The following is a 114354-nucleotide window of genomic DNA, read 5'->3' as shown; positions in this document are numbered from 1 at the left end:
GCAGGACGGGGAACCCGATGCCGCCGACGATGATCGCCGCGCACAGCGGCAGAAGGATCCAGCCGTCCGACGCGAAGCCCATCATGCTGTCGGAGTACAGCGCGAAGCCCGCGTTGTTGAACGCCGACACTGCGTGGAACACGGCGGACCACGCGGCGCGCCCTGGCCCGTAGTCGTACGCCACGAGGAAGCGCACGAACAGGATGGCGGCGCAGGCGGCCTCGATCGCGACGGAGGTGAGGAAAATGCCGCCCGCGATCCGCTTGATACTCGGCTGCCCGACCGCCCGGGTCTCGGCGACCGCGTTCATGCGGGCGCGCACCGACACCTTTCGCGCGAGAACGATGCCCACGAGCGCGGCGAAGACCATGATGCCGAGGCCGCCGAGCTGAATGAGCGCGAGGATCACGGCGAGGCCGAATCCGCTCCAGTGCGTGGCGGTGTCGAGCGTCACGAGCCCCGTCACGCACAGGGCCGATGTCGCCGTGAACAGCGCGTCGACGATGCTCGTGCGGTTGCCGGGAGCGGCGGAGATCGGGAGCCAGAGGAGGAGGGTGCCGACGGCGAGGGCGGAGCCGAATCCGAGGACGATGGCCTGCGCGGGGGCGAGGCCGCGCCACGAGGGCGCGAAGCGATTCACGAGGGACGACAGTACGCCGAATTGCCCGGCGCGCAAGTCCCTCCCGCGCGGCGGGTCGCGGGGCGGCCTCAGCCCTCCGCGCTGAGCTCCTTGGCGCGCGCGTAGGCGGCGTCGGTGGCGTCGCGGAAGACCGCGTCGAGGCCCGAGCCCTGGAACACGCCGACGGCACGCTCCGTCGTGCCCTTCGGGCTCGTCACGCGGCGCCGGAGCTCCTCGGCCGGCAGCTCCTCGGCCGCGAGCAGCTCGGTCGCGCCGCGGAACGTGCGCTCCGCCAGCAGGCGGGCTGTGGCATCGTCGAAGCCCTGGTGGCGCGCGGCGCCGGCGAGCATCTCGATGAACAGGAACACGTAGGCGGGGCCGGATCCGGAGATCGTCGAGATCGCGTCGATCCCGTCGTCGCCGTCGACCTCGACGGTCACCCCGACCGTCTCGAACAGGCGCCGGACGAGGGCGAGGTCGTCGGCGTCCGCGTGCTCGCCGGCCGCGAGGCCCGTCACGCCCCGGCCCACCGTGGAGGGGGTGTTGGGCATCGAGCGGATCACGCGCGCGCCCGGAAGCTTCTCCTCGAACTGGGCGAGCGTGATGCCCGCCGCGAGGCTCACGATGATCGCGTCGTCGGCGAGGTGCGGGCCGATCTCGTCCAGCAGGTCGGCGACCATGTAGGGCTTGACGCCGACAAGCACGATGCGCGCGGCCGCGGCGGCGCGCTGGTTGCCGTCGGGGGTCTCCTCGAGCGCGATGCTCGACACGCCGTCGAGCCCCGCGAGGTCCCGCGCCTTGGCGGCGGTGCGGTTCGTGACGTGGATCCCGCCGTCGACGGGGATCCCGCTGGCGACGAGGCCGCGCAGGATGGCGCCTCCCATCGAACCGGCACCGATGAACGCGACAGAGGGAAGTGACGTGGCCATGCGTGCCACGCTACCGGCCGCAATAGACTTCGTCACATGAGTGCACACGGGGGCGGCAAGGCGATACTCGCCGCGTTCATCGCAAACATGGGGATCGCCGCCGCAAAGTTCGTCGGCTGGCTGCTGTCCGGATCCGCGTCGATGCTCGCGGAGGCCGTTCACTCGGTCGCCGACTCGAGCAACCAGATCCTGCTGTTCCTCGGCGGCCGGCGCGCGAAGCGCGAGGCCGACACGGAGCACCCCTTCGGGTACGGCCGCGAGCGCTATGTGTACGCGTTCGTCGTGGGCATCATCCTCTTCTCGGTCGGCGGCCTGTTCTCCGTCTACGAGGGCGTCGAGAAGCTCACCCACCCGCACGCGCTCAGCGAGACCTGGTGGTGGCTGCCGATCGTCATCCTCGTGTTCGCGATCGGGCTCGAGTCGTACTCGCTGCGCACCGCGGTGAAGGAGGCCAACGCCGTGCGCGACCACGGACAGTCGTGGTGGTCGTTCATCCGGCGCTCGCGCTCCCCCGAGCTGCCCGTTCTGCTCCTCGAGGACTCGGGCGCGCTCCTGGGACTCGTCTTCGCGCTCGCGGGCGTCTCGCTCACGGTGATCACGGGCGACCCGCTCTACGACGCGCTCGGCACGCTCGCGATCGGCGTCCTCCTCATCGTCATCGCGATCGTCGTCGGCGTGGAGATGAAGAGCCTCCTCGTCGGCGAGGGCGCGACGCGGGCGCAGCTCGACGCCGTGATGCGGGCCATCGCGGACGGCCCCGAGGTCGAGCGCCTCATCCACATCAAGACGCTCTACATCGGCCCCGAGGAGATGCTCGTCGCGGCGAAGGTCGCGCTCCCGCTCGACAAGCCGCTCGGATCGGTCGCGCGCGATATCGACGAGGTGGAGAAGCGGATCCGCGACGCCGTCCCGCAGGCGCGCGTCGTCTACCTGGAGCCGGACGTGTACCGCGCGCCGACCGCGGAGCAGCCGACGACCGAGGCCTTCGTCTTCCCCTCGAGCGACTGACACCGCCCGAGCGGTGCCAGGATGGATCCATGCCCGGCACCGAGTTCTGCGTCTTCACCGAGCCCCAGCAGGGGGCGACCTACGACACGCAGCTGGCGTTCGCGCGCGCGGCGGAGGCGGCGGGCTTCGACGGCTTCTTCCGCTCCGACCACTTCCTCCACATGGGCGGCTTCTTCTCGGGCGATCCCGGGCCGACCGACGCGTGGACGACGCTCGCGGGCCTGGCGCGCGAGACGGAGCGGATCCGCCTCGGCACCCTCGTCTCGTCGGTGACCTACCGCGTGCCGGGGATCCTCGCGATCCAGGTCGCGCAGGTCGACCAGATGTCGGGCGGCCGGGTCGAGCTCGGACTCGGCACGGGGTGGTACGCGGACGAGCACGAGGCCTACGGCATCCCGTTCCCGCGGCGCCGGTTCGATCTCCTCGAGGAGCAGCTCGCGATCGTCACGGGGCTCTGGAAAACGCCCGCCGGCGACACCTTCTCGTTCGACGGTTCCCACTATCAGCTCCGCGACTCCCCCGCGCTCCCGAAGCCCGTGCAGGACCCGCCGCCCGTCATCGTCGGGGGCGCGGGCCTCGAGCGCACGCCGCGCCTCGCGGCCCGGTACGCCTCGGAGTTCAACATCGTCTTCCAGCCGGAGGACGTCGTCGTCGACCGATGGGCGCGCGCCCGCGCCGCGTGCGAGGAGATCGGGCGCGACCCCGACACCCTGAAGACGACGGTCGGGCTCACGACCCTCGCCGGGCCGACCGAGCGGGACGTCGCCCGCCGCGCCGCCGCCACCGGCGTCGACCTCGCGGGCTTCCGCGCCGATCACACCTTCTGCGGATCCGCCGCCGAGATCGCCGATCGCGCCGGGCGGCTGATCGAGTCAGGCGCCCGCCGGGTCTACTTCCAGCTGCTCGACATGACCGACCTCGATCAGGTCGCCTACCTCGGAGACGAGGTCCTCCCGCAGCTGCGCTGATGGCCCGTCAGCGGCGCCGCTCGAAGAACGCGGCGAGCGGCGCGCGGGCCTCGCGCTCGAGCACCCCACCGACGACCTCCGCGCGGTACGGGAGACGCCGGTCGCGCAGCACGTCGTAGACGGATCCGGCCGCGCCCGCCTTGTCGTCCCAGGCGCCGAAGACCACCCGCGAGAGCCGCGCCTGCAGAATCGCGCCCGCGCACATGAGGCACGGCTCGAGGGTCACGGCGAGCGTGAGGCCCTCGAGGTTCCAGCCGCCGATGGCGCGCGCGGCGGCCCGGATCGCGACGACCTCGGCGTGCGCGGTCGGATCGCCGGTCTCCTCGCGCAGGTTGCGCCCCTCCCCCAGGAGGCGCCCGTCCGGACCCGCGACGACCGCTCCGACGGGAACGTCCCCCGCCGCACCGGCCTCGTCGGCGAGCGCGAGGGCTCGGCGGACGAGGGCGGTGTCGACGGGGGACGGCTGCACGCGCTCCAGGTTACGGCGTGACGACGGCGCGGCCGCGGAGCGACCCCTCGTGGAGGCGGCGGTACGCCTCGGGCGCGTCGTCGAGCGAGAAGGTCTCGGTCTCGACGCCGACGAGCCCGGTGCGCGCGAGGTTCAGGACCTCCATGAGCTCGGGCCGCGAGCCCCAGTACGGCGAGCGGATCGTCGCGTCGTACGGGCGGGCCATCATGCCGACCTGGGCCGTGTTGCCGCCGACGCCGACGAGCACGAGGTCGGTCTCGACGCCGCTGAGCGCGGATCCGAGGTCGACGGTCGGCTGGATGTTGACGAAGTCGAAGACGGCCGTGACGGTCGCGGATCCGGTCGCCTCGCGGATCCGGTCCGCCGCCTCGGGGTTCGACGCGAAGGCGTGGTGCGCGCCCACGTCCTTCGCGAGCTGCAGCTTCGCGTCGCTCACGTCGAGCGCGATCACCGTGGCCGGCGTGAGCGCGCGCGGGATCTGGATCGCGACGTGGCCGAGGCCGCCCGTGCCGATGACGACGGCCGTGGAGCCGGCGACGAGCTTGTCGAGGGAGCCCTTGATCGCGTGGTACGGGGTCAGGCCGGCGTCCGTGAGCGCGACGTTCTTCACGGCGTCGAGGTCGCCGAGCGGCACGAGGAAGCGCGGGTTGTCCACGATCATGTACTCGGCCATCGACCCGTCGTGCCCGAGGCCGGGAGGGGTGATGCCGAGCTCGGCGGCGCGCTCGCAGTAGTTCTCCTTGCCCTGCGAGCAGGGATAGCAGCGGCCGCAGCCCCACGGTCCGTACACCGCGACGGCGTCGCCGACCGCGACCTCGGTGACGCCCTCGCCGACCTTGTCGACGATGCCCGCGCCCTCGTGGCCGAGGGTCATCGGCAGCGGGTACGCGGCCGTGTAGACCTCTTCGGGCAGGCTCATGAGGAACTCGTCGGAGTGGCACGCGCCCGCGGCGGTGACCTTCAGGCGCACCTGGCCGGGGCCGGGCTCGGGGGTGGGAACCTCGCGGACCTCGGGGGGCTGACCGACGGTCACGTACTGCAACGCCTTCATTGGTGTCTCCTTCGTGGACGAAGCGGATATGCGCCGAAGGGGCGGCGCGCCTTCATTATCCTCCCGAGATCGACACCTGTCGCGGGGTCCGGCCGGGCGCGGAAAACCGATCGAGCGCTCTCGCGGGTGGGCACCGTACCCTGGTCGCATGCGCGTGCACATTGCCGATCACCCCCTCGTCACCCACAAGCTGAGCGTCCTCCGCGACAAGGCGACGCCCTCCCCCGTCTTCCGCCAGCTGACGGAAGAGCTGATGACCCTCCTCGCCTATGAGGCGACCCGCGGCGTGCGGGTGGCGGACTGCGAGGTCGAGACGCCCGTGACGACCACCCGCGGCGTGAAGATCGCGGATCCGAAGCCGCTCGTCGTCCCGATCCTCCGCGCGGGGCTCGGCATGCTGGAGGGCATGACGAAGCTCGTCCCGACCGCCGAGGTCGGGTTCGTCGGCATCGTGCGCAACGAGGAGACGCTCAAGCCGACGACGTACGCCGAGCGCCTCCCCGACAACCTCGCGGGTCGCCAGTGCTTCGTCCTCGACCCTATGCTCGCGACCGGCGGTTCCCTCGCCGCCGCCATCAAGTTCCTCTTCGACCGGGGCGCCGACGACGTGACGGCCGTGTGCCTGCTCGGCACGCCCGAGGGCGTGCAGGCGATCGACGCGCTCGTCGGCGACCGCGACGTGAGCCTGGTCCTCGGCGCGATGGACGAGCGCCTCAACGAGAAGGGCTACATCGTGCCCGGTCTCGGCGACGCGGGCGACCGCCTCTACGGCACCGCCGGCTGACCCGCGGGCGCGGCCGCGCCCGTCAGCCGCGCGAAGCCGCTCAGCGCGGCGACCTGCTCGGACGCGAACGGCAGGTCGTCGAGCAGCGCCGGGCTATGCACGAGGAAGGCCGCGACCTTCGCGCGGCTGATGCCCACGTTGAGCCGGTTGGGCAGGAGCAGGAACTCGAGCCCGCGCGGCGCGTCGCGCCCCGAGGAGGCCGCGAGCGTGAGGATCGCGATCGCGGCCTCCTGACCCTGGAAGCGGTCCACGGTCCCCACGCGCACGGCGGAGAGACCGGCCGCGGCGAGCGCCCGCTCCACGGCCTGCTGGTGGGCGTTGTACGGGGCGACCACGATGACGTCGCTCTCCTCGAGAGGCCGCTCGGCCCGCGGCGCGGCGTTCTGGTCGTCGTCGATGTCGATGTCGACGAAGCCGCGCCCCAGGACGTCGCGCACGATGGCGACGACCTCGGCCGCCTCCTCCGCCGACTCCGTGGCGTTCCCGCGGTGGACGACGGGGCGCGGGTGCAGGCCCGGATCCACACCCGCGACCGTGCGGAGCTCGGCGCCGTCGCGCGCGCGAAGCCGCCCGCCGTACGACAGCTCGGAGACGGGGCGCGCGAGCTCCGGGTGCATCCGCCAGGTGCGCTCGAGGAAGTACCCGTGCCCGTCGGGGAGGACGGAGGCGCCGCGCATGAGCCAGCCGAGCGCGGAAGTGTCGATCGGCGCGGGGTGGGTGCCCTGGCTCACCTGGGGCAGCTGCTGCGGATCCCCCAGGAGCAGGAGCCGCCGGGCCGCCATCGACACGGCGATCGTCGAGGCGAGCGAGAACTGCCCCGCCTCGTCGATGACGAGGAGGTCGAGCGAGCGCCGCTCGACGCGCGTGACGTTCGCGAGGTCCCACGCCGTACCGCCGATGACGACGCCGCCGCGCGCCCGGCGCTGGAACTCCGCGAGCCCCTGATACGGCAGCGCCTGGAACGCGTGGGCGCCTGTATCCGCTCCCCGCTTGGGCACCTTCCCCACCCGCTCGCGGGCCACGCCCGCGCCGACCACGCGGTCGAGCATGTTCTCGACGACCGCGTGGGACTGCGCGACGACGCCGACCCGCCAGCCGTGGTCGTTCACGAGCCGTGCGATGACGTGGGACCCGACGTAGGTCTTGCCGGTTCCGGGCGGGCCCTGCACCGCGAGATAGGTGGGCACGCTGAGGAGGGAGAGCACGATCGCGTCGATGTCGCTGCCGATCGCCTGGCTCACGACGCGGCCGGCGTGGTGGTCGGCGCGGAGGCCGCGGAGGATGTCGGTGGCGGGATCGATGGGGAACGCGCCGTCGGCCGCGCCCACGTTGCGCTCGCCGCGGAGGAGCGAATCGGCCCACTCGTCGATCGCCCCCTGCTGGGCGCCGGCTCGGGGCGGCGCCGCGGGCGTGAGCGCGAGCGGGAGCTCGCCCCACGTGCGGCCGTCGGCGGCGTACTCGTCGACGACGATGCCGTCGTCGGCGTGCTCGACAACGGTCACCTGGCGCGCAACGTGGAGCCAGCGCGCCGAGGCGTCGGACGGGAACGGCGCCGGCGCCGCGTACAGGGCGTACGGCGTGCTCCCCGGCGCCAGGCGGCTTCCCGGGGCGAGGTCGCCGCGCAGGAGCAGGCGGCGCCGCTCGGAACGGGCCCCCTCCGGCGTGTGCCAGCCGGACACGAGCGCCGTCTCCGCCGCGTCGACCACGAGCACGTCGCGGGTCTCGCCCCAGAGCGCGACGGGCTGGTGCAGCCGCTCGAAGTGCGCCTGCCAGAACGATCGCGCCTCGCGCGGGTAGTAGTCGATCGCCGCGGACGCGAGGCGTAGCGCGCGCTCGTCGTGGGTCGGCTCGGCGCGCGGATCCGCCGCTTCCCGCGCCTCGCGCAGCTCCTCGGCCCGCGCGGAAAGGGCGAGCGCGCGGGGCGAGGGCTCGTCGGCGCCGCGCGGGCGGTCCTCCGGCGGCGCAGGGAGCACCCGCGCCTCGCGCGCCCGCTCGACGAGCCAGTCGCGCAGGCGCCGCGTCGAGACGCAGTCGTAGCGGTTGTAGTCGGCCAGGTCGTCGTCTATCCGGCGCGCGGCGTCCTCCTCGCCCGTCGCCGCGAGGCGCCGCGCTTCGACATAGCGCCCGATGGACTGATCGCCCTTCGTCACGTCCTGCATGCGCACCTCGGACCCCATGTACAGCGGCTCGAGCTTCTTGATCGAGTACGACCGGGACCCCACGCGAATCGCGCGCTTGACGATCGGATACAGGTCGACGAAGAGCTCGTCGCGGAGCATGCGGTCCACGTCGGCCTCGCGCACGCCGTGCCGGGCGGCCATCGCCGTGAGGTGCGAGGTCTCGTACGGCGCGTAGTGGTAGATGTGCATGTCCGGGTGCGCCCGCCGCCGGGCGGCGACGAAGTCGCAGAACCGCTCGAGCGCCCGCTTCTCGGCGGCGAGGTCGTGCGCCCATATCGCGGTGTAGTTCTCGGCCATGTCGACCCAGCCGAACAGGTAGTCGATGCCCCAGGCGACGCGCCCGTCCCCGGCGCGCTCGCTGAAGAGCGGGTCGCCCTCGAAGTCGAAGAAGATGTCGCCGCGGTCGGGGCGCGGCATCGTCCCGAGCGCCTCCGGCCCCGCGACCTCGTACCGCGGCGCGGCGTCGCCCGACCGCTCGGTCTCGACCTGCAGGCGCGCCTGCGCGACGAGCGCCTCGAACGCATCCTCGCTCATCCGCTCTGGCCGGGCGGTCGCCGCGGCGAGCGCGTCGATCGTCTCGATCCCCGCGCGCCGGAGCCGCTCGCGCGATGCGGGCCGCATGCCCGCGACGAGCAACACGTCGCGGTGCGCGAGCACCTCGACCTCGCACGTCGCGCACCGGCCGCAGGCGCGCACGTCGAGCGCGCCCCGCGTCTCGCCCCACGCGATCGGCTCGGCGCCCGAGCCTGCCGCGAGGTCGCGGTCGGCGACGAGCGCGCGCAGCCGGGCGCGGCGCACCTCGAAGAGCGGCAGGAGGTCGGCCACCTCGTGCGTGGACACCGACCCGTCGCCGAGGAGCAGGTCGACCTGGTCGGACGTGTCGACGCCCGCGGCGCGCAGGCGATCGACGTATGCCGCGAGCTGCATAAGCGCGGATACCCGAGCCGTGCGCGCGAGCTTCGTGTCCTGCACGCGCCAGCGCCCCGCCTCGTCGCGGACGAGGAAGTCGGCGAACCCCACGAAGTCGTCGGCCGAGAACGCCGCCTGGAACACGACGCGGACCGCCGGATCCGCGAGGGCGTCGGCCGTCTGCTGCACGGCCGCCGCCAGCGCGTCGGGGTCGGCCGACGACGCGCGCTCGATCTCGACGACCGCGCCGGGATGCGCCGCACGGTAGGCCTCCAGGGTGCGCGCCTCGTGCGCGTCGCCGAGGCTCGCGGCGCGCTCGAGCATCTCGTCGGCCGGATCCTCCACGAGCGGGCAGCGGCCGAGCTTCGCGTCGACCTGGCGCATCCACGCGAACTCGCAGTCGGCGGAGGCTTTCAGGTCGCTCGCGCTCCACACCAGGCGGCCGGCGTCTCGGATGATCCTCATGCCTCCACGGTAATTCCTACCCCCGACATCGGCCCGCGCGGGGCAGGCCGCGATGGTGGGAGACTGAGGCGGTGACCGCTTTCGACTTCCGCAGCGCCTACCGCCACGGCTTCGCGCGCGTCGCGGCCTGCCACGTCCCCGTCGCCGTCGCCGACCCCGCGACAAACGCCGCGGCCGTCATCGAGGCGGCGCGCGGGCTCGACGCGGACGCGGTCGCCGTCGCCGTCTTCCCCGAGCTGTGCCTGACGGGATACGCCATCGACGACCTCGTCCTGCAGGACGTGATCCTCGACGCCGCGCGCGACGCGATCGAGCGGATCCGCGCAGCCTCCGCCGGCCTCCTGCCCCTCCTCGTCGTGGGCGCGCCGCTCGCGCGCGGCGGCCGCGTCTACAACACGGCCGTGGCGATCCACCGCGGGCGCGTCCTCGGGGTCGTCCCGAAGTCGCACCTGCCCACCTATCGCGAGTTTTACGAGCGGCGCTGGTACGCCCCCGGCGACGACCAGCGGGGCACGATCGCCCTCGGCGGCGCGGACGTGCCGTTCGGCCCCGACCTGCTGTTCTCCGCCGCCGATGTCCCCGGCCTCGTCGTGCACGCCGAGGTGTGCGAGGACATGTGGGTCCCCGTGCCGCCGTCGGCTCTCGCCGCCCTCGCGGGCGCGAGCGTCCTGCTGAACCTCTCGGGCAGTCCCATCACGGTCGCGCGCGCGGAGGACCGGAGGGCGCTCGCCCAGTCTGCCTCGGCGCGCTGCCTCGCCGCCTACGCCTACGCCGCGGCGGGCCTCGGCGAATCGACCAACGACGTCTCGTGGGACGGCCAGACGATGATCTTCGAGGCGGGCCGCCTGCTCGCCGAGACCGAGCGATTCCCGGACGGGCCCACCGCGTCGATCGCCGACGTGGACCTGGACGCGATCCGCCAGGACCGGATCCGCCAGGGCACCTTCGACGACAACCGGCGCGCGAACGACGAGCGCGCCCGCTTCCGCACCGTGGAGTTCACGCTCGCGCCCCCGACGGGCGACGTGGGCCTGCGGCGCGAGGTGGAGCGCTTCCCCTTCGTGCCGAACGACGCCGCCCGGCTCGCGCAGGACTGCTTCGAGGCGTTCCACATCCAGGTCTCGGGGCTCGTGCAGCGCATGAGCGCGATCGGCGGTCCGAAGGCCGTCATCGGCGTCAGCGGCGGGCTCGACTCGACGCACGCGCTGCTCGTGGCGGCGCGCGCAATGGACAGGATGGAGCGGCCGCGCAGCGACATCCTCGCCTACACGATGCCCGGCTTCGCGACGAGCGACCACACGAAGCGCAACGCGATCGCGCTCGCCGAGTCGGTCGGCGCGCGGATCGAGACGATCGACATCCGGCCCGCGGCGACCGCCATGCTCACCGAGATGGGCCACCCCGCCGGATCCGGCGAGCCGGTCTACGACGTCACCTTCGAAAACGTCCAGGCGGGCCTGCGCACCGACTACCTCTTCCGCCTCGCGAACCATCACGGCGGCATCGTCATCGGCACGGGCGACCTGTCGGAGTTCGCGCTCGGCTGGGCGACGTACGGCGTGGGCGACCAGATGAGCCATTACGCGGTCAACAGCGGCGTGCCCAAAACCCTCATCCAGCACCTCATCCGCTGGGTGGCGTCCGAGGGCGAGCGCCAGGGCGTGACGGACGAGGAGGCGCGGATCCTCCGCTCCGTCCTCGACACGGAGATCTCCCCGGAGCTCGTGCCCGTGGGCGCGGACGGGAAGGCGCAGTCGACCGAGGACACGATCGGGCCCTACGCGCTGCACGACTTCGCGCTCGCGCACGTGCTGCGCCGCGGCGCGCGCCCGTCGAAGATCGCCTTCCTCGCCGAGCACGCGTTCGCCGACGCGGGCCGCGGATCCTGGCCCCCCGGGTTCCCCGAGGACGAGCGGCCCGAGTACGACCTCGAGACGGTCGTCCGGTGGCTGCGCGTGTTCGTGGCCCGGTTCTTCGGGTTCGCCCAGTTCAAGCGCTCGGCGGTGCCGAACGGCCCGAAGGTCTCGGCGATCGGATCCCTCTCGCCGCGCGGCGACTGGCGGGCGCCGAGCGACGGGAATGCGCGCGCGTGGCGCGCGGAGCTCGACGGCGCGGTCGCGCCGCTCGGCCTCTAGCGCGACTCAGTCGTCGTCCCCGTCGTCGTCTTCGTCGTCGTCTTCGTCGTCGTCTTCGTCATCGTCCCAGTCGTCGTCATCATCGTCGTCGTCATCGTCGTCCACGGGCGCCGGGGCGGGTGCGGGCTCGGGTAGCGGCGCGGGTTCCGGCGCCGTGGCGCTCTGGCCGCCGCCCGTGGGTGCGTCGTCCTCGGCGGGGCGCGCGGCTTCGCGGGGCTTCTCCGTCGGCTTCGGCGTGGCGGTCGCCGACGGCTCGGGCGTGGGCGTCGCGGACGGATCCGCGGGATCCCCGACCGCCTTCACCGCGCCCGCCGGCTCGCCCGTGAGCGCGCCGTCCTCAACGACCCGTCCGGCGTCCGTGCGCACCTCCATCGCGTGCGCGGCTGCCGTCGCGCCCACTGCCGCGACGCCGAGACCCGCCGCCGCGACGAGCGCGTATCCGATCCATGCCCTGCGTGCCACGATTCCTTCTCCCCTGTCGGTGTCACCCCAGCACACCGCGCGCGGATGAAGCGGGCCACAGCGGACGATGAGACCGTTCTTATCCTGCCCGCTCCCGCGCCGCGCTGCCGGGATACTTGAGGCGTGACCGACCACCCCACCGCCACCCGGCGCCCCGTGATCTCGGTGCGGGTGCGCCTGGTGGTCGCGATCGTCATCTCGGTCGCGGTCGGGCTCCTGGCCGTGGGGGCGACCGTGTACCTCGTGGAGCGGGCGGGCACGATCGACCAGATCGATCAGCGGCTGGAAGACAACCTCGCCTCGGCCCGGTACCTCGTCTCGGAGGGTCTCGACGGGCGCTCGTGGACGTCGAGCGAGGACGCGCTCGACGCGGTCGTCCAGCGCATGAGCCCCGACGACAACACGGGCGTCGTCGGCGTGTGGGGCGGCGAGGCGCAGCGCGTGCCCGGCGTGCCGCTCGATCTCGACCTCGTGCGCGACGCCCCCGGGTTCATCGACCACGTCGTCGCGCTCACGGACGACGCGGGCGCGGTCATCGGCGCGACCTATGCCGAGGAGGGCGTGCGGTGGCGCTATCTCGCGGTGCCGATCGAGATCCCGGACTCGCCCGCCCCCGCGAGCGCGCTGTTCGTGATGGCGTTCGACATCGACGCCGAGCTGGCCGAGATCAACGACGCGCGCGACGCGTACCTCGCGGTGTCCGCAATCGTCATCGTCGCCGTCGGCGTCATCGCGGGCATCGTCGCCGGCCGCCTCCTGCGCCCGCTACGCCTCATGCGCACCACCGCGGAGCGCGTGTCCGCGCAGTCCCTCGGCGAACGCCTCCCCGTCGAGGGGCGCGACGACGTCTCGCAACTCGCCGGCACCATGAACGACATGCTCGACCGGCTCGACACCGCGCTCGAGTCGCAGAAGCAGCTCCTGAGCGACGTGCGCCACGAGCTGCGCACCCCGCTCACGATCGTCCGCGGTCACCTCGAGCTGATGGATCCGACGGATCCGCGGGACGTCCGCGAGACGCAGGCTCTCGCGCTCGACGAGCTCGACCGCATGAGCGAGCTCGTGAAGGGGCTGTCGGAGGCGGCCGCCCTGCACGGTCCCTCCCCCGTGCACCCGGTCGCCGTCGACGTCGCCGACCTCACGGCGCAGATCGTGCGCAAAGCCGGCGCCATCGTGGGGTCGGAGGTGACGGCGGGCCCCGCCGCGGAGACGGTCGCCGTGCTCGACCCGGCCCGCGTCACGCAGGCAATGCTGCAGCTCGCGCAGAACGGCGTCACGCACGGCGGCGGGCGCCTCGTGATCGGGAGCACGCTCGCCGAGGACCGACTCGAGATGTGGGTGCGCGACGCGGGCCCCGGCGTGCCCGCCGACGCGCGGTCGACGATCTTCGAGCGCTTCACGCGCGGGCCGGGCGCCGAGGCCCCGGGAAGCGGCCTGGGCCTGAACATCGTGCAGATGATCGCGCAGGCCCACGGCGGCGAGGCGCTGGTGCGCGACGCCCGGCCGGGCCCCGGATCCGTTTTCGTCCTGTCCCTGCCCACCCCCGGCGCGCGTCCCCCGGCGTCGCCCCCGACGGGCCACGGCGGCGTGCCGCCACGCCCGCCGCTCCCGGGCGCGGGCGGCGGGGTCCCGACCGCACCGACCGCGACGGCGACGCCGTCGACCCGCCCCTCAGGAGAGCGCCCATGGCATCCATCCTCATAGCCGACGACGAGGCCCGCATCGCGGGGTTCATCGAGAAGGGCCTGCGCGCGGCGGGGTTCGCCACGCGCATCGCCTCGGACGGCGCCGAGGCCCTCGACCTGGCCCTCACGGGCGAGTTCGACCTGCTCGTGCTCGACGTGAACATGCCGAAGCTCACGGGCTTCGAGGTCCTCGAGCAGCTCCGGGGTCAGGGGGCGACGCTGCCGATCATCATGCTCACCGCGCGCACCGACCTCGGCGACACGGTCACGGGCCTGGAGGGCGGCGCGGACGACTACCTCGGCAAGCCCTTCCGGTTCGACGAGCTGCTCGCGCGGATCCGGATCCGGATGCGCCGCTCGCCGGAGAGCACGTCGCCCGCCGAGCTCCGCCACCGGGATCTCCTGCTCGACGTGCGCACGCGGCGCGCGCACGTCGGCGGGGACGCGGGGGTGGAGCTCTCCGCGCGCGAGTTCGCGCTCGCGGAGGAGCTCATCCGGCATGCCGGACAGGTGCTCAGCCGCGAGCAGCTCCTCAGCCGCGTGTGGGGGTACGACTTCGACCCGGGCTCGAACGTCGCGGACGTCTACATCGGCTACCTCCGCCAGAAGCTGGGGCAGGCACGCATCGAGACGGTGCGCGGGGCGGGCTACCGGCTCGTGTGAGCTACTCGGCGGCGCGCGCGTTGTAGACCGTGACCGCGCCGGAGTCGACCGAGGCGCGGTACGCCTCGAACACGGCGATCGCCTCGGCCTTGGCGACGTTGCGGGTCACCGAGATGCCGCGCTCCTCGAACGCCTCGGTCCACGTTTCGATCATGGGGCCCTCGTCGAAGGTCGTGATCTCCTCGCACTCGGGGCCGTGGCCCGCGAGGACGAGGGAGGTGATGCCCGACCACATGGCGGCGCCGTAGCACTGCACGCAGGGGCGCCAGTTCACGACGAGCTCGTGCGCCGGGAGCCCGTCGCCGCCCAGGTCCCACGCGCCGAGGCGCGCCTGGGCGAGGCCGAGGGCCGTGACCTCCGCGTGCCCCGAGGAGATGCCGGTGGAGAGCACGACGTTGACGCCGACGGAGACGATGCGCCCCGTGTCGCGCTCGGCGACGAGGGCGGCGAACGGTCCGCCGTTGCCCTCGCGCCAGTTGCGGTCCGCGAGCCGGTTGACGAGCGCCACGCGCTCCTCGACGGTCGGGAGCGCGTCGGGAACATCGGCAATCTCGTCGGCGACCCAGGCGGGGAGCTCGAGGGTGAACGAGGTGGCGAGCGGCGGGAAGTTCATGCCGCGAGCCTAGGCGGCGCGTGTTACGCGAAATCGCACGCCGCGCGGCGCGGCGGTCAGCCGCGCTCGCGCGAGCGGAAGAGGTACTTCAGGACGCCGAAGACGATGAGCGCCACGACTGCCACGACGACGAGCTTGAAGAGCCAGAACAGCACGCTAAAGAGCACGTTGACGAGCCACCAGGCGATGACGATCGCCGCGATCACGCCGAGAACGGTCCAGAGCGTGCCCTTGTTCATGCGTCCCAGCCTACTGGTCAATCTCGCTCCACCCGCCCGGGGTCTGCCGCACGCGCAGCTGCGCGGGGATCTGCTCCTTCATCGCCTCGACGTGGCTGATGACGCCGACGGTCCGGCCGCCCTGCCGCAGCTCGTCGAGCGTGCGCATGGCCGTCTCGAGGGTCTCTGCGTCGAGGGATCCGAAGCCCTCGTCGATGAAGAGCGTGTCGAGCCGGATCCCGCCCGCGCGCCGCGTGACGACCTCGGCGAGGCCGAGGGCCAGCGACAGCGAGGCGAGGAAGGTCTCGCCGCCGGACAGCGAGTGGGGCGGCCGGGCCTGCCCCGTGAAGCGGTCCATGATCTCGAGGCCGAGGCCGGACGCGGCGCCGCGTCGGGCGAGCGCGTCGGTGTGCTGGAGGCTATAGCGCTCGTCGCTCATGTCGGAGAGCCGGAGGTTGGCCGCCTCGACGATCTCCTCGAGCTCGGCCGCGAGGACGAACGTCTCGAGGTTCATGCGCTTGGAATTGGGCGCGCGCCCCGCGACGGTGTCGGCGAGGCGGGTCATGGCGTCGGCATCGTCGGCGCCGCCCGCGATGTCGTCGCGGAGGGCACGGGCGCGATCTTGCGCCGTCGCGAGCCGCTCCGCGCGCGCCCCGAGGTCGGCGCGCGCGGCCACCTCGGCGTCGAGGCGAGCGCGCGCCTCGCTCAGCGCGGCCTCGAGGGGGGCGAGGTCGATGGGGGTGTCGGGGAGATCGGCGGGGGTGTCGGCGATCGCGGCGGTGGCGGCCGCGCGTTCTTCGCCGGCTTGCCGGATGAGCGCGTCGAGCTCGGCGCGGCGGGCGGCATCGCGCAACGCGGCGCGGGCGGCGTCCTCGGTGTCGAAGCCGGCGTCCTGGACGCCCTGGGCGAGCTCGGCGGTGACGGCGCGTTGGACGCCCGCCGCGCGGTCGCGTTCGCGCCGGGCCTCGGCGGTGGCGGCGGCGCGGGAGGCGAGGCGGCGCGCCCAGCCGATGCGTTCGGCGACCGAGTCGAACGCTCCGCGCGCGGCGGCGACGGCCTTCTTCTCGGCGGCGAGGTCGGCCGCGGTCCGCGCGACGCGCGTGGCGAGGTCGGCCTCGTCGGCGATCGCCTGCCGCTCGTCGTCCTCGAGGCGGCGTTGGGCGCCCTCGAGCTCGTCGCGCTGGCGCTCGAGCGCGATCTTCTCGCGGGCGGCCTCCGCGGCGTCGTCGCGCGCGCCGCGGGCGGCGAGCAGGTCGCCGTTCACCTCGGTTTCGCTGCGCCCGCCGGCGCGCTGCTCGGCGGAGCGCAGCGCGATCTCGGCCTCGCCGCGGCGGGCGACGCTCTCGTCGTGCGCGGCGACGGCCGCGTCGCGGGCGGCGGAGGCCTCGTCGATGGCCTCGGCCGTGGCGTGGCCGTCGGGGACGGCGGCGGGCGCGGGGTGGCTCGTCGCACCGCAGACGGGGCAGGGCTCGTCTGCGGCGAGGGTCTGGGCGAGCTCGCCGGCGAAGCCGGACAGCCGCAGGCTGTGGAGCCGGTCGAGGGTGCGCTCGGCGGCGTGGCGCTGGTCGCCTCGCGCGGCGGCGTCGGCCGCGGCGGCCTCGTAGGCGCGGGCGAGCGTGCCGCGTTCGACGACCGCGGCGATCTGCTGCTCCAGCTCGCGGATGTGTGCCTCGGCGGTCTCGCGGCGCGCGGCGCGCTCGGCGGCCTCCTCGAGCGCGGCGCGGGTGGTGCGGATCCGCTCCGGGAGCGCCTCGCGCTGGGCGCGCAGGGCGGCGGTGCGGGCGCGGGCGGCATCGAGGCGTTCGCGCTCGGCGCGGGCGTCGTCGGTGCGGGTGGCGAGGCCGGTCTCGCGCTCGCGGATCGGCTCCCACGCGCCGATGATCCCGTGCATGTCCGTGCCGAACTTTTCGAGAGCGCCGGGGTCGGCATCGCGGCCGGGCACGCTCGCGACGGCGTCGTCGGCGGGCGCGTCGTCGCGCGCGGCGCCCCACGCCGCGACGGCGTCGTCGGCGGCGGCCGATGCCTCGGCGAGCGCGGTGTCCGCGGCGGCGGTGGCGCGGATCCGCTCGCGGACGCCGTCGGCGCGGGCCGCGGCGTCCCGCTCGCGCTCGGCGGCCGCAACGTCGTCGGCCGCGGCGTCGAGGGCCGCGAGCCGCGCGCGGGCGTCGTCGCGGCGGCGCTGCGCGTCGGCGGCGGCGCGCTGCGCGGCGACGACCGCCTCCTGCCGGTCGCGCTCGGCCCGCGCCCCATCCTCGCGTGTGCGCGCCGCGGCGGCGGCGGCCCGCGCGACGCGCGCGGCGCGGGTAAGGTCGAGGGCCGCCGGCTCGGGCTCCGCCCCGTCGCCCGCGGTCGCCTCGGCCTCAAGCGCGCGGACGATGTCGGGCTCGGCCTGCGCGAGGAGCGCGTCGAGGGCGCGCGTGCGGTCGGCGACGGCCTCTTGGGCGGTGCGGCGACGCTCCTCGAGGGCCTGTTCGTAGTCCTCGAATCGCCGCGTCCCGAAGAGGGTGCGCAGAAGCTTCTGGCGGTCGTCGTTCCCGGCGAGGAGGAACTGCGCGAAGCGCCCCTGGGCCAGGAGGATCACCTGCAGGAATTGCTGGTGGCTGAGGCCGATGATCTCGGCGACGAGGTGGCCGACGTCGACGGCGCGGGCGGCCCGGCCTTCCCACGCGTCTCCGACGCGTTCGAACATCTCGGCGGTGGCCGCCGCCTTCGTGGTGCCGGTGCCGCGGCGCTTCGGGCGCTCGTACTCCGGCGTGCGCACGATGCGCCAGCGCGCGTCGTCGACGGAGAACTCGACGGCGATGCGCGTGGGGTCCTCGAGCCCGGCGTGGTCGCTGCGGAGGCGCTTCTCGCTGGAGTCGTACCGGGGCGTGGTGCCGTACAGGGCGAAGCAGACGGCGTCGAGAATGCTGGATTTGCCGGCGCCGGTGCGGCCGGAGATGAGGAAGAGCCCGTCGGCGGCGTACGCGTCGAGGTCGATGTCCTGCCGCGCGCGGAAGGGGCCGAAGCCCTCGATCTCGATCCGATGGATCCTCATGCCTGCTCCTTCGCGGCGTGCGCGGAGACGATCTCGGCGATCACGACGCGCTCGGCGTCGGATGCGCCCTCTCCCGCGCGGACGAAGCCGAGGAAGTCGTCGACGATCTCGGCGTCGGGGGTGCCGCGGCCGACGCGGTCGCGGTACGTGCGGGCGGGGCCGTCGGGCCCGCGCTCGGGCGCGGGCTGGATCGTGGCGCAGAACGGGAACCGGGCGCGCAGGCGCCGCATGGGGTCGGGCTGCGGCGTGGGGTCGGTGAGGACGGCGCAGACCCAGTCGTCCTCGTGCGGGGCGAGGCCCGGATCCTCGAGGAGGGTGGCGAGGTCGCCGCGCAGGACGGCGAGCCGGCGCGGCACGGGCAGGTCGAGCCAGGTGACGCTCGGGGCGCCGCCCGGGCCGAGGTCGACGAGCCAGGACCCGCGGGGCTTGGCGGCCTCGCCGAAGCTGTAGTGCAGGGGCGCGCCGGAGTAGCGCACGCCCGGGGCGAGCTCGGCGCGGCCGTGGATGTGGCCGAGCGCGACGTAGTCGGGGCCGGCGAGGTCGGCGAGCGGGACGACGTCGAGCGACCCCTGGCGGAGGTCTTGCCGCACCTCGCGTTCGAGCTGCGGCGTCGGCTCGACGCCCGCGGCGAAGCAGTGCGCGATGGCGACATGGCGCCCGCCCCGCTCGGCGTGGTCGGCCGCGACGAGGCCCATGGCGTGCCGCACGGCGTGTTCCTGGGTGCGCAGCTCGGCGTCGGGCCAGAGGTGGCGGACGAGCGCCGGCTCAAGGTAGGGAATGCCGTAGAAGTGCACGGGCCCGTGCGTGTCCTCGAGCGTGACGGGCTCGCCGACCGACAGCGGATCCGTCACGACGTGCACGCCGGAGGCGCCGAGGAAGCGCGACTGGAACCCGAGGCGGGCGGCGGAGTCGTGGTTGCCGCTCGTGACGATGACGCGCGCGCCCGCCTCGCGGATCGCCGCCAGCGTGTCGCTGAGGAGGGTGTAGGCGGCCGCGGCGGGCGTCGCGGAGTCGAAGACGTCGCCCGCGACAATCACGACGTCGACGTCGTGCTCCGCGACCTGACCCGCGAGGGTGTCGAGCACCCCGCGCAGGGCCTCGAGCGTCGAGTGCCCGTGAAACGACCGGCCGATGTGCCAGTCGGAGGTGTGCAGGATCCGCATGCCCTCACGCTAGAGCGGACCCCCGACATTCCACGAAACCCGGGAGCGGGGGCGGCCCCCGTTCGCGTCCCGCACCGGCGCCGCGTAGCGTGGCGGGCATGACGGATGCCGAGCAGCCGAAGAACATCGTCCACAACGCCCGCGTGCAGGAGGCGCTCGGGGTGTGGGCCGAGACGAAGGACCCGCAGACACACAGCGAGGTGCTCCGCCGCGCGGCCGCCGGGCAGCTGCTGCTTGACATCAGCCCGTCAGAGTTCGCGGATCCGGAGAACCCGATGCAGGAGGGCGACAAGCTGATCGTCACCTCCGTCCGGGACGAGGACGGCAAGGACCTGTTGCTCGCGTTCACCGACAACCCGCGCCTCGAGGCCTTCGCGCCGACCGAGAAGGCCACCTCGCTCGCGCAGCCGGCCGCCGCCGCGCTCAAGCAGGCGATGGACCACCACGACGGCATCGCGATCGACGCCGGAACGCCCGGCGCCTTCATCGCCTACCGCGACGAGCTGCAGCGCGCGTTCGGCGACAGCCCCGCCGACGCCGCCTCCCTCGCCGGCGCGCTCGTCGACGGCGGCGTGCAGCTCGACGAGTTCGTGCGGATGCTCTCGGGCGCCGTCGTCTACGTCGGCGGGATCCCCGTCACGGACGATGCGGGCGAGACCACCGGCTATCACGTCGCGAGCGCCACCCGCGCCGACGGCGAGACCCTGCACGCGGTCTTCACGAGCCCCGCGGAGCTGTGGGCGTGGGAGCCGAGCGCCATCGCCCAGCCCACCTCGCTCGACAAGATCGTCGCCTCCGCCCGCGAGGACGGCATGGTGGGGCTCGTCGTCAACCCCGTGGGCCCCGCCGCCGAGCTCAAGCTTGAGTGGTTCGAGGCCGCCGAGTAGACCCTCAGCGCGCGGCGACCAGGCCCGCCCGCTCCGGGTGGGCCTGGAACCAGTCCGCGACGTACCAGCACACGGGCAGGACCTTCTGCCCGCCGCGCGCGGCGATCGCGTCGACCGCGCGCTCGGTCACGATCGCGGCGAGCCCCTCGCCGCGGTGGGCGGGGTTCGTGAACGCGCGCGTCAGCGCGATCGTGTCCCCGTTCACGCGGTAGTCGAGCACGCTCACGAGCGCGCCGTCGCGGCGCAGCTCGAACCGCGACGCGGCGGGCGCGTCCTGGAAGCTGAATCGATCGTCCACGCTCCTATTCAACACGCGGATCCGCTCCCGGATTCCCCCGCGGATCCCACCCGGTCGTCGCGGGGCGCCGGCGCGCGCGTCGTCACATTCCGACATGCGGGGCGGCGCACGGCGAAATTGTTTGACTTCCCGCGAGACGCGGGGCAACAATTTCCCCATGACCACTTTTACGCGCCTTTCGTCCGCCCTGGAGGCGAACGGAGTTACCGGGACGATGATGCCCGGGCGCCAGGTCATGTGCTGTCGAATGTGTCGCTGAGCACCACGCCCCGACGCCCCTCCCGATCCGTCGCGCACCCGCGCGCGATCGTCCGCTGAGCGCATCGCTCGCGGCCCGGCGCATCGCGCCCCCTCACAGCACCCCGGATCCTCTGGATCCCTCCCCGCAAGGACCCTCCTTCTCATGACCTCCCTCGCCACGCGCCCCCAGATCGCCCGCGCTCCCCGCCCCGCGCACCTGCGCCCGGTACCCTCGCTTCAGGAGCAGCGCGAAGCGCGCGCTGCGCACCCCTCAGGTCGACGCCCCGTGAACATCGCTCAGCCCTCCGATCGCGCTGCCGGACTGCCCGCAGGCACCGAGCCGCGCGGCTTCGCGCTGTACGTCGGGCTCGACGAGGCCGCGGCCGCCGCCGACGGCGTCAGCCTCAACGTCCTCGTCGACGCCCTGCGCCGGACAATCTCCGAGCTCTCGCCGCACGCCGAGACCTACGCGACCGTCGCCCTCGCGCCCCAGCAGGCCGGCGGGCGCGACATCGACGTTGTCCGCCTCGCGCTGAAGGAGCCGGGCGCCGTGCAGCGCGCCCAGTCGAGCACCCCGCAGGCGGATCGCGGCGCGGGCGTGGTCGTGGACATCTCGCGCAAGCGCGTCGCGATCGACGGCGACTCGGCCCAGCTCACCTACAAGGAGTTCGAGCTGCTCCAGTATCTCGTCCTGCGCGAGGGCCGCACGATCGAGCGCGGCGAGCTCGTCGACTCGCTGTGGCAGGCCGGGGACGACCAGGCGCCCGGCGAGCGCACGATCGACGTCCACGTCAGGCGCCTGCGCTCCAAGCTCGGCCGGTACGAGGACATCGTGCGCACCGTGCGCGGCGTGGGCTACCGCTTCGACCGCCACGCAGACGTGACCATCCGCTACGGCGCGGGCGCCCCCTCCCCCGACCGCTTCTGACGCCGCGCTCATGCGGTGTCGGTGGCCCCGCGTACCGTGAGGGGGATGACCGCCGTCGCCCCACTCCGCCCCGCCGAGGAGCCCGTGCGCTCCGCGTGGGCGCCGGCCGCGCCGGTCGACCTCGCCCGCACCCTCGGCGTCATCGGGCGCGGCCCCGGCGACCCGACGTTCGCGCGGTCCGGCGGGGTCTTCTGGCGCGCGAGCCGCACGCCGGTCGGGCCCGCGACGCTCGCGCTGCGCCAGGCGCCCGACGGGCGCGTGCTCGCCGCCGCGTGGGGCCCCGGCCGCGACCTCGCGCTCGCGCACGCGCCCGACCTGTGCGGAAGGCGCGACGACCCGCGGGGGTTCGACGCCAGCCGCCACCCGCTCGTGCGCGAGGCGCACCGACGCCTGCCGGGCCTGCGCCTCGCGCGCACCGACGAGGTCCCGGCCGCCTTCGCGCAGGCGGTCATGGAGCAAAAGGTCACCGTCGCGCAGGCGTTCGGCGCGTGGCGCCGGATCGTCACGCGGCACGGCGAGCGCGCGCCCGGCCCCACGCCGCGCCCCCTCTACGCGCCGCCCTCCGACGACGCCTGGCGCGCGATCCCGTCGTGGTCCTGGCACCGCGCGGGCCTCGAGCCGCCGCAGGCCCGCACCCTCGTTCGGGCGGCGGCCCGGTGGGAGGCCGTGCGCCGCGCGGTGGCGGCGCAGGCGGCCCCCGATCCGCTCGTGTCGCTGCCGGGCGTCGGTTTGTGGACGGCGGCGGAGACGCGGATCCGCGCCCTCGGCGATCCCGACGCCGTCAGCGTCGGCGACTACCACCTCGCCCACCACGTCGGGTACGCGCTGACCGGTTCGCGCACCGACGACGACGGGATGCTCGCGCTGCTCGAGCCGTGGCGGGGGCAGCGCCAGCGGGTGATTCGCCTGCTCGGCGCCGCGGGGCCGCGCGAGCCGCGGCGCGGGCCGAAGCTCGCCCCGGAGGATCACCGCGACAGGTGACGGGCCGAGCGGATCCGCGACACAATGGCCGCATGTCCCCGCGCGCTCGCCACACCCTCATCGCCGTCGGCCTGTTCGCCCTCGCCCTGCTCGTCGGGGCCATCCTCGGCAGCGTGTGGCTGGGGGCCGCGCTCGGCGTGCTCGTGGGGATCGGGGCGCTCATCGCGTTCGAATCGCGGCGCGGCGGCCAGCAGGGCCTCACCGACCGGGACGACAACGGGGCCGAGCTGTAGCCGGCCATTTTCGCCGTTCCCACCGGTCTCGCAGGAGACTCTGAGGTCACCCCCGTTACCGGTTCGTTACCAAAGGTTCGACGTGGCCCGCGATCCGCACCAGGGCGCGGATCCGGGCGCCCGACGCGCCACTCTCAGGTTCGCACGCCCCCGCCCGCCACAAAACGCGCTTTTGGGGTCGCACCGGGCACTTCCTGACGCGACGCCCAGACTGGCGAACCATCCTCGTCGTCGGCGCTCGCGCTGACTCCCCCGAACCGTCAGCCACCCGAGTGCGCCTCGGCGCGTGAGACGACCGCGCCTCTCCCGAGCGAACTGGATCTCCCTGGCTATGACGATGAACGACGCCCCCCTGCCCGAGCCCTTCCCCCGCGCGAACCACGTGGCCCTGCTCCGCCAGGCGACCGAGCGCCGCCGCAAGCGCATCGCGCTCGGCGCCGCCACCCTCGTCGCCGCGATCGCCGTCGGCGGCGGCACGGCCGCCTACGCGTCGATCCCGCAGCCCGAGCGCGAGACGGCCAACGCGGTCGCGCTCGCGACGGGCGACACGGCGAGCGACGCGAAGAAGACGCTCGGGCAGGCCGAGAGCCTGCTCGATCGCGCAGAGGGCAAGGTCGACACGGAGGCCCTCGAGGGGTTCGTCGCGTCCCTCGCCTCCTACGAGGAGCTGCCGGAGCCGATCGTCCTCGAGCGCACGGCGGACGCCGGCGCCGAGATCGACGCCGTCACGGTGGCGATCACGGACTACGAAGAGGAGCAGGACCGGATCGCGGCGAAGAAGAGGGCCGAGGCCGCAGCCGCCGCCGAGGCGGAGGCCGAGGCGCTCGCCGCCGCCAACACGGTCGAGGGCGCGAAGGCGACCGCCGCGTCCCTCGCCGCCGACACCTACGGCTGGGGATCCGACCAGTTCAGCTGCCTGGACTCGCTGTGGACCAAGGAGTCGGGCTGGAACTACCAGGCCTCCAACGCCTCGAGCGGCGCCTACGGGATCCCGCAGTCCCTCCCGGGCAGCAAGATGTCCACGGTCGCCGCCGACTGGCAGACCAACGCCACGACGCAGATCACGTGGGGACTCGACTACATCGCGCGCGCCTACGGGACGCCGTGCTCCGCGTGGGCCCACTCGCAGGCCGTGAACTGGTACTGAGCCCGCACGACTCGCCCCGCGCCCGGCCCGCCCACGGGCGCGCCGGGCGCGTTCGCGCGTCAGGCGTAGTAAAGCGCGACGGGGCGACCGTCGATCTCGCGCACGTCCACCTCGGTGTCGTACACCTCGCGAAGCACGTCCGGCTGCATGATGGCGTCGCGGCCCGCGTCGGCGACGATCCGTCCGTCTCGCATCGCGATGATGCGGTCGCTGTAGGTCGCCGCGAAGTTGATGTCGTGGAGGACGACGACGACGCGCTTGCCGAGCTCGTCGGCCATGCGCCGGATGAGCTTCATGATCTCGGTCATGTGCCGCAGGTCGAGGTTGTTGAGCGGCTCGTCGAGGAGCACGTACTTCGTGTCCTGCGCGAGCACCATCGCGATGAACGCCCGCTGGCGCTGGCCGCCCGAGAGCTCGTCGAGGAAGCGGCCGCGCAGCGCGTCGAGGTCGAGGTAGCCGATCGCCTCGTCGATCTTCGCGCGATCGACGGCGGTCAGCCGCCCCTGCGAGTGCGGGAAGCGCCCGAACTCGACGAGGTCCTGGACCGTCAGCCGTGAGGCGACGACGTTGTCCTGGCGCAGCACGGCCAGCGCCCGCGCGATGTCGCGCGCCGGCGCGCGGGCGACGTCCAGGCCGTCGACGTGCACGGATCCGGCGTCCGGCGCGATGAGCCGCCCCACGAGCCCGAATAGGGTCGACTTGCCGGCGCCGTTCGGCCCGATGAGCGCCGTGACGCCCTCGCCGCCGAGCTCGATCGTGACGTCGTCGAGCACGGTCTGCCCGTCGTAGCGCTTGGTCGCTCCGGTCAGCGCGATCATCGCGCCCCCTTTCGAAGGACGAGGAAGAGGAAGAAGAGTCCGCCGGCGAACTCGATAACGGTCGAGAGCGTGCCCTGGAACCCGAGGACCTGCTCCACCACAAGCTGGCCGCCCAGGAGGCACACCATCCCGATAAGGACCGCCGTCGGCAGCGTCCAGACGTGCCGGAAGCTCCCGGCGTACGAGTAGGCGAGGTTCGCGACGATCAGCCCGAAGAAGAGGATCGGGCCGACGAGCGCGGTCGACGCGGCGACCATCACCGACACGACGAGGAACAGCGCCATGACGACGCGGCGGTGCGCGACGCCGAGCCCGACCGCGACGGGCTCGCCGAGCGTCAGCACGTCGAGGGCCCGCACGAGCGGCACGAGCGCGGCGCACCCCGCGGCCACGAGGGCCGCCGTGAACGCCAGCAGCACGGGGTCGGGCCGGGTGAGCGAGGCAAACATCGCGTCGGTCACGACCTGGAAATCGAGCGGATCCAGCATGCGCTGCATCCACTCCGTGAAGCTGCGAAAGAACGTCCCGAGCACGATGCCGACGAGCAGCATGAGGTGGATCGAGCGGCGCTTGCCGCCGAACATCCACGTGAACAGAAGCACGCTGAAGCCGACCATGACCGCGACCTGCAGCGCCCACAGCACGAGGCTGTCGGCGGAGAGGAAGCCCGCGGCGCCGAACGCGAACACCATCACGGTCGTGATGAGGCCATAGAAGGCGTCGAATCCCATGATCGATGGGGTGAGGATCCGGTTCTGCGTGATCGTGTGGAACACGACGGTGGAGACGCCGACGGCCGTCGCCACGACCGCCATGGCCGCAATTGTCAGGCCGCGGATCCGCGCGGCGAACAGGAAGGATCCGGGAACGTCGTAGACGAGATAGGCCGCCGCCAGGAGCGCGACGACCGCGCCGAGGGCGCCGAGACGCACGCCCGGACGCGCCCACGCGGCCGCGACGCCGCGCGGGCGGGCGGGGGCGGCGGCGACGGGCGCCGCGCGAAGTTCAGTGGACACGCGACCTCCGTCGCAACAGGAGCCAGAGGAACAGGCCCGCGCCCACGACGCCCACGACGACTGAGAGCGGGATCTCGTAGGGGAAGCGCACGAGCCTGGCGATGAGGTCGCAGGCGACGACGAAGACCGCGCCGAGGCCCGCCACCCACGGAATCGACCGGCGCACGTTGTCGCCGATGATGAGGCTCACGATGTTCGGCACGACGAGGCCGAGGAACGGCAGGACCCCCGCCGTCACGAGCACGCACGCCGTGATGACCGAGACGATCACCATGCCGATCGCGACGACGCGGCGATAGTTCAGGCCGAGGTTGGTGGAGAACTCCTCGCCGAGCCCGATGACGCTGAAGCGGTCCGCGGTCACCCAAGCGACGATCACCATCGCCGCCGCGATGAAGAGGAACTCGTAGCGCCCGCGCATGACGCTCGCGAAGGATCCCTGCGACCACTGGCCGAGCGACTGGAGCAGGTCGAGGCGGTAGGCGAAGAACGTCGTGACGGCCCCGACGACGCCGCCGAGCATGATGCCGACGAGCGGAACGAGCACGAGGGACCGCACGGGGACGTGTCGGACGATGCGCAGGAAGACCCACGTGCCGCAGAGCGCGAACGCGGACACGAGCGCCATGCGCACGGGGATGGCCATCCCCGGCCAGAACACCATCGCGACCAGCATGCCGAGCGTCGCGAACTCGGTCACGCCCGTCGTGGAGGGCTCCACGAAGCGGTTGCGCACGAGCATCTGCATGATGAGCCCGGCGATGCCGAGCGAGGCGCCGACGAGGACGAGCGCGAGCGTGCGCGGGATCCGGCTGGCCGCGAGGAGGAAAGCCGCGTCGGCGGATCCCTCCCGCAGCGCCGAGACGGACACCTCGCTCGAGGCGCCGACGAACAGGCTGACGGCGGCGAGCAGCACGAGGAGCACGCCGATGAGCACCCCCACCCAGGCGCGACGGGGACGCGTGGGGGCGGGGGTGCTCGCGGTGGCTGCGGCGGTCGTCACAGCCACGTTCTGGGGGCCTTCACGACGGGGTGTGTGGCTTAGGCGCCGATCGACAGGATGTCGTCGATCATGATCTGCGTCGTGTCGATGCCGCCGAACACGATGTACCACGCCATCGGGTCGAGGTACACGATCTGGTCGTTCTGCCAGGCCGTCGTCTCGTGGACGATCTCGTTGTCGAGCACGACCTCGGCCGCCTCGGCGCCCTCCTCGCCCGTGGCCGCGTTGCGGTCCGTGACGAACAGGTAGTCCGGGTCGGTCTCGAGCAGGAACTCGAACGAGACGGGCTCGCCGTGCGTCGCCTCCTCGATGTCGCTGATGACGGGCTCGACGCCGAAGACGTCGTAGACGATGCCGCCGCGGAGGTTGCGGCCCGAGTAGTCGCCCTCCGAGGGCTTGAGCGCGCTCACGCTGTCGCCCGAGACCATGACGCTGAGGCCCGTGCCGATGCCGGCGGTGACCTCCCGCGCCTCGGCGATGCCGGCCTCGAGTGTCTCGAGCGCGGTCGCGGCCTCGTCCTCGGCCCCGAGCACCTCGCCGAGGAAGGTGACGTTGCGCTCGAGGGTGTCCTCGAAGGATCCGCTCGAGCTGAGGTCGACCGTCGGGGCGATCTCGCTGAGATCCTCGTAGAGCGCTGCGGAGCGGCCGCCCACGATGATGAGGTCGGGCTGGGCCGCCTCGACCTCGAGCAGGTCTGCCTCGAACAGCGACCCGGCGTTGATGGCGTCGTCCGCGAGGTAGCCCTGCAGGTAGTCCGGCACCGAGTCCAGCGGCGCGCCCTGGACCTCGCCGCCGAGGGCACCCCACGTGTCAAGGGAGGCCATGTCGAAGATGACGACGTTCTCGGGGGCGAGCGGCACGTCGACCGTGACCTCCTCGTAGGCCGGTTCCTCGTCCTCGCCCGCCGTGTTGTACTCGAACGTGAACGGCGTCGTCTCGGCATCGCCGTCGGCGTTCGCCTCGGCGCCCGACGTGGAGGAGCAGCCGGCGAGGACGAGAGCGGACGCCGCGACGAGCGACAGCGCGGCGAGCGGGCGAGTAAGCGTCATGAAAACTCCTGCGTGTGGAACGGGCGCGACGGAAGACGGACCCTCCGCGCGGTGAGGCCGGGTGCGTCGCACCGTTGGACGAGGCGCTGCGTGTGAGGCATGCCTTACCCGGCTCGAGGTAGGTTAGCCTAACTTTCATGAGTTCGTCCAACACCGACACCGCGACCTACCGGCTCGAGCGCGAATCGCTCGACCTGCGCTTCCGCTCCGCGACGCTGACGGGGCGCGAGTGGCTCTCGGAGCACTACGTGCGCGTCCGCGTGGAGGGCGAGGAGCTCGCGGGGTTCGGATCCACGGGGCACGACGACCACATCCGGATCTTCCTGCCGGACGAGCGCCCGGACACGGTCGATGAGCTGCGCCAGGCTCCGAGCCGCGAGTTCACGCCGCTCGCGTGGGGCACGACGGCCGCGGGATCGCCCTACCTCGACCTCGAGTTCGCCCTGCACGGCGACGAGGGCGTCGCGAGCGTCTGGGCGCAGCGCGCGCCCCTCGGCGCGTTCTGCGGCGTCGGGGGCCCGCGCGGCGCCCTGCGCGTCGAGGGCGAGCCGGATGGGTGGCTCCTCGCGGGCGACGAGACGGCCATCCCGCAGATCCGGCGCTACGCCCAACTCATCCCGGAGGACGCCCCGGCCCTCATCCTCGTCGAGGTGCGGGGCGCCGCGCACCAGCTGAAGATCGACGCGCCCGTGCCGGTCGAGTTCGTGAACCGCGGCGGGGCGTTCCCGGGCACGGCGCTCGCCGATGCGCTCGGGCAGATGGACGAGGACGACCGGCCGGGCGAGGATCCGTTCGTGTTCGTCGCGGCGGAGCAGGCGATCGTGAAGCCCGCCCGGGCGCTCGTAGTGGACCGCTGGGGGCTCGACCTCGACCGCCGTGTCATCAAGGGGTACTGGAAGTCGGGCGACACCGAGTACCACGCCGCCCACTGACGCGTGCGGGGCGGGGCCGCCCGGCCCCGCCCCGCACGCGCGGCGTCACTGGTTGCTAAACGCCGCGTCGAACGCCGTCGCGGGCAGGGGCCAGAGCATGTCGCGGATCCGGCCCACGGCCTCGGCGGCGCCGTGCTCGCGATCCATGCCGGCGTCCTCCCACTCGATCGAGATGGGGCCGGCGTAGCCGATCGACGACAGCGCCCGGAACGCGTCCTCCCACGGGATGTCCCCGTGGCCCGTCGAGACGAAGTCCCACCCGCGGCGCGGGTCTCCCCACGGCAGGTGCGATCCGAGGATCCCCTGGCGCCCGCTGGCCGGGCGGATCCGCGTGTCCTTGCAGTCCACGTGGTAGATCCGGTCCGCGAAGTCCGAGATGAAGCCGACCGTGTCGATGCCCTGCCACGCCATGTGCGACGGATCCCAGTTCAGGCCGAACGCCGCGCGGTGATCGATCGCCTCGAGCGCGCGCACCGTCGTCCAGTGGTCATACGCGATCTCGGACGGGTGCACCTCGTGCGCGAAGCGCACGCCCTCGGCGTCGAACACGTCGAGGATGGGATTCCAGCGCGCCGCGAAGTCCTCGTAGCCCGCGTCGATGACGTCCTGCCCCACGGGCGGGAACATCGCCACGTACTTCCAGATGCTCGAGCCCGTGAAGCCGACGACCGTGTCGACGCCGAGCTTGCGGGCCACGCGCGCCGCCCGCTGCATGTCCTCGGCGGCGCGGCGGCGCACGCCCTCCTCGTCGCCGTCGCCCCACACGTAGTCGCGCAGGATCGCGCGGTGCCGGAAGTCGATCGGGTCGTCGCAGACCGCCTGCCCGCCGAGGTGATGCGAGATCGCCCACACGCCGAGTCCGTGCCGCTTCAGGATCTCGAGGCGCTCCTGCACGTACGCGTCGTCCTCGTCGGCCCGCCGCAGGTCGAGGTGGTCGCCGCTCGCGGCGATCTCGAGCCCGTCGTATCCCCAGGCCGCGGCCTTCGCGCAGAGCTCCTCGAAGGGCATGTCCGCCCACTGTCCCGTGAAGAGGGTGACCGGTAGCCGTCCCTGATCCACCATCGTCGTCTCCTTTGATCGTCGGTGAGAGTCTTACGCGCGGCCCGCGGGGGTGTCGACCCACCGGCCCGAGGCGGCCGACGCGAGCACGGCCTCCGTGAGCTGGGCCGCGCGCGCGCCGTCCTCGAACGTCGGCAGCCCCTCGGGCGCGCCGCCGCGGATGGCGTCGTACGCATCGCGCACGAACGCCGTGAACGCCTCCTGGTACCCCATCGGGTGCCCGGACGGCACGAGCGAGAGCCGCGCCGCGTCCGGCGAGAGCACCGCCGGGTCGCGCTCGAGGAGCACGGAGCCCTCGCGGCGGCCCAGCCACAGGCGCCCAGGGTCCTCCTGCTCGAACCGGTACGCCTCCTCGCGCGCGTGCACCTCGACGACGAGCCCGTTCTTCCGGCCCGCCGCGACCTGCGACACGAGCGCCGTTCCCGGGGCGCCGCCGTCGAGCTGGAAGAGCACCGCGGCGATGTCCTCGTTCGCGACGGGGCGCCCTCCGCGCTCGTCGTACACGCGCGACGTGAGCGCCTGGATCCGCGCTACGCGCTGGCCCGTCATGAATTCGATCGCGTCGAACAGGTGCGAGCCGATGTCCGCGAACGCACGGGAGGCGCCGCCCGCCTCGCTCGACGCGCGCCAGTTGTCGTCGTCGGGCGAGAGCAGCCAGTCCTGCAGGTAGTGCGCGTCGACGGAGACCACGGCGGATCCGCCGGCGGCGATCCGCGCCCGCGCCTCCCGCATCATCGGGTGATAGCGATACACGAACGGCACGGCGCCGACGACGCCCGCCGCGCGCGCGGCGTCGGCGAGGGCCCGCGCCTCGCCCGCCGTCGTCGCGAGCGGCTTCTCGCAGATCACGTGGCGCCCGGCGGCGATGACCTCGCTCGCCTGGGCGCCGTGGAGCGCGTTGGGGCTCAGCACGTGCACGACGTCGACGTCGTGCCGGCCCAGCACGTCGTCGAGCGACGCGGCGCCCTCGCGGACGCCAAGGTCGCGCGCGGCGCGGGCCGAGCTCTCGGGCGTCGAGGCGACCACGGCGACGAGGTCGGCGCCGATCTGGCGAGCGGCGGATGTGTGCGCGCGCCCCATCATCCCCGCGCCGATGAACGCCGCGCCCAGCTCCGGCGCGCTCACGAGCGCGCCGTTCGAGCGGTCGTGGCCCGCATGATGTGCGCATTCATGGGGTACATCCCTTCACCTGCGTGCGCCGGCGGTCGCGCCCTTTCGGCGCGACCCACTTTTGCACAACGATAAACAAAAGTTTATTAATTGCCAGCATAAGGGGTCCGCCGCTCGGGCGGGACCGGCCTACGCGGCGCCCGTCGGGTCCCACCCGACGGGCACGGTCGCGGGCCGCGCCACGCGGGAGGCGACGCGCTCGATCGCGCCGGACCGCGTCGACTCCTCGATCGCGAGCAGCGTCTCGAGCACGTGCAGTCCCATCTCGCCCGACGCGCGGTGGGGGCGGTCCTCGCGGATCGCCTCGGCCATGTCGGCGATGCCGAGCCCGCGGCCGCCCTGAACGCCCTCCACCGGGAGGTCCCGCCACGGGGTGCCCTCGCGCGCGGTCTCGGCCGTGGTCTGAGCGAGCCGCACCGCCCCCGTGAAGAAGTTCGGATCCGGGATCCGGAGCGCCCCCTCGGTCCCGACGAGCTCCACGAAGCCCATGCGCCGGATCGGCGAGTCCCAGCTGTAGAGCTGCTGGGCGGATCCGCCCGCCTCGAAGGTGAGGGTCGCCTGGACGGTCGTCGGCACGAGCACGGGGAACTCCTCCCCCGCGCGATCGCCGACCTTCTTCGTGCGGTTCGCCTGGCCCGTCTGCGCGGTCGCGTACGCCGAGGCAACGGATCCGAAGGCGCTCGCGAGGGTCGTGACGTAGTACGGCCCCATGTCGAGCACGGGTCCCGCGCCGGGCGCGAACAGGAACTCGGGACCGGGGTGGAACCAGTCCGGCCCCGCCCACTGCATGGCCGTCGTGGCGAACAGCGGATCCCCGATGTCGCCGCGCTCGATTGCCCGCAGCGCGGTCTGCACGCCGTTGCCGAGCACCGTGTCCGGCGCGATGCCAACGCGGAGCCCCTTGCGGTCGGCGGCCTCGAGCACGGCCCGCGCCGAGGCGAGGTCGGTCGCGATCGGCTTCTCGCTCCACACGTGCTTGCCGGCCTCGATCGCGGCGAGCGAGACGTCGGCGTGCACGGCGGGAATCGTGAGGTTCACGACGAGGTCCACGCCGGGGTGGGCAAGCACGTCATCGGGCGATCCGTGCGCCGCGATCCCGTGCTTGGCGGCCTGCGACCGCGCCCGCTCGGTGTCGAGATCGCCGAGGATGACGACGCGCACGCCCGGGAACGTCGCGAGGTGCTCGAGATAGGTGTCGCTGATCATGCCGACGCCAATGAATCCGACGCCGAGGGGGTTCTGGTGTGCCACGAGAGCTCCTGGGGTTATTTGACGGCGCCGGCGGAGAGGCCGGCGACGAGGTATCGCTGGACGAACATGAAGGCCAACACGACCGGGAGGGAGACGGTCACGGACGCGGCCATGAGCTCGTTCCAGAGCACGTCGGCCTCGCTTGAGTACGCCTGCAGGCCGATCGCGAGGGTGCGCGTCTCGTTGCTCGTGAGCACCGAGGCGAACAGGACCTCACTCCACGCCGTGATGAAGGAATACACCGCGACCGCGATGATGCCGGGACGGGCGACGGGGATGACGACGCGGAAGAGCGCGCCCATGCGCCCCGTGCCGTCGATCATCGCCGCCTCCTCGAGCGCCCCCGGGATCGCCTGGAAATAGCCCGTGAGCATCCAGATCGAGAACGGCAGCGTGAAGGTCATGTAGGTGATGATGAGGCCGAGATAGCTGCCGTTGAGCTGCAGCCCGATCGTCCGCTGGATCTGCGTGAAGATGAGGAACAGCGGCAGGAGGAACAGGATCCCGGGGAACATCTGCGTCGACAGGATCACGAGGCTGAACTGCCGCTTCCCGCGGAAGGTGAACCGCGCAAGGGCGTACGAGGCGAACAGCGACACCGTGACCGAGAAGACGGTCGCCGTGGTCGTGACGATGATCGAGTTCACGAAGTAGTCCGCGAGCGGGACCGTCGACCACATGTCGATGTACGGCTGGATCGTGAGCGAGCTCGGCCAGAGCGTGCGCACGTCCTCCAGGGGCTTCAGCGACGTCGACACCATGACCCACAGGGGCACGAGGACGAACAGGGACAGGAACGTCAGGACGACGACCCGGGTGATCTGAAAACCGCGTGTCTCACGCATCGTTCGAGTCCGTTCCCTTCGGGAAGACGAGTCGGATGTAGAAGATCGACACCACGAGCAGCGCCAGGAGCAGCAGGGCGCTCATGGCGGCGCCGGCGCCGAAGTCCCAGTTCTGGAAGGAGTTCTGGTAGATCAGCGGCGACACGAGCAGGGCCGGATCCGGCGACGACGGGCCGAACAGGACGTAGGGGATGTTGAACTGGTTGAACATCCACAGGCCGAGCATGAGCAGGAGCGCCGCGTTCGCCGGGCGGATCATCGGCAGCGTGATGCTGACGAACTGCTTCCACGGACCCGCGCCGTCGATCGACGCCGCCTCGTACACCTCGTCGGGCACGTTCTGGAGCGCGGCCATGAGCATAAGGAAGGCGAACGGCCAATAGGACCACACGCTCACGATGACGAGCACGAAGAACGCGTTGTCGCCGATGAGCCAGAAGGTCCGGTCCCCGCTCGCCCCGAAGACGTCGAAGATCAGCTGATTGACGACCCCGTCGCGCTGGTTGAACATGAACGCCCACGCGATGCAGCCCACGTAGAGCGGGACCGCGTACGGTACGAGGAAGAGGGTGCGCAGCAGCCCCTGGCCGCGGAACTTCTTCTGCAGGAAGACGGCACCCGCCATCGCGAGGGCCCACGAGAACGCGAGCACGAGCACGACGTACAGCGCCGTGCGCCCGAGGGTGTCGAAGAACTGGGATCCGAGGGCCGACGTCGGCTCAAGCGACCGGGCGAAGTTGTCGAACCAGATGAACGGCGCACTCAGCCAGTTGCGGAGCGTCCGCTGGTCGAGCTCGATGAACGCGATGTAGAGGCCCAACACCATCGGGATGATGTGGATGAGTAGCTCGAGGAGAGCGGCCGGGACGATGAGGGCGTAGGCGAGGCGCCTGTCCTTGCGTCCCTGCACGCCGCGGTACTTGCGCCCCGCGGTGTGAACGGTGGTCGTGGTGGCATCGGTCATGCGGATCCTCCGATCCCGCCGACCGGGCCGCCCGCCCGGCGGGCGGCCCGGATCAGGCGGTTCAGCGCAGCTGCGCCGCCGCTTCCTGGAGGCGTCCGGCGACGTCCGGATCCTCGCCGAGCGCCGCGGCCTGGAACATCTCGCGCACGGCATTGCCGATGCCCGCCTCGATCTCGCCGATGTTCGGCACCATCGGGAACGGCTCCGAGTGGTTCTCCTGGATGTTGCGGCGCACCTCCAGCAGCTCGGGGTCGACCTCCTGGTAGACCGCCTCCTCGTAGCCGTCGGTCACGACGGGCAGCTTCGAGAAGCCCGCGCTCGTGGTCGCGTTCCACTCGGGGCTCGTGAGGAACTCGATGAAGTCGAACGCCTGCTCCTTGTTCGGGGAGTCCTCGAGCACGGTGATGTCGGTCCCGGCGACCATCGACATGACGGGCTCGCCGCCCTCCATGACGGGCATGTCGGCGATGCCCCAGTCGGTGAAGCCGCGGTTGTCGAACTGCTCGATGGGGTTCTGCTGGAACGCCATCGCGGCGCGGCCGTTGATGAGCTGGTCGACGCTGTCGGCGTTCTGGTCGAACTCGGCGTCGTTCGGCGGCATCACCTCCTGGTCGCTCATGAGCCCGACGACGGCCTCGACGGCCTCGGTCATCTCGGGGCTGTCGATCGTGACCTCGCCCGCGTCGTCGACGAAGGATCCGCCGTTCTGCGCGCCGAAGATAAACGAGAGATGGGCGTTGCCGGTGGCCGCGCCCGTCGGGAAGGTGAAGCCGTACTGGTCGGTCGAGCCGTCGCCGTCTGTGTCGACGGTGAGCTCCTCGGCGAGCGAGACGAACTCGTCCCACGTCGCGGGCGGCGTCGCGCCGGCCTCCTCGAAGATCGGGACGTTGTAGTAGAGCGAGTACAGGGTCGAGTGCAGCGGCACCGCCGTGTGCGTCTCGCCGGGCACCTGCGCCGCGTCCCAGACCGCGGGCACGAAGCGGTCGCTGCCGCCCATCCACTCGAGGTTCTCGCCGTCGACCTCGGCGAGCGCGCCGGTGTCGTGCAGCGACGCGACCCAGGTCGTGCCGATGCTCAGGACGTCGGGGCCGGTGCCCGAGCTGACCGCGGTGAGGATCTTGTTGTAGAGGTCCGTCCACGGGACGACCTCCATCTCGACGGAGATCCCCGTCTCCTCCTCGAAGGCGTCGATCGCCGGCTGGTAGACGTCCTCCGTCGCCGAGATCGACGACGCCTCCTGCGTCGCCCACCACGTGATCGAGTCGCCGCCGCCGTCTGCCTGCCCGCTGCAGCCGGACAGCACGAGGGCGGTCGCGCCGATGGCGGCCGTCGTGCCTGCGAACCTCATTGTGCGCTTCATGCTGTGTTCTCCTTGTGTCATTCGCGTCATTGCGGATGGTCGGGGGGGGGCGGGCCGCGACGGGCGGCCCGCGGGGACGGCGTCAGCCCGCGAGCGGGCGCGCGCCGGCCAGGCCGCGCGTGATGCCGTCGAAGATGTCGCCGCGGAACTCGTCGAACTCGACGACGAGGAGCTCGGCGGCGGGTGCCGCGTCGATCACGCCGCCCCACTCGATGGATCCCTCGCCCACGGGAAGCTGGTCCTCGCGATCCGTGCTGAGGGATCCGTTCACCTCCGGCGCGTCCTTCACGTGCAGGAACCGCACGCGGTCGCCGAGGCGGCGCAGCAGGCCCGCGGCGTCGGTCTCGCCGCCGACGATGGCCCAGTAGACGTCGACCTCGAGGAGGACCTCCTCGGGGAGGCGGTCGGCGAGCGCCTCGAGGGCCGTCGCGCCGTCGATGTGCGACTCGGTCTCCCACCAGTGGTTGTGGTAGCCGATGCGCATCCCGCGCTCGCGCGCGATGTCGCTGAGGTCGGCGAGCCGGTCCGCCGTGCGGGCGATGTCGGAGGCGGTCGCCCAGCGCTCCGCCGGAACCATGGGGTCGATGAGGGTCCGGACGCCGAGCTCGGCGGCGAGATCGATGAGCTCCTCGGCGTTGTCGCCCTCGACGAGCCGCGCGTGCGCGGTGGGCGACGCGAGGCCGTGGGCGGCGAGGCCCGCCCGGAGCGGAGCGTGCCATTCGGCGAAGTTGTAGAGCTCGACGAAGCGGAAGCCGATCTCGGCGACGCGCTCGAGCGTGCGATCGATGTCCTGGGACATCGCGTTGCGAACGGAATACAGCTGGAGCGCCACGTCGCGCGTCATAAGGTCCTCGTTCCTGGTCCCCTGCCGGCGCCCTCGTTGATGCCGACAGAGGGACGCTAACAGCGGTTCTGTCGACACACAAGCAAAAGTTTTATTTGTTGACGCTCAAGTGTGCTGCCCGCCGCGAGAACATAGGATGCAGGCGGAGGACCGCATGACCGACGCCGACGACGACGCCCCGACGGGCCCGCTCCCCGTGACACCGGGGGAGCTCTTTCAGCGCTTCCGCGACGCCGCGCCGCGCACGCGCGCGGAGGTCGCGCGGTCGACCGGCCTGGGGCGCGCCGCGGCCTCGGCGCGGATCGACGCGCTCGTCGCCGACGGGCTCCTCGCCCCCGGCGCTGCCGCGACCTCGACGGGAGGCCGGCCGCCGCGCACCCTGCGCTTTCGCCGCGAGGCGGGCGCGGTCCTCGCGATCGACCTCGGCGCGCGCCACGCGTCGGTCGCCGTGTGCGACCTCGCGGGCGAGCCGCTCGCGACCCGCGCGCTCGACATCGACATCGCGGCCGGCCCCGCCGCCTGCCTCGGGCGCGCGCTCGACGCGGCGCGCGGGCTCCTCGCGGAGACTCCGTACGGCGTGGGCGACGTGTGGGGGGCGGGCATCGGGATCCCCGGCCCGGTCGCGCACTCCACGGGGCGCCCCGTCAATCCGCCCATCATGCCCGGCTGGGACCAGCACGACATTCCCGGCGACGTCGCCCAGCGGTGGAGCGAGGACGCGCTCACAGCCGACATGGTGCTCGTCGACAACGACGTGAACCTCCTCGCCCTCGGCGAGCAGGTGGCGCGGGCGAGCGACACGGCGGATCTCGTGTACGTCAAGGTCGCCACGGGCATCGGCGCGGGCATCATCGCGGGCGGCGCGCTCCAGCGCGGGGCGCTCGGATCCGCCGGGGACCTCGGGCACATCCACGTTCAGCTCCCCGACACGGCCCTGACGCGCGCCGGCGAGGACCGCGAGCTCGAAGACGTCGCCAGCGGCGCCGCCCTCGCCCGGGCGCTCCGCGAGCGGGGCGTGAAGGCCGAGACGAGCGCCGACGCCATCCGGCTCGTCGCGGCGGGCGACCGCACCGCGGTCGAGCTCGCGCGCGACGCGGGCCGCATCGTCGGCGAGGCCGTCGCGATCGTCGTCAACCTCCTCGGGCCGTCCCTCGTGGTCGTGGGCGGCAGCCTGGGTCGCGCGTCGGACCACCTCATCGCCGGGATCCGTGAGGTCGTCTACCGCCGATCCATCCCGCTCGCGACGCAGCACCTCGCGATCGAGCCGTCCGTCGCGGGCGCCGCCGGCGGCGTGCGCGGGGCGGCCGTGATGATCCTGGACCACGTGCTCGCGGCCGAGCGGATCGACCGCCGGCTCGCGCGCTGACGCGCGGGCGTCAGGAAAAGTCGGCCGCGCGCAGCCACGCGGCCCAGTGCGCCTTCCAGGGCTCGACCCCCTCGGCCAGCAGCTTTTCGTGGGTCACGGTCAGGCGGGTCCGCTCCCCGGCCCGGTCCGCCGCGAAGGCGACGACGCCGAGGTCCTCGCCGGCGCGGACGGCCGCGAACCGCAGGCTCTTCGCGGTCGGGCGCGATCGCAGGGTCGTCTCGACCTCGCCGAGGAGGGCACTCCGCCGCGCATCGTCGAGGAGCGCCGCGCGGATCCGCTCCGGATCCACGTCGAGCGTCCGCGACCGCGACACCGTGAACGTGCCGTCGGGCATCTGCCCGGGGAGCCGCAGCCCGCGGATCCGCTCGTAACCGACCGTCACGGCCTGTGCCCACCACGCGTCGACGCCCTCACCGACGAGCCAGGCCGCGATCGCGGTGTGCCCGGCGCCGGGGCCCGGCCCCGCGTCGATGACCTCGGCCCACGCGTCCCACCCGCGCCCCGTCGCCGCGCGCAGGCGCGCCTCGTCCTGACCCGGATCCGCCGCCCACTCGCCCATGCGGCCACGGTATCGCGCGGGGTGCGGGGTGCATATGGGCGATGCGAACGCGGCCCGGCGCGGCCGGATCGCGCATACGCACCCTCCGGGTGCCCAGGAACGTGCATACGCGCGATCCGAACCCGGCTGGCTCCGCCCAGGTCGCACAAACGCACCCTCCCGGCGCCCCGGAACGTGCAGATGGACGATCCGGGTGTGGGCCGGCGCGGCCGGATCGCCCATATACACCCTCCCGGCCGGACCGACGTGCAAACGCGCGATCTGAGCGCGGCCGGATCCGCCCAGGTCGCTCAAACGCACCTTCCGGTCGCCCCGGAACGTGCAAATGGGCAATCCAAGCGTGGGCCGAGGTGGCCGGATCGCTCATATGCACGGTCCGGCACCTCACGAACATGCGTACGCGCGATCAGAACGCAGGCCGGCGCACCCAGGTCGCGCAAACGCACCCTCCAGTCGCCCCGGAACGTGCATATGCGCGATCCGAACGCGGGCCGGCGCGGCCAGGTCGCGCAAACGCACCGTCCGGGAGCCCACGAACGTGCATACGCGCGACACGAACGCGGGCGGATCCCTCCGGATCGCGCAATCGCACACGCCCCCACGGCGAGGGGCCGGGGGGATCCGCGGATCCCTCCGGCCCCTCGGCCGAGCGACGCTCAGCCGGCCAGCGCCCCGTAGAGCTCCGGCGACGTGCGCGCGCCGGTCGCCTGCTCGAACGCGTAGGTGAGCCCGAGCAGCGTGCCCTCGTCGAAGTCGCGCCCGAGCCACTCGAGGTTCACGCCGGCGTTCGCCGTCGTACCGTCCTCGGGGATCGAAACCCCCATCGGCACCGTCACGGCCGGGAGGCCCGTATTCGGGCTGAGGCGCAGGTTGCGCCCGATAGTGCCATACGTGGATCCGCTGGGGTACACGAGCGCGTCGACGTCGTATTCGTCGAGCAGCGCCTGCACGTCGACCTTGCCCTGGGCGAGCACGGCGGTGTGGCTGTCCATCCATGCCTCGTACTGCTCCTCGGTCACGGCGGCGCGCGTCTCGTACGTGCCCTGGCGGCTCACGACGAAGTGCCCCGTGTCGATGATGGCGTCGAGCGAGCGCGCCGCCACGTCCTCGGACAGGTGGTTCTCGATGTAGATGTCGAGGTCGTGGCGGAACTCGTTGGTGGAGCCGCTGCCCTCGGCGAGGAGGCCGGCGAACCACTCGGGCTCGTCGATCGGCACGACCTCGCCGCCGAGGCCCTCGATCGTGGCCTGCGCGTCGGTCCAGACGCGCTCGACGGTCGCGTTCGGCGTCGGGCTCCATTGGCTCGTCGTGTCGAACATCGAGCCGATGTAGCCGATGCGCGCGCCGGCGAGCGCGTCCTCGTCGAGAAACTCCGTGTAGGACTCCGGGACGAGGCCCTCCTGCGCCGCGGTCGCGGGGTCCGCCTCGTCGATGCCGACCACCGCGTCGAGCGCGACGGCCGCGTCGAGGACGCTGCGGGCCATGGGCCCGCCCGTGTCCTGCGAGAGCGCCAGCGGGACGATCCCGTCGCGACTCGCGAGGCCGACGGTCGGGCGGATCCCGACGAGCTGGTTGTAGGACGACGGCACACGGATGGATCCACCCGTGTCGGTGCCGAACCCGATGCCGGCGAGGTTCGCGGCGATCGCCGCGCCCGTGCCGCCCGAGGATCCGCCCGCGGTCTGGTTCGTGTTGTAGGGGCTCGCCACGAGAACGGAGTCGCCGACCTCCTGGAAGGCGGAGAACTCCGACGCGAAGCCGTACGCGAACTCGTCGAGGCTCGCCTTGGCGACGATCACGGCGCCGTCCGCGCGCAGCCCCGAGACCATGAACGCGTCGGTCGCCGTCTGGTTATCGTTCCAGCAGCCGCACCCGGCGGTCGTCGGCATGTCGGCGGTGTCGTAGTTGTCCTTCATGGCGACGGGAACGCCGAGCAGCATGCTCGTCATGCCCTGATCCGCGCGGACCGCGTCGGCATCGGCCGCGGCGGCCAGCGCCGCGTCGTTGACCGAGATGATCGAGTGCAGCGGCCGGCCGCCCTCCTCGATGAGCGCCGTGTCGTAGGCCTCGATGCGGTCGAGGTACTGCGTCGTGATGTCGACCGAGGTGGTCGCGCCGGCGTTCATCGCGGCCTGCATGTCAACGACCGACGCCTCGAGCAGCTCGAAGGGACCATCGTCGTAGATCATGCGCTGCGACACCGCGGCGACGTCCGTGATCGTGAGGACCTCGTCGCCGTCCACGTCCGCCGTGGGAATCCAGCCAGCATCGCCCGGCTCCTGGCCGAGGGACTCCGCGACCAGGCGCACGTCGTCCGCGGTGACCTGACGATCGCCGGTCACGTCGAGCTCCGTGTAGTACGGCGCGAGGATGGCAGCCTCGGCGGCGGGCTCGGCCGCCGCGGCGGCGGGGAAGGCTCCCAGCGTGGCGACCGTGGTCAGGCCGGCGGCGGCAATCGCCGTGGCGCGTCGGGTACGGGATCCCATGTGGAGGCTCCTGGGGGTCGAAGAACGCATCGTGCGGCGGTCGGCGGTCATCGCTGCACCGCCCGTCGGCGAACGAGCAGCGTGGCGCCGAGCGCGAGGATGGCGACGCCGAGGCCGGCGGCGAGGATCCACGCGCCGCTGTCGCCGCCCGTCGCGAGAAGGTCGTCGGACGCGGCGGCCTCGTCGCCGGCGCTCGCGGCGCCGTCGTCGTCGGACCCCGACCCTGCGGGGGCCGCGGTCGGCGTCGGGGACGCCACGACGTCGTCCTCAGGATCCGGCTCCACGGTCGGCGGGACCTCGGCCGCGATCGCGATGCGGGCGCTCGCGCCTGCGTCGAGCGCGACAGTCTCGGTCGTCGAGCTCACGGCCGTGGCACCGGAGACGGTCACGGCGGCGTCACCGGCGGCCAGGGTCTCGAACTGCAGGCTCGCGAGCGTCAGCCCCTCCCCCTCGAGCCCGGGCGAGGTGCCCAGGCGGGTGTAGCTGACGGTCACCTCGCCGGCCGCCTCATCGACGACCCCGACGCCGCCGTCGGGCCAGGCCGCGCCGACGTAGTCGAGCAGCGCGGGATCGAAATCGACCGTGATCTCATAGGCGAACAGGTCGGTGGCGTCGCCGGTCACGTCGACGGCGATCTCCTCGCCGATCTCGGCGGAGGACACGGCCGCGACGGCGAGGCCGGTGACCTCAGGGGCGGCCGCGTACGCGGCGGGCGCCACCGCGACGGATCCGGCGACGAGCGCGCCGATGGCCAGAGCGGGCGCGAGGCGGCCACGGGGCACGAGCAGGGGTATGGACACGCGAGGAGGGTTCCCTTCGAGCAGGCGAGATCCGCGGGCGCGGGCATGCCGCGCGCGGATCGGGATGCTCGCACTCTGTCAGCGACAGGTTTCCTCGCCGGTCCTGTCAGTTTTCCAATGTGTTTCCTGTGCGCGGGAGCCACGAGCCTATGCACGCCCTGGCCTCGTCAACGCGCACATGGGCGACGCGCACGCCGACGGATCCGCCCAGGTCGCGCAATCCCACCCTCCTGGGGCCCGCCAAGGTGCATACGCGCGATCCGAGGGTGGCACGGGGCGGCCGGATCGCTCATATGCGCCCTCCGAGAGCTCACGAACGTGCATACGCGCGATCCGAACCCGGGCGAATCCCTCCAGGTCGCGCGAACGCACCCTCCCGGCGCCACGAACGTGCATATGCGCGACCCGAGCGCGGCCGGATCCGCCCAGGTCGCGCAAACGCACCCTCCCGGCGCGCCTCAGCCCGCGCGGTGCGCGAGGATCGCCGCGACGAGGGCGTCGGCGGTCTCGCGCTTGGTCCCGTCCACGTCGGCGACGACGGTGGCGCCCGCGCCGACGACGAGAAGGTGGTTGTCGTCCCGCTCGAAGCCGCGCGTCCAGCCGACCTCGTTCGCCGCGAGCAAATCGGCGCCCTTGCGGTCGAGCTTCGCGGCGGCGCGGTCGAGAAGGCTCTCCCCCGCCCGCGGGGTCTCGGCCGCGAAGCCCACGATCGTCTGGCCCGGCCGGCGGTCCGCCGCAAGGCCCGCGAGGATGTCGGGCGTCTCGACGAGCTCGAGGCGGAGGATGCCGTCGGCCGTCTCCTTCGTGAGCTTCGCGTCCGCGACCTCGACGGGCCGGTAATCGGCGACGGCGGCGGCCATCACGACGACGTCCGCGCGCGGCGCGTGCTCGTCGGCGGCGCGCTGCAGCTCGTCGGTCGTCGATACCTGGACGACGCGGATCCGCGCCTCTCCGGTCACGCGCGCGAGCACCTCGGCCCCGACGTTCGCGGCCACGAGCGTGACCGATGCGCCCCGCCGCGCGGCGGCGCGGGCCACCTCGATGCCCTGGCGCCCGCTCGAGCGGTTGCCGAGGAAGCGCACGGGGTCGAGCGGCTCGCGCGTGCCGCCCGCGGCGACGAACCACTCCTGCCCGCCGGCGCCGGCGGATCCGCCGGATAGCTCCCGGACCGCGACCGCGTGGATGTCCTCCGGCTCGGCCATGCGCCCCGGCCCGCTGTCACCGCCCGTCAGCTCACCCGACACGGGCCCCACCATGTGGATCCCGCGCGAGGTCAGGGTGTCGACGTTCGCCTGCGTCGCGGGGTGCTGCCACATCTCGGTGTGCATGGCCGGCGCGATCACGACGGGGGCGCTCGTCGCGAGCAGCGTCGTGCCGAGGAGATCGTCCGCGAGGCCGGCGGCCATGCGCGCGATCGTGTGCGCCGTGGCGGGAGCCACGACGACCAGATCGGCCCGCTGGCCGAGCGCGACGTGGCGCACCTGGGCGACGTCCTCGTGCACGCTCGTCGTCACGGGGTGGCGGCTGATGGCCTCCCACGTCGGCGCGCCCACGAAGCGCAGCGCGGCCTCGGTCGGCACGACGTGCACCTCGTGCCCGTCCTTCACGAGCAGCCGCACCAGCTGCACCGACTTGTACGCGGCGATCCCGCCCGTGACCCCGACGACGACGAACATGCCCCCATCCTCTCAGCACACTCCCGCGCGCGGGCGGCGAGAATCGCAACGTCCCCTCGTCGCCCCACCCAGGAGCCGATCCCATGTGCACCGTCGTCTTCCGCGTCTCCGCCGATCCGGGCGCCCCCATCGACCTGCTCGCAGTGCGGGACGAGGATCCGGCCCGCCCCTGGGACCGGCTCGGCGCGTCGTGGCCCGAGCTGCCCGCGGTCGTGGGTGTGAAGGACCGCAGGGCGGGAGGCGCGTGGCTCGCCGCGCGGCCGGACGCCGGCCGCGTCGCGGTCCTGCTGAACCGCGCGGGCGACCCGCCCGTCTCCCCCGAGCACATCGCGTCGCGCGGATCCGTGGCCCTCGACGCCGTGGCGGGTCACCCCCTGCGCGACCGCTCCCGGATGCGCGGCTTCAACCTCGTGACGGTGGCTGACGGATCCGCGAGCGTGCGCTCCTGGGACGGCGTGCGCGCGCGGGAGGCGGTCGCCGCGCCCGGAACGCACATGGTCGCGCACGACGACCTCGACGACCCGCGCAGCGCGCGCATCGCGGCGTGGCTGGGGGCGTTCGCCGACGCCGACACCGCGGACGGCGACGCCTGGTACGCCCCGTGGCTGGACGTGCTCGCGGAGACCGCCCTGCTCGACCCCGGCGACGACCGCGCGATCGTCCGGGACAACCGCCCGCACGGCGTCCCCACGCTGTCGACCCTCGCGTGCGTCGCCCGCGTGTGGCCTGATCGCGCCGACTTCCGCTACGCCGAGTTCCCCACGCCCGGCCGGTTCTCCCCGGTGCAGTTCGCGTGATGGGCTACGGCCACGCGATCTCGGGCGCGGCCGCCTGGATCGCCGTGACGACGACCGCGCCCGGCCTCGGCTGGGCGCCGCTCGATCCCGTGGGCGTGCTCGCGGGCGCGGCCGTGTGCGCGGGCGCCGCCCTGCTGCCGGACATCGACCACCCGTCGTCGACGATCGCGGCCGGCCTCCCCGGGGGCCGCGTCCTCGCGGGCACGGTCGGCACCGCCACGGGCGGCCACCGCGCGGGCATGCACTCGCTCGTCGCGCTCCTGGCCGCGACCTGCGCCGCGATCGCCCTGTCCTTGCTCACGTGGACCCCGGCGGCGCTCGGCGTCGAGCTCGCGGTCGGCCCGGCGATCGGGGCCGCGGCGTCGATCGCGATCGGAACGAAGTGCCTCCGCCTCGCTCGGGTCTGGTTCGCGGCCTGGCTCGTGGGCATCGCCGCCGCCGGCGGGCTGATGTGGTTCTTCCCGGACGAGTTCGGCTGGTTCGCGGCGTGCGTCGGCGTCGGGTACCTCGCGCACCTCGTCGGCGACACGCTGACGACGGGCGGGGTGCCGTGGCTGTGGCCGCTCATGCTGCGCCGGCCCGTCGCGTTCCGCCGCACGCTCCTGATCTCGCGGCTGTGGCCGCGCCGCGGATCCTTCGCCCTCCCCCTCCTCGGGAACGCCGGCTCCTGGCGCGAGTGGCTGCTCACCACGGGCCTCGCGGCCTACGCCCTGTGGGGAGCCGGCGCGCAGGTGGTCGAGCTCGCGGCGCCCGCGTTCGCCTGAGGGGCTACGGGGTGCGCGCGAGCCGCGACGCGACGAGCGGGAACACGAGCACCGTGACGGCGCCGCCCGTGACCATGACGGCGGCGGCCGTGTCCGAGATCAGCCCCTCCTGCGCGGCGATCTGGGTCACGGCGACGATGATCGGCAGGCCCGTCGACGCGTAGAGCCCGAGCGCGGCGCGCTGCCGCCACCCGGTGATGCCGGACCCCGTGTCTGACCAGGTCTCGCGGAGGAAAACGGGCAGCCCGCGCACGAGCGCGATGATCGCGACGAAGGCGAGGAGCATCGGCCAGGCGGCGAGCACCGCGCCGAGGTCGATCCCCATGCCGCTCGTGACGAAGAACACGGGGATGAGCACGCTGAAGCCCACGATCTCGACCTTGCGCGCAATGTCGTGCGCGTGGTCGGGGCCGACCGCCGACAGCGCCTGGTTCGCCAGCAGCCCCGCCGAGAAGGCGCCGAGCGCGACGTCGAGGTCGAGGACGGCGGTAAGGAGCATGAGGGACAGCAGGATCCACACCGTCAGGCGCAGGGTCGTCTGCATTGTCGAGTCGGCAGCCGCCCCGAACGCCCGGGCGAGGAGGGGGATCCGCCGAAACAGCCGACGCGGGATCGCGACGGTCACCACCGCGGCGAGCGCGAACCCGACGAGCACCGCGGCGGCCTGCCAGGTGCCGCGCGTCGAGAGCAGGAGCGACATCGCGACGATCGGCAGGAGCTCGCCGAAGGCGCCGTGCACCATCGTCGCGCGACCGAGCGGCGAGCCCATCGCGCCCGCGTCCTTGAGGATGGGCAGCAGCGTCCCGAGCGCGGTCGAGGTCGAGGCGATGCCGAGGACAATTGCCACCTCGACGTCGCCGGAGACGAGCACGAGGCCCGCGGCGGTTCCGAGGATCGCGCACACGATCCACGTGACGGCGGCGCGCCGCCCCTGCCTGCCGCGCATCTCCGACGTGTCCACCTCGAAGCCGGCCAAAAGGAACAGGAAGCCCATGCCGAGCTCCCGCAGGAACTCGACCGACTCGGTCTCCACGGCGAGCCCCAGCGCGTGGGGGCCGATGAGGACGCCGAAGGCGAGGAGCCAGACGACGTCCGGGATCACGCGCCGCGTCGCGATCGCCAGGACGGGACCGAGGAAGGCCGCGAGACCGATCCACCACATGGACAGAAGGTTCTCGACCAGGAGGGAGGTCTCGTGCATGAGCTGACGTTATCGTGCCCCGGGCGCCGGTGCCCGACAGGGGGGTGCCGCGGAACCCCCTGTCGCGAGCCCCGCGTGCGCGTCGCCGTGGCACGCTATGTGCGGGCGGGAATCCCCGCCCTTTATCGCGACGACCGGAGAGACCCCATGCTCACTGTCACTGCATACGGCGCGAACAGCGCCACCTCCCCCCTCGAGCCCCTCACGATCGAGCGCCGCGACGTCGGCCCGCGCGACGTGCTCATCGCGATCCGCTACGCCGGCATCTGCCACAGCGACATTCACACGATCCGCGAGGAGTGGGGCCCGATCTCCTTCCCGCAGGTCGTCGGCCACGAGATCGTCGGCGAGGTCGTCGAGGTCGGTTCCGAGGTCACCGCGCACGCCGTGGGCGACCGCGTCGGCGTCGGCTGCATGGTGAACTCGTGCGGCGAGTGCGCCCAGTGCCTCGCGGGCGACGAGCACAACTGCGAGAAGGGCAACACGCAGACCTACGGATCCGTCGACCGCGACGGCACGATCACGCAGGGCGGCTACTCGACGCACGTCGTCGTCGACGAGCACTTCGTCCTGAAGGTCCCCGAGTCGATCCCCTACGAGGCCGCGGCTCCCCTCCTCTGCGCCGGCATCACGACCTACTCGCCGCTCGCCCGCTGGGGCGCCGGCCCGGAGAAGAAGGTCGCCGTCGTCGGCATGGGCGGACTCGGCCACATGGCCGTGAAGATCGCCGTCGCGATGGGCGCCGACGTCACGGTGCTCTCGCGCACCGACGCGAAGCGCGAGGACGCCCTCGCCTTCGGGGCGTCGCAGCACGTCGCGACGGGCGAGGAGGGCGCGCTCGCCGGGCTGGCCGGCACGTTCGACCTCATCATCAACACCGTGAGCGCGGCGCTCGACATGAACGCCTACCTCGCGACGCTGCGCCCGAAGGGCACGCTCGTCAACGTCGGCGCCCCGCCCGAGGCCCTGCCGATCCAGGTGTTCTCGCTCATCATGGGCGGGCGCTCCTTCGCCGGATCCAACATCGGATCCATCCGCGAGACGCAGGACATGCTCGACTTCTGCGCGGAGCAGGGCATCGCCCCCGAGGTCGAGGTCATCAGCGCGGACGCGATCAACGACGCGTACGAGCGGGTCATCGCGGGCGACGTCCGCTACCGCTTCGTGATCGACACGGCCACGCTGTAACCCACCCGGGCCGCTCCTCCCGCTACGCCGCGTCCGCGTAGCGGGAGGCGGCCGCGGCGACGCGCTGCTGGTAGTCCAGCGTGTCGTTGTACGAGCGCACGGCGCGGATCCACGCCTCCTCCGTGTCGAGGGTCCCGTCGAGGCGGCAGAGATAGCGCGCGGCGGTTCGTGCCGCGTCGTCGATGTTGTGCGGATCCGCCCCCGCCGACGCCCAGATGCGCCAGGTCTCAGGGATGAACTGCAGCGGCCCCACCGCGCGGTCCCACTCGGTGTCCCCGTCGAGCGCCCCGCCGTCGGTGTCCGGAATCGCCAGGGTCTCGTTCGTCCCGTCGAGCGGGATGCCGCGGATGTGCGGGCGGGCGACGCCGTCCGCGTCGATCGCGCCGCCCTGCAGCGTGCCGTGATGGCTCTCGACCCACCCGATCCCCGCCAGCGTGTTCCACCCGACCGCGCAGCCGAGCTCGCGGCGGGCCCACCTGTCGGCGTCGGCGTAGGCGGCGAGCGCGCGTTCCGGCATCCCCGTGGCACGCGCGGCCTCCGCCACCCACGCCTCGTCCCCCGCCTCGGCGGGGCGTGCGAAGGCGGGCCGCTCCGCTCCCGTGCCGCCCGCGGGGCGCACCTCGACCGGGCCCGGCGCGACGAGCGCGACGAGCCCCCACACCGCCAGCGCGCCGAGCGCGCCCACGCCGCCGAGGAGCGCGACCGCCCCGGCCGCGAGAACGAGTCCGCGCCGTTTCGCCATGGAACGATTCTCCCGGCGGCATCGGCGCCGGGCGCCGCGAGCGGGTCCGCGGGCCGCCTTTCGCGGGCTGTTCCCAGGCGGAGCGCACACGCCGGGCATAGCCGCGCGCGCCTATCCTGGGCTCCACCGACCGCCCGACGAACGGATCCGCCGATGCGCACGACCCCCGGCACGCGCCACGACCCGATAGCCCCCGGCGCGCGCCTCGTGCACATCGGGATGCCGAAGACCGGCACGACCGCGCTGCAGACGACGGCGGCCCGGCGCCGCGCCGCGCTCCGGGCCGAGGGCGTGCTCTACCCGGGCGACGACATCAACCACCGCGCCGGGCTTCTCGCAAAGCTCGGCGTCGTGTGGGGCTGGGGGGAGGGATCCGCCGTGCCGGACCGCCGGCACTGGGACGCGCTCGCGCGGGAGATCCGGGGCGCCAGCGGGGACCGCGTGTGGCTCGACCACGAGTTCTGCGCGACGGCGAACGCGAGCCGGATATCCGAGCTCGTCGAGGACCTCGGCGGGCCCGTCCACGTGGTCGTCACCCTGCGCGGCACGGCCTCCCTGCTGGCGTCCTCCTGGCAGCAGTACCTGAAGTCGGGCCTCGCGATGCCGTTCGACGCGTGGCTCCGGGCCGTCCTCGACGGGCCGACGGGGGTCGAGGGCGTCACGCCGAGCTTCCGGCGCCGCACGAACGTCGCCGGCGTCATCGACCGCTGGGCCGCGGTCGTCGGGGCGGATCGCGTGACGGCGATCGTGCTCGACGGCGACGATCGCGCGCGCGTTCCCGAGACCTTCGAGGACATGCTCGGCTTGTCCCGCGGCGCCCTCGACGCCGAGCCGGACGACTTCGCCCAGAACCGCAGCTTCTCGTGGGAGGAGGCCGACCTCGTGCTGCGCGTCAACGCCGCGATCGAGGCCGGGGGTGGCCTCCCCTGGCGCGACTACGCGCGCGCACTGCGGCACGGATCCGTCGCCCGCCTCCTCCACGCCCACTCCCCCGGGCCGAGCGAAACGCGGATCCTGCCGCCCGCCTGGGCGGTCGAGCGCTCCCAGCAGATCGCGTGGGATCAGGCCGAGCGCATCCGCGCCGCGGGCGTCCGCGTCGTCGGCGACGTCGACCAGCTCGCGGCACCCGTCCCCTCGGCCGAGCTGCTCCGGCCGGAGTCGATCCCCGCCGCCGTCGCCGAGGCGGTGGCGGCGGGGGCCGTTTCGTCGACCGCGGGCCGGGGGTGGGATTTCCGCGCGCCCGAGGCCGGCGCGACGGGCGAGGGATCCGTGCGCGCCGCGACGGCGCAGATCCGCACGCGCGAGCTCGCGGAAGAGCTCGCGCGCCGGATCCGCGTCGCGGTGCGGGCGCGGCTGCGCCGGTAGCGGTCAGCGCGCGGAGACGAGGATCTTCGCGCCGCTGCCGCCGCGCAGCGAGGCGATCGCGCCCACGACGTCGTCGAGCCCGACCTTCTCGACCCACCCGGTCGTGTCGTACTTCCCGGCCGCCATCGCGTCGATGACCGCCGCGAAGTCGTCCTGCGTGTAGCCGAGGACGCCCTTCACCTCGGTCTCGCGCATGACGAGGGCGGTCGGGAGGAAGTCGACGGGGCGCTCGTGCAGCGCGACCACCACAAGGCGGCCGCCCTGCACGAGGCTCGCCACGCCCGCGGAGATCGCCGCGCCGACGCCGGCCGCGTCGAAGGCGGCGTCCACGCCCTCGCCGTTCGTCAGCTCGGCCACCGCGGCCGCGAGGTCGCCGGAGACCGGATCGACCGTCGTCGCCCCGAGGCGCTCGATGATCGCGCGCCGCTCAGCGCTCGGCTCCGAGACGAGGACGCGGTCAACGCCCTGGGCGCGCAGGGCGAACCATACGCCGATGCCGATGGGGCCCGCGCCCTGGACGAGCGCGGATCCGCCCGGCTCCACGCCGCTGTGCGTGACCGCGTGCCAGGCGACCGACATGGGCTCCACGAGCGCGCCCATCGTGAGGTCGACGCCCTCGGGCAGGCGGTGCACCTTCGCGGCATCGACCGTCGTGAACTCCGCCATCCCGCCGCCGTGGGACTGGATGCCGTGGAACGTGATCGTCGAGCACGCGTTGGGCATGCCGCGCCGGCACGCCGCGCACGTCCCGCAGTAATACACGGGCCACACCGCGACGTCGTCGCCGATCTCGAGGCCCTCGACGCCCTCGCCGAGCTCCACGACCGTGCCGGAGAACTCGTGGCCGAGGATCTGCGGCGGCATCGCGCCCGTGAGCGGGTGCGGCTGCGTCAGGTCGACGCCGGAGGCTTCGGGCGCGTAATAGATGTGCAGGTCGGATCCGCATATGCCCGCGAAGGCGTTGCGGAGCTTCACCTGGCCCGGGCCCGGCGACGGCTCCGGGACGTCCTCGATCCGGAGGTCTTCCTTCGCGTGGAACAGCGCAGCGCGCATCGGATGTCCTTTCGACGTGGTGACGGGCGATGGGGCCGCCCGCCTGATCCGATTCTGCCGATGACCGACGCGTGTCGAAAGGCCGTGGCGCGTTAGCTCATGCGGCAGGATCGAACGGTGGACCACGATCCCTCCCGCCGCGCCAACGGGCCCGGCCTCGCCTCGCTCGCGCTCGGATTCGTCGCGGTGCTCTTCGCCGTCGTGCCGGTCATCGGCGAGCTCGTCGCGCTCGCCCCCGCGGTCGCGGCCGTCGTGCTGGGCATCGCGGGCGTGCGCCGGCACGAGCAGGGCCGGGCCTCGGGGGCGTGGTCCGCCGTCGGCGGCGCGATCCTCGGCGCGGGCGCCCTCGCGATCATCGGGCTCATGGCGGTCGCGCTGCACGGCGGCTGATTCCGCCGCGCCGTTACATCTCCTCGTGCGTGTCCGGGTCGCCGTCCCACAGCCGCCCGCGCTCGAGCGAGTCGATGCGGTGCATCTCCGCGTCGCTGAGTTCAAAACCGAACACGTCGGCGTTCTCGACCTGGCGCGCGGGGTTCTGCGACTTGGGGATCGGGGTGGATCCCGACTGCACGTGCCAGCGGATCACGGCCTGCGTGGGCGTCACACCGTGGGTGTCCGCGATCTCCGCGATCGTGGGCTCCGCGAGCAGCTCGCTGCGCCGGGCGAGCGGGCTCCAGCTCTCGGTGCGGATCCCGCGCGAGGTATGGAACGCGCGCAGGTCGGCCTGCGGGAAGTAGGGGTGGAGCTCCACCTGGTTCACGGCGGGCGTGACGCCCGTCTCTTCGATCAGGCGCTCGAGCATGGGCTCCGTGAAGTTCGACACGCCCACCGACCGCACGACGCCCTCCTCCTGGAGCGCGATCATGCCGCGGAAAGTCTCGACGTACTTGTCGACGCTCGGGTTCGGCCAGTGGATGAGGAGCAGGTCGATGCGCCCGAGCCCGAGCGTCTCGTTCGACTCCCGGCCCGACGCGATCGCCTCGTCGAAGCCGTGGTGACGCCCGGGGATCTTCGTCGTGACGACGATCTCGTCGCGGTCGGCGCCGCTGCGGCGCACGCCCTCGCCGACCTCGCGCTCGTTGCCGTAGTTGACGGCCGTGTCGAGCACGCGGTAGCCGGCCTCGATGCCCGCGGCGACCGCGGCGATCCCCTCCTCGCCCGTGAGCTTGTAGGTACCGAGTCCGATCGCGGCGAAGGAGCCGCCGTCGTTGAGCGTGATGCGGGGGATGGAGATAGCCACGGGGCGGTCCTCTCGACAGGGTGTGCTTCGAGCGTATCGGCGACCGCCGCGCGCGGGTCAGAAAATCGCGCTGAGGGCGAGATATCCCACGGCGCCGATGCCCGCGGCGGCCGGCAACGTCACGATCCACGCCAGCCCGATCGGCCGCATGAGGCCCCAGTTCGCAGCGCGGTTGACGAGCCCCACGCCGAGCACGGCGCCGATGAGGATGTGCGTGCTCGAGACCGGCAGGCCCAGCATGGACGCGAGCATGACGACGGACGCGGCCGCGAGCTCGGCCGCGAAGCCCGACGCCGGGTGGATCTCCGTGAGCTTCTTGCCGACGGTCGTCACGACGCGCCGGCCGATGAACCACAGGCCGGCGACGAGCGCCACGCCGAAGGTCAACAGGATCGGCAGCGGGACGACCGCCTCCTCGCCCACGACGTCGGTCCGCAGCACGTCGAGCACGGCCGCGAACGGGCCGACAGCGTTGGCGATGTCGTTCGCTCCGTGACTGAAGGCGAACGCGCTTGCTGTGAAGACCTGCATCCAGGCGAACAGCGTGAACGACGCCTTCGTGAACTTCTTCTTCCGCAAGGAGGTCGCGAACACCTGCACGACGAGCCACACCGCGACGCCGATCATGACGACCAGCACGACCGTCACGGCCGTGCTCATCTCGAGGTGCAGGTTCTTCAGGCCCTTGAGGAGCAGCATGCCCGAGAGCACGACGGCACCCACCGCGGCGAAGACGGGGCCCCAGCGCCGCAGCGCCCGCATCCCCTCGGCCGAGTCGTCCTGGTGCACGAGGATGAGGCGCTTGATGAGCCAGAACACGCCGAACGCGACCGCGCCACCGAGGAGCGGCGAGATCACCCAGGAGGCCGCGATCTGACCGATCTCGCTCCACTGCACCATCTCGAAGCCGCCGAGGCCCGTGGAGATCCCCATCGCGACCGCGCCGCCCACGATGCCGCCCACGATCGAGTGGGTCGTGGACACGGGCCACCCCATGCGCGTCGCGATGAACAGCCACGCGGCCGCCCCCAGGAGCGCGGACATCATGATGAACACGAAGTCCTCGGGGCGCTGCGACACGACCGAGAGGTCGACGATCCCGCTGCGGACCGTGTCCGTGACGGATCCGCCGGCCAGCACTGCCCCGGACACCTCGAACACCGCGGCGATGACGAGGGCCTGCTTCATCGTCAGGGTGCCGGATCCGACGCTCGTGCCGAAGGAGTTCGCCACGTCGTTGCCGCCGATGTTGAACGCCATGAAGATGCCGAACACAACGGCCGTGATGAGGAGGACCCGGTTCGTCTCCGCCGACACCCACCCGAAGGACCACAGCGTGAAGGCCACGAGCGAGATCGCGAGCAGCCCCGCGAACGTGACGTGCCACCACCGGTCGGCGTGCCGATCGTCGCGAGGGTTCGCGTCGTCGCGGGCGGGGGTGGAAGGGGTCTCGATCGCCACCGCGAATGCTCCCTGAGGGTTGTGATCTCGGCGCCGAACGGCGCCATCCGTGATGCCACGCTTCGACGAAGAACGCGCGATAAACGTCAGGTTAACAACAGGTAGCCGAACGCTGGGAGTGCGTGTCGAATGCCCCGGCCGCGAGCTGAATCCCCCGCGACCGCGACCGCCGGATCCGTTTACCCCCGCGTCACTCTCGGGCGCCGAGCGGCGCGCGGCGGAGCAGCTGCGCGTTCAGCGCGACCACCACGGTCGAGGCCGACATCATGACGGCGCCGACCCACATCGGGAGCACGAAGCCGACGGGCGCCGCGATGCCCGCCGCCAGCGGGACGGCCACGAGGTTGTAGCCCGCCGCCCACCAGAGGTTCTGCACCATCTTGCGATAGCTCGCGCGCGAGAGGTCGATCACCTTCAACACCCCCGCGGGGTCCGAGCTGGCCAGGATGACACCGGCCGAGGCGATCGCGACATCCGTTCCCGCCCCGATCGCAATGCCGACGTCGGCCTGCGCGAGCGCCGGCGCGTCGTTCACGCCGTCGCCGACCATCGCGACGAGCCGGCCGTCCTCCTGCCGCTGGCGGATTGCGCCCGCCTTGTCCTCGGGGCGGATGCCCGCCACGACGTCATCGATGCCGAGCTCGTCGGCGACCGCGGCCGCCACGTCCTCCGCGTCGCCCGTGAGCATGACCACCTCGACACCGCGGTCGTGCAGCGCCCGGATGGCGCCACGCGAGGAATCGCGCACGGCGTCCTCGAGGAACAGGACCCCCGCGAGGGCGCCGTCGTTCAGGACGAACAGGCGCGTGGCGCGGCCGCTCTCGCCGCCCGGATCCGACACCCCCGACTCCGCGAGCAGACGGGGCCCGCCGACCCGGATCTCTCGTCCGTCCACGCGCGCGCGGACGCCGAGGGCGGGCTCCGACGAGAAGTCTTCCGCCCGCGCGAGGCGGAGCTCGCGCCGCTCGGCCTCCCGCACGATGGCGCGCGCCAGCGGGTGCTCCGAGTCCGACTCCGCGGCCGCGGCGAGCGCGAGCACCGCGTCCTCGTCCTCGGCCTCGACGCGCACGACGCGCGGCGCGCCCTCCGTGAGCGTGCCGGTCTTGTCGAAGACGACCACGTCGACGCGGCGCATCGTCTCGAGCGCCGTGCGGTCCTTCACGAGCACGCCGACCTTCGCGGCGCGCTCCGTCGCGATCGCGACGACGAGTGGAATCGCCAGGCCGAGGGCGTGCGGACAGGCAATGACGAGGACGGAAACGGTCCGCACGATCGCGGCGTCCGGGCGGCCGAGCGCCCACCACGCGATGGCCGTCACGGCGGCGGCGGCGAGGGCGTACCAGAACAACCAGGCCGCGGCGCGGTCGGCGAGGCGCTGCGCGCGCGAGGATGAGGACTGCGCGTCCGCGACGAGCTTCCGGATTCCCGCGAGCGTCGTGTCGTCGCCGATCGCCGTGACCTCGACCCGGATCCCCGAATCGGTCGCGACCGTGCCCGCCACGACCGGGTCCCCCTCGCCGCGCGAGACGGGGCGCGACTCGCCCGTGACCATCGATTCGTCCATCGCGGCGGATCCGCTGACGATCGTCGCGTCGGCCGGGACCCGCCCGCCGGGACGTACGACGAGCGTGTCGCCGACCGCAATATCGCTCGCCGCGATGGTCACGGTCTCCTCCCCCTCGACCCGCTCGGCCTCGTCGGGCAGGAGGGTGGCGAGGCTATCGAGCGCGGAGGAGGTCTGGGCGAGCGAGCGCATCTCCACCCAGTGCCCGAGCAGCATGATGACGATGAGGAGAGCGAGCTCCCACCAGAACTCGAGGCTCGCGTCGAGGAGGCCCAGGGTGGCCCCCCACGAGGCCGCGAACGCGACCGTGATGGCGAGCGCGATCAGGAGCATCATTCCCGGCGCACGGCCGCGGATCTCCCGGGCCGCCCCGGCGAGGAAGGGCGAGCCTCCCCACGCGTACATGAGGGTCCCGAGCGCGGGCGCGACCCACGACGCGGGGCCGCTCGGCACGTCGTAGCCGACGAGGTGACCGAACATGGGCGAAAATGCCACGACCGGGACGCCAACCGCCAGCATCACCCAGAACAATCGGCGGAACCGCGCGACGTGGTGCGCGTGGCCGCCATGACCACCGTGACCGCCGTCGTGGCCCTCGTGGCCCTCGTGGCCGTCGTGATCTTCGTGGTTCTCGTGGCCCTCGTGTGCGGCGCCGGATCCGTGCTCGGCGGCGCCTGTCGCATCGTGCTCGTGCGGGGTCATTGTGGTGCGCGCTCCGTCCCGGGGCGAGGGCCCGCCCCGGGCGCGAGGCTACGCCCGCGCGGCGCGCGGCCGCAACGAGCCACCGTCCGCGGCGGACGCACCGGCCGCGGGCGCGAGGCGCGCGGTCAGCTCGAAGGCGTCGGCGCGGTAGCGCGAGACCGTGCGCTCGATCGGGCGCCCGGACGACGACACGCGGCGCACCAGCTCGAGCGCCGCGTCGCCCTCGGCGACGCCGAGGTGAGCGGCGTCGGCGGCGTCGAAGAGCGTCGCGCGGACGGTCTGCTCCCCGTCGTCGAAGCGCGCCCCGTACTCCTCCGTGAGCACCCGGTACAGCGATTCACGCGCGAAATCGAACCGCTCGAGCCCCGGAAACGCGTCGGCGCTCAGGTGGCTGTACTCGATCGCCATCGGCTCGCCGTCGGCGAGGCGCACGCGCGCGAGGAGCACGACGGGGTCCCCCGGCTCGACGCCGAGCCACGCCGCCGCGGCGACCTCGGCCGGCACCTCCCCGAGGTGCAGAACCGTGCTCGTGGGCGTGTGCCCGCGCACCCGCATGTCCTCCGCGAAGCTCGTGAGCTGCAGGGGCGCCTGGATCGCGGGGCGCGCGACGAACGTGCCCCGGCCGACCTCTCGGGTGAGGATGCCCTCGCGCACGAGCTCGTCGATCGCGCGCCGCGCCGTCATTCGCGAGACTCCGGTCTCGTGCGCGAGCTGACGCTCGCTCGGGACGGGCGCTCCGACCGTCGCCCGGTGGATCTGCGCGCGCAGCCTGTCGGCGAGCGCGCGGTACTTATGCGCCGTCACGGTCCGATCCTCTCAGGTCGGAGCCACCCCCTCCGGCCGTCGCGCGGGCGGCCGGGGCAGGGACGCGATCGGGCTCCGTGACGAGGAGGACGAGCACGGCCGCGATGACCCCGAGCCCGACCCACCCGAGCGGCGAGAGCGCCTCGCCCACGATGGCCACGGCGAGGACCGTCGCCACGGCGGGCTCGAGCAGCGTGACGGTCGTCGCCGTGCTCGCCGTGACGCGCGTGAGGCCGAAGCCGAAAAGCACGTATCCGACGAACATCGGCACGAGCGCCATGTAGGCGCCGACCGCGGCGTTCTGCCACGAGGCCCACAGCGCGGATCCCGTGAGCGCGAAGACGGGGATCAGCGCCAGTCCGCCGAGCCCGAACACGGATCCCATCGCCGCCCCGCGCGACGCACCTCCGGCGATCAGCGTGTGCGCCACCCAGGAGTAGGTCGCGTAGGAGGCGCCCGCGACGAGGCCGAGCCCGATTCCGGCGGCGACGGCCGCAGCGCCCGCCGGCGACGCCTCACCCCCGGCGAGCTTCGCGGCGCACAGCAGCACGCTGCCGAGCACGCCGAGGGCGGCCGCGAGCCGCCACCTGCGCGAGAGGGCCCGCCCGTCGACGACCCGCTCCAGCACCCCCGAGGCGAGAGGGGCGGACGCGAGCGAGGCGACGGATCCGATCGCGACGCCCGCGAGGTCCATCGAGCTGTAGAACGCGAGCGGATAGACCGCGACGCCCGCGGCGCCGATCGCGACGAGCGGCCAGCGCGCGGTGAGGGCGGCACGCTCGGCCCGGAGGGCGGGCAGCGCAATCGCGGCCTGCAGGATCCCGCCGACGCCCAGCGCGAAGGACCCGATCGCCAGCGGGCCGACGCCGGGGGCGAAGGTGGCGGCGGTACCCGTCGTGCCCCACAGGATGGCCGTGATCGCGATCGCGACCACGCCGGTCGCGTGCCCCGTCCGTCGCATTCTCACCCCGATTCGCCGGCCCTCATCGTATCGACGCCGCGCGCCCCGCCCGATATCCACGCGCGGCCGCTACGGTCGGAGCACGCGACATCCGATTCGGCCGGCGCTCCGAATCTCTCGCGAGCGGCCCCGGGCGGGGCGCGCCGAGAGGAGATCTCCGTGAACGAACGCGCGACGGCTGCCCTGGCCACGATCGAGGACCACCGGAACGTCACGGACCTGCTCGTGCGGCGCGCGGACGAGGCCCCGGAGCACGCCGCGTTCGACGTCCCCACCAGCGACCCGGTTCGCCCCTGGGCGGCTGTGACCACCGCGGAGTTCCTGGCCGAGGTGCGCGGCGTCGCGAAGGGCCTGATCGCGGCGGGCCTCGGCGCCGGCGACAGCGTCGCGATCATGGGCCCCAGCCGCTACGCGTGGGCGGTCGCCGACCTCGCCGTGTGGTTCGCCGGCGGCGTCGTCGTTCCGGTGTACGACACGGCCTCCGCGGAGCAGGCCGCCGCGATCGCGGCCGACGCGGGCGTGCGCGTCGGGATCGGGGGCGGCGAGCGGGAGGCCGAGATGCTCCGCGACGCGATCGGCCGGGTCCGCACAGGGCTCGGAGTCTGGACGATGGACGCCGGGGAACGCGACCTGGCCGCGCTCGCCGCGGCCGGATCCGGCATCGCCGACGCCGAGCTCGAGCGGCGGCGCACGCACGCCGGCCTCGACGACCCCGCGACGATTGTCTACACCTCCGGCACGACGGGCGAGCCCAAGGGCGCGATCCTCACCCACCGCAACTTCGTCGGCCAGGTGCGCAACATCGCCGCTGCCTACCGCGACGTCGTCCACGAGGGCGGCAACACGGTCATCTTCCTGCCCCTCGCGCACGTGCTCGCGCGCGGGCTGCAGCTCATCTGCCTCGCCAGCGGCATGCGCATCGCCCACGTCTCCGACACCGCCCAGGTCGTGCCGAGCCTCGCCGAGTTGCGACCGACGTTCCTCGTCGTCGTCCCCCGCGTGCTGGAGCGGATCCGCGAGGCGGCGGCGAAGCGCGCGGCCGCCGCGCACCTCGGTCCCGTGTGGCGGGCCGCGATGCGCACCGCCATCGCCATCGGCCGCGCACGGGAGGAGGGGCGCGGGCCCGGCCCGGGGCTCCGGATCCGCCACGCCGCGTTCGACCGCCTCTTCTTCCGCCGCCTGCGCGCTCTCATGGGCCGGCGCCTCGCGTACATCCTCTCGGGCGGCGGCGCGCTCGATCCCGACCTGTCCCTCCTCTTCCGCGGCCTCGGGGTCCCCGTCATCGAGGGGTACGGCCTCACAGAGACCACGGCGCCGCTGACCGGCAACCTTCCCCGCGACATCCGCTCCGGCACCGTCGGGTTCCCGCTCCCCGGCTCCGCCGTGCGGATCAGCGACGCCGGCGAGATCCTCGCCCGCGGCGTGGGCGTGTTCGCGGGCTACCGCGACCGCCGGCACACGGCCGAGGCGTTCGTCGACGGCTGGTTCCGGACGGGCGACCTCGGGCGCCTCGACGCCGACGGCCGCGTCATCCTGGAGGGCCGACTCAAGGACGTCGTCGTGACGAGCACCGGCAAGACCGTGGTGCCGCACGCCTGGGAGGCGCGCGTGGCGTCGAGCCCGCTCGTGGCCCACGCCGTCGTGGTGGGCGAGGCGCGCTCGTCGCTGTCCGCCCTCCTCGTTCTCGACCCCGACGGTCTGGCGGAGTGGTCCGGCCACGCCCCGACCGCGCCCCGCACCGGCGCCGTGACCGAGGTCGCCGACGCCGACCTGCGCGCGCACCTCCAGCCGCTCGTCGACGCGGCCAACGCCCGCGTCTCCGGCGCGGAGCAGGTCCGGCGCGTCGCCCTCGTCTCGGTCGACCTCGCGGATCCGGCACTCATCACCCCCACCATGAAGATCAAGCGGCGCGAGCTCCTGAGCCGGGCCGCGACCGTCGTCGACGCCCTCTATCGCTGACACCGAAAGGCCCCCATGACCTCCGAGACCCGTGCCTCCCTCGTCGCGATCGTGATCGCCGTCCTGCTCGGCGCGGGCGTCGCCGCCGCCGGGAGCGCCGGCGGCGCCACCCTCGGCGGTGCGCCGCTGTTCGCGCTCGCCGTCGCCGCCGCCTTCGCCATCCAGGTGCTCGTGTGGATCCCGTCCCAGATCGCCCAGACGGAGCACTTCTTCGACCTGACGGGGAGCGCGACGTTCGCGGCCGTGTCCGTCGGCGTGCTCCTGGCCGCCCCCGCCCCGGGCACCACGGCCTTCGTGCTGTGCGGGATGGTCGTGCTGTGGGCCCTGCGCCTCGGCACCTTCCTCTTCCTGCGCGTGCGCGCGTCGGGCGGAGACGACCGGTTCGACGAGATCCGTGCGAACCCCGTGCGGTTCCTTCGCGTCTGGGTGCTCCAGGGCGCGTGGGTCTCGCTGACGGCCTCGGCCGCCTGGATCGCCATCGCCTCCGACGAACCGCAGCCGTTCGGTGCCCTCGGGGTGGCGGGCGCGCTCGTGTGGGCCGCGGGGATGCTCATCGAGATCGTCGCCGACGCCCAAAAGTCGGCGTTCAAGGCGGATCCGGGCAACGCGGGCCGCTTCATCTCCTCGGGCCTGTGGTCGCGCTCGCGGCACCCGAACTATTTCGGGGAGATCCTCCTGTGGATCGGCGTGTTTCTCGTCGCCGCGCCCGCGCTGTCAGGCTGGCAGTGGGTCGCCGTCATCTCGCCGCTGTTCGTCACGCTCCTCCTCACGCGCGTCAGCGGGATCCCCCTGCTCGAGAAGAAGGCGGAGCGGAAGTGGGGCGAGGACCCGGCCTACGTCGCCTACCGCGAGCGCACGCCGGTGCTCCTGCCGCGCCTGACGCGGGTGCCCTGACGGCTTAGAGGGGCGCCCCCTCGGCCGGACCACCGCGGCCGCGCGCGACCTCCCGCTCAGCGTCGGCGAAGGCCCGGAGGGTCGTCTGGCCGATCCACTCGCCGCCCGCGTAAAGGCGCTCCTCGCCGATCACGTCGACGACGCCGCCGCGGCGCAGCTGCGCGATCGCCTGCGGCTCGGAGGCGACGATGGCGAGGGAGCTCCCGACCGCGCGAAGCCGCTCGGCGTAGCGCGTCAGGAGCGTCACGAACGACAACCCGACCTGGTCGACGCCCCGCAGCCGCAGGATCACGACCGACCCGGCGGACGCCGCCTCGACGCGCGGGAGCTGCCGCTCGAACACGGGCGCGCTCGCGAAGAAGAGGCTGCCGTACGGCCGCAGGATGACGACGGATCCGCCGGGCACCGCCTCCGGCACGTCCGCCTCCCGAAGCCGCCCGCCGGGCGAGACCTCGACGCGGCGGAGCCGGATCCGGTTCGACTGCCGGGCGACGAAGAGCACGATGCCGAGCCCCGCGCCGCTCAGCACCGCGTACTGCAGCGGAATCGCGAGCGTCAGCACGAACGTCACGACCATCGTCGCCGTCTGCACGGGTCCGCCGCGGACAACCGACACGATGCGGGGCACGCTCACGGACCCGACCCCCACGACGATAAGCAGCGCGGCGAGCGCGGGCATCGCCACGAGCGACACGACATCGGCGAGCGCGACGATGATGAGCGCCATCACGCCGGCCGCGATGACGAGCGCGCCGCGCGTGCGTGCGCCGGCGCTGACCACGAGCGCGGAGGCCGACATCGAGCCGCCCACGGGCATCCCGCGGAACAGGCCCGCCACGATGTTCCCGACGCCCTGCGCGACGAAGTCCCGCGAGGTGCTCGGCGCCTCACCTCGGGGCGTGCGCAGCCCCTCCGACACGCCCGCGCCCTGCACGAGGCCCACGAACGCGAGCGAGACGGCGGGGAGCGCGAGCGAGATGACGTCGCCGAGCACAGGGAGCTGCGGCGCCGGGAGCGCCGGCTCGAGCGCGACGAGGTCGCCGATCGTGACGACGCCCGCGGTCCAGAGCGACAGCATGCCCGCAGCGACGGAGCCGACGACGACCGCGACGACGAGGCCGAGGCTCGACCACCGCGTCGGCTGGAGCGTGAGAATGACGAGCACTGTGATGGCGGTCACGACGAGGGTGGGGAGCTGCCACTGCCCCACGTGGAGCACGACGTCGAGGGTCTTCGCGAGGCGGTTGGCGCCGTCCGGCTCGTAGCCAGTCGCGTTTCCGAGCTGCCCGAGCACGATGTTGATGCCGATGGCGGAGACGAAGCCCGTCATGACGGCCGTCGGGACGAAGCGCAGCAGGGATCCGGCGCGGCACACCCCCGCGACGATCATGACGATCCCGGTGAGGATCGCGAGGGTCGTCAGCGCGCGGTCCGGATCCGGGTATGACCCGACGTTCGCATCGGAGACCACGAGGGCCATGGCCCCCGTCGCCTGCACCGCCATGAAGGCGCTCGAGGTGACGAACGCGGCGCCGAGCATGCCGTAGAGATACGCGTACAGGCCCGCGACGGGGTTCAGCCCCGCCAGGAGCCCGGACGCGAGCCCGTCGGGCACGCTCTCCACGCCCAGGACGAGCCCGGCCATGGCGTCCGCCTTGAGGTCCCGGCGCAGGTACGCCGCCCACCGCTTCCGCATGTGCCCTCCCCTTCCCGAGGGGAACTCTATCGACCGGGACGGATCCCGGAATGCTCGGGCGGGGCCCTCGCGGCGCGCACCGGGCTCCACTACGGTGGCACCACCGCGCGCCGGCCACACCCGAGCGGGCGCCGCGGCACTGACGCCTACCGAAAGGGGCATCTCATGGGTATCGGAACCGGAATCGCGCTCGTCGCGATCGGCGCCATCATCGCCTTCGCTCTCAACGTCGACCTCGGCGGTGCCGTCAACCTCGACCTCATCGGCTACATCCTCATGGCGGCCGGCGTCGTCGTCTTCCTCATCAGCCTCGTGCTCGTCATGCGCCGGCGCAGCACCGTGACGCAGCAGCGCGTGACGCGGGATCCGGCGAACGGCGACCAGATCACGGAGCGCCGCACGCGCGACAACGGCGAGCCCCTCGCCTGACCCGGGCCGACGCGGTTTCTGACAGCCGCTTATGCGTCGGTCCTGAATAACGGAAAAGTAACGACGGGCTCTTGTTCGCCGTTACCTCGCCGTTATAGAGTGCGAAGCACGGTGATCGTTTTGCTGTGGCGGTCACCGGCATGTGATTGCAGGGACACTCTTGGTGCAAGGGACACGGGGCCCGGTCGGACGTTTTTCCGACCGGGCCCCTCTTGCGTTCCCGCGCGACATCGACTGGCCGGACGCATACACTTGCATGCATGTCGGATCGTCGCCTCGCCGTTGACGCCTGGGAGAGCCTCTTTCGCGCCCAGCACGAGATCTTCGACGAGGTCAAGCGCGACTTTGCGGGGTCCGACCTCCTGCAGGCGGAGTACGACGTGCTCCTCACGGTCGTCCGTGGGCCCGAGCAGACCGCGCGCCTGCGCGACATCACGGCGAACATGCTCATCAGCCAGCCGAGCGTCTCGCGCCTCGTCGACAAGATGGTCGCGCGGGGGCTCGTGACCAAGTGCTCGGACCCCGACGACGGGCGCGGGGCGCTCATCAGCGCGACCGAGCACGGGGCGCGGACCTTCCGCGCCGTGGCCGTGCAGCACGGCAAGCGGATCGCGGACCGCATGGCCGTGCTCTCCGCGGACGAGCTCGCCGCGCTCCACGCGCTCACCGAGAAGCTCCGCGGACGCGGCTGAGCGCCGCTCAGCCCGCCGACCGATCCACGAGCGAGGCGAGGAACCCGCCGGTCTCGTCCGTGACCCGCGCCGTCATGTCCTCATCGTCGATCGTCGCCACCCCGTCGCCCGCCTGCGGCCCGTAGTCGCCGAAGGACGCGTGCGCCGCTCCCGCGATCTCCACCATGTCCGCGCCCGGCGGGAGCAGGTCGCGGGCACCCGCCACCTTCTCGGGCGTCGACAGCCCGTCCTCCGAACCGGCGAGGCTGAGCACGGGGAGCTCGCTGGCCGAGAGGTCGTTCGCGCAGTAGGACGCGAACAGGACGAGCGCGTCGGCATCGGGCGCGAGCTGGCACGCGCGCACACCGCCCAGCGAGTGCCCGCCGACGGCCCACGTCGCAACGCCCGGGGCACGCTCCGTGAAGGTCTCGAGCGGCCGCAGGTCGAAGAAGGCGATGTTCAGGACGGGCTTCGTGATCACGACCGTCACCCCGTCTTCGCGCACGAGGTCCGCCAACCGCGCGGCGTACGCGGCGGCCTCCACCTTCGCGCCGGGGACGAAGACGAGGCCCGTTCCCGACGCGCCGTCCGCGGGCGTCAGAGTGACGGCCTCCGGGAGGTCCTCGAACACGATCTCGGGGTCCGAGGTGACCCCCGCGAGCGGCCCGGGCTCGGCCGCCATCACGCCGACCTGTGTCCACACGAGCGTGCCGGCGACGGCCAGGAGGACGAGGGCGCCGAGCGCGCCGCCCGTCCAGGCGAGGATGCGGCGGAGGCGGCGGCGCGGGGAGCGGGTCATGCCTCACATTCTCCTCCCCCGCACGCGCAACGAACGGCGGGCGGGCGCCTCGCGCGCCCGCCCGCCGTGCCGTGATGCGGATCCGATCAGCCCGTGTTCTGCAGGCCCGCGGCCACGCCGGAGACGGCGAGGAGCAGCAGGCGCTGCAGGTCGGGGTCCGCGGGCGCTCCCTCGGGGGCATCGCGGAGGGCGCGCAGGGCGCGCAGCTGCAGGAGAGAGAGCACATCCACGTAGGGGCTGCGCAACTTCACCGCGCGCTGCAGGACCGGCTTGTTGGCGAGCAGGCCGTCGCCGCCCACGATCCGCACGACCCAGTCGCGCGTGAGCGTCATCTCGTCGATCACGAGGCCGGCGAGATCGTCCCGGTCGCCGAGCGCGAGGTACTGACGCGCGATCCGCTCGTCCGTCTTCGCGAGGCTCATCGCGACGTTGTCGATCATCGTGCGGAACAGCGGCCAGTCGGAGTAGGCCTCACGCAGTAGCGCCTCGTCGCCCACGGCGTCGAGAGCGGTGCCGAGGCCGAACCAGCCCGCGAGGTTGATGCGCGCCTGCGTCCACGCGAACACCCACGGAATCGCGCGCAGGTCCTCGAGCGAGGACACGGACAGGCCGCGGCGCGCCGGGCGGGACCCGAGAGCGAGGAGACCCACCTCCTCCATCGGCGTCACGGTAGCGAACCACGGCGCGAAGCCATCGGCCTTGACGAGGTCGAAGAACCGGGCGCGCGAGGCGGTCTCCATCCGGGCCGCGACGTCCGCGAACCGGTCGGCCGCCCCGCGGTTGCGCTCCTCGTTGGAGGGAGCGGACGCGGTCAGGATCGCGGCGCCCACCTGGTCGATGTGGCGCATCGCGATATCGGGGTCGCCGTAGCGGGCGAAGATGACCTCGCCCTGCTCGGTGAGCTTGAAGCGCCCGTCCACCGAGTGCGGCGGCTGCGCGAGGATCGCGCTGTTGGCGGGGCCGCCCCCGCGGCCGAGGGCGCCGCCGCGGCCGTGGAAGAGGGTGAGCTCGATACGCTCGGCGCGCGCCCACTCGGCGATCTTCGCCTGCGCCTCGTAGAGGGCCAGCGTCGCCGCGACGGGCCCGACATCCTTCGAGGAGTCGGAGTATCCGAGCATGACCTCGAGGCGACGCCCCGTGGCGTCGAGGCGCGACCGGAACTCGGGGTGATCCACGATCTCCGCGAGGATCCCCGGCGCCGCCTGCAGGTCGTCGAACGTCTCGAACAACGGAATCACGTCGAGCACGGGCGGGGTCTGCCCCTCGCCGACCGCGTAGCGCGCGAGGCGGTGCACGTTCGCGAGGTCCTCCGCGGACTGCGTGAAGGAGACGATGTAGCGGCCGGCGGCGCGCGGACCGAAGCGGTCCTGCACGAAGGCGACCGCGCGGAAGACCTCGAGGACCTCCTCGGTCAGCTCGCTCCGCGGCCCGCCCTCCGCCAGCTCCGCGAGGACCTTGCGGTGCACGGCCGAGTGCTGACGCACCTCGAGCTCGGCGAGGTGGAACCCGAAGGTCTCGACCTGCCAGATGAGCTTCTGTAGCTCCCCGTAGGCCTGGCGCGCGGCGCCCGCCGCGACGAGCGACGACTGCACCGTGCGGAGATCCGCGATGAGGTGCTCCGGGTCGCGGTAGGCGAGGTCGGCGTTCCGCGTGCGCGTCGCCGTGATCTTCCGGGCGAGCAGGAGCAGCGTCGCGCGGTGGGGCTCGCCCGGCGAACGCTTGGCGACGTCGGCGGCCGCCTCCTCGTCCGCGCTGCGCAGGCGGTCCCACAGGCCGGTGAGCTCGGGGCTCGGGGGCGTGGATCCCTCCCCCAGCGTGATGCTACGGCCGACGCGCTGCGCCGCGCGCTCGAGGCCGAGCAGCACGTGCTCGCTCGCGATCCCCGCCGCCTTGCGGCTGACCTTGGCCGTGACGAAGGGGTTGCCGTCTCGGTCCCCGCCGACCCAGCTGCCGACGCGCACGAACGGGCGCACGGCCGGCCGAACGGCGCCGGCGGACGCGCCCTGCAGCACGTCGTCAATGCGGCGGTAAACCTCGGGAACCGAGGTAAACAGCGTGTCGTCGAACACGGCCATCACCGTGCGCACCTCGTCCAGCGGCGAGGGCTTCTCGGGGCGGATGGGAGAGGTCCGCCACAGCGTGTCGATCTCCTCGAGCATGTGGCGACGCGTGCGCCCCTCCGCCGCACCCCCGCGCGGCTCGGCGGACAGATCGTCCACGAGGTCCGACAGGCGGCGGATGCTCGTCGAGACGGCGCGGCGCCGCGCCTCCGTCGGGTGCGCCGTGAAGACGGGGTGGAAGACGAGGCCGTCGAGGCGCTCGCGGGCCGCGTCCTCGCCGATCTCTCCCGCCAGCGCGTCGTACGCGCCCGCGATCGTGCCGCGCGGATCGCGTCCCGTCACGCCGTCGCGCTCGCGCAGGACGCGTACCCGATGGCGCTCCTCGGCGAGGTTGACGAGGTGGAAGTAGCAGGTGAAGGCGCGGGCGACCTCGTCGGCGCGCACCGGCGTCAGCCCGTCGGCGATGGCGACGGCGCGATCGAACGCGTCGGAGGTGGGATCCGTGTAGGCCTCGATCGTCGCCGCCCGCAGGCGCTCGACATCCTCGAAGAGCCCGTCGGATCCGCTCTCGCGCAGCACCTGGCCGAGGAGGGCGCCGAGGAGGCTGACGTCGGCGCGCATGCGCTCGGGCATCTCCTGCTCGGCTTCGAGCCGGCCGACGAGGTCGAGGGTCTCAGTGGGGGTGGGAGAGGACATGAGCCCCAAGATAGCGACGTTCCGGCGAACGACCGAACTGAGTGCTCTGGCGCGGACGAACCGCGGGAAACGCGGAAACGGCCCCCACCGAAGTGGAGGCCGTTTCTGTGGTGCGCCCCGAGGGACTCGAACCCCCAACCTTCTGATCCGTAGTCAGATGCTCTATCCATTGAGCTAGGGGCGCATCATGCGTTGCCGCGGCAACTCATCTACCCTACAACGCCGACGCACCGAGGGGAAATCGGACCACTCGCCCCGGGCGTGTCTGGGAGAACGATGGGCGGATCAGTCGGAAGATTCTGCCCGCTTGCGGCGCTTTTTCGCCTCGCTCGCGAGCCGCTCAAGGTCGACCATGCGCAGGGCCTGCATGCGCGCCTCGCGCATGCGCGCGTACTCGGGGTCGTCGTCCGGCCGCATCGCCTCGATCCGCAGGCGGCTGTCGATGTTGACCTCGACGTCATGCCAGGCGGCGTCGCGCGCGTCCTCGACGAGGCGGTGCACCTCGTCGTCGGACTCCGCGAGGAGGCGGAGCCGTTTCGCGACGCCCGCGTACTGCTTCGCGCGGCGGCGCAGGTTGCGCACGTCGCGGTCGCGATAGTCGTGCGTGCCGTGGGGATCGCTATGGCGCCCCCAGGCCTTGAGGCGCAGCTTGCTCATGGACGCGGCCGCCTCGTCCTGCTCGGCCGCGAGCCCGAGGAGCGCCTCGCGCGCGTCGCCGCCGAACACCTCGGGCGCGAAGTCGTCGCCGTCGGCGATCGTGTCGACGAGGATGCGGTTCTTCACCTGCAGGCGCGCCGCAGCGAGGGCGATGGCCACGCCCTCCTCGATCGCCTCCGCGTTCCGTCTCACGACACCTCCCCGTCGTCCCCACCAGCCTAGTGCGCGAAGGGTGGGGACGACGGGAACGGCGCCTCACGGGTCAGGCGCGCGGGACGGCGAGCTCGCCCGTGAGGTACTGCGCGCGGCCGAAGCCGAAGCTCCAGTCCTGCGGGCCGTTCTCGACGTAGCCGATGAAGACATCCTGGGGCTCGACCCCCGCGGGGGCGAGCGCCTCCGCGATCGCGGCGTACAGCCGCTGCTTCTGCTCGTCCGTGCGGCCGCGCTGCGTGAAGATCTGGATGATCACCGGATCCGTGCGCTCGAAGCCCAGCCCAGCATCCTCCGCAACGATCGTCGTCGCGGGGCGCGCCGTGAGCACCTGGAAGCGGTCGCGCTCCGGAATGCCGTAGACCGCCACGATCGCGCGGTGGACGGCGTCCGAGATTTCGGCGGGGTTCGTACGAGCGTCGCTGTGGTCAATGCGAACGAGGGGCATGGCGGATCCTGTCTGTGGGAACGTATTTGTCCTTACATTCTCACAATTATTCCGCGCGCGCCACCATTGACAGGACATTCGGTCAATTAGTACCGTGGACCGGGGCGCGCTCGCCCCGATCCTCTACCGGAAGGACGGGCGATGAAGCTCGGCGTCTACAACGCAATCCTGCACGACCGCACGCTGCCGGAGGCACTCCAGGTCGTCCGCGCCGCTGGCCTGACCGGCCTCGAGGTCAACACGGGCGGGTTCCTCCCGGCCACGCACGTGCCCGCATTCGACGACATCCTCGTCTCCGACGCGGCGCGCGACGACTACCTCGGCATCTTCGCGGAGGCGGGCGTGGAGATCGCGGGCCTGAACGCGAACGGCAACCCGCTGCACCCCACCCGCCCGATCGGCGAGAAGCACGCGGAGGACGTCCGGCGAAGCATCCGCCTCGCGGCGCGCCTCGGGCAGACGCGCGTCGTCACGATGTCGGGGCTGCCGGGCGGCGAGCCCGGCGCGACGCGGCCGAACTGGATCGTCAACGCCTGGAACTCCGCGGCGCTCGACGTGCTCGACGAGCAGTGGGACGTCGCCACGCCCTTCTGGCGCGACATGGATCGGCTGGCGGCCGACCACGGCGTCAAGGTCGCGCTTGAGCTCCACCCGCAGAACCTCGTGTTTAACGCGGCCGATGTGCACAAGCTGATCGAGCGGACCGGCGCGACCCACCTCGGCGTCGAGATGGACGCGTCGCACCTGTTCTGGCAGCAGATGGATCCGATCGCGGTCACGCGCCACCTCGGCGAGCTCATCCTCCACGCCGCCGCCAAGGACATCCGCATCAACCGGCGAAACGCGGAGCTGTACGGCGTGCTGGACAACAGCTTCCGCCGCCTCGACCCGGACGAGAAGCGCACGAACCTCGGCGGGGACGAATGGGCGAACGCCTGGCCGACAAACTCGGCCTGGGACTTCGTGGCCGTCGGGCGCGGTCACGGCGTGGAGTACTGGACCGAGTTCCTCCGCGCGCTGCACGAGGTGGACCCGGACATGTGGGTGAACATCGAGCACGAGGACACCTCCCTCGGGCCGATCGAGGGCCTCGAGGAGGCCGCGGGCGTCATGCGCGCCGCCGACGCCGCCTTCACCGCGTCGCTTGCGGTGCGCCCATGAGCCGCATCGGCCTCGTCGGGTTCGGCTTCGGTGGCCAGAAGTTCCACCTGCCCTACATCCAGGCGGCCCGCGAGTGGGAGCTCGCGGGCGTCGTCACCCGCTCTTCCGCGCGGCGCGAGGAGCTCGCGCGCGTGGCGCCCGGCGTCCCGGCCTTCGACGACCTGGACGCGCTGATCGACGCCGGCGTCGACGCCGTCGTCCTGACGACCCCGCCCGAGACGCGGCGCGAGCTCGTCCTCGCCGCGCTCGCGCGCGGCGTGCACGTCGTGGCCGACAAGCCGTTCGCCCCGAACGCGGAGGTCGCGCGCGAGCTCGCGCGCGCCTCCCGCGAGGCGGGGCGGATCCTCACCGTCTTCCACAACCGCCGCTGGGACACGGACATCGTCACCGCCCGATCCGTCCTGGAGAGCGGATCCCTCGGCACCCCCTGGCGCGCCGTGAACCGCTTCGACCTCGACGACCCGAACACCCTCGAGGTCGGCCCGGCGCACGGCCTCCTGCGCGACCTCGGCTCGCACGTCGTCGACCAGATGACGCACCTGTTCGGCCCCGTCGCGCGCGTGGACGCGCACCTCGACTGGGTCGAGCGCGACGGCCAGCGCGTCGACGCGGGATTCGTCATCGGCATGCACCACCGCTCGGGCGTGCACAGCACGGTGTCGGCGAGCAAGCTCAACCGCCTGCAGGAGCACGAGCTGGTGCTCTACGGATCCGCCGGCTCCTACACGTCGCACATGAGCGACGTACAGACAGCCGCGACCCTCGCGGGCCGGCACCCCCTGGACACCCCGGACTGGGGCGTCGAGGCGCCGAAGCGCTGGGGAACGCTGCACACCGCCGCGGGATCCGAGCGGATCCCCAGCCTCGCGGGGGACTACGCGGACTACTACCGCGCCCTGCACGCCGCGGTCGCGGGCGAGGCCCCGGTCGCGGTCACGCTCGACGAGGCCATCCATACGGTCGAGATCACCGACGCCGCCCGCCGGAGCGACGCCGAGGGCCGCTCGATCGAGCTGTAGCCGCGGGCGCCTCCCACAACACAACGCAGTCAAGAATGGGCCGGGGGCCCGGGACACACCGTCCCGGACCCCCGGCCCGCAAAACTTGACTGCGTTGTGTTGCGCGCGGGTCAGAGCGCGGGAACGTCGACGGCCGCGCCGTCGGCCGCGTGCGAGCGCACGACCGCGTCGAGCAGGCGCATGTTGCGCACGCCCTCCTCGAAGCTCGCGCAGCGCGGGAGCGACGCGGACTCGGGGGCGCCCACGACCTCGTCGAGGAACGCGCGGGCTTGGAAGACGAACTGGTCGTTCTGGCCGTGCCCCGCGCCCGGCGCGTCGATCGGGAGACCGCCCGCCACGTAGGGGTGCGTGGGGCCCATCTGCACGGTGCGGTAGCCGATCACGTCGGCCGGGTCGTCGTGGAACGCGACCTCGACCTGGGCGAAGTTCCGCTGGTCCCACCGGGCCGCGCCCTTCGTGCCGAAGACCTCGAAGAACATGGACGTCGGGTGCGCGACCGCGACGCGCGAGACCTCGAGCGTGCCGGATCCGTTCTCGAACTCCGCCGTGAAGCCCGCGTAGTCGTCGTTCTCCACGGGAGCGGTCTCGGTGCTCACGGCCCCGCGGGTGTGGCCCACGACGGCGCCGAGCGGCTTCGGGCGCTCGGTGATCGCCGTCGTCAGGCGCGCGCCGGAGACGGACCGGATGTCGCCGCACACGAACTCGGCGACGTAGCTGAGGTGGCTGCCGATGTCGGCGAGCGCGCCGGAACCCGCGGGGCCCTGGTAACGCCAGCTCATGGGGGCGTCGGGGTGCGCGCCGTAATCAGCCCAGTACCGGCCGCTGAAGTGCAGCACGTCGCCGAGGCGCCCCGTCTGCACCAGGTCGCGGATGAACGCGATCCCCGGCGAGCGCCGGAAGGTCAGGCCGATGCGCGCGACCGTCGACGCGTTCCGGGCGGCCTCGGCCATCGCCTCGGCGTCCTCGATCGTGTCGCTGAGGGGCTTCTCGCAGAGCACGTGCTTGCCGGCGGCGAGGAGGGCCTCGACGATCTCGCGGTGGAGGAAGTTCGCGACGACGACGCTGACGACGTGAATCGACGGGTCCGCCACGATCTGGCGCCAGTCGGTGTCGTGGCGCTCGTACCCGAAGCGGGCGGCCGCGTCGGCGGCGACCTCGCCGTTCAGGTCGCAGATCGACACGAGGCGCACCTCCGGCAGGGTCGGCGCGTACACGGCAGTCGCCTGTCGGTAGGCGTTCGCGTGGGCCTTCCCGGCCATTCCGGCGCCGATGACGGCGATGCCGAGGGGAGTGTGGGACATGATTGCTCCTTTCGCTACGACCGCGACGCCGCCACGGGCCCAGGCATTCTGTGCGGCTGCCTGTGGCCACGTGGCGGCGTCGCGCCCGTGTGGGGGTGTTAAGGGGTTATCGACGCGCCTGGTGGAAGACCTGGTCGCGCTTGGACATGGTGAAGATCGTGCCGGTCGTCACGCCCTCTTCGAGCTGCTCGAGCGTGCGGCCGCGGGTTTCGGGCAACTGCGTGATCACGAAGATGAGCGCCACCACGCCGACGCCGGCGAAGAGGAAGAAGGTGCCCGTGATGCCCATCCCCTCAACCATGGACGGGAAGTAGAGCGACAGGAAGCCGTTCGTGATCCACAGCATAAAGATCGACACGCCGGTCCCGACGCCGCGCATGTGCAGCGGGAAGACCTCGGCGATATAGACCCACACGGCGATGTTGAGGAAGGTCTGCATGGATCCGACGAAGATGACGACGAGCGCGAGGATCACGAAGGGGCGCGCCGCGCTGTCCTCCGGGAGCACCATCGACGCGACGCCGATGAGCACGTGGGAGATCGTCGTCAGCGTGAAGCCCGTGATGATGGTCTTGCGCCGGTCGACGCGGTCCATGAGGTACAGGGCGATGACGCCGCCGACGACCGCGATCACGCCGGGCGCGATGTTCGCGATGAGCGCCGCGTTCTGCTCGAAGCCGGACTCCGTGAGGATGACGTTGCCGTAGTACATGACCGAGTTGATGCCGGTCAGCTGCTGCGCGATGCCGAGGCCCACGCCGACGAGGAGGATGCGCACAAGCCACTTGTTCTGGAACACGGCGCGGAGGCCGACGGCTCCCGCACGCTCGGCCCGCGCGGTCTGCTCGATCTCGGCGATCTCGGCCTCGGCGCGCTCCTCCGAGCGCACGGTCTTCAGCACCGCGAGCGCCTCGGCGTTCCGGCCCTTCTCGATGAGCCAGCGCGGCGACTCCGGCATCCGGAGCATGCCGAAGAACAGCGCGATCGCGGGGAGCGCGCAGACCGCGAACATCAGCCGCCAGACGCCGTCGATGTGGCCCCAGACGTTGCCGATGATGGCGTTGATGACGAAGGCGGCGAGCTGGCCGCTCACAATCGCGAGCTCGTTGCGCCCCGTGATGGATCCGCGGATCTCGAATGGGGCGAGCTCGGCGAGGAACACGGGCACCACGGCGGACGCGCCGCCGACGCCGAGCCCCAGGAGGATCCGGCCGAAGACGAGGAGCTCGACGTTGGGCGTTGTCACGACGACGACGGATCCCACGAAGAACAGCACGGCGAGGATGAGGATCGTCCGGCGCCGCCCGATCGCGTCGGAGATGCGCCCGCCCGCGATCGCGCCGATCGCGGCGGCGAACACAAGGGACGAGGTGACGACGCCCTCGGAGAGCGCCGTCAAGCCCATCTCCTCGGCGAGCGACGGCAGCGCGCCGTTGATCACGCCGGTGTCGTATCCGAACAGCAGCCCGCCGAGGCAGGCGACGATCGAGATGAGTCCGAGTCTGCTGGAGTGAGGCCCCTTCGTCAGGGGCGGCAGAGTGTGCGGATCCGAGGATGCTGTGGCCATCATGACTCCTTCGTCGCGGGGATGGTGAGATAAGAATAGGCAGGTTCTAATGTCCTGTCAATTGCACATGTCAGGCGTGTGCGATCGGACGCGGCGTCCCTACCGATGCCGTCGTGCCGCCGTCGACGGGGAGCACCACGCCCGTGATGTACGCCGCGTCCGGGCTCGCGAGGAACAGCGCCGCGGCCGCGATGTCGCCCGGCTCCGCGGCCCGATCGAGCGCGACGCGGTCGAGGAGCGCCCGGGAGAACTCGGGGTCGTCCAGTCGGTCTGCCGTCTGCTGGGTGCGCGTGAAGCCCGGCGCGATCGCGTTGACGCGCACGCCCGCGCGCCCCTCGTCCATCGCCATGGCCTGGACGAGGGCGTTGACGCCGGCCTTCGACGCGCTGTACCCCGGCTGCGACCAGTCCCCTCCCAGCCCCGCGATCGACGAGACCGCGAGGAACGAGCCGCGGGCCCGGCGCAGGTGCGGCATCGCGGCGCGCGCCAGGAAGATGGTGCCGTCGAGGTTGAGCGAGCGCATCCGCTCCCAGGAGGCGTCGGTGAGCTCCTCGATGCGCCCGTGCTCGCTGAGGCCCGCGCACGCGACGACGACGTCGATGCCGTCGTCCGCGACGTCGGCGATCGTGCGATCGATGTCGTCGCGGCGCGAGACGTCGGCCACGTGGACGCGCGCCCGGTCGGGCGCGCGCGCCGCGGTCTCCTCCAGCGTGCGTCGCGTGCGCCCGACGAGCGTGACGGCGGCGCCCGCGTCGAGGAAAGCGTGCGCGATCGCGCGGCCAATGCCGCTGCCCGCGCCCGTCACGACGACGCGGCTCCCGGCGTACGGATAGGTCGCCCAGGTCATGAGGTCTCCTTGCGTGCGAAAGATGCCGCCCGCGGATCCGCTCCTCCGGCGGGAGGAAGGAGCGGATCCGCGGGCGGCACGGTGCGGGTGGCGAATCAGCCGATCAGCTCGCGGATCCGCGCAAGTTGGAAGCGAGAGACCTCGTCGGCGCGCTCGTCCTCGGCGAAGACGTTCGAGACGATCAGCGCGTCGGGGCGGTCGAGGTAGCCGGTCTCGCGCAGCGTCGCGAATAGCGTGTCGAAGTCGACGTCACCGTCGCCGATGCGGAGGTGCTGGTGCACGCGCGCGGCGTTTCCGGGTGGGTTCGTGATGTAGCGCAGGCCGTGCGAGCGCCTGTGGTCGAACGTGTCGGCCGCGAACACGGCGCCGAGGCGATCGCCCACCTCCGGCAGGAGCGTCGCCGCCCGATCGCCGAGGTGGAAGGTGTGCGCGGCCACGTAGACGAAGCCCACGCGGTCGCTGTCGAGGCCGCGGATGATCCGCCAGGCCTCGAGGCCGTCCTCGACGAAGTCGTCCGGGTGCGGGTCGAAGTTGATCGTCACGCCCTCGCGCTCGGCGATGGGGAGGAGCTGCTCCATCGAGCGATAGAAGCTGTACTCCGACTCCTCCTCGCGCTCGGGGCGCCCCGAGAACTCCGTGTTGATGACCGGCGCCCCGAGCTCGGCCGCGACCTCGATGTACCGCGCCGCGTTGAACACGGCCATCTCGACGTCGCGCGGATCCGGGCCTCCGAAGCGCTGGACGGGCTGCACGGAGGTGAGGGTCACGCCGGCGTCCGACGCGCGCTTCTTGAGCTGCCGGATCATCGCGGTGTCCACCTTCGGGCGGTGGAAGTGCCGCCCGAAGTCGGGGTTCGGCGTCAGCTGCAGGTACTCGTATCCGAGCCGCGCCGCGAGCTCGGGGAACTCCAGGAGCGCGACGGCGTCGTTGTAGGGCGTCAGGTCGATCGCGATGCGCACCATGGCGGGTCTTCTCAGGCGTAGAACGCGGGTCGCTCGGCGGACTCGACGGCGTGCACGCCGCCCTCGAGGGCGCGGACGCCGGCCTCGCAGGCGAGGGCCACGAGGTAGCCGTCCCACGCGTTGGGGCCGTCGACCAGCGTGCCGGCGCGCACGGCGTCGACCCACCGCTGGATCTCGTTGTCGTACGCCTCGGCGAACCGCGTCGTGAAGCTCGTGTGCTCGCGCTGTGCGACCTGCGCGCCGCGCCACAGGCGCAGGCCCTTCGGCTCGCCGATGCGCGCGACGCCCTCCGAGAGCACGGCCTCGGTCGTGACCTGGTAGCCGAACTGCACGCTGACGTTCATCTCGACGTCCACGAGCACGCCGTTCTCGAGCTCCATGATCACGAGGATCGGCTCGCGCAGGCGCTCCGGGGTGCGCGGGTTCGCGCGGGGGAACTTCACCTCGACGGAGCGGATCGGGGATCCGGCGAGCCACGGCACGACGTCGAACTCGTGCACGACGGAGTCCGTGATGAGCATCGGCTGCAGGTAGCTGTCGGGGACCGACGGGTTGCGGTGCGCGCAGCGCAGCATGACGAGCTCGCCCGCATCGCCGGACGCGATCAGCTCGCGCAGCTCGGCGTACTCGGGATCGAAGCGCCGCATGAAGCCGACCTGGATGTGCGGTCGGTCGAGCTTCTGCTCGGCCTCGAGCACCTGCAGCGACGTCGCCGAATCGGGGGTGAGGGGCTTCTCGCAGAGGATGGGGAGGCCCGCCTCGAGGGCGGGGAGCAACACGGGCAGGTGGAACGGCCCGGGAACGGCCACGAGGGCCGCGTCGATCGCGTCGGCCGCGATCGCGTCCTCGATCCGCGCGAAGGTCGCGGCGCCGGGGGCCGCGGCGGCGGCCTGGCGCGCCCGCGCCTCGTCGGGCTCGATGACGGCGGCGACGGTCGCGCCCGAGATCCGGTTCTGGATGCGCTGGATGTGGTCGGCGCCCATGGCTCCGGCGCCGACGACCCCGATGCGGAGGGTGGTGGTCATGTCGTGTCTCCTTGAGGTCAGCGCTGGCGCGCGAAGTGGGTGCAGCCGAAGATGTGCTCGCGGGTGCGCCGCGCGATGGGGAACGGCGTATCGACCGCGCAGCCGAACATGTCCTGCTCGACGATCGCGAAGATGTCGGGCGAGATGCGCGCGGCGGCCTCGATGATCGGGGCGAGGTCGGGGATCCCGTGCGGCGGCTCGATCATGATGCCGTCGGCGACGGCCTCAGCGAACGGCACGTCGTTCTTGAGCACGTCGAACAGCAGCGACGGGTCGACCTGCTTGAGGTGCAGGTAGCCGATTCGCTCGGGGCGCGACTCGATGAGCGACAGGTTGTCGCCGCCGTAATACGCGAAGTGTCCCGTGTCGAGGCAGAGATTCGTGAACCGCGGATCCGTCTCGTCGAGGAAGCGCGTCACCTCGCGCGTCGTGCCGACGTGGCTGTCCGCGTGCGAGTGGAACTGCTGCTTCACGCCGAACTCCTCGAGCAGGGCCCGGCCGAGCCGGTCGTGCCCGGACGCGAGGCTGGCCCACTGCTTGTTCGTCAGCGTGCGCGGCTCGAGCGTCTCGCTTGTCGCGTCGCTGCGCCAGAGGTCGGGGATGACGACGATGTGCTCGGCGCCGAGCTGCGAGGCGAGGCCCGCGACCTTGACCGCCTGGTCCCACGCGCGCTTCCACTCGTCGCCCGACTTGTGGAAGCCGGTGAACACCGTGCCGCCCGACAGCTTCAGCCCGCGCGTCCCGAGCTCGTCCTCCAGCTCGTGCGGATCCGTCGGCAGGTACCCGTACGGGCCGAGCTCGATCCAGGTGTAGCCCGCGTCCACGACCTCGTCGAGGAAGCGGCGCCACGGGACCTGCCCGGGGTGGTCGGGGAACCACACGCCCCAGGAATCGGGGGCGGTGCCGATGCGCAGGCCCTGGTGGGAGGCTGCGACGCCTTCGCGTGCGGCGGGGTTCACGGTCGTCATGGTGTCTCGTTTCGTCGTCGTTGACAGGTGTCGTCGGGTCAGCCGAGGAGCGGTCGCTGCGCGCGTCGCTGCTCGAGGTAGTCGGCGCGGGCGCTCCGCGTCGCTTCGAGGGTCGAGACCTCGGCCACGGGCACGTCCCACCACCCCGCGCCGTCGGGCGCGTAGATCAGCGGGTCGCTGTTGATGTGGATGACGGTCGATTCCGGCGACGCCTTCGCGCGCCCGATCGCCGCCCGCAGATCGTCGATCGCGCCCGGGCCCGGCGCGATCTCGACCGTCTCGATGCCGTAGCTGCGCGCGTTGGCCGCGAGGTCCACGGGCAGGATGTCCTCGCCCTGGAAGTTTCGCTCGTCACGGTCGTAGGCGCGATACTGCGTGCCGAACCTCTCGGATCCGACGGTCTCCGAGAGGTGCCCGATCGACGCGTATCCGTGGTTCTGGATGAGGACCACGATGAGCTTGATCCCCTCCGCGACGGCGGTCACGAGCTCGGTGTTCAGCATGAGGTACGAGCCGTCGCCGACCATGACGATGACGTCGCGGTCGGAGCCGTCGGCGAGCGCGCCGCGCTTCGCGCCGAGGCCGCCCGCGATCTCATAGCCCATGCAGCTGAAGGCGTATTCCACGTGGTAACCGAGCGGATCCCGCACCCGCCACAGCTTGTGCAGGTCGCCCGGGAGCGAGCCCGCGGCCTGGACGACGACGTCCTCGGGCGCCGACGCTGCCTGCACGGCGCCGATGATCTCCGGCTGGCCCGGGAGCGCGAGGCCCGACGGCGCGAACGCCTCGTCGACCGTGCGGTCCCAGTCGGCCTTTTCGCGCGCGATGGTCTCGGCGTACGCCGCGGACACCGAGACGCCGGCGAGCGCGTCGGCCAGCTCGACGAGCGCCTCGCGGGCGTCGGCGATCACGGGCACCTGCGTGCCGTGCTTGTGGGCGTCGAACGGCGCGACGTTGATGTTCACGAACGTCACGTCGGGGTTCTGGAACGCGGTGCGCGAGGCCGTCGTGAAGTCGCTGTAGCGCGTACCGATGCCGATCACGACGTCCGCGTCCGCCGCGAGGCGGTTCGCGGCGAGCGTTCCGGTCGCGCCCACGCCGCCGAGGTTCTGCGGGTGCTCCCAGTCGAGGACGCCGCCGCCCGCCTGGGACGTGCCCACGGGGATCCCCGTGGCCTCCACGAGCGCGCGCAGCTCGTTCTCGGCGTCCGCGTAGAGGACGCCGCCGCCGGCGACGATGAGGGGGCGCTCGGCCGCCCGGATGGCCCGCACGGCGCGCTCGAGGGCGCCCCGGTCGGGGCGGGGGCGGCGCACGTGCCACTCGCGGCGCGCGAGGAACTCGTCGGGAACGTCGAGCGCCTCGGCCTGCACGTCCTCAGGAAGCGCGATCGTCACGGCGCCCGTCTCGGCCGGATCCGTCAGCACGCGCATCGCGGCGAGCGCGATCGAGAACAGCTGCTCCGGGCGCTGGACGCGGTCGAAGAACCGCGACACCGGCCGGAAGGCGTCGGTGACCTGGATCCCCGGGTCGTGCGGGTGCTCGAGCTGCTGCAGCACCGGATCCGCGACCCGCGTCGCGAAGGTGTCGCTGGGCAGCAGCAGGGCGGGCAGCCGGTTCGCGGTCGCGAGCGCCGCGCCCGTGAGCATGTTCGCGGCGCCGGGGCCCACCGAGGCCGCGGCCGCGTAGGTCGCGCGCCGGCGGTGCATGCGGGCGAAGCCGACGGCCTGGTGCACCATCGCCTGCTCGTTGCGCGCCTGATGGTACGGCATCAGGTCGGGACGGTCGGCGTTCGCCTGGCGCAGCGCCTGACCGAGGCCCGCCACGTTGCCGTGCCCGAAGATGCCGAAGGTCGCGGGGATGGTCCGCTCGACGTGGTCGCCGTCGACCGTCCACTGGTTCGCGAGGAACTCAACGAGGGCCTGGCCCACCGTCATCCGCGTTGTGTGGCCCATGTTTCTCAGCCCTTCGTGCTCTCGTACGGGAGGCGCTCGTCGAACGGCTGCCCCTCCCAGGTGTCGCGCACCCACGCGTGCGCGGGGTCGTCGCTGATGTGCCAGACGCGCTCCGGATCCGGGCCCGCCATGACGTTGAGGTAGTACAGGTCGTATCCGGGCGCCGCGACGGCGGGGCCGTGGTAGCCGTAGGGGACGAGCGCGACGTCGCCCGTCTGCACCCGCGCATTGATATCGATCTCGCCGGCGGGCGAGCTGTACGTGCTGAACATGCCGAACGCGGCGTCCGCCGACTCGGCCCTGCCGCCCGAGCGCGTCGGGGCCGACTCGAAGTAGTAGATCTCCTCGAGGCGTGACTCGTGGCCCGGTTCGTGCTCGTCGTGCTTGTGGGGCGGGTAGGAGGACCAGTTCTCGGACGGCGTGATGACCTCGCACACGATGAAGCGCGCGGCGTCGAGCGCCTGCGGCGTCCCGAAGTTGTGCACCTGGCGGCTCGAGGCCCCGGATCCGCGCAGCTCGACCGGCGTGTCGGCCGCCGCGAGGTGGCGGGTGGGGTGCGCCGCGGCGGTGGGACTCGTCGCGACCGCGACGCGGCCGCGCCCGCTGATGGTCGCCGCCTCGGCCGTCGAGACGTACAGCACGTCCGTCGGCCCGTCGAAGACGGAGGCGCGCCCCGCGAGCTCGTAGACGGATCCGCCGGCCTCGACCCGGAAGGATCCCGCGAGCGGCACGACGAGCTTCTCGACCCCGGCCTCGACCTCCACGGATCCGCCCGAAAGCTCGACCACGCGCAGCCCCGTGTGCTCCCATCCGTCGGTCGCGCCGTCGACGACCGTCTGCCATCCGTCTCGCGCGAGGTGCCCGCGCGGGTGGAACCAGCGTGTCTCCGCCATGGAGGTGCCCTTCGTTGTGTGCGCGCCCGCCCTCCCCCGAAGGCGGGCGCGCGGTCCGTTAGTCGTTCTGCGGGAAACCGAGGTTGATGCCGCCGTGGGTGGCGGGGTCCAGCCAGCGCGATGTGATCGCCTTCTCGCGGGTGAAGAACTCGAAGCCCTGCACACCGTAGGCCTTCGCGTCGCCGAAAAGCGACTGCTTCCAGCCGCCGAAGGAGTGATACGCCACGGGCACGGGGATCGGCACGTTGATCCCGATCATGCCGACCTGGATCTCGTGCTGGAAGCGCCGCGCGGCGCCTCCGTCGTTGGTGAAGATCGCGGTGCCGTTGCCGAAGCGCCCCGAGTTGATGAGCTCGACGCCCTCCTCGTAGCTCGACACGCGGACCACCTCGAGGACCGGCCCGAAGATCTCCTCCGTGTAGGCGCGCGACGTGGTCGGGACGCGGTCGATCAGCGTCGGTCCGAAGAAGAAGCCGTCCTCGCATCCCGCGACGGTGAGGCCCCGGCCGTCGACGACGATCTCCGCCCCGTCGGCCTCGGCGATGTCGACGTAGCTCGCCACCTTGGCGCGATGCTCGGCGGTGATCAGCGGGCCCATGTGGGGCTCGGGAGTGGCGGATCCGGCGCCGATACGCAGGCCCGCGATCCGCTCTGAGATCTTCGCGATCAGCTCGTTCGCGACGGGCTCGACGGCGAGCACGACGCTGATCGCCATGCACCGCTCCCCCGCCGCGCCGTAGCCGGCGTTGACGGCCTGGTCGGCGACGAGGTCGAGGTCGGCGTCCGGCAGCACGAGCATGTGGTTCTTCGCGCCGCCGAGCGCCTGGACCCGCTTGCCGTTCTTCGCCGCGGTCTCGTAGATGTACTGCGCGATCGGCGTGGATCCGACGAAGGACACCGACTGCACGACGGGGTCGTTCAGCAGGCCGTCCACGGCGAGCTTGTCGCCCTGCAGGACGGTGAAGACGCCGGCGGGGAGACCGGCCTCGGCCCACAGCTCCGCGAGCCACAGCGCGGCGGACGGGTCCTTCTCGCTGGGCTTCAGCACGACGGCGTTGCCGGCGGCGATCGCGACGGGGAAGAACCACATCGGGACCATCGCGGGGAAGTTGAACGGGCTGATGATGCCGACGACGCCGAGCGGCTGCTTGATCGAGTAGACGTCGATCCCCGTCGAGGCGTTTTCGTTAAACGCGCCCTTCAGGAGGTGCGGGAAGCCTGTCGCGAGCTCGACGACCTCCTGGCCGCGGAGGATCTCGCCCATCGCGTCGCTGACGACCTTGCCGTGCTCCCGCGTGATGATCTCGGCGAGCTCGCCCTTGCGGGCGTTCAGCAGCTCGCGGAACGCGAACAGCACGGACTGGCGCTTGGCGATCGAGTACCCGCTCCAGGTCTCGAACCCCCGCTGGGCGGAGGCGATCGCCTCGTCGATCTCGGCCTGGTCGGCGAGCGCGACGTTCGCCTGCGGCGCGCCGGTCGCCGGGTTGAACACCGGCGCCGTGCGGCCGCTCGTCGAGGGGCGGTGGCCGCCGTCGATCCAGTGGCCGATGTGGGGCAGGTCAGTCGTGGTCATGAGGTCCTCACTCTCCACGCGTCAGGCGCGGGCGGAATCGTCGGGGTGGACAAGGCGGGCGGCGATGTCGACGGCAGCGGCGACGTCGCCCCCCTCGGGGTACAGCAGGTTCCGGCCGACCGTCAGGCCGACCACGCCGGGGAGCGCGAGCGCGCTCTGCCACGACGAGAACATCGCGTCCTGGTCGTTGCCCGCGTCGCCGCCAAGCAGGAGCGTCGGCATCGTCGTGGAGGCCATGACGCGCTCCATCTCGTCGACCACCGGCAACTTCATCCAGGTGTACGAGCTGTCGGCGCCGAGGCCGGCGGCGATGGCGACCGAGCGGATCACGGCGTCCGGCGACAGGTCGTTGACGATGTGGCCGTTTCGCCAGGTGCTGAGGAAGGGCTCGAGCATGATCGGCAGGCCCGCCTGGGCCGCGGCGGTCACGGCGCGCGCCGTGGCCTCGAGCGTCGGGGCCGTTCCGGCGTCGGCGAGGTTGATGCGCACGAGCGTCTTCGCCATGTCGATGCCGCGCGCCACCATGGTCGGCACGTCGTGCCCCGTGTAGCGGTCGTCCATCTCGAACGCCGCGCCGCGCAGGCCGCCGCGGTTCATGGATCCGACGACGATCTTGTCGTTCAGGAGACCGAGGCCCGCGAGGTCGTCGAGGATGTCGGGCGTGCCGAGGACCCCGTCGACGCCCGGCCGCTCGAGCGCCGTCGCGAGGCGGTCGAGGAGGTCGTAGCGATCCGCCATCGCGTCGGCGTCGGCGCCCACGGCGAGGGATCCGCGCGCCGGGTGATCGGCGGCGACGATCAGCAGCCTGCCGTCTCCCCGGGCGATCTCGCGGCGCGTGCGCCCCGCGTAGGCACCCGCGATGTCGGCGGGCCGGGCGCGGCGCGTGTCGCGCAGCGCGGCGAAGTCGGCGGACGAGATGCTCACGCGTGCACCTCCGTGAGCGCGCGCTCGACCTCGTCCGAGGTCGGCATCGCGGTCGAGCACTCGCGGCGCGAGGCGACGATCGCGCCGGCGACGTTCGCGAACCGCAGCGTGCGCTCGATGCCCCAGCCGGACAGCAGGCCGTGGCAGAGCGCGCCGCCGAAGGCGTCGCCGGCGCCGAGGCCGTTGACGACGTCGACGCGGTGGGTCGGGACCTCCACCGTCTCCTCACGCGTCTTCGCGAGGACGCCGCGCGGACCCTGTTTGACGATGGCGAGCTCGATGCCGCGCTCCAGCAGCGCGTCGGCCGCGCGCTGCGGCTCGGTCTCGCCGACGGCGACCTCGCACTCTTCCCGGTTCCCCACCGCGACCGTGACCTGACCCAGCACGCGGTCCAGCTCGGCCGTGGCGTCGGCGGGATCCGCCCAGAACATCGGCCGGTAGTCGAGGTCGAGGATCGTGTGCTCGCGCTTCTCGCGGGCGGCGAGCGCGGCGTGGAGGGCCTGGCGGCTCGGGTCCTCGCTGAGGCCGGTCGTCGTGAGCCACAGGATCCGCGCGTCGCGCACGGCCTGGGCGTCGATCTCGTCGGGGCCCACGTTCATGTCCGGCGCCTTGGGCTCGCGGTAGAAATAGAGCGGGAAGTCGTCCGGCGGGAAGATCTCGCAGAAGGTGACGGGCGTGTTCAGCTCGGGGTCCGTGCCCACGAAGCGCGTGTCCACGCCCAGGCGGGCGAGCTCCGCGAGGAGGTAGCGCCCGAACGGGTCGTCCCCCACCCGCGAGACGAGCGCGGGGCGGTGCCCGTAGCGGGCGGCGGCGACCGTGACGTTCGCGGCCGTTCCCCCGAGGAACTTGCCGAACGTCTCGACCTCTTCGAGGCCGACTCCGTCCTGCAGGGGATAGATGTCAACGCCGAGGCGACCAATCGCCAGCACGTCCGTGGCAGTGCTCATATCTGGGGACTCCGTTGTCGTGAGGGGCGGTCATGGCCGTCGTGGCCGTATGTCATGACAATATCACAACAAGCGCGCCATGCAACAGAACAAACTCGCGTGTGGGTAACATTGTGCGGACATAACGGGAGGAACACCATGGCCACCGAAACACCCGTCTGGCCCGACGAGCTGTTCGCCGACCTCGACCGCACGGGCCCCGTGCCCCTGTACTTCCAGATCTCCAGTCGCCTGGAGAGCGCGATCCGCTCAGGCGCGATCCCCGCCGGCGCGCGCCTGGAGAACGAGATCTCCATTGGCCAGCGCCTCGGGCTCTCGCGCCCCACGATCCGGCGCGCGATCCAGGAGGTCGTCGACAAAGGTCTTCTCGTGCGGCGCCGCGGCATCGGCACGCAGGTCGTGCAGGGCCAGGTCACGCGCGAGGTGGAGCTCACGAGCCTCTACGAGGACCTCAAGGGATCCCACCTCCAGCCCGGCACGCGGATCCTCGCGCGCGACCTGCTGGCCGCGCCGGAACCCATCGCGGAGAAGCTCGGCGTCGCCCCGGGCACCCCCGTCGTCCGCCTGCGCCGCCTGCGGACGACCGATGGCACCCCCATGGCCATCCTCGAGAACTTCCTTCCGTCGGAGTTCGACGACATCACCTCGCCCCAGCTCGAGAGCGACGGCCTCTACACGATGCTGCGCGCGCGCGGCGTGACGATCCGCGTCGCGAAACAGCACATCGGCGCCCGCCGCGCGCACGACGACGAGGCCGGCCTGCTTGACATCGACCAGGGCGGGCCGCTGCTCACGATGGAGCGCGTCGCCTACGACGCGTCCGGCGTCGCCGTCGAATACGGGCGCCACGTGTACCGGCCCGACATGTACAGCTTCGAGACGACGCTCGTCGCCAAGTAGCGGCGCACCCCGGCGCGACGATGTAGGCTTTGTCCTGTCATTACGTCGTTTCAAGGGAGAGACATGACCGCACGTCGCCTGGGCATCGGGCTCGTATCCGTCGGGTGGATGGGCCGCCTCCACTCGCGCGCGTATCTCGCCGCGCCCCACCACTTCCCCGACCTCCCGGCGCGCGCCGAGCTCCTCGTCGCCGCGGACCCGGACGCGGGCGGCCGCGCGCACGCGACCGACGTGCTGGGCTACCGCTCAGCGGTCGCGGATTACCGCGAGGTCATGGCGCGGGACGACGTGGACGCCGTGTCGATCTGCGCGCCCAACTTCCTCCACCGCGAGATCGCCCTCGCGGCCATCGCCGCCGGCAAGCCGTTCTGGATCGAGAAGCCCATGGGGCGCAGCGCCGCGGAATCGGGCGAGATCGCCCGCGCGGCCGCCGACCGCGGGCTCGTCACGGCCGTGGGCTTCAACTACCGCCACGCCCCCGCGATCGCCCGCGCCCGCGAGCTCGTCCGCTCCGGCGCCCTCGGGCGCATCACGCACGTGCGCAGCTCGTTCCTCGCGGACTACTCGTCGGATCCGCGGGGCGCCCTGACCTGGCGCTTCCTCACGGAGCGCGCGGGGAGCGGCGTGCTCGGCGACCTCGCCTCGCACGCGGCCGACCTCGTGCAGTTCATCGCGGGGCGCATCGAGCGGGTCTCGGCCGACGTCGAGACCTTCATCGCCGAGCGTCCCCTCCCTTCCGCCGGCGCCGCGAGCCACTTCAGCCGTGGCTCGGCCGACGCGCCCACGGGGCGGGTGGAGAACGAGGACTACGCGGTCCTCCTCGCGCGCCTGTCCGGCGGGGCGATCGCGTCCATCGAGGCCTCGCGGATCGACGTGGGCCCGCGCGCCGAGTACGCGCTCGAGGTGTACGGCACGGCGGGCGCGCTGCGCTGGGACTTCCAGCGAATGAACGAGCTGCAGCTCGCGGACTCGCCCGACGGCTTCCGCACGGTCCTCGCGCGCCCCGGGGACGGCGAGTTCGCACGCTTCCAGCCCGGCGCCGGCACGGCGATGGGCTTCGACGACCTCAAGACGATCGAGGCCGCCCTCTTCCTGCGGTCGGTCGCGGAGGGCCGGCAGCTCGCCCCCTCGGCGGACGACGCGTGGGAGGCCGCGCGCGTGGTCGACGCGGCCCTCGCGAGCGCACGCTCCGGCGCCTGGACCGAGGTCCCCGCAGCCTGAGCGCGACGGGGGCTCGCGGCCGGAGCCCCCGTCGCCCCGGTCAGGCGAGCGCCGCCTCGGCCTCGGCGGCCAGCTCCTCGGCGACGGCCTCCGCGATGCGCACGGGCTCGCGCTCCGGGAGGATCGTGGGATGCACTCCCGCCATCCGCTCGAGGACGCGCACGACCTGGCAGGAGTATCCGAACTCGTTGTCGTACCAGACGTAGAGCACGACGTTCTCGTCGCCCGTCGCGATGGTCGCGAGCCCGTCGACGACGCCCGCTCGCGTGCTCCCCACGAAGTCCGTGGAGACGGCCTCGGGGGATTCGCTGTAGTCGACCTGCTGGCGCAGCGGCGACGTCAGGGCGGTCTGGCGCAGGAACGCACAGATCTCCTCGCGCGTGGTCGCGCGCTCCAGCTCGAGCCCCAGGATCGCGAGGGACACGTTCGGCGTGGGAACGCGGATCGCGCTGCCCGTCAGCTTCCCCGCCAGCTGCGGGAGCGCCTTCGCGACGGCCTTGGCGGCCCCCGTCTCCGTGATGACCATGTTGAGCGCGGCCGAGCGGCCCCGCCGCTCGCCGCTGTGGAAGTTGTCGATGAGGTTCTGGTCGTTCGTGAAGGAGTGCACCGTCTCGACGTGCCCCCGCACGACGCCGAACGCCTGGTCGACGGCCGCGAGGACGGGGGTGATCGCGTTCGTCGTGCACGAGGCGGCCGAGAGGATCCGGTCCTCGGGGGCGATGTCGTCGCCGTTGACGCCGAAGACGATGTTCTTGATCGCGCCCTTCCCGGGGGCGGTCAGCAGCACCCGCGCGACGCCGCGGGAGCGCAGGTGCTGGCCGAGCCCCTCCTCGTCGCGCCAGCGCCCCGTGTTGTCGACGACGATCGCCTCGTCGATCCCGTAGGCCGTGTAGTCGATGCTGGCGGGGTCGTCGGCGTAGATCACCTGGATGAGGGTGCCGTTCGCGAGGATCGTGCCCCGTTCCTCGTCGACGTCGATGGTGCCCTCGAACGCGCCGTGCACCGAGTCTCGACGGAGCAGGCTCGCGCGCTTGCGCAGGTCGCCCTCGCCGCCGCGGCGGACGACGATCGCACGGAGATTGAGCCCCTGCCCCGTGCCCTGGTGGGCGATGAGGATCCGCGCGAGCAGCCGCCCGATGCGCCCGAAGCCGTAGAGGACGACGTCGGTGGGCGCCGACGCGGGCGGTGCCATCACCCCCGCGAGCTCGCCCCGGAGGAACGCGTCGAGGGAGGCGGCGTCGTAGGTCCCGCCGGCCTCGTCGAAGCGGCTCACGAGGCGCGCGACGTCGAGGGAGGCGGGCCCGGGCTGGATCCGCCAGAGCGACTCGAGCACGGCCATCGTCTTTTCCGGCGCGAGCGCCTGCACCCCGAGCCGGCGGGTGAACCGGTGGGCCTTCAGGATCTCGATCGGCGAGAGGTGGAGGAGCCGGCGCCCGAGCACCGACGGCACGATCCCGTCGCGGCGGTAGAGGAGGCCGATCAGCGGGATCATCCGCTCGGCCAGCTCCTCCCGCGCGATCCACTCGGCGCGGCTCTCGTCATACGTGTTGCTCACTCGGCGCGGCTCCTGACGTTGGGCGGGCGTCCTCGCCCGCGTGGCTGGTGGCGAATCGAGCGTATGGTGGCGTGGCAGCGAACTTCCGCGCTTTCCGCCCGCAAGAAGCCCGCTTCTTTCGCTGGGGGCAAGCGCGGCGCGCCGAGGGGCGGATCCGCCCGCTCGGTAAGCTGGGGGAGATTGTCGCCACACGGGCGACGGCCACGATGCTTTCCGGCACCAAGGGGGCGCAATGCGCGACAGCTCGACCGACGACGGGCTCAACGCCACGATCCATCCGGACGGCTCCGCCGTCCTCGTCATTGACGAGACGCCGCGCCAGATCGCCACGAGCCACGCGGAGGACGCGCGTCGCGAGATCGTGCGCCTGACGGCGGAGATCGCCCGCCAGCTCGGCCAGCCCACGCGGGTCATCGTCCGCGAGCCCGATGGTGAATGGCCGCTGATCGTCGACGGCGAGGAGCACGTCGAGTACGCCGCGACCGACGGCGAGCCGCGCCCGGCCGCCGCACGCCCCTACGCGGCGGCGCCGTCGCGCCCCGCGATGACGACGATCGACCCGTCGCCCGCCGCGTCCAAGCCCGCCGCGCCCGTGGAGCCGGACGCCTCGGCGCCGGCGAGCGGATCCGCCCCCCAGGTCTCGAGCCGAGAGTTCGCCGACCGCCGCGCACAGCGCGAGACCTTCCTCACGTCGGACCGCGGCGGGGAGGACTCCGAGGAGCCGGCGACGCGCGGCTTCCGCGGGACGATGACGCGCATGGGGATCCGGATGGCCCCGGGCGCCGCCGAGCGCTCGGAGCGGTCCGACCAGATGGCGGTCGCCCAGCACTGGCCCGGCCCGCGGACGATCGCCGTCGTGAACGGCAAGGGCGGGTCGGGCAAGACGCCGACGACGATCCTCACGGCGGCCGTGTTCGCCCGGTTCGGCGGCGCGGGCGTGCTTGCCTGGGACAACAACCAGACGCGCGGCACCCTCGGATGGCGCACCGAGCAGGGCCCGCACGACGCGACCCTGCACGACATGCTCGAGTCGGCGCCGCACCTGCTCTCGGCCGACGCGCAGGCCGCCGACGTCGCGCAGTTCGTGCACCACCAGCGCCAGGACCGCTTCGACGTCCTGCGCTCGCAGCCGATCGCGCTCGCGGAGGACCAGCGGGTCTCGGCGAAGGAGGTGGACCGGATCCACGCGGTCGCCGCCCGGTACTACCGCCTGATCGTCATGGATTCCGGCAACGACGAGTCGGATCCGCTGTGGCGCCGCATGATCGACCACACGGACCAGCTCGTGGTCGCCACGACGACGCGCGACGAGCACGCCGAGGCCGGCGCGCTGCTGCTCGAGGCGCTCGCCGACCGCGACGAGCGCTCGGCCCAGCTCGCGGCCAACGCGGTCACGGTCGTCAACCAGGCCGACCAGAAGGCGCCCATGAACGAGGTGCGCCGGGTGGTCGACGGCTACCGCAAGCTCACGCGCGACGTCGTGCACATCCCGTTCGACCCCGCGATGATCGACGGCTACCTGCACTACGGCGCGCTCCGCCCGGCGACGCAGCGCGCGTGGCTCGCCGCCACCGCCGCGATCGCCCGGGGCTTCGCGGGCGGCGCGTAAGCCCCGTCCGCCTAAGTCCACAATTCTCCGATAAGTCTCACCGGTTCCCGGTGAGACTTATCGGAGAATTGTGGACTTGGTGGGGCTAGAGGCGCACGAGGCCGGAGACGCGGAGGACGGCCTCGCCCTCCTCCGCCGACGCCTCCAGGTCGACCTCGGCGCGGATCCGCCAGTCGTGGTCGCCGGCCGGGTCGTCGATGGTCTGCTCGACGCGCCAGACGCCGGGCTCCGAGTCGTCGATCGCGCAGAGCCGCGGCGAGCGCGCCGCGGCGCCCGCGAGCATCTCGTCGTGCTGGTCGAAGTAGGCGTCGAGCGCCTCCGGCCATCCCGCGTCGGGGTCGATCGCGACCAACTCGTCGTCACGCTCGAGCGCCGCGAGCTGCACGCGCCGGAACAGCGCGTTGCGCACCAGCACCGTGAACGCGCGCCGGTTCTGCACGACGGACGGGGGCGAGGGCGGCACGACCGGTCCGTCGCCGTCCGGCTGATCGAGGCCGGCCAAGAGCGTCTCCCACTCGTCGACGAGGCTCGAGTCGACCTGCCGCACCATCTCGCCCAGCCACTCGACGATGTCGTCGAGTTCGGGGGTCCGGGCCTCGGAGGGTACTGTCTGCCGGATCGTGCGGAACGCGTCCGACAGGTATCGCAGCACGAGCCCCTCGCTGCGCCCGAGCTGGTACACCTGCACGAAGTCGGCGAAGCTGAGCGCGCGCTCGTACATGTCGCGCACGATACTCTTCGGCGCCAGCTGGAAGTCGCGGACCCACGGCTGCGACGACGCGAACGTCTCGAACGCCTGCGCGAGGAGATCCGCGAGCGGCTTCGGATAGGTGATCTGCTCAAGCAGCTCCATCCGCTCCTCGTACTCGATGCCGTCGCGCTTCATGGCCGCCACGGCCTCGCCGCGCGCCGCGAACTCCTGCTGCCCGAGGATCTGCCGCGGGTCGTCCAGCGTCGCCTCGATGATGCTCACGACGTCGAGCGCATAGTGGCCCGTGCCGACGGATCCGGCGCGGTCCTCCGGATCCAGCAGGTCCAGCGCAGCGAGCGCGAACGGCGACAGGGGCTGGTTGAGCGCGAAGTTGGGCTGCAGGTCGACGAACAGGCGAATCTCCCCCGCCAGCCCCACCTCGACCAGATGCGCGTCGCGCAGCGTGCGGAAGATGGCGAGCGCACGGCGCGCGAGCGCGTACTGCTCGCGGCGCGGCTGGTGGTTGTCGAAGACCAGCGCGCGCACGTTCGCGAAGACGTCGCCGCCGCGCGCGATGACGTTGATGAGCATCGCCGAGGTCATCTGCATCTGGGGCGCGAGGGCCTCGGGATCCGCCTCGATGATCTTCTCGAAGGTCTGCTCGCTCCAGCTCACGAAGCCCTTCGGCGCCTGCTTCTTCTGGACCTTCTTGCGCTTTTTCGGGTCGTCGCCGGCCTTCTTCAGCGCCTGCTCGTTCTCGATCTCGTGCTCGGGCGCGAGGACGAGCACGTTGCCGTACGGGTCGTAGCCCGCCCGGCCGGCGCGCCCGGCGATCTGGTGGAACTCGCGCGCACCGAGGCGCCGCATGCGCGTGCCGTCGTACTTCGACAGGGCGGTGACGAGCACGGTGCGGATCGGCACGTTGATGCCGACGCCGAGGGTGTCCGTGCCGCAGATCACCCGCAGGAGACCGCGCTGCGCGAGCGTCTCGACGAGGCGCCGGTAGCGCGGGAGCATGCCCGCGTGGTGCACGCCGATGCCCGCGCGCACGAGCCGCGACAGGGTCTTGCCGAAGTTCGTCGTGAACCGGAAGTCGCCGAGCGCCTCCGCGATGGCGTCGCGCTGCGCGCGGGTCGCGACCTGAATGCTCGCGAGCGCCTGGGCCCGCTCCATGGCCTGCGCCTGGCTGAAGTGCACGATGTAGACGGGGACTTCCGCCGCCTCAAGGAGGCCCTCGACGACCTCGTGCGAGGGGCGCTTTTCGTACGTGAAGTGCAGCGGGACGGGTCGCTCGGCGCCCGCGACGAGCGCCGTCCGGCGGCCCGTGCGCCGGGAGAGGTCGGACTCGATCGCCCTCGTGTCCCCCAGCGTCGCCGACATTAAGAGGAACTGGGCGCGGGTCAGCAGCAGGAGCGGGATCTGCCAGGCCCAGCCCCGCTGCGGGTCCCCGTAGTAGTGGAACTCGTCCATGACGACCTGGTCGACGTCGGCCGCCGCCCCCTCCCGCAGCGCGAGGTTGGCGAGGATCTCGGCCGTGCAGCACACGATCGGCGCGTCGGGATTGACGGAGGAATCCCCCGTCACCATGCCCACGTTCTCGGCCCCGAACGCCTCGACGAGCGCGAAGAACTTCTCGCTGACGAGCGCCTTGATCGGCGCCGTGTAGTACGTGCGCCCGCCGCGCCCGAGCGCGATCGCGTGCGCGGCGAGCGCCACGAGGGACTTCCCCGTCCCCGTCGGCGTCGCAAGGATCACGTTCGCCGACTGCACGAGCTCCATGACGGCCTCGTCCTGCGCGGGATACAGCTCGATCCCCCGCTCGAGCGTCCACTCCAGGAACGCGTCGTAGAGGGCGTCGGGGTCGGATCCGGCGGAGCGGGCGGCGTCGAGGAGCGAAGGCATCCCCTCGAGTCTGCCCGATCCGCCTGGGCGCCGGGCACCAGGCCGCGGCGCGGGGCCTGGCGCGGTTACGCTCGGGGGATGGCCGAGTACCCCGCGACGATCGCGCGGCGCGTGGATCACGAGATCGAGATCAAGCGCTCGCGCTTCCTCGCGCACCTCGTGCCGGTGTCCTCCGTCGACGACGCGGACGCGGCGATCGCCGGGATCCGCAAGGAATTCTGGGACGCCCGCCACAACTGCGTCGCGATGGTGACGGGGGTCTCGGGCGACCAAGCGCGCTCCTCGGACGACGGCGAGCCGTCGGGGACGGCGGGCGTGCCGATGCTCGAGGTGCTCCGGCGCCGCGGCATGACCGACGTCGTCGCGGTCGTCACGCGCTATTTCGGCGGCGTGAAGCTGGGCGCCGGCGGGCTCGTACGGGCGTATGGGAACGCCGTGTCGGAGGCCCTCGACCGCGCGCAGCTCGTGCGCCGCCGCGCGCTCACCCACGCGGTGATCGAGGCCCCGCACGCCGACGCGGGGCGGATCGAGAACCTCCTGCGCGAGTGGGCGTCCGCGCGCGACGCGGTGCTCGCGGATCCGGAGTACGGCCAGGCGGCCCGGCTCGGCGTGTGGGCGCCGCCCGACCAGCTCGCGCCCCTCGCGGCCGATGTCGCGGCGTGGAGCTCGGGCGCGCTCGGCGTCGAGGCCGGCGAGACGGCGATCGTCGACGTCGCGGAACCGCGCGCGGGCCGCGCCGCGGGCGCCTGACCCGCGGCGCGGCCCGTCTGCGAAAGACCCGGGTCAGCGCGAGGCGGACACCAGCCCCGCCCTCGCGCCGTCCTTCGCGTTCAGCCGCAGGAACACGAACGACACGATGAGCGCCGCGACCGTGATCGCGCCCCAGATCCCCGCGACCGCCCAGGCCGCGCCCGCGATGACGAGCAGCGGCACGAACGTGACCGCGGTGATCTCGACCGGGAGCACGGGGAGGTAGGCGACCGAGAAGTCCTCCAGCGTCCGCGACTTGAGCTTCGGATCCGCGATGCGCAGCAGGGCGATGCCCGTCGCGACGGCGCCGGTCGACCAGCCCCACGTGAAGATCTGACGCTCGAACCAGCCCTCGCCCAGCACGCGCGGCGCCAGGACGAGGCCGAGGAAGAGGCACAGCGCGAGGCCGACGACGAAGAGGATCGTGAGCGCCAGCCACTGGTCGGCCACGAGGCTCGGGACGACCGAGGCGATGCCGCACACCATGAGCAGGTCGGTCGCTGTGCCGGACAGCGAGTTGATCGAGTCCTGGTCGATGAAGCGCGACGCCCGCGCCGCGGAGAACAGGCCGCGCACGATGAGGCCCACGACGAACGCGATCGTGAACAGCGGGAACGCGACAGCGGGGATCCACTGGCCGAGGAGCGTGTTGAGGCCATACGCGCCCGCGGCGACGGCCGCGACGAGCCCGATCTGGAAGGTGAGCGACTCGATCGTGCCGCCCGAGAACAGGTGGTTGCCGATCGGCTGCGTCCCCTTGCCATCGACGATGTCGAGGACGCCGGTGCGGAGGTCCTTGGGGATGTCCTTCGTCCCCGCATAGGCGCGGGCGTGGCCGCGCGTGGCACCCACCTTCGTCTGGATGATGCCGCCGACGACGCCGACGAGCAGCCCCACGGTCGCCGACGTGAAGGCGATCGATGCCGCCTCCGGGTAGCCCGCGTCGCCGAGCGCCGAGCCCACGGCGGCGGCGGATCCGAACCCTCCGGCCCAGCCCGCGAAGAGCATGATGCCGAGGTAGTCGGGCGAGCCGAGGAGCGGGCCGAGGACGAGGAGGACGAGCACCATGGCGACGGCGACCTGCGCCGCGTACATCAGCACGCCGTAGGCCGCGAAGCTGCCGACCGAGCGGCCGATCTTCGTCAGGTTGAAGTCGCTCGTGAGCGCCATGCAGGCGAACACGGCGGCGATGAGGACGGATCCGTACGTGCCGAGCTGGTCCGAGAACGGCAGCCAGCCGAGCACGTTCGGGCCGAGGACCAGGCCGAGCACGCCGGCGATCACGCCGGCGGGGATCATCATGTCCTGCAGGGGCTTGAAGGTGGCGCGCAGGAGCGTGCCGATCGCGAGGAGAGCGCCGATGAGGCCGGCGTCGACAAGCAGGGACCAGGGGGAGAATTCCATCCGGGGTTCCTTTCGGGAGGGGAGGTCAGGAGATGCCGACCCCGCGGGCCCAGTCCTGGAGGGCGCGGGTGACGGGAGAGAGCAGGCCGAGCGGATCGCCCGGCGACGTGCGGACGGTCAGCGGGTAGTTGGCGGGCGCGCCGGCGATCGGGACGAACGTGACGCCGTGCCAGTCGCCGAGGCCGACCGTTTGCGGGACGAGCGTGACCCCGCCGCCGGCGGCGACCAGGCCGAGCATCGCCTGCTCGCTGGACAGGTAGGAGGCGACCCGCATGGGGGCGCCCGCCTGGAGGAAGGTGCTGGCCATGAGGTCGAACGCGATCGGCGCCACCTCCCGGCGGAAGGTGATGATCGGCTCGCGCACGATCTCGTCGATCGTCGCCTCCTCGCGGGACGCCAGCGGGTGGCCGGACGCGACGGCGACGACGAATCGCTCGCGGAACGCCACGCGCTCCTCCTCGCGGTCGTCGCCGAAATCGCGCACGAGGCACACGTCGATGTCGCCGTTGTCGAGGGCCCGCAGGAGCGGGGCGCTGTATCCGTCGGAGACGACGACCGCGAAGTCCTCGAGCGCGCCGAGCGCGCTCGTGACGAGGTGGGGGAACGCCGAGCTCGCCGCGCCCAGGCGGATCCGCGGCTTCGCGTCGCCCGCCTTCGCGGCCGCCACGAGCTGCGGCAGCGACTCGGCGCGCCGACGCATCTCGACGGCCTCCGGGAAGAGCGCGACCGCCGCGGGGGTGGGCGTCACCTCGCGCCCGCCGCGGTCGAAGAGCTGCGCTCCCAGCTGGCGCTCGAGGGCCGCGATCGCCTGGGATACCGGGGACTGCTTCAGGTCCAGCACCTGGGCGGCCTTCGTGAAGCTCCGCTCCGTGTACACCGCCACGAAGCACCGCAGCTGCTTGAGGGTGATCTCGCTCATCGACATGGCGGCGCTCAGGCGAAGCGCGCGGGCGAGAACGCGCTGAGGTCGTGCACCTGGGGCGCCCCGGTGGCGAACGCGGCGAGCGCGGATCCGTACGCGGGGATGAGCTTGAATCCGTGGCCCGAAAACGCCGTGCCGACCACGGTGCGCTCGCTCACGCGCCCGAGGATGGGGCGCTTGTCCGCCGTGAAGATGTCGCAGTGCAGGGACTCGCGCGCGATGTGCGGCGGGAGGCCCGCGACCAGGCGGTGCACGTCGCGGGCGATGCGGTGACGGTCCTCGGGCGCGAGCTCGCGCGGGAGCTCGGAGCGATCGGCGATGGTGCCGAAGCGGGCGTCGTATCCGGCCTTGACGAGGGATCCGTCGAGCGTCGGCGCGCCGAAGATGTGGACGTCGCCCTGGTCGCGGATGAACGCGGGGAAGACGTCGGGGGCGAAGTCGGCGGGGTTCTCGGGGCAGAACCAGGTCAGCGCGATCGGCAGGATCTGCATGTGGGGCGCGAGGTCCGGCAGGAGCCCGCCGGAGGTGATGCCGGACGTGACGACCACCTTGTCCGCGCGGAGCTCCTCCCCCGAGGCGAGGCGGACCCGCACGCCGCGTGCGTCCTCGTCGATGGCCGCCACGCGCTGATTGCCACGCAGGTCGGCGCCCGCGAGGCGGGCCCGGCGCTGAATCTCCGAGATCGCCGCCTCGGGGCGCAGCACGCCGCCGAGGAGGTCGAGGACGCCGATCTCGTCGGTCAGGTCGCTGTGCTGCGGGTAGCGGCGGCGGAGCTCCTCCGTGTCGAGCACCTCGTGCGCCAGCCCGGCGTGCGCGAGCGAGCCCTGCACCTGCTCCATCTGCGGCGCGGCCGCGGATCCGATCGACAGCACGCCCGTCTCGTGAAACAGTCGGCGCCCGCCCGCCTGCTCGAGCTCGAGCCACGCGTCGCGCGACTCCAGCAGGAGCGGCACGTACTCGGCACCCTCGTGGTAGGCGGCGCGGAACAGGCGCGATTCGCCCGAGTAGGCCCCGCGCGTGTGGATCAGGTCGTCGGCCTCCAGGCCGATGACGGCGAGGCCCTCCTCGGCGAGCTTCGCGGCGGCGAAGGATCCGGCGCCGCCCAGGCCGATGACGATGACAGTTTCAGGCATGAGAGCACCTTAGGGAGGGTTCCGCGCGCATTGCAAGACAGTTAACGTATACGAAACACAAGCAGTGAGACGTTAACTAAATGAGCGCGGAGCGCCCGCGCAGCCGGAGGACCCCATGGAGACCACCCCGACCGCCCTCGTCACCGGCGCCTCGCGCGGCATCGGGCGGGCCATCGCCGCCACCCTGGCGCCCACGCACCGCGTGCTCATCGGCGCGCGCACCCGGGAGGCCGCCGCCGACGCGCTGCGCGCGATCCCCGGGTCCGCGCCGTTCATCGCCGACCTCGCCGACGAGGACGAGCTGGCGCGGGCCGTCGCGGCCGCGGGGATCGAGCGCCTCGACGTGCTCGTGCACAGCGCCGGCGTGGCGGACGAGCGCCCGTTCGCCGAGTTTACGCGCCAGGACTGGCGAGACTCGTTCGAGACCAACGTGTTCGCGGTCGCCGACCTCACCTCGCGCCTCCTGCCGGCGCTGACCGCTGCCCGCGGCACGATCGTCATGATCAACTCGGGCTCGGGGCTCATGAGCTACCCGCACGGATCCGTCTACACGGGCACGAAGTTCGCGCTCCGCACCCTCGCCGACTGCCTCCGCGAGGAGCTCCGCGCCGACGGCGTGCGGGTCACGTCCCTGCACCCCGGCTTCGTGAAGACCGACATGGGAGAGCGCCTGCGCGAAGAGGCCGGGCGCGCGGGCGGCGGCACGGACACCTATCTGGATCCACAGGAGCTCGCGGACGCCGTGCGATACGCGATCTCGGCACCGACCAACGCGCAGGTCGAGACGATCGTGCTGCGCCCCCACCTCCCCGCACCCCCGCGGCGCTGACGGCGCGTGGGACGCGAAGAGGCCCGGATCCGCGAGCGTCTGCGGATCCGGGCCTCTGTCCAGGAAATGCCCGGCGCGTCACGCGACGGTGTACGACGTCATCCAACCTGATCCCCCACCACACATCTGATCCTTGAAAACACGCACCTCTCCCCCGCCCATCTGCCATTCGAATCGTCAAACAACTTGATCCTGTGCGAGCCCGGTGTCCCGCACTGCTCTTATGCGTCGAGACGACCGTGTGCATCGGCCGATAGTAGAGACGTCACGACGCGAGAAGAAGGGAAGTTCATGCACGCAATGATGGTCAGGAATGTCAGGGCCTTTGCGCACAACCGGGCCGCATGGCGCGTTGTCGTTCACGGGGAGGGGCAAGGGCGCAAAGAGCATCTCATCTACGACGGGCCGCAGACTATGACGTCAACGCCGCAAGCTCTCATGCTGACAGCGCTGGCGACCCTTGGCGTAACCGCTGTGGGCGACGTCGTCGACCAGGGCGACGGAAGCTATTGGGTCGCCGTGGCTCCGTCAGCGTGAGACACGCCACCCGTTCGAAAGACGAGACGTCGCCTCGGGCAGCTGATCGAGCGGTCGGCATCGGTAGTGGAACATGGACTCTTCCCATGCGGCTGGGTCCTGCTCGAACACAGAGAAGTCGAGTTCCTCGACAGCCGACCGCACCTCATCCGCTTCGAGATGTGCAGCCATCTCGGCGAAGACATCCGCGCCGAGCTTGTCAGACTCGGGCGCCGAGAGCACGATCTTCGTGAGCCCGTCGTCATCGACAGGGTCCAGCAGCCTTCGCTCCCTCAAAGCGAGGACGACAGCATGCAACTCTCGAGGCTCGAGCGAGGGGAGGATGGCTTCGAGGTCAGGCACGGCGATCGACACCTTCTCCACCCTGCCGACAAGATTTTCGATCTCACCTCGACGGACGATGATGCTCAGAACTTCGCGATGCCGCCTCGGAACACGGCTGAGGGCTTCAAGCAGGGCGTTGACGCACCTCGTGTCCATCCACCGGGTTCGGCACGCCATCGAGCAATTTCCCAGAGCACATCAGTCGTTCCTGACCTGGTCGGGAAACCTACCTCCTGGAAGGACCACACCGAGGCGATGTCGGTCCTCGTCTCTATGGTTTCCCTATCCCGTCGGCGCACTTGTTGGCGGAGTCATGAGGTTCCCAGTGGAACCACAGAAGGAAGGGCAGTTGATGGTCAGAGGATATGGTCAGTGCACCGCGCCCGTACTCGGGCACGTCCGAGGCGGAGGAGCGGACTGCCCTGTACACGGAGGCAGCCGCGGGTACCAGTACGCCGCTCCCCCGCGTCCCGCGTACGTCCCTCCTGCTCCCACGCCTCCCGCGTATCGCTCGGTGAGCGCCAGCGGAACATCTCGAAGGCCGCGCTGGTCACCGCCATCGTCGACTGTCTCGTACACCTCGCAGCAGGTTCGCGACCTCGAGCCAGTACGTCGTGCGGTCATCGCCCGAACGCAGGCACACGACGTATTCCTCTGCCACGCGTGGCCTGACCGCAGGGCTGACGCGCAAGACCTATACGACCTCCTCGTTGACGAGGATGTAACCGTATGGTTCAGTGAAGTAACACTCCGGCCGGGTACGGACATGCGCGTCGCCATCGACAGGGGGCTGGTCAGCTCACGAATGGGTATCGTCCTGGTGACTCCGGCGATGCTCGAGAAGCTTTCGACGGACCGAAGCGTTGCCAGCAACGAGCTGAGCGCATTGCTACGCAGGAACCTCTTGGTGCCGGTCATGCACGGTGTCTCCTTTGAGGAGCTCGATCAGGTGAGCCCCACGCTTGCGTCGCGAGGAGGCTTCAGCACGGTGGAGGATTCCATTGAGGACATCGCTGTGAAAATCGCTGAGCTCGTGAGCGAGCTCCACGACGAGGAGGCGGACGAGCTGAGCATGAACGGGGTGGATCGCTGACCAGCAGCTTTCAAGACGCGTAGTCAACCGACATCCACTCAGCTGGACTCACACGACACCTGGATTAAGGTTCGATGTCCGCATCATGCGCAGGAGCCGTGGCATCTATCAAACGTATAGATTCGCTCAATTGAATTGCATGAGCTGATTCAATCAGCGAGGTTGCGTGTCCCCGCACCTCGAACCAGGTTCTAGTTGCCGGGGTCCTCGTAGGGGTCGATGAACACGAACTCCGACAGCCGCCCCGACGTTCCAGAGTCGGTGACGCTTCTTGGGGCAGCGAGAGTACTGCAATCGAGCCGTGTCCCAGGTCTACGAGATGCTCGATGAGCTCCCCGGCGGCGCGGGGGTCCGGGGCGACGTACGGCACATTGGGGGTTGACGGCTCGTCCATCTGACCGACGAGGCCCAGAGGGACGCGTGACGCGACCTGGCGGATCGTTCGCGGGTCCACGTTCGGAGCGACTACGGCGATGGCGGCTGTGCGCAGGTCCGTCATCAGCGTGAGAGAGCGATAGTTTGCTTCATCCGGCTGGTCGCCGGAAGCGAGCGACATGACCTCGCACCCTTGGCACCAGCGTTCTCCTCGAACGCGCCCGCCATGTGAGCGTAGAAGGGCGAGCGCGTGCGCCGCAGGAACGGGCCGAGGATCGCGGACGATGTGGAGGTCATGCTCCGAGCGATCTGGATCGGCACGAAATCAAACTGCTCGATGGCGTGCCGAACCCGGTGGATGGTCTCTGCACTCACGCCACCTTGACCGAGAACCGCGCGGGACGCCGTCGGCTTCGACACCCCTTCGAGTGCCGCGACATCACGAGTCGTGCTGTTCTTCCGGCTCCGCTTGGTTCCCACCTCGGGCGGCTTCGCGCCCATGTAACCATCTTTCCGTTGTCTGGAACCACCAGCCGAAGACGAAGATGACGACGGTGGGCAAGCACACTGCCGACAGGAACACGATGGCTCGGAAAGCCGACTCTCGCTTGAACCGGCACTGCATGAGCAACGCCAGCTCGGGGCACCGCTTGACGACGTACCCCTGAGCGGTTAAGCTCTAAACCAACACGACATTCCCGCTTCTCGGTGAGAGGCGGGTTTGTTCTTTCTACGGGCAGTTCATGGGTAGCGGTACGGTGTCACGTGATGACCGTTGACAGCACCTACGCCAAGCCGTTCCTCACAGTCCCCCAGCAGATCCGTCGCATGCGACAGCGCGGCATGGACTGCGGCGGTGACAACGACGCGTCTCACATCCTGCAGAGGTATGGCTATTACCGGCTCTCAGGCTACTCGTATCCCTACCGCCGGCGTCCGGTCCCACCGGAAGACCTCCACGATGACAAAGGTCGCGAGATTCGACTTGACGATTTCGAATCGGGTACCACGCTCGCTCACGTCGCGGCGATGTACGAGTTCGACCACGAGCTTCGAACTCGAATCAGTGATGCACTCAGTTCACTCGAGGTGTCCTTCCGATTCTTCATCGGTCACCGCCTGGGGAAGATGGACCGCTTCGCACATCGGAAGCCTCATCTCTTGGATGCAATGCACCCCACAACGCCGCCCGCACCCACCAACCGATACGCCGAGTGGATCGAAGAGTACGACCGGCACGAAACCCGAGCCAAAGATGCGTTCGTCCAGCACTTCCGCGAGACCTACGGAAACCACCTTCCCATCTGGGTCGCGACGGAGGTCATGGGCTTCGGCGTCCTCAGTAATCTCTTCATCCTGATGCCCGACACCGACCAGGAGATCCTCGCAGCCCGCTTTCAGATCTACGCGAAATCGGGCCGCGGCGACTCAGGCGCCCTAAGCAACTGGCTCAACAACCTGCGCAACATCCGAAATATCTGCGCCCACTACGGACGACTCTGGAATCGCACGTTCGACGTGCTCATCGACACCCCGGGACACGAGCTCTCTTCAGCGACCGACACAGATACTGCACCCACTCACATCAGCCAGCTACTCGACAGAACCGTCAGCAACAAGCTCTATGGCGTGCTCATCATCATGAGACATCTCACGCTGAGCACCGACCCGGCTTCGGACAAGGTGATCGCCTTGCTCGAGTACATCACTGCTTCCGCAGACGAGCTCGGGTTCGACCTAGCGGAACTTGGGGTGCCAGCCGACTGGTCGACCCAGCCTGTGTGGCAGAGGAACTTCCGGCTACCGGGCGAACCCATGCTCGCCGCCTCAATGCTTGACAGAGCGGCCTGTATGAGCAGCTCGGAAGTGAAGGCCATGCTCAACGACACGCCGGACGGCAAGAAGCCCAGTGAACTACTCAAGACGTACCGCCACTTCAACACAGTCGTCGAGATTCCGTTGGCCGGCGTGAACTACTTCCCCGAGTTCCAGTTCAGGGACGGCGCCGTCATCGACGCCCTCGCAGAGATCAACAAGCGCTTCATCGACGAGCACAGTCATCACGACCACCTCGTTGTCCACTCTGCGCTTCTCCACTGGTGGCAAGCGCCGCAGGACACACTGCCGCTGAACAATCAGGGTGAACCGGGATCTCCGTCCGAGTTGCTCGACGAAGTGGACGAAGAAGAGTTCGACCGGATCATCAACCAGACCGGCGCGACGGAGTCCTTGACCCTCTGACCGCATCGACGCACGCAACCATGGTCCGCCGTGTGTCCTCGTCCGTGCTGACCCAACGCGAAAGCTCCGGGAGCCTGACCCGCTTTTCCGGACACCAACTTTGAGGCGATGATCGTCTCGGAAGGAGTCCGTGAGATGCCTGCTGCCCACCCGCCGGAGTTCCGGCGTCGTGCCCTCGATCTCGTTGCCCAGGGCAACCCTGTCGCGCAGACCGCGCGTGACCTCGGGATCAGCGAGTCGTGCCTTCGGAACTGGATGCACCGTGGCGCGGTCTACTCCGGCCGCAAGGCCGGGGTCACGACCGATGAGCATAAGGAACTCGTCGAGCTGCGCCGCCGGAACCGGGTGCTGGAGATGGAGATCGAGATCCTCAAGCGCGCGTCGGCGTACTTCGCGAGGGAGAACGTGCTCCCAAAATAGGGTTCCGGCTGGTCCAGGAGCTCGCCGCCGACGGTGTTCCCGTCGCGGTGGCCTGCCGGTTCCTGAACGTCTCGACCTCCGGCTACTACGACTGGGCGAGCCGACCGCCCTCACCGCGTGCTGTCGCTGACGCGGAGCTGACGACAACGATCCGTCGGATTCACGCCGACTCGAGAGCGACATATGGTGCCCCACGCGTGCTCGCCGAGCTGCGGCTCGGCGTCGGCGTGCACGTCGGCCGGAAACGCGTCGCCCGGTTGATGCGGTTGGGCGGCTCGTGGGCGTCTCGCACCGTCGGAAGCGACGCGGGTGGAAGCCAGACACGGCCACGCACGAGGACCTCGTGAAGCGGCAGTTCCGTGCCGACGCGCCCAACCGGCTGTGGTTCTGCGACATCACGCAGCACCGCGCGAATGACGGATGGGTCCACTGCGCGGCCGTGATCGACGCGTTCAGTCGCCGGATCGTGGGGTGGTCGATCTCGGACCGGATCACTGCGGAGATCGTCGCCGACGCGCTAGAGATGGCCCGCTGGCGACGACGGCCCGAACCTGGGACCGTGGTCCACGCGGGCCGAGGAGCGCAATACACGTCCTGGCTGTTCGGGCACAGGCTCCGCCAAGCCGGGCTCCTCGGATCGATGGGCAGAGTCGCATCCAGCGTCGATAATGCGCTCATTGAGTCGTTCTGATCGACCATGCAACGCGAGCTCCTCGACCGCTCCGCCTGGACCTCACGAGCCGAACATCTCACCCCGCTGACGCGCGCTCAGGCATGTCAGACATCGGCTCTGATCGAGACTCGTCCACGCCGTCTGCCACGCGGCATCGGCGCGCTCGGGCCGCGACAGTGCGCTGGCGCTCGGGCCCCCGCGTACGAAGCCGGGGCATCGCGCTATCGCTACTCACTGGACAGCCGCTCCAGCACCGGTGTGAACACTCCGAACTCGGGACGGGGAGTAAAGGCATCCATCCGCCATATCCCCGACTCGTATCGCCCAGGGCTCGGCTCGTCTACAAGGTTGAGCGCGATGAGCTTGCTCAAGTCGCGACGCAGGAGGCGATCAGAGGTTCCGTCGTACATCTCCGATACCGTCGGGTTCAGATAGCGGATCTCCTTGCGGGTGAGCTCCGCACCGTCTGGCATTGCAAGTACCACCGCCCGGCGACGCCGGGCAGTGTCGGTGGACGGCTCCGTCTGAAAACGTTCATGTACGTAGTTGACCCAGGCAACAACACGCTGATGCGCCTGCACGGTGCGAATTTGCTCGCGAAGCTGATCCCGGAAGCCGAGCGCACTATATGCGACGAACCCCGCGACATCGTCGCGTCGCGAGGCCGCGTCCAGCTTCTCGTAATAGCGGCCGCGAGTTCGGTTGTAGTAGTCGGAAAGCAGATTGGTGCTGACGTAGGGAACTAGTCCACAGTGTGCCAGAATCGCACACTCGAGCAGGCGGGCAGTGCGGCCGTTCCCGTCGCCGAACGGGTGGATCCAAGCCAGATAGAGATGTGCCAAAGTCGCAGCGAAGAACACGAGGAAGAACGCCTGGTCGGGGGCGCTGCTCTGTTTGCTCGCAGCGTCGTCCAAGATGCTATTGATCCACGTGCACAACCTGTCCATTAGAAACGGGACGTCCTCGGCGGGAGCGCCTCGGTAGTTGCCCACCACAATCGGTATGTTGCGATACTCACCGGGGTTTACATGATCGGCGACATCTAGGCTCGCCATCAGCTCTTGATGCTTTCCGAGAATCCACTCGGGCGAGAGACGGAATGTCCCATCCGACTCCCAGACCTCCCGACGCACGCTGGTCAGGGCATCGAGAACGTTGCGCACCTCTTGCTCGAGATACTGCTGAGACTCGGGGAGCCGCCTGTTGTTATCCAAGATGTCGTTGACTTCGTCTTCGCTCAGAGTGTTGCCCTCGATCGCCGCCGACGCAAGGGCTCCACGACGCATGTAGATGCGAGCGAGGTCTAGTGCAACGCCCGGCTGAAGCGGGGCGCCAATCAGATGTTGACACTTGGAGAAGGACTCGCCCAGGTGTGCCCATACGACCTCGCTTAGTGCGTTTGTCTGAAAGTCAAACGTAATCCAAGGATGCGAGGTCTCGTGACGACGAGCGGTGGCTGGCATCCCCGAAGTCTAGCTAAAACGGGTCTGTTTTGTCCAAGACAGTGTCCAACCCCGTGTCCTGGTCTACGCAGGACGGCGACGGCGGGCCGGAGTACGCGGAATGCCGAATGCAGCAGATCCGCGCGGCCTCGAAGGCCCCAAGCCCCGACCCAGCGCAGAGCGCCCTCGACGCTGCCGGATCAGTAGATGCGAAGCGCGCTGCAACGTCTACATGCTGCTCCACGGATTCGCTCAGTCGATGTCGTCGCGAAACACGATCTCCAGGACGAGTTGCCTATCCGAGTCGGGCAAGAGCTGTACCTGTCCGAGAAGTAGGGTCGCGGCCAGGTCGCTGGGAAGGACTGATTGCAACGTCTTCCAATGGGCGGTCATAGCCTGACGAAGCGCGGGGAACCAGCGATCCGACGCCGTCTGGCGTACGCCATCGAGGATGAACTGAAGATGGTGCGCCGCGGTCCAGGACATGGTCAGGGTCGCGCGAATGAAGTTGGCAAGGTTGTCCACTGCGTCTTGTTCCGCGCCAGCGATCGCCGTGACGTACTGGGCGCCCACCGATGCCCATTCCTGCATCATGTCGGGTTCGTTGGCGCATCGTTCCATGCCGAGAACGACGATCTCGATCTTGCTTCCAGCGGCCGTGGGCCCGCTGTGAACGATAGCCTGCCCCACACCGCCGGGCGCGCGGCCAATTGCCGCTGCCAACTCCCACGAGCTCTTTCGGAACCGAACTCCTACGATGTGCGCGCGGATCAAGGCCGCGTCGACCACGTCTGCCTGCGCATCGGTGAGCTGGCGGTGAGCGCGCATGTACTCCACGAGTGCCGGAGTGCCAAATGAAGCGACGCCGAAGACGCTTGCAATCTGTCGCGTGGCGGCATCATCACACCACAGGGGGACGTCGGCTTCGGCGGCGCGACGGATTGCTTCGGACCACACTCCGAGAACGTCCGCGAACCGTTCCGTAGGAAGTGTGAGCTCTGGCGGTTCGGTGCGTTCGACGAGGCGGAGGCGAACGGTGAGTCTTGCGCTCAGTCGCTGGCGCTCCGAAGTCTCGTCTTCAGGTATGAGCATGACACTCGGACCGTGATCGACGGTGCTCGGGATGAAGATGTCGCCAGCCCGGTTAAGCTCTAGCCCGGCATCTTTCGCGTCGCGAAGCTGACCGTACGTGCCTAGAAGACGCTTGGGGATGCGACTGAGCATGTCCGCGAAGTCGTCGTCGATACTTGCGAGCGTGAGTGCCGCTGTGGTGTCGAGGGCGACCCCGCGCGAGCGTGCAAGCTCTACGACTGAGAAGTCCAGTGGTCTCTCGTCGGAGCTTCCCGCGAAGCGTGCCATGTGACGGCTCTTTATGAGGATCTCGCTCAGACCGCGTCGCGAGAAGTGTCCGATCAATCCGATCGGCAACGTGCCGTTGCGCATGTGGGCGTCTAGGTCGTTGGTGAGGCGAGGTCCACCCGCAGCCCTGTCGATCGCCGCGAGCAACTCGTTCGGACTATCTCCCTCCGCCGTCACGGCCCAGATCAGGCGGGGACGATCGGGAAAGTCCGCGTGGTACTCATCCGCAAAGTCGAGTAACTGCACGTCTGAGTCGCGGTACTCAATCGGCGCAATCATCAACGCGCCGACTGCCAGCCGTCGCACCTGCTCGTCGGACGAGAACCGATGGCTCAGGCTGAGAACCTCGCTCACCTGTGCCATCTCCGTGCCGAATCGCTGGAAGAGATGCAGCCACAGCGACGCCTGACCGGCGTCCTGCGGGACACGACACGCCGGATGCGCTTTCCACTCCTTGAACGCCTGAAGGTCATCGGCGGCATGGTTGTATGCGAAGACCAACGCCCAGGCAGCATCAGCGGCGTCCGGGTCGATGCGCAGCAGAGCCCGCGCCGGCGATATGACTTCCTCCCACCGGCGAGCCTGGTACATCGCCTGAATCTGAAGTCGAAGAGCGCGCACACGCGCTCCCCAGTCCTCGCCGCCTGCAATGATCGCCCGCTGTGCGCGGTCTACAGCCTTCTCGTGGTCGCCGGCAGCCAGCTGATACTGCGACGCCCGGAACCACTCATCAGGGTCGCCCCAACGGCGCGCTGACTGCTCTGCCAGGCGGAGAGCATCGTCGTCCCGACTATGCTTGGCGTAATACTGGCCCAGAGCACGTGCGAGCCGCGGATTGTCCAACGCGGAAGAAGACACGCGCGACTCCGCGCCGGGTTGTTCGCGAAAGAGTGCCGCGATGCTGTCGATTTCCTCGCAGAGCTGCGCGTTGAGGGGGCGCATGATCTCCACGAAGGGATGCACTATGCCGCGGACAGCGAGGAGATAGCAGATCCCCGCCTTCTCGTTCCAGTCCTCGGTGGCATCCACGGCTTCGGTCCATAGTCGGGCCGCCTTGTCGTCATCCTCTTCGAGTTCAGCCTCACGTGCAGCCAGCTGCAGGAGCATAGATTTTGAGGCGGTCTCGCTCATCAGAGCGTGTGCGCTGGACAGTTGGCCCGTGTTGAGGAGCGCGAACGCCGAGGCGTTGCGGACGCTCGCATGCGCTGCCTCAGCGGCAGTCGCCTCGCCTTCCGGCGCAGTGGTGAACAACGCCTTCGCACGATCGCTGTCTTGTAACAGCATGGACGCTTCAATTGCGAGGACGACAGCCTCGGCGCTCGGAACGCCCGTGCGTCGTTGAGTGTCTCGGATGGCGATCGCGAGACGCCTCGCCGCTGACAGGTCTTCGGTTTGAGTATGAAGTTCACCCACCAAGGAGCGAGCAATGAGGGCACGCACGCCGATCTCACCTGCGCCGAGGAACCCGTCCCCTTCAAACGCGTCTACTGAGAATTCGACGGCCTCGTCGAACCGCCGCGCCTCGAACAACTGCTGCGCACGCAGCGTGGACGCGAGGGCGCGTTGCATCTCGGTCTGCGGTTGCCACGCCGCCAAACGATTCTCGCGCTCGGCGAGATCGTTCTCGGCTAAGATCGCTTCGATCAGGGGATGTTCGCGATCGTTGGCAAGCAGATCGAGTGCTTCCGGCTCTGAACGATCGATCCCCACAATCTGCACAAGCCAATACGCGCGCGGAGTGACGCCGCCGGCGATCGCACGTTCGATCCAGGCGCGCGCCAGAGCTTGTTTCCCACTCGCGAGCGCCAGAAGTCCGAGCCATCCGTCTACTGCTTCGCTCTCCTCGAGCCAAGCCGGGCGTGCGCGCAGCCAATCTTGAAGTGTCTCGGCACGCGCGTGAGGCTCTGCGAGCGCTCGAAGCATCCGGAGCAGCGCATGCTCACCGATTCCTCGCTCGAGCGTGCGCGCGTCGTACGCCAGCGCTGACGGGAAGCGGGCGAAGAGCGAATCCGCTGATTCCTTACCCTGCTCAGCTATCTCGGCGATCGGAACCATAACCAACTCGTGCACCAAAGCCTGAGAGTCGGCAGCGCTCAGCTCGCGAGCCGTCGCGACGCGCAGAAGCGGAAGCAAGAACACACTCGCAGCTCCTTCCAACCCGTCGCATCTAATCTCGTCGAGGACGCTTCTGGCGGACGCGCTTGCCGGCCCATTGCTCTTGCATGCCGCCATCACATCAGAGCTGAGAAGTGCGCCCCGAAGTAGCTTTCGCGGAACCCTCACGCCCAGCTCTTTCGCTGCAGAAGCCGCACTCCTCGCGATGCGCCATTCGAGTGTCAGCTTCTTCCCGAGACTGAGAGCAGCAGAAGTTGCGACCTTCCCCCCGGCGGAGATTGCCGCCCCGGATATTGGATCAATCACCGTTGCCTCCCCGGGTTGAGCCTATGGCCATCATCGGACAGCGCTGGCCGACTCGGCGATCGCTGACTGCACTCACCGTAGACCCGGCCAGAGTGTGTGCTTCAGTCCGAACTCAAGCAGCGCAATCGTGCGCATGTCTGGCCACACTTCGCCCGACAAAATCGAGCGCAACGTCTGATTGTTAACATTGCAGCGCGCAGCCACCGACCGCACGCTCTCCCCGTCGATCGCCCTTTGAAGCGCCATGACGAAGGACCCAGCGACAGCGCCTGACGGGTCACTGGTCTCACCGTGAGGCCACGGTGAGACCAGTTCGTTGGGCCGGAGGCGCGGAGTCCTAGGCACGACCCACGCCACTTATTTTGACGCGGTGCCAACTCGCCTGACGCTGTGCCAGTTCCAATGGTTCTGTGCCAGATAGATTGCGGATCTACACGCGGCTAGAAGTCCCAGTCCTCGTCCTCGGTGGACACGGCCTTGCCGATGACGTACGACGAGCCCGACCCCGAGAAGAAGTCGTGGTTCTCGTCGGCGTTTGGCGAGAGCGCGGAGAGGATCGCGGGGTTCACGTCCGTGACACTCGAGGGGAACATGGCCTCGTAGCCGAGGTTCATGAGCGCCTTGTTGGCGTTGTAGTGCAGGAACTTCTTGACGTCCTCGGTCAGCCCGACGCCGTCATAGAGGTCCTGCGTGTACTGCACCTCGTTGTCGTAGAGCTCGTACAGCAGCGAGAACGTGTAGTCCTTGAGCTCGTCGCGCTGCGCCTGGTCGACCTGCTCCAGCCCCTTCTGGTACTTGTAACCGATGTAGTACCCGTGCACGGCCTCGTCGCGGATGATGAGGCGGATCAGGTCGGCCGTGTTCGTGAGCTTCGCGTGGCTCGACCAGTACATCGGGAGGTAGAACCCGGAGTAGAACAGGAAGCTCTCGAGCAGGGTCGAGGCGACCTTGCGCTTGAGCGGCTCGTCGCCCCGGTAGTACTCCATGACGATCTGGGCCTTCTTCTGCAGGTTCTCGTTCTCCACGGACCAGCGGAAGGCGGCGTCGATGTCGGGGGTGTTACTGAGCGTCGAGAAGATCGACGAGTAGCTCTTGGCGTGCACCGACTCCATGAACGCGATGTTCGTGTAGACGGCCTCCTCGTGCGGGGTCGTCGCGTCGGGGATCAGCGACACGGCGCCGACCGTCGCCTGCACGGTGTCGAGCAGGGTCAGGCCCGTGAACACGCGCATCGTGAGGCGCTGCTCCTCCTCGGTGAGCGTGTTCCACGACTGGACGTCGTTCGACAGCGGCACCTTCTCGGGCAGCCAGAAGTTACTCGTGAGGCGATTCCACACCTCGACGTCCTTGTCGTCCTGGATACGGTTCCAGTTGATCGCCTGGACGTGATCCAGGAGCTGAAGCTTTTCAGTCATCGCGTGAAGTTCTCTCAGATTCTCGGGACGGCGGCGTCACAGCGTGCAGCTGACGCAGCCCTCCACCTCAGTGCCCTCGAGCGCCATCTGGCGAAGGCGGATGTAGTAGATCGTCTTAATGCCCTTGCGCCAGGCGTAGATCTGCGCGCGGTTGATGTCGCGGGTCGTCGCCGTGTCCGGGAAGAAGAGCGTGAGCGAGAGCCCCTGGTCCACGTGCTGCGTCGCCGCAGCGTACGTGTCGATGACCTTCTCGTAGCCGATCTCGTACGCGTCCTGGTAGTACTCCAGGTTGTCGTTCGTCATGAACGGCGCCGGGTAGTAGACGCGGCCGAGCTTGCCCTCCTTGCGGATCTCGATCTTCGACGCGATCGGGTGGATCGAGCTCGTCGAGTTGTTGATGTACGAGATCGACCCGGTCGGCGGGACGGCCTGGAGGTTCTGGTTGTAGAGCCCGTGCTCCTGGATCGCGGCCTTGAGGTCGACCCAGTCGGCCTGCGTCGGGATGTGGTGGCCCGCGAACAGCTCGCGCACGCGCGCGGTGGCGGGCGCCCACTCGGCGTCGATGTACTTGTCGAAGAATGCGCCCGACGCGTACGTCGAGTTCTCGAAGCCCTCGAACGTCTCGCCCCGCTCCCGCGCGATGGCGTTCGACGCGCGCAGCGCGTGGAACAGCACCATGTAGAAGTAGATGTTCGTGAAGTCGATGCCCTCGTCGGATCCGTAGAAGATCCGCTCACGCGACAGGTAGCCGTGCAGGTTCATCTGGCCGAGGCCGATCGCGTGCGAGCGGTCGTTGCCGTCCTCGATCGAGCGCACCGACGTGATGTGGCTCTGGTCGCTGACCGCGGTCAGGGCGCGGATCGAGGTCTCGACCGTGCGAGCGAAGTCGGGCGAGTCCATCGCGAGGGCGATGTTCAGCGACCCGAGGTTGCAGCTGATGTCCTTGCCGATCTGGTCGTACGACAGGTCAACGTTGAGGGTCGTCGGCGTGTTGACCTGCAGGATCTCGCTGCAGAGGTTCGACATGTTGATGCGGCCCGCGATCGGGTTCGCGTCGTTGACCGTGTCCTCGAACATGACGTACGGGTAGCCGGACTCGAACTGGATCTCCGCGATCGTCTGGAAGAACTTGCGCGCGTTGATCTTGGTCTTCTTGATGCGCGGGTCGTCGACCATCTCGCGGTACTTCTCCGTGACGGAGATGTCGCCGAAGGGCAGGCCGTAGACCCGCTCGACGTCGTACGGCGAGAAGAGGTACATGTCCTCGTCGTTCTTCGCGAGCTCGAACGTGATGTCCGGGATCACGACGCCGAGGGACAGCGTCTTGATGCGGATCTTCTCGTCCGCGTTCTCGCGCTTCGTGTCAAGGAAGCGCATGATGTCGGGGTGGTGCGCGTTGAGGTACACCGCGCCCGCGCCCTGGCGCGCGCCGAGCTGGTTGGCGTAGCTGAAGCTGTCTTCGAGCAGCTTCATGACGGGGAGGATCCCGCTCGACTGGTTCTCGATCTGCTTGATCGGGGCGCCGGCCTCACGGATGTTCGACAGGAGCAGGGCGACGCCGCCGCCGCGCTTGGACAGCTGCAGCGCCGAGTTGATGCCGCGCGCGATCGACTCCATGTTGTCTTCGATGCGCAGCAGGAAGCAGCTGACGAGCTCGCCGCGCTGGGCCTTGCCGGCGTTGAGGAACGTCGGCGTCGCCGGCTGGAAGCGCCCGGACAGGATCTCGTCGACGAGCTTCCACGCCAGGTCCTCGTCGCCGTCCGCGAGGGCGAGGCCGGTCATGACGACGCGGTCCTCGAAGCGCTCGAGGTAGCGCTTGCCGTCGAAGGTCTTGAGCGTGTAGCTCGTGTAGTACTTGAACGCGCCGAGGAACGTCTCGAAGCGGAACTTCTTCGCGTAGGCGAAGTCGTTCAGGCGCTCGACGAAGGAGAAGTCGTACTTCTCGATGACCTCGCCCTCGTAGTACTCCTTCTCGACCAGGTAGTCGAGGCGCTCGCGGAGCGAGTGGAAGAAGACGGTGTTCTGGTTGACGTGCTGCAGGAAGTACTCCCGCGCAGCGCGCTTGTCGGCGTCGAACTGAATCTGGCCGTCGGCGTCGTAGAGGTTGAGCATCGCGTTGAGGGAGTGGTAGTCCAGCCCCTCGAACGCCGCGTTGTGCTTGTAGTCCACCAGCTGCGTGGTCACTGCTGCTTCCACCATTCTTCCAATCCCTCGCTCACGCGGAGCACGTCGTCGGGTGTGCCAAAGAGTTCGACCCGGTCCAAGTGCGGCACGCGGCACTTCCGGCTAATGATGTCTCCGGCGATGCAGTACGCCTCGCCGAAGTTGGTGTTTCCCGTGGAGATGACCCCACGGATCCACCGGCGGTTGTTCTCGTCGTTCAGAAAGCGGATGACCTGCTTGGGCACCGCGCCCTCCCCGTTGCCCCCGCCGTAGGTCGGGAGCACGAGCACGAACGGCTCGTTCACCTCGAGCGGACCGTCGCCCCGAAAGAGGGGGATGCGCGCGGAGCGCATCCCCAGCTTCTCGACGAAGCGAGCCGTATTGCCCGACACGCTCGAGAAGAAGACCACGAGCGGGGCGGACATGCGGCCCGCCTCCGCGGATGCGGAACCGGGCCGGGCGGGCAGCGAGGGCGTCGCTGTCGCGGACATGATCGTTTCCTCTCTCGCCGCGTCAGCGACGGATCAGGCGAGGCGAGCGGCGAGCTCGTCGATCTTGTCGGGACGGAAGCCCGACCAGTGCTCCTCGTCGGCGACGACGACGGGCGCCTGCAGGTAGCCGAGCGACTTGACCTGCTCGAGCGCCGCGGCGTCCTCGGAAACGTCGGTCACCTGGTACTCGATACCCTTCGCGTCGAGCGCGCGGTAGGTCGCGTTGCACTGCACGCAGGACGGCTTGCTGTAGACCGTGATCGCCATGGTTTCCCCTCCAGAAGCTAGGTGTGTCCAGCGGTGCGCCGCCGGGACCTCAATACTACATATAGGTACTCCCCTCCGGGGTCACCACAAGGGATAGTAGTTACACACGTGTCATTTTCCACCGCTTTCCCCGCCGCGTCCACAGGGTTATCCACCGATTCGTGCACAGGATCCGCCGGCGCGGCACCCGTCGCGATCGGCACCACCGCGCGGTTCGTCCCCCGCATGGGGGCCGACTTTCCACACCCCGCACGCTACGCGGAGCCACCGACATCGGAATCCTGCACATCCGCTCCGACGGCGTGTCGCGCCGGCCGGCCGAGCGCGGCGGCGCTCGTAGGCTGAGCGCATGACCGCCGCGTTCGATCCGACCGCCCACCTCCCCGATGACCTCATCGAGCGGATCCGCGCCCGCGCCGCCGACGTCGACGAATCCGGGTCCTTCCCTCACGAGGATCTCGCGGACCTCGCGTCGGCCGGGTACCTCCGCATCCTCGTGCCCGCAGAGCGTGGCGGGGCCGGGCTCACCCTCCCGCAGGCGTCGATTCTGCAACAGCGCCTCGCGACGGCCTCGCCGTCCACCGCGCTCGCGGTCAACATGCACCTCGTGTGGACGGCCGTCGCGCGGCAGCTCGCGGCTCAGGGCGACGATGCCCTCGCGTTCGTCCTCGACGGCGCGACCCGCGGGGAGATCTTCGCGTTCGGCATCAGCGAGCCCGGCAACGACCGCGTGCTCTTCGACAGCCGCACCGCCGCGCGCCCGCTGCCGGGAGGCGCATACGCCTTCACTGGGACGAAGATCTTCACCTCCCTCGCGCCCGTATGGACGTCCCTCGGCCTGCACGGCCGCGACGACAGCGACCCCGACGCCCCCGCGCTCGTGTTCGCGTTCGTCGGGCGAGGGTCGGGGATCGAGACCCGCGACGACTGGGACGTGCAGGGCATGCGGGGCACCCAGAGCCGCACGACCGTGCTGACCGGCGCCGAGGCGGCCGCGGATCGCGTCGTGCGCCGCGTGCTCCAGGGCCCGGATCCGCTCCAGGTCGCGATCTTCGCCGCCTTCGAGCTCCTCGTCGCGTCCGTCTACACGGGGCTGGCGCATCGCGCGCTGGAGCTCGCCGTGGACGCCGCTCGCGCACGGCCGGGGCGCGCCGGCTTCCCCGCGCGCAGCGAGGATCCGCTCGTGCGCGCGCGAATCGGCGACATGGCGATCGCGTACGACGCGCTGCCGCTCGCGCTCGCCACGCTCACGGCCGACGTCGAGGCCGGCATCGACCACGGCGCCGCGACCTTCCGTCTGCTGGCGGGCATGAAGGACCGCGCTACCTCGACCGCCCTCCGCGTCGTCGAGGACGCGCTGCTGGTCGCGGGCGGCGGGGCGTACCGGCGCGGGCACGAGCTCGAGCGGATTTCCCGCGACGTGCGCGCCGGGGCGTTCCACCCGTCGTCGCCCGACGCCGCCCGCGAGACGGCCGCGGCCTCCTGGATCGACGCGCGCCCCTAAACGCGCGAAAGGGCCCGCGAAGCGTCTCTGCGCGTCAGCGCGGAGTCGGTTCGCGGGCCCTTTCGCCCGGCGGGCGCGTGCGCACGCCCAGAGAAATGCAAAAGGGCCGCCCGTCATCGGGCGGCCCTTTCGACCAAGTGAAGTCCGGCGGCGACCTACTCTCCCACACCGTCCCCGGTGCAGTACCATCGGCGCTGAGAGGCTTAGCTTCCGGGTTCGGAATGAGACCGGGCGTTTCCCTCTCGCTATAACCACCGAAACACCTACCAACCACACACCCCAAAGGCGCGGGTAAACCTGTGTTTCAACAGCACAACACTGTTTACTTATCACCAGCCCTCAAAAGCACAACCGTACCCTGAGAACCACAAAGTGGACGCGAACAACATCAAGAAGACGAAGTGTTATCAAGTCATCGGCTTATTAGTACCAGTCAGCTACACGCATTACTGCGCTTCCACATCTGGCCTATCAACCCAGTAGTCTGCTGGGAGCCTCTCCACCCGAAGGTGATGGAAGTCTCATCTTGAGGCCGGCTTCCCGCTTAGATGCTTTCAGCGGTTATCCATCCCGAACGTAGCCAACCAGCGATGCTCCTGGCGGAACAACTGGCACACCAGAGGTTCGTCCAACCCGGTCCTCTCGTACTAGGGTCAGATCCTCTCAAACTTCCTACGCGCGCAGCGGATAGGGACCGAACTGTCTCACGACGTTCTAAACCCAGCTCGCGTACCGCTTTAATGGGCGAACAGCCCAACCCTTGGGACCTACTCCAGCCCCAGGATGCGACGAGCCGACATCGAGGTGCCAAACCATGCCGTCGATATGGACTCTTGGGCAAGATCAGCCTGTTATCCCCGAGGTACCTTTTATCCGTTGAGCGACAGCGCTTCCACAAGCCACTGCCGGATCACTAGTCCCGACTTTCGTCCCTGCTCGACCTGTCAGTCTCACAGTCAAGCTCCCTTGTGCACTTACACTCGCCACCTGATTGCCAACCAGGTTGAGGGAACCTTTGGGCGCCTCCGTTACTCTTTGGGAGGCAACCGCCCCAGTTAAACTACCCACCAGGCACTGTCCCTGAACCGGATCACGGTCCGAAGTTAGATATCCCGAGTGACCAGAGTGGTATTTCAACAACGACTCCACAACCACTAGCGTGATCGCTTCACAGTCTCCCACCTATCCTACACAAGCCACACAGAACACCAATACCAAGCTGTAGTAAAGGTCACGGGGTCTTTCCGTCCTGCTGCGCGTAACGAGCATCTTTACTCGTAATGCAATTTCGCCGAGTTCGTGGTTGAGACAGTTGGGGAATCGTTACGCCATTCGTGCAGGTCGGAACTTACCCGACAAGGAATTTCGCTACCTTAGGATGGTTATAGTTACCACCGCCGTTTACCGGGGCTTAAATTCAGAGCTTCACCCGAGGGTTAACCCTTCCTCTTAACCTTCCGGCACCGGGCAGGCGTCAGTCCGTATACATCGTCTTGCAACTTCGCACGGACCTGTGTTTTTAATAAACAGTCGTTCCCCACTGGTCTCTGCGGCCCACACACCCTTTCGAAAGCAAGTTTCTATAAGTGCTGGGCGCCCCTTCTCCCGAAGTTACGGGGCCATTTTGCCGAGTTCCTTAACCACGATTATCTCGATCTCCTTAGTATTCTCTACCTGACCACCTGAGTCGGTTTGGGGTACGGGCAGCTAGAACCTCGCGTCGATGCTTTTCTCGGCAGCATAGGATCACCCACTTGATACGCATCACGTCTCAGCCACATGAACCACGGATTTGCCTATGGTTCGGCCTACACGCTTACACTGGACACCATCTGCCAGCTGGGCTACCTTCCTGCGTCACACCTGTTAATACGCTAACCGCACCAGCATGGGGTCGTGCGCTAGGCCACCCGGTGCCACCCGAAGGTGACGATGGATGGATT

General features: G+C 71.1%; 99 protein-coding genes, 1 tRNA gene and 2 rRNA genes (2 of these 102 running past the window's edge). 35 read left to right on the top strand and 67 right to left on the bottom strand.

Annotation, left to right across the window (positions count from 1 at the left end):
• Together G8E01_RS04000 and proC are read right to left on the bottom strand one after the other, a co-directional pair.
• Positions 1–640, bottom strand: partial view of a TrkH family potassium uptake protein gene (locus G8E01_RS04000; RefSeq protein ID WP_338100735.1) — the 5' portion only. It extends 707 nt beyond the left edge of the window; only the first 640 of its 1347 coding nucleotides appear in the window; the start codon lies at positions 638–640; the stop codon falls past the left edge of the window.
• A gap of 68 nt (positions 641–708) precedes the next feature.
• Entirely contained in the window at positions 709–1548 is an 840-nt protein-coding gene (gene proC / locus G8E01_RS03995; protein WP_166316187.1) for a pyrroline-5-carboxylate reductase, read from the bottom strand.
• A 36-nt stretch (positions 1549–1584) separates the two neighbouring features.
• On the opposite strand from proC, the gene G8E01_RS03990 reads away from it, so the two are divergent.
• Both G8E01_RS03990 and G8E01_RS03985 read left to right on the top strand, forming a co-directional pair.
• Positions 1585–2556 (top strand): cation diffusion facilitator family transporter, encoded by a 972-nt coding sequence (locus tag G8E01_RS03990; RefSeq protein WP_166316184.1) that lies wholly within the window; start codon positions 1585–1587, stop codon positions 2554–2556.
• Between the two features lie 29 nt (positions 2557–2585).
• The gene (locus G8E01_RS03985) at positions 2586–3524 is read left to right on the top strand and encodes an LLM class F420-dependent oxidoreductase (RefSeq protein ID WP_166316181.1); all 939 of its coding nucleotides are present in this window, start codon (positions 2586–2588) and stop codon (positions 3522–3524) included.
• A 7-nt stretch (positions 3525–3531) separates the two neighbouring features.
• Here the strand turns inward: G8E01_RS03985 and G8E01_RS03980 are convergent, their stop codons facing one another.
• Complete coding sequence (locus G8E01_RS03980) at positions 3532–3993, bottom strand: deaminase (protein WP_166316178.1); 462 nt, start codon at positions 3991–3993, stop codon at positions 3532–3534.
• Positions 3994–4003: 10 nt separating this feature from the next.
• Entirely contained in the window at positions 4004–5044 is a 1041-nt protein-coding gene (locus G8E01_RS03975; protein WP_166316175.1) for an NAD(P)-dependent alcohol dehydrogenase, read from the bottom strand.
• Positions 5045–5192: 148 nt separating this feature from the next.
• Here G8E01_RS03975 and upp point away from each other — a divergent pair, with 148 nt between their 5' ends.
• On the top strand, positions 5193–5828 hold the full coding sequence (gene upp / locus G8E01_RS03970; RefSeq protein ID WP_166316172.1) for a uracil phosphoribosyltransferase: 636 nt from the start codon (positions 5193–5195) through the stop codon (positions 5826–5828).
• On the opposite strand, the gene G8E01_RS03965 is transcribed toward upp, so the two are convergent.
• The gene (locus tag G8E01_RS03965; RefSeq protein WP_166316169.1) at positions 5810–9382 is read right to left on the bottom strand and encodes a TM0106 family RecB-like putative nuclease; all 3573 of its coding nucleotides are present in this window, start codon (positions 9380–9382) and stop codon (positions 5810–5812) included. The genes upp and G8E01_RS03965 overlap by 19 nt on opposite strands.
• Before the next feature lie 71 nt (positions 9383–9453).
• Between G8E01_RS03965 and G8E01_RS03960 the strand changes: the two genes are divergently transcribed.
• Positions 9454–11517, top strand: coding sequence for an NAD(+) synthase (locus G8E01_RS03960; RefSeq protein WP_166316167.1), 2064 nt, complete (start codon positions 9454–9456; stop codon positions 11515–11517).
• A 6-nt stretch (positions 11518–11523) separates the two neighbouring features.
• Here the strand turns inward: G8E01_RS03960 and G8E01_RS03955 are convergent, their stop codons facing one another.
• On the bottom strand, positions 11524–11979 hold the full coding sequence (locus tag G8E01_RS03955) for a hypothetical protein (protein WP_166316164.1): 456 nt from the start codon (positions 11977–11979) through the stop codon (positions 11524–11526).
• A gap of 123 nt (positions 11980–12102) precedes the next feature.
• On the opposite strand from G8E01_RS03955, the gene G8E01_RS12690 reads away from it, so the two are divergent.
• Positions 12103–13683 (top strand): ATP-binding protein, encoded by a 1581-nt coding sequence (locus G8E01_RS12690; RefSeq protein WP_166316161.1) that lies wholly within the window; start codon positions 12103–12105, stop codon positions 13681–13683.
• Positions 13665–14327 (top strand): response regulator transcription factor, encoded by a 663-nt coding sequence (locus tag G8E01_RS03945; protein WP_166316158.1) that lies wholly within the window; start codon positions 13665–13667, stop codon positions 14325–14327. The genes G8E01_RS12690 and G8E01_RS03945 overlap by 19 nt, the downstream gene beginning before the upstream one ends.
• 1 nt (position 14328) lies before the next feature.
• Here the strand turns inward: G8E01_RS03945 and G8E01_RS03940 are convergent, their stop codons facing one another.
• Genes G8E01_RS03940 through G8E01_RS03925 form a run of 4 tightly spaced genes read right to left on the bottom strand, consistent with a single transcriptional unit; the run spans position 14329 to position 19358 of the window.
• Positions 14329–14940 (bottom strand): tRNA-specific adenosine deaminase, encoded by a 612-nt coding sequence (locus G8E01_RS03940; RefSeq protein WP_166316155.1) that lies wholly within the window; start codon positions 14938–14940, stop codon positions 14329–14331.
• Between the two features lie 56 nt (positions 14941–14996).
• Complete coding sequence (locus tag G8E01_RS03935; RefSeq protein WP_166316152.1) at positions 14997–15179, bottom strand: hypothetical protein; 183 nt, start codon at positions 15177–15179, stop codon at positions 14997–14999.
• 10 nt (positions 15180–15189) lie between these two features.
• Positions 15190–18195 (bottom strand): AAA family ATPase, encoded by a 3006-nt coding sequence (locus G8E01_RS03930; RefSeq protein ID WP_166316149.1) that lies wholly within the window; start codon positions 18193–18195, stop codon positions 15190–15192.
• A complete protein-coding gene (locus G8E01_RS03925; protein ID WP_166316146.1) occupies positions 18192–19358 on the bottom strand; it encodes an exonuclease SbcCD subunit D in 1167 nt (388 codons plus the stop codon). Before G8E01_RS03925 ends, G8E01_RS03930 begins: the two co-directional genes overlap by 4 nt.
• 98 nt (positions 19359–19456) lie before the next feature.
• Here G8E01_RS03925 and G8E01_RS03920 point away from each other — a divergent pair, with 98 nt between their 5' ends.
• A complete protein-coding gene (locus G8E01_RS03920; protein WP_166316143.1) occupies positions 19457–20245 on the top strand; it encodes an SseB family protein in 789 nt (262 codons plus the stop codon).
• Between the two features lie 4 nt (positions 20246–20249).
• On the opposite strand, the gene G8E01_RS12685 is transcribed toward G8E01_RS03920, so the two are convergent.
• Complete coding sequence (locus G8E01_RS12685; RefSeq protein WP_338100734.1) at positions 20250–20543, bottom strand: GNAT family N-acetyltransferase; 294 nt, start codon at positions 20541–20543, stop codon at positions 20250–20252.
• Between the two features lie 403 nt (positions 20544–20946).
• On the opposite strand from G8E01_RS12685, the gene G8E01_RS03910 reads away from it, so the two are divergent.
• The 4 genes from G8E01_RS03910 (at position 20947) to G8E01_RS03895 (ending at position 24072) form a co-directional block, all read left to right on the top strand.
• Positions 20947–21711, top strand: a complete 765-nt coding sequence (locus G8E01_RS03910) for a winged helix-turn-helix domain-containing protein (RefSeq protein ID WP_166316137.1) — start codon at positions 20947–20949, stop codon at positions 21709–21711.
• Between the two features lie 45 nt (positions 21712–21756).
• A complete protein-coding gene (locus tag G8E01_RS03905) occupies positions 21757–22692 on the top strand; it encodes a DNA-3-methyladenine glycosylase family protein (RefSeq protein ID WP_166316134.1) in 936 nt (311 codons plus the stop codon).
• Between the two features lie 32 nt (positions 22693–22724).
• Positions 22725–22925: a hypothetical protein gene (locus G8E01_RS03900; protein ID WP_155047698.1), complete on the top strand. Its 201-nt coding sequence runs from the start codon at positions 22725–22727 to the stop codon at positions 22923–22925.
• Between the two features lie 337 nt (positions 22926–23262).
• Positions 23263–24072, top strand: a complete 810-nt coding sequence (locus G8E01_RS03895; protein WP_166316131.1) for an aggregation-promoting factor C-terminal-like domain-containing protein — start codon at positions 23263–23265, stop codon at positions 24070–24072.
• A gap of 59 nt (positions 24073–24131) precedes the next feature.
• Here the strand turns inward: G8E01_RS03895 and G8E01_RS03890 are convergent, their stop codons facing one another.
• From G8E01_RS03890 to G8E01_RS03875, 4 genes are read right to left on the bottom strand one after another with little or no spacing between them, the layout of a single operon-like run.
• The gene (locus tag G8E01_RS03890; protein ID WP_166316128.1) at positions 24132–24890 is read right to left on the bottom strand and encodes an iron ABC transporter ATP-binding protein; all 759 of its coding nucleotides are present in this window, start codon (positions 24888–24890) and stop codon (positions 24132–24134) included.
• Positions 24887–25906, bottom strand: coding sequence for an iron chelate uptake ABC transporter family permease subunit (locus G8E01_RS03885; RefSeq protein WP_166316125.1), 1020 nt, complete (start codon positions 25904–25906; stop codon positions 24887–24889). The genes G8E01_RS03890 and G8E01_RS03885 overlap by 4 nt, the downstream gene beginning before the upstream one ends.
• Entirely contained in the window at positions 25896–26909 is a 1014-nt protein-coding gene (locus tag G8E01_RS03880) for an iron chelate uptake ABC transporter family permease subunit (RefSeq protein ID WP_166316122.1), read from the bottom strand. Before G8E01_RS03880 ends, G8E01_RS03885 begins: the two co-directional genes overlap by 11 nt.
• Positions 26910–26947: 38 nt before the next feature.
• On the bottom strand, positions 26948–27958 hold the full coding sequence (locus G8E01_RS03875) for a siderophore ABC transporter substrate-binding protein (RefSeq protein ID WP_166316119.1): 1011 nt from the start codon (positions 27956–27958) through the stop codon (positions 26948–26950).
• Between the two features lie 137 nt (positions 27959–28095).
• Here G8E01_RS03875 and G8E01_RS03870 point away from each other — a divergent pair, with 137 nt between their 5' ends.
• Entirely contained in the window at positions 28096–28890 is a 795-nt protein-coding gene (locus tag G8E01_RS03870; RefSeq protein WP_166316116.1) for a siderophore-interacting protein, read from the top strand.
• 45 nt (positions 28891–28935) lie between these two features.
• Here the strand turns inward: G8E01_RS03870 and G8E01_RS03865 are convergent, their stop codons facing one another.
• The 7 genes from G8E01_RS03865 to G8E01_RS03835 form a co-directional block, all read right to left on the bottom strand.
• On the bottom strand, positions 28936–29952 hold the full coding sequence (locus G8E01_RS03865) for a sugar phosphate isomerase/epimerase family protein (RefSeq protein WP_166316113.1): 1017 nt from the start codon (positions 29950–29952) through the stop codon (positions 28936–28938).
• A gap of 30 nt (positions 29953–29982) precedes the next feature.
• Entirely contained in the window at positions 29983–31074 is a 1092-nt protein-coding gene (locus tag G8E01_RS03860) for a Gfo/Idh/MocA family protein (protein ID WP_338100733.1), read from the bottom strand.
• A 174-nt stretch (positions 31075–31248) separates the two neighbouring features.
• A complete protein-coding gene (locus G8E01_RS03855; RefSeq protein ID WP_166316110.1) occupies positions 31249–32370 on the bottom strand; it encodes a Gfo/Idh/MocA family oxidoreductase in 1122 nt (373 codons plus the stop codon).
• 14 nt (positions 32371–32384) lie between these two features.
• Positions 32385–33215, bottom strand: a complete 831-nt coding sequence (locus G8E01_RS03850) for a carbohydrate ABC transporter permease (RefSeq protein ID WP_155047693.1) — start codon at positions 33213–33215, stop codon at positions 32385–32387.
• Positions 33208–34179, bottom strand: coding sequence for a carbohydrate ABC transporter permease (locus tag G8E01_RS03845; RefSeq protein WP_155047692.1), 972 nt, complete (start codon positions 34177–34179; stop codon positions 33208–33210). Before G8E01_RS03845 ends, G8E01_RS03850 begins: the two co-directional genes overlap by 8 nt.
• Positions 34180–34240: 61 nt before the next feature.
• Entirely contained in the window at positions 34241–35539 is a 1299-nt protein-coding gene (locus G8E01_RS03840) for an ABC transporter substrate-binding protein (protein WP_166316107.1), read from the bottom strand.
• An 82-nt stretch (positions 35540–35621) separates the two neighbouring features.
• Complete coding sequence (locus G8E01_RS03835) at positions 35622–36383, bottom strand: sugar phosphate isomerase/epimerase family protein (RefSeq protein WP_166316104.1); 762 nt, start codon at positions 36381–36383, stop codon at positions 35622–35624.
• Positions 36384–36537: 154 nt separating this feature from the next.
• Between G8E01_RS03835 and G8E01_RS03830 the strand changes: the two genes are divergently transcribed.
• Positions 36538–37749: an ROK family protein gene (locus G8E01_RS03830; protein WP_166316101.1), complete on the top strand. Its 1212-nt coding sequence runs from the start codon at positions 36538–36540 to the stop codon at positions 37747–37749.
• A 10-nt stretch (positions 37750–37759) separates the two neighbouring features.
• Here the strand turns inward: G8E01_RS03830 and G8E01_RS03825 are convergent, their stop codons facing one another.
• From G8E01_RS03825 to coaBC, 4 genes are all read right to left on the bottom strand, one after another.
• The gene (locus tag G8E01_RS03825) at positions 37760–38308 is read right to left on the bottom strand and encodes a hypothetical protein (RefSeq protein ID WP_166316098.1); all 549 of its coding nucleotides are present in this window, start codon (positions 38306–38308) and stop codon (positions 37760–37762) included.
• A gap of 656 nt (positions 38309–38964) precedes the next feature.
• The gene (locus tag G8E01_RS03820) at positions 38965–40794 is read right to left on the bottom strand and encodes an amidase family protein (RefSeq protein ID WP_166316095.1); all 1830 of its coding nucleotides are present in this window, start codon (positions 40792–40794) and stop codon (positions 38965–38967) included.
• Between the two features lie 47 nt (positions 40795–40841).
• On the bottom strand, positions 40842–41594 hold the full coding sequence (locus tag G8E01_RS03815) for a cohesin domain-containing protein (protein WP_166316092.1): 753 nt from the start codon (positions 41592–41594) through the stop codon (positions 40842–40844).
• Positions 41595–42052: 458 nt separating this feature from the next.
• Positions 42053–43270: a bifunctional phosphopantothenoylcysteine decarboxylase/phosphopantothenate--cysteine ligase CoaBC gene (gene coaBC, locus G8E01_RS03810; protein ID WP_166316089.1), complete on the bottom strand. Its 1218-nt coding sequence runs from the start codon at positions 43268–43270 to the stop codon at positions 42053–42055.
• Positions 43271–43353: 83 nt separating this feature from the next.
• On the opposite strand from coaBC, the gene G8E01_RS03805 reads away from it, so the two are divergent.
• Both G8E01_RS03805 and G8E01_RS03800 read left to right on the top strand, forming a co-directional pair.
• Positions 43354–44067, top strand: coding sequence for an NRDE family protein (locus G8E01_RS03805; protein ID WP_166316086.1), 714 nt, complete (start codon positions 43354–43356; stop codon positions 44065–44067).
• Positions 44067–44831 (top strand): metal-dependent hydrolase, encoded by a 765-nt coding sequence (locus G8E01_RS03800; protein ID WP_166316083.1) that lies wholly within the window; start codon positions 44067–44069, stop codon positions 44829–44831. The genes G8E01_RS03805 and G8E01_RS03800 overlap by 1 nt, the downstream gene beginning before the upstream one ends.
• A gap of 4 nt (positions 44832–44835) precedes the next feature.
• On the opposite strand, the gene G8E01_RS03795 is transcribed toward G8E01_RS03800, so the two are convergent.
• Entirely contained in the window at positions 44836–46032 is a 1197-nt protein-coding gene (locus G8E01_RS03795; protein WP_166316080.1) for a cation:proton antiporter, read from the bottom strand.
• Between the two features lie 147 nt (positions 46033–46179).
• On the opposite strand from G8E01_RS03795, the gene G8E01_RS03790 reads away from it, so the two are divergent.
• Entirely contained in the window at positions 46180–47220 is a 1041-nt protein-coding gene (locus tag G8E01_RS03790) for an NAD(P)-dependent alcohol dehydrogenase (protein ID WP_166316077.1), read from the top strand.
• Between the two features lie 22 nt (positions 47221–47242).
• Here G8E01_RS03790 and G8E01_RS03785 read toward each other — a convergent pair whose 3' ends face one another.
• The gene (locus G8E01_RS03785) at positions 47243–47962 is read right to left on the bottom strand and encodes a lysozyme family protein (RefSeq protein WP_166316074.1); all 720 of its coding nucleotides are present in this window, start codon (positions 47960–47962) and stop codon (positions 47243–47245) included.
• Between the two features lie 153 nt (positions 47963–48115).
• On the opposite strand from G8E01_RS03785, the gene G8E01_RS03780 reads away from it, so the two are divergent.
• The gene (locus G8E01_RS03780) at positions 48116–49327 is read left to right on the top strand and encodes a hypothetical protein (RefSeq protein WP_166316071.1); all 1212 of its coding nucleotides are present in this window, start codon (positions 48116–48118) and stop codon (positions 49325–49327) included.
• A 3-nt stretch (positions 49328–49330) separates the two neighbouring features.
• On the opposite strand, the gene G8E01_RS03775 is transcribed toward G8E01_RS03780, so the two are convergent.
• Positions 49331–50380, bottom strand: coding sequence for a 2,3-butanediol dehydrogenase (locus G8E01_RS03775; protein WP_166316068.1), 1050 nt, complete (start codon positions 50378–50380; stop codon positions 49331–49333).
• Positions 50381–50497: 117 nt separating this feature from the next.
• Here G8E01_RS03775 and G8E01_RS03770 point away from each other — a divergent pair, with 117 nt between their 5' ends.
• A complete protein-coding gene (locus tag G8E01_RS03770; RefSeq protein ID WP_166316065.1) occupies positions 50498–50770 on the top strand; it encodes a hypothetical protein in 273 nt (90 codons plus the stop codon).
• Between the two features lie 13 nt (positions 50771–50783).
• Here the strand turns inward: G8E01_RS03770 and G8E01_RS03765 are convergent, their stop codons facing one another.
• The 5 genes from G8E01_RS03765 to G8E01_RS03745 form a co-directional block, all read right to left on the bottom strand.
• A complete protein-coding gene (locus G8E01_RS03765) occupies positions 50784–51620 on the bottom strand; it encodes an aldo/keto reductase (protein ID WP_166316062.1) in 837 nt (278 codons plus the stop codon).
• 57 nt (positions 51621–51677) lie between these two features.
• A complete protein-coding gene (locus G8E01_RS03760) occupies positions 51678–53075 on the bottom strand; it encodes an inorganic phosphate transporter (RefSeq protein ID WP_338100806.1) in 1398 nt (465 codons plus the stop codon).
• Positions 53076–53271: 196 nt separating this feature from the next.
• Positions 53272–55347: a copper-translocating P-type ATPase gene (locus G8E01_RS03755; protein ID WP_166316059.1), complete on the bottom strand. Its 2076-nt coding sequence runs from the start codon at positions 55345–55347 to the stop codon at positions 53272–53274.
• Positions 55348–55395: 48 nt separating this feature from the next.
• Complete coding sequence (locus tag G8E01_RS03750) at positions 55396–56151, bottom strand: UTRA domain-containing protein (protein ID WP_166316056.1); 756 nt, start codon at positions 56149–56151, stop codon at positions 55396–55398.
• The gene (locus G8E01_RS03745) at positions 56138–57112 is read right to left on the bottom strand and encodes a DMT family transporter (protein ID WP_166316053.1); all 975 of its coding nucleotides are present in this window, start codon (positions 57110–57112) and stop codon (positions 56138–56140) included. The genes G8E01_RS03750 and G8E01_RS03745 overlap by 14 nt, the downstream gene beginning before the upstream one ends.
• A gap of 159 nt (positions 57113–57271) precedes the next feature.
• Between G8E01_RS03745 and G8E01_RS03740 the strand changes: the two genes are divergently transcribed.
• Entirely contained in the window at positions 57272–59071 is a 1800-nt protein-coding gene (locus G8E01_RS03740; protein WP_166316050.1) for an AMP-binding protein, read from the top strand.
• Positions 59072–59086: 15 nt separating this feature from the next.
• Complete coding sequence (locus G8E01_RS03735; protein WP_166316047.1) at positions 59087–59965, top strand: DUF1295 domain-containing protein; 879 nt, start codon at positions 59087–59089, stop codon at positions 59963–59965.
• Positions 59966–59969: 4 nt separating this feature from the next.
• Here G8E01_RS03735 and G8E01_RS03730 read toward each other — a convergent pair whose 3' ends face one another.
• A complete protein-coding gene (locus G8E01_RS03730; RefSeq protein ID WP_166316044.1) occupies positions 59970–61661 on the bottom strand; it encodes a SulP family inorganic anion transporter in 1692 nt (563 codons plus the stop codon).
• 165 nt (positions 61662–61826) lie between these two features.
• Here G8E01_RS03730 and G8E01_RS03725 point away from each other — a divergent pair, with 165 nt between their 5' ends.
• Both G8E01_RS03725 and G8E01_RS03720 read left to right on the top strand, forming a co-directional pair.
• Positions 61827–62090 carry a DUF6458 family protein gene (locus G8E01_RS03725; RefSeq protein WP_166316041.1) on the top strand — a complete coding sequence of 88 codons (264 nt, stop codon included), beginning with the start codon at positions 61827–61829 and terminating at the stop codon, positions 62088–62090.
• Positions 62091–62350: 260 nt separating this feature from the next.
• Positions 62351–62782, top strand: a complete 432-nt coding sequence (locus G8E01_RS03720; protein ID WP_166316038.1) for a MarR family winged helix-turn-helix transcriptional regulator — start codon at positions 62351–62353, stop codon at positions 62780–62782.
• 7 nt (positions 62783–62789) lie between these two features.
• Here the strand turns inward: G8E01_RS03720 and G8E01_RS03715 are convergent, their stop codons facing one another.
• The 5 genes from G8E01_RS03715 to G8E01_RS03695 form a co-directional block, all read right to left on the bottom strand.
• Positions 62790–63560 (bottom strand): alpha/beta hydrolase, encoded by a 771-nt coding sequence (locus tag G8E01_RS03715; protein ID WP_166316035.1) that lies wholly within the window; start codon positions 63558–63560, stop codon positions 62790–62792.
• 86 nt (positions 63561–63646) lie between these two features.
• Positions 63647–66316 carry a phosphoenolpyruvate carboxylase gene (locus G8E01_RS03710; protein ID WP_166316032.1) on the bottom strand — a complete coding sequence of 890 codons (2670 nt, stop codon included), beginning with the start codon at positions 66314–66316 and terminating at the stop codon, positions 63647–63649.
• Between the two features lie 108 nt (positions 66317–66424).
• Positions 66425–66500: transfer RNA gene (locus tag G8E01_RS03705), tRNA-Arg, on the bottom strand.
• A gap of 101 nt (positions 66501–66601) precedes the next feature.
• Positions 66602–67165 carry an asparagine synthase gene (locus tag G8E01_RS03700; protein WP_166316029.1) on the bottom strand — a complete coding sequence of 188 codons (564 nt, stop codon included), beginning with the start codon at positions 67163–67165 and terminating at the stop codon, positions 66602–66604.
• 70 nt (positions 67166–67235) lie between these two features.
• Positions 67236–67631, bottom strand: a complete 396-nt coding sequence (locus G8E01_RS03695; protein WP_166316026.1) for a tautomerase family protein — start codon at positions 67629–67631, stop codon at positions 67236–67238.
• 141 nt (positions 67632–67772) lie between these two features.
• On the opposite strand from G8E01_RS03695, the gene G8E01_RS03690 reads away from it, so the two are divergent.
• The gene (locus tag G8E01_RS03690; RefSeq protein ID WP_166316023.1) at positions 67773–68792 is read left to right on the top strand and encodes a sugar phosphate isomerase/epimerase family protein; all 1020 of its coding nucleotides are present in this window, start codon (positions 67773–67775) and stop codon (positions 68790–68792) included.
• Positions 68789–69811, top strand: coding sequence for a Gfo/Idh/MocA family protein (locus G8E01_RS03685; RefSeq protein ID WP_166316020.1), 1023 nt, complete (start codon positions 68789–68791; stop codon positions 69809–69811). The genes G8E01_RS03690 and G8E01_RS03685 overlap by 4 nt, the downstream gene beginning before the upstream one ends.
• 110 nt (positions 69812–69921) lie before the next feature.
• Here the strand turns inward: G8E01_RS03685 and G8E01_RS03680 are convergent, their stop codons facing one another.
• The 11 genes from G8E01_RS03680 to iolC form a co-directional block, all read right to left on the bottom strand.
• Positions 69922–71112, bottom strand: coding sequence for a Gfo/Idh/MocA family protein (locus tag G8E01_RS03680; protein WP_166316017.1), 1191 nt, complete (start codon positions 71110–71112; stop codon positions 69922–69924).
• A 106-nt stretch (positions 71113–71218) separates the two neighbouring features.
• Entirely contained in the window at positions 71219–72679 is a 1461-nt protein-coding gene (locus G8E01_RS03675) for a sugar porter family MFS transporter (protein WP_166316014.1), read from the bottom strand.
• Between the two features lie 70 nt (positions 72680–72749).
• Positions 72750–73526 carry an SDR family NAD(P)-dependent oxidoreductase gene (locus G8E01_RS03670; RefSeq protein ID WP_166316011.1) on the bottom strand — a complete coding sequence of 259 codons (777 nt, stop codon included), beginning with the start codon at positions 73524–73526 and terminating at the stop codon, positions 72750–72752.
• Positions 73527–73621: 95 nt separating this feature from the next.
• Positions 73622–74488, bottom strand: coding sequence for a sugar phosphate isomerase/epimerase family protein (locus G8E01_RS03665; RefSeq protein ID WP_166316008.1), 867 nt, complete (start codon positions 74486–74488; stop codon positions 73622–73624).
• An 11-nt stretch (positions 74489–74499) separates the two neighbouring features.
• A complete protein-coding gene (locus G8E01_RS03660; protein ID WP_166316005.1) occupies positions 74500–75513 on the bottom strand; it encodes a Gfo/Idh/MocA family protein in 1014 nt (337 codons plus the stop codon).
• Positions 75514–75530: 17 nt separating this feature from the next.
• Positions 75531–76481, bottom strand: coding sequence for a sugar phosphate isomerase/epimerase family protein (locus tag G8E01_RS03655; RefSeq protein ID WP_166316002.1), 951 nt, complete (start codon positions 76479–76481; stop codon positions 75531–75533).
• Between the two features lie 38 nt (positions 76482–76519).
• A complete protein-coding gene (iolD, locus tag G8E01_RS03650) occupies positions 76520–78433 on the bottom strand; it encodes a 3D-(3,5/4)-trihydroxycyclohexane-1,2-dione acylhydrolase (decyclizing) (protein ID WP_166315999.1) in 1914 nt (637 codons plus the stop codon).
• Positions 78434–78438: 5 nt separating this feature from the next.
• Positions 78439–79326, bottom strand: a complete 888-nt coding sequence (iolB, locus tag G8E01_RS03645; RefSeq protein ID WP_166315996.1) for a 5-deoxy-glucuronate isomerase — start codon at positions 79324–79326, stop codon at positions 78439–78441.
• A gap of 58 nt (positions 79327–79384) precedes the next feature.
• On the bottom strand, positions 79385–80899 hold the full coding sequence (locus tag G8E01_RS03640) for a CoA-acylating methylmalonate-semialdehyde dehydrogenase (protein WP_166315993.1): 1515 nt from the start codon (positions 80897–80899) through the stop codon (positions 79385–79387).
• 21 nt (positions 80900–80920) lie between these two features.
• The gene (locus tag G8E01_RS03635; RefSeq protein ID WP_420826039.1) at positions 80921–81823 is read right to left on the bottom strand and encodes a class I fructose-bisphosphate aldolase; all 903 of its coding nucleotides are present in this window, start codon (positions 81821–81823) and stop codon (positions 80921–80923) included.
• Positions 81820–82770 (bottom strand): 5-dehydro-2-deoxygluconokinase, encoded by a 951-nt coding sequence (iolC, locus tag G8E01_RS03630; RefSeq protein ID WP_166315990.1) that lies wholly within the window; start codon positions 82768–82770, stop codon positions 81820–81822. Before iolC ends, G8E01_RS03635 begins: the two co-directional genes overlap by 4 nt.
• A 138-nt stretch (positions 82771–82908) precedes the next feature.
• Between iolC and G8E01_RS03625 the strand changes: the two genes are divergently transcribed.
• Positions 82909–83670 carry a GntR family transcriptional regulator gene (locus G8E01_RS03625; protein ID WP_166315987.1) on the top strand — a complete coding sequence of 254 codons (762 nt, stop codon included), beginning with the start codon at positions 82909–82911 and terminating at the stop codon, positions 83668–83670.
• A gap of 63 nt (positions 83671–83733) precedes the next feature.
• Complete coding sequence (locus G8E01_RS03620) at positions 83734–84891, top strand: Gfo/Idh/MocA family protein (RefSeq protein WP_166315984.1); 1158 nt, start codon at positions 83734–83736, stop codon at positions 84889–84891.
• 40 nt (positions 84892–84931) lie between these two features.
• On the opposite strand, the gene G8E01_RS03615 is transcribed toward G8E01_RS03620, so the two are convergent.
• Entirely contained in the window at positions 84932–86446 is a 1515-nt protein-coding gene (locus G8E01_RS03615) for a glyceraldehyde-3-phosphate dehydrogenase (protein ID WP_338100732.1), read from the bottom strand.
• A gap of 232 nt (positions 86447–86678) precedes the next feature.
• On the opposite strand from G8E01_RS03615, the gene G8E01_RS03610 reads away from it, so the two are divergent.
• Positions 86679–88055 (top strand): MinD/ParA family ATP-binding protein, encoded by a 1377-nt coding sequence (locus tag G8E01_RS03610; RefSeq protein ID WP_166315978.1) that lies wholly within the window; start codon positions 86679–86681, stop codon positions 88053–88055.
• A gap of 85 nt (positions 88056–88140) precedes the next feature.
• On the opposite strand, the gene G8E01_RS03605 is transcribed toward G8E01_RS03610, so the two are convergent.
• Positions 88141–90648, bottom strand: a complete 2508-nt coding sequence (locus G8E01_RS03605; RefSeq protein ID WP_166315975.1) for a DEAD/DEAH box helicase — start codon at positions 90646–90648, stop codon at positions 88141–88143.
• A 78-nt stretch (positions 90649–90726) separates the two neighbouring features.
• Between G8E01_RS03605 and G8E01_RS03600 the strand changes: the two genes are divergently transcribed.
• Positions 90727–91398 (top strand): YigZ family protein, encoded by a 672-nt coding sequence (locus G8E01_RS03600; RefSeq protein ID WP_166315972.1) that lies wholly within the window; start codon positions 90727–90729, stop codon positions 91396–91398.
• 33 nt (positions 91399–91431) lie between these two features.
• Here G8E01_RS03600 and G8E01_RS03595 read toward each other — a convergent pair whose 3' ends face one another.
• From G8E01_RS03595 to solA, 3 genes are read right to left on the bottom strand one after another with little or no spacing between them, the layout of a single operon-like run.
• Positions 91432–92802: a sodium/glutamate symporter gene (locus G8E01_RS03595; RefSeq protein WP_166315969.1), complete on the bottom strand. Its 1371-nt coding sequence runs from the start codon at positions 92800–92802 to the stop codon at positions 91432–91434.
• A gap of 25 nt (positions 92803–92827) precedes the next feature.
• A complete protein-coding gene (locus tag G8E01_RS03590) occupies positions 92828–93721 on the bottom strand; it encodes a LysR family transcriptional regulator (protein ID WP_166315966.1) in 894 nt (297 codons plus the stop codon).
• 14 nt (positions 93722–93735) lie between these two features.
• Positions 93736–94857, bottom strand: a complete 1122-nt coding sequence (gene solA, locus G8E01_RS03585) for an N-methyl-L-tryptophan oxidase (RefSeq protein ID WP_166315963.1) — start codon at positions 94855–94857, stop codon at positions 93736–93738.
• Between the two features lie 115 nt (positions 94858–94972).
• On the opposite strand from solA, the gene G8E01_RS03580 reads away from it, so the two are divergent.
• A complete protein-coding gene (locus G8E01_RS03580) occupies positions 94973–95686 on the top strand; it encodes an SDR family oxidoreductase (RefSeq protein WP_166315960.1) in 714 nt (237 codons plus the stop codon).
• 528 nt (positions 95687–96214) lie between these two features.
• Here G8E01_RS03580 and G8E01_RS03575 read toward each other — a convergent pair.
• Positions 96215–96703, bottom strand: coding sequence for a hypothetical protein (locus G8E01_RS03575; RefSeq protein ID WP_166315957.1), 489 nt, complete (start codon positions 96701–96703; stop codon positions 96215–96217).
• On the opposite strand from G8E01_RS03575, the gene G8E01_RS03570 reads away from it, so the two are divergent.
• The gene (locus tag G8E01_RS03570; protein WP_338100731.1) at positions 96624–97640 is read left to right on the top strand and encodes a toll/interleukin-1 receptor domain-containing protein; all 1017 of its coding nucleotides are present in this window, start codon (positions 96624–96626) and stop codon (positions 97638–97640) included. The two genes, G8E01_RS03575 and G8E01_RS03570, sit on opposite strands and share 80 nt — an antisense overlap.
• 64 nt (positions 97641–97704) lie before the next feature.
• Here G8E01_RS03570 and G8E01_RS13115 read toward each other — a convergent pair whose 3' ends face one another.
• Positions 97705–98196: a LacI family DNA-binding transcriptional regulator gene (locus tag G8E01_RS13115; protein ID WP_166315951.1), complete on the bottom strand. Its 492-nt coding sequence runs from the start codon at positions 98194–98196 to the stop codon at positions 97705–97707.
• Positions 98139–98516, bottom strand: coding sequence for a LacI family DNA-binding transcriptional regulator (locus G8E01_RS03560; RefSeq protein ID WP_166315948.1), 378 nt, complete (start codon positions 98514–98516; stop codon positions 98139–98141). Before G8E01_RS03560 ends, G8E01_RS13115 begins: the two co-directional genes overlap by 58 nt.
• Positions 98517–98783: 267 nt before the next feature.
• Here G8E01_RS03560 and G8E01_RS03555 point away from each other — a divergent pair, with 267 nt between their 5' ends.
• The 4 genes from G8E01_RS03555 to G8E01_RS03540 all read left to right on the top strand — a co-directional run bounded on the left by G8E01_RS03555 (position 98784) and on the right by G8E01_RS03540 (position 101367).
• Complete coding sequence (locus G8E01_RS03555; RefSeq protein WP_166315945.1) at positions 98784–100256, top strand: Abi family protein; 1473 nt, start codon at positions 98784–98786, stop codon at positions 100254–100256.
• Positions 100257–100391: 135 nt separating this feature from the next.
• Positions 100392–100676 carry a transposase gene (locus G8E01_RS03550; protein WP_166315942.1) on the top strand — a complete coding sequence of 95 codons (285 nt, stop codon included), beginning with the start codon at positions 100392–100394 and terminating at the stop codon, positions 100674–100676.
• A gap of 47 nt (positions 100677–100723) precedes the next feature.
• Positions 100724–101023 carry an IS3 family transposase gene (locus G8E01_RS13110; RefSeq protein ID WP_166315939.1) on the top strand — a complete coding sequence of 100 codons (300 nt, stop codon included), beginning with the start codon at positions 100724–100726 and terminating at the stop codon, positions 101021–101023.
• Positions 101020–101367 (top strand): DDE-type integrase/transposase/recombinase, encoded by a 348-nt coding sequence (locus G8E01_RS03540; RefSeq protein WP_166315936.1) that lies wholly within the window; start codon positions 101020–101022, stop codon positions 101365–101367. The genes G8E01_RS13110 and G8E01_RS03540 overlap by 4 nt, the downstream gene beginning before the upstream one ends.
• 209 nt (positions 101368–101576) lie before the next feature.
• On the opposite strand, the gene G8E01_RS03535 is transcribed toward G8E01_RS03540, so the two are convergent.
• The 6 genes from G8E01_RS03535 to nrdH all read right to left on the bottom strand — a co-directional run bounded on the left by G8E01_RS03535 (position 101577) and on the right by nrdH (position 110907).
• A complete protein-coding gene (locus G8E01_RS03535; RefSeq protein WP_166315933.1) occupies positions 101577–102812 on the bottom strand; it encodes a Fic family protein in 1236 nt (411 codons plus the stop codon).
• A 231-nt stretch (positions 102813–103043) separates the two neighbouring features.
• A complete protein-coding gene (locus tag G8E01_RS03530; RefSeq protein ID WP_166315930.1) occupies positions 103044–106289 on the bottom strand; it encodes a tetratricopeptide repeat protein in 3246 nt (1081 codons plus the stop codon).
• A gap of 722 nt (positions 106290–107011) precedes the next feature.
• A complete protein-coding gene (gene nrdF / locus G8E01_RS03525; RefSeq protein ID WP_166315927.1) occupies positions 107012–107986 on the bottom strand; it encodes a class 1b ribonucleoside-diphosphate reductase subunit beta in 975 nt (324 codons plus the stop codon).
• A gap of 36 nt (positions 107987–108022) precedes the next feature.
• The gene (nrdE, locus tag G8E01_RS03520) at positions 108023–110185 is read right to left on the bottom strand and encodes a class 1b ribonucleoside-diphosphate reductase subunit alpha (protein ID WP_166315924.1); all 2163 of its coding nucleotides are present in this window, start codon (positions 110183–110185) and stop codon (positions 108023–108025) included.
• Positions 110167–110574, bottom strand: coding sequence for a class Ib ribonucleoside-diphosphate reductase assembly flavoprotein NrdI (gene nrdI / locus G8E01_RS03515; RefSeq protein ID WP_240921310.1), 408 nt, complete (start codon positions 110572–110574; stop codon positions 110167–110169). The genes nrdE and nrdI overlap by 19 nt, the downstream gene beginning before the upstream one ends.
• Before the next feature lie 99 nt (positions 110575–110673).
• Positions 110674–110907, bottom strand: a complete 234-nt coding sequence (gene nrdH, locus G8E01_RS03510; protein WP_166315918.1) for a glutaredoxin-like protein NrdH — start codon at positions 110905–110907, stop codon at positions 110674–110676.
• Between the two features lie 349 nt (positions 110908–111256).
• Here nrdH and G8E01_RS03505 point away from each other — a divergent pair, with 349 nt between their 5' ends.
• Positions 111257–112411: an acyl-CoA dehydrogenase family protein gene (locus tag G8E01_RS03505; RefSeq protein WP_166315915.1), complete on the top strand. Its 1155-nt coding sequence runs from the start codon at positions 111257–111259 to the stop codon at positions 112409–112411.
• A 142-nt stretch (positions 112412–112553) separates the two neighbouring features.
• On the opposite strand, the gene rrf is transcribed toward G8E01_RS03505, so the two are convergent.
• Both rrf and G8E01_RS03495 read right to left on the bottom strand, forming a co-directional pair.
• A 5S ribosomal RNA gene (rrf, locus tag G8E01_RS03500) occupies positions 112554–112670 on the bottom strand.
• A 144-nt stretch (positions 112671–112814) separates the two neighbouring features.
• A 23S ribosomal RNA gene (locus G8E01_RS03495) occupies positions 112815–114354 on the bottom strand; it runs 1558 nt beyond the window's last position.

It is taken from the genome of Microbacterium excoecariae (assembly GCF_011326725.1).
Taxonomy (GTDB): Bacteria; Actinomycetota; Actinomycetes; order Actinomycetales; family Microbacteriaceae; genus Microbacterium; species Microbacterium excoecariae.
This window is presented reverse-complemented; position numbering and strand designations above follow the sequence as displayed.

Coding starts and splice junctions, on each gene's coding strand:
- proC (WP_166316187.1), bottom strand. CDS start 1,548: ATGGCCACGTCACTTCCCTCTGTCGCGTTCATCGGTGCCGGTTCGATG.
- G8E01_RS03990 (WP_166316184.1), top strand. CDS start 1,585: ATGAGTGCACACGGGGGCGGCAAGGCGATACTCGCCGCGTTCATCGCA.
- G8E01_RS03985 (WP_166316181.1), top strand. CDS start 2,586: ATGCCCGGCACCGAGTTCTGCGTCTTCACCGAGCCCCAGCAGGGGGCG.
- G8E01_RS03975 (WP_166316175.1), bottom strand. CDS start 5,044: ATGAAGGCGTTGCAGTACGTGACCGTCGGTCAGCCCCCCGAGGTCCGC.
- upp (WP_166316172.1), top strand. CDS start 5,193: ATGCGCGTGCACATTGCCGATCACCCCCTCGTCACCCACAAGCTGAGC.
- G8E01_RS03965 (WP_166316169.1), bottom strand. CDS start 9,382: ATGAGGATCATCCGAGACGCCGGCCGCCTGGTGTGGAGCGCGAGCGAC.
- G8E01_RS03945 (WP_166316158.1), top strand. CDS start 13,665: ATGGCATCCATCCTCATAGCCGACGACGAGGCCCGCATCGCGGGGTTC.
- G8E01_RS03940 (WP_166316155.1), bottom strand. CDS start 14,940: ATGAACTTCCCGCCGCTCGCCACCTCGTTCACCCTCGAGCTCCCCGCC.
- G8E01_RS03935 (WP_166316152.1), bottom strand. CDS start 15,179: ATGAACAAGGGCACGCTCTGGACCGTTCTCGGCGTGATCGCGGCGATC.
- G8E01_RS03930 (WP_166316149.1), bottom strand. CDS start 18,195: ATGAGGATCCATCGGATCGAGATCGAGGGCTTCGGCCCCTTCCGCGCG.
- G8E01_RS03925 (WP_166316146.1), bottom strand. CDS start 19,358: ATGCGGATCCTGCACACCTCCGACTGGCACATCGGCCGGTCGTTTCAC.
- G8E01_RS03920 (WP_166316143.1), top strand. CDS start 19,457: ATGACGGATGCCGAGCAGCCGAAGAACATCGTCCACAACGCCCGCGTG.
- G8E01_RS03910 (WP_166316137.1), top strand. CDS start 20,947: ATGACCTCCCTCGCCACGCGCCCCCAGATCGCCCGCGCTCCCCGCCCC.
- G8E01_RS03905 (WP_166316134.1), top strand. CDS start 21,757: ATGACCGCCGTCGCCCCACTCCGCCCCGCCGAGGAGCCCGTGCGCTCC.
- G8E01_RS03900 (WP_155047698.1), top strand. CDS start 22,725: ATGTCCCCGCGCGCTCGCCACACCCTCATCGCCGTCGGCCTGTTCGCC.
- G8E01_RS03895 (WP_166316131.1), top strand. CDS start 23,263: ATGAACGACGCCCCCCTGCCCGAGCCCTTCCCCCGCGCGAACCACGTG.
- G8E01_RS03890 (WP_166316128.1), bottom strand. CDS start 24,890: ATGATCGCGCTGACCGGAGCGACCAAGCGCTACGACGGGCAGACCGTG.
- G8E01_RS03875 (WP_166316119.1), bottom strand. CDS start 27,958: ATGACGCTTACTCGCCCGCTCGCCGCGCTGTCGCTCGTCGCGGCGTCC.
- G8E01_RS03870 (WP_166316116.1), top strand. CDS start 28,096: ATGAGTTCGTCCAACACCGACACCGCGACCTACCGGCTCGAGCGCGAA.
- G8E01_RS03865 (WP_166316113.1), bottom strand. CDS start 29,952: ATGGTGGATCAGGGACGGCTACCGGTCACCCTCTTCACGGGACAGTGG.
- G8E01_RS03850 (WP_155047693.1), bottom strand. CDS start 33,215: ATGCGTGAGACACGCGGTTTTCAGATCACCCGGGTCGTCGTCCTGACG.
- G8E01_RS03845 (WP_155047692.1), bottom strand. CDS start 34,179: ATGACCGATGCCACCACGACCACCGTTCACACCGCGGGGCGCAAGTAC.
- G8E01_RS03840 (WP_166316107.1), bottom strand. CDS start 35,539: ATGAAGCGCACAATGAGGTTCGCAGGCACGACGGCCGCCATCGGCGCG.
- G8E01_RS03835 (WP_166316104.1), bottom strand. CDS start 36,383: ATGACGCGCGACGTGGCGCTCCAGCTGTATTCCGTTCGCAACGCGATG.
- G8E01_RS03830 (WP_166316101.1), top strand. CDS start 36,538: ATGACCGACGCCGACGACGACGCCCCGACGGGCCCGCTCCCCGTGACA.
- G8E01_RS03825 (WP_166316098.1), bottom strand. CDS start 38,308: ATGGGCGAGTGGGCGGCGGATCCGGGTCAGGACGAGGCGCGCCTGCGC.
- G8E01_RS03820 (WP_166316095.1), bottom strand. CDS start 40,794: ATGGGATCCCGTACCCGACGCGCCACGGCGATTGCCGCCGCCGGCCTG.
- coaBC (WP_166316089.1), bottom strand. CDS start 43,270: ATGTTCGTCGTCGTCGGGGTCACGGGCGGGATCGCCGCGTACAAGTCG.
- G8E01_RS03805 (WP_166316086.1), top strand. CDS start 43,354: ATGTGCACCGTCGTCTTCCGCGTCTCCGCCGATCCGGGCGCCCCCATC.
- G8E01_RS03800 (WP_166316083.1), top strand. CDS start 44,067: ATGGGCTACGGCCACGCGATCTCGGGCGCGGCCGCCTGGATCGCCGTG.
- G8E01_RS03795 (WP_166316080.1), bottom strand. CDS start 46,032: ATGCACGAGACCTCCCTCCTGGTCGAGAACCTTCTGTCCATGTGGTGG.
- G8E01_RS03790 (WP_166316077.1), top strand. CDS start 46,180: ATGCTCACTGTCACTGCATACGGCGCGAACAGCGCCACCTCCCCCCTC.
- G8E01_RS03785 (WP_166316074.1), bottom strand. CDS start 47,962: ATGGCGAAACGGCGCGGACTCGTTCTCGCGGCCGGGGCGGTCGCGCTC.
- G8E01_RS03780 (WP_166316071.1), top strand. CDS start 48,116: ATGCGCACGACCCCCGGCACGCGCCACGACCCGATAGCCCCCGGCGCG.
- G8E01_RS03775 (WP_166316068.1), bottom strand. CDS start 50,380: ATGCGCGCTGCGCTGTTCCACGCGAAGGAAGACCTCCGGATCGAGGAC.
- G8E01_RS03755 (WP_166316059.1), bottom strand. CDS start 55,347: ATGACCCCGCACGAGCACGATGCGACAGGCGCCGCCGAGCACGGATCC.
- G8E01_RS03745 (WP_166316053.1), bottom strand. CDS start 57,112: ATGCGACGGACGGGGCACGCGACCGGCGTGGTCGCGATCGCGATCACG.
- G8E01_RS03735 (WP_166316047.1), top strand. CDS start 59,087: ATGACCTCCGAGACCCGTGCCTCCCTCGTCGCGATCGTGATCGCCGTC.
- G8E01_RS03730 (WP_166316044.1), bottom strand. CDS start 61,661: ATGCGGAAGCGGTGGGCGGCGTACCTGCGCCGGGACCTCAAGGCGGAC.
- G8E01_RS03725 (WP_166316041.1), top strand. CDS start 61,827: ATGGGTATCGGAACCGGAATCGCGCTCGTCGCGATCGGCGCCATCATC.
- G8E01_RS03720 (WP_166316038.1), top strand. CDS start 62,351: ATGTCGGATCGTCGCCTCGCCGTTGACGCCTGGGAGAGCCTCTTTCGC.
- G8E01_RS03715 (WP_166316035.1), bottom strand. CDS start 63,560: ATGACCCGCTCCCCGCGCCGCCGCCTCCGCCGCATCCTCGCCTGGACG.
- G8E01_RS03710 (WP_166316032.1), bottom strand. CDS start 66,316: ATGTCCTCTCCCACCCCCACTGAGACCCTCGACCTCGTCGGCCGGCTC.
- G8E01_RS03695 (WP_166316026.1), bottom strand. CDS start 67,631: ATGCCCCTCGTTCGCATTGACCACAGCGACGCTCGTACGAACCCCGCC.
- G8E01_RS03690 (WP_166316023.1), top strand. CDS start 67,773: ATGAAGCTCGGCGTCTACAACGCAATCCTGCACGACCGCACGCTGCCG.
- G8E01_RS03685 (WP_166316020.1), top strand. CDS start 68,789: ATGAGCCGCATCGGCCTCGTCGGGTTCGGCTTCGGTGGCCAGAAGTTC.
- G8E01_RS03680 (WP_166316017.1), bottom strand. CDS start 71,112: ATGTCCCACACTCCCCTCGGCATCGCCGTCATCGGCGCCGGAATGGCC.
- G8E01_RS03675 (WP_166316014.1), bottom strand. CDS start 72,679: ATGGCCACAGCATCCTCGGATCCGCACACTCTGCCGCCCCTGACGAAG.
- G8E01_RS03670 (WP_166316011.1), bottom strand. CDS start 73,526: ATGACCTGGGCGACCTATCCGTACGCCGGGAGCCGCGTCGTCGTGACG.
- G8E01_RS03665 (WP_166316008.1), bottom strand. CDS start 74,488: ATGGTGCGCATCGCGATCGACCTGACGCCCTACAACGACGCCGTCGCG.
- G8E01_RS03660 (WP_166316005.1), bottom strand. CDS start 75,513: ATGACCACCACCCTCCGCATCGGGGTCGTCGGCGCCGGAGCCATGGGC.
- G8E01_RS03655 (WP_166316002.1), bottom strand. CDS start 76,481: ATGACGACCGTGAACCCCGCCGCACGCGAAGGCGTCGCAGCCTCCCAC.
- iolD (WP_166315999.1), bottom strand. CDS start 78,433: ATGGGCCACACAACGCGGATGACGGTGGGCCAGGCCCTCGTTGAGTTC.
- iolB (WP_166315996.1), bottom strand. CDS start 79,326: ATGGCGGAGACACGCTGGTTCCACCCGCGCGGGCACCTCGCGCGAGAC.
- G8E01_RS03640 (WP_166315993.1), bottom strand. CDS start 80,899: ATGACCACGACTGACCTGCCCCACATCGGCCACTGGATCGACGGCGGC.
- iolC (WP_166315990.1), bottom strand. CDS start 82,770: ATGAGCACTGCCACGGACGTGCTGGCGATTGGTCGCCTCGGCGTTGAC.
- G8E01_RS03625 (WP_166315987.1), top strand. CDS start 82,909: ATGGCCACCGAAACACCCGTCTGGCCCGACGAGCTGTTCGCCGACCTC.
- G8E01_RS03620 (WP_166315984.1), top strand. CDS start 83,734: ATGACCGCACGTCGCCTGGGCATCGGGCTCGTATCCGTCGGGTGGATG.
- G8E01_RS03610 (WP_166315978.1), top strand. CDS start 86,679: ATGCGCGACAGCTCGACCGACGACGGGCTCAACGCCACGATCCATCCG.
- G8E01_RS03605 (WP_166315975.1), bottom strand. CDS start 90,648: ATGCCTTCGCTCCTCGACGCCGCCCGCTCCGCCGGATCCGACCCCGAC.
- G8E01_RS03600 (WP_166315972.1), top strand. CDS start 90,727: ATGGCCGAGTACCCCGCGACGATCGCGCGGCGCGTGGATCACGAGATC.
- G8E01_RS03595 (WP_166315969.1), bottom strand. CDS start 92,802: ATGGAATTCTCCCCCTGGTCCCTGCTTGTCGACGCCGGCCTCATCGGC.
- G8E01_RS03590 (WP_166315966.1), bottom strand. CDS start 93,721: ATGAGCGAGATCACCCTCAAGCAGCTGCGGTGCTTCGTGGCGGTGTAC.
- solA (WP_166315963.1), bottom strand. CDS start 94,857: ATGCCTGAAACTGTCATCGTCATCGGCCTGGGCGGCGCCGGATCCTTC.
- G8E01_RS03580 (WP_166315960.1), top strand. CDS start 94,973: ATGGAGACCACCCCGACCGCCCTCGTCACCGGCGCCTCGCGCGGCATC.
- G8E01_RS03570 (WP_338100731.1), top strand. CDS start 96,624: ATGATGCTCAGAACTTCGCGATGCCGCCTCGGAACACGGCTGAGGGCT.
- G8E01_RS03575 (WP_166315957.1), bottom strand. CDS start 96,703: ATGGACACGAGGTGCGTCAACGCCCTGCTTGAAGCCCTCAGCCGTGTT.
- G8E01_RS13115 (WP_166315951.1), bottom strand. CDS start 98,196: ATGTCGCTCGCTTCCGGCGACCAGCCGGATGAAGCAAACTATCGCTCT.
- G8E01_RS03560 (WP_166315948.1), bottom strand. CDS start 98,516: ATGGGCGCGAAGCCGCCCGAGGTGGGAACCAAGCGGAGCCGGAAGAAC.
- G8E01_RS03555 (WP_166315945.1), top strand. CDS start 98,784: ATGACCGTTGACAGCACCTACGCCAAGCCGTTCCTCACAGTCCCCCAG.
- G8E01_RS03550 (WP_166315942.1), top strand. CDS start 100,392: ATGCCTGCTGCCCACCCGCCGGAGTTCCGGCGTCGTGCCCTCGATCTC.
- G8E01_RS03535 (WP_166315933.1), bottom strand. CDS start 102,812: ATGCCAGCCACCGCTCGTCGTCACGAGACCTCGCATCCTTGGATTACG.
- nrdF (WP_166315927.1), bottom strand. CDS start 107,986: ATGACTGAAAAGCTTCAGCTCCTGGATCACGTCCAGGCGATCAACTGG.
- nrdE (WP_166315924.1), bottom strand. CDS start 110,185: ATGGTGGAAGCAGCAGTGACCACGCAGCTGGTGGACTACAAGCACAAC.
- nrdI (WP_240921310.1), bottom strand. CDS start 110,574: ATGTCCGCCCCGCTCGTGGTCTTCTTCTCGAGCGTGTCGGGCAATACG.
- nrdH (WP_166315918.1), bottom strand. CDS start 110,907: ATGGCGATCACGGTCTACAGCAAGCCGTCCTGCGTGCAGTGCAACGCG.
- G8E01_RS03505 (WP_166315915.1), top strand. CDS start 111,257: ATGACCGCCGCGTTCGATCCGACCGCCCACCTCCCCGATGACCTCATC.